Origin of the sequence: Streptomyces sp. NPDC058619, assembly GCF_042717785.1 — a bacterium.
Lineage (GTDB): Bacteria > Actinomycetota > Actinomycetes > Streptomycetales > Streptomycetaceae > Streptomyces.
Map to the genome: position 1 here is coordinate 1 of NZ_JBHXQN010000009.1, position 113719 is coordinate 113719.

Here is a 113719-nt window from a genome sequence, read left to right on the forward strand (position 1 = left end):
CTACGAGTCCAGAACCCCCACCATCACCCTCGCCGCATGACCACCCCAAACAACCTCATACCCGGCACCACGTCCTTGACGAAGGACATAGAGACCCCCCCCGCCACGGCGAACCACCCCACCCGCCCGCGCCACCGGCCGCTCCACCCGCCCGCCCCCCACCGGCCCGCGCCACCGGCCCCCGCCCCCGCCGCGCGCCCCTCCCCGCTCCCGCACCCCACCCCCCGCGCCCCCTGCGGAGGTCTTGTGGAGGTGTTCGGCGGCTGATCAACTGCCGACAGGCGTGGGGTAGCGTCGCCGCGCTGTGCGGAGAGGAGCGGGCCCTTGCGCGAGTTCACCGTCCCACCCGTCGTCACGGGCCCGCCCGTCGGCGGCCTGGCCGACGTCGTCTTCCAGTACGCACACCAGGACCCGGGCCGTGTCGTACTCGGCCGCAAGACGGCCGGCGAGTGGACGGACGTGACCTCCGGCGAGCTGGCGGCCGAGGTGCTCGCCCTGGCCAAGGGCCTGCTGGCCCAGGGCGTGCGGTTCGGGGACCGGGTCGCGCTGATGTCCCGTACCCGGTACGAGTGGACGCTCTTCGACTTCGCGCTGTGGGCCATCGGGGCGCAGCCGGTCCCCGTCTATCCCTCCTCCTCCACCGAGCAGGTGCACTGGATCCTGGAGGACTCCGGCTGCGTGGCCTGCGTCGTGGAGAACGAGGACCAGGCCATGACCGTGGGCTCGGCCATCGACCGGCTGCCCGGTCTGCGGCGGCTGTGGCAGCTCGACGCCGGGGCCCTGGACGCGCTCGTCGCCGACGGGCGGGGGGTCGCCGAGGACGTGGTGCACCGGCACCGGGGCGCGGTGACGCCCGACGCCGTCGCCACCGTGATCTACACCTCCGGGACCACCGGCCGGCCCAAGGGGTGCGTGCTCACCCACGCCAACTTCATGTACGAGGCCGACACGATGGTGAGCCGCTGGGAGTCGGTCTTCCAGGCCGGTCCGGGCGAGCGGCCGTCCACGCTGTTGTTCCTGCCGCTGGCCCACGTCTTCGGGCGGATGGTGGAGGTGGCGGCCGTACGGTCGCGGGTCAAGCTCGGGCACCAGCCGGTGCTGGCGGCCGCCGAACTGATGCCGGACCTGGCCGCGTTCCGGCCGACCTTCGTGCTGGGGGTGCCGCACGTCTTCGAGAAGGTGTTCGCGGCGGCCCGCCGCAAGGCGGAGGTGGAGGGGCGCCGGGGTCTCTTCGACCGGGCGGTGGACACGGCCGTACGGTACGCGGAGGCGCGCGAGGCGAGGGCGTTCGGGACCGGGCCGGGGCCGTCGGCGGGGCTGCGCGTGCAGCACCAGCTCTTCGAGAAGCTGGTGTACGGGAGGGTCCGCGAGGCGATGGGCGGCCGGGTGCGGCACGCCATGTCGGGCGGGTCCGCCATGTCGCGGCGGCTCGGGCTGTTCTTCGACGGCGCCGGGATCACGGTGTTCGAGGGGTACGGGCTGACCGAGTCGAGTGCGGCGGCCACCGCGAACCCGCCGGGGGCGACGAAGTACGGCACGGTGGGCCCGCCGATCCCGGGCAGTTCGGTGCACATCGCCGACGACGGGGAGGTGTGGCTGCACGGCGGCCACGTGTTCTCCGGGTACCTCAACGATCCGCCGGCGACGGAGGCGGTGCTGCGCGGCGGGTGGCTGGCGACCGGGGACCTGGGGCGGCTGGACGGGGACGGTTACCTCACCATCACCGGGCGCAAGAAGGAGATCCTGGTGACCTCCAACGGCAAGAGCGTCTCGCCCACCGCCCTGGAGGAGCGGGTGCGTTCGCATCCGCTGGTGTCGCAGTGCGTGCTGGTGGGCAACGACCGGCCGTACATCGCGGCCCTGCTCACCCTGGACGCGGAGGGCATCGCGCACTGGCTGTCGATGCGCGGCCTGGCGCAGCGGCCGGCGGGGGACCTGGTGCACGACCCGGAGCTGACCGCGGAGGTCCGCCGGGCGGTGGTGGCCGCCAACACCCTGGTCTCACAGGCGGAGGCGATCCGGACGTTCCGGGTGCTGCCGGGGCAGTTCACCGAGGAGCTCGGCCTGCTGACGCCCTCGCTGAAGCTGAAGCGGCGGGCGATCGAGAAGGCGTTTGCGACGGAGGTGGCGGCGCTGTACCGGGCCTGAACATCACAGCCCGGCGATTATCTGACGGTCCATCACTTTACCTCGTCAGCAATATTGACGATCCGTCAGGTCGCCCACAGAATGCGGGGATCCCGACCGGAGGGAACCCCTCGATGTTGCGACCGATCCGCACCCTGGCCGCCGCGGCGGCGGCCCTCGCGCTCGTCTGCGCCTGCAACTCCGCCGCCACCCCCGACAAGGCGGCCCCCGGTGCGTCCGGCGGGACCTCCCGCGGCGTCACAGCGGACTCGATCAAGGTCGGCGGCATCGTGTCGATGACCACCGCCAGCGGCTACAGCAAGAAGGACACCGACCTCGGGGCCAAGGCCCGCTACCTGAGGGCGAACGCAGAGGGAGGGGTCAACGGCCGGATGATCGACTACCTCGGGGCGGAGGACGACGGCCAGGACCCGGCGAAGAACATGGCGGCCGCCCGCAAGCTCGTCCAGCAGGACAAGGTCTTCGCGGTCTCTCCCATGAGTTCGGTGACCTTCTCCGGCGCCGACTTCCTGGAACAGGAGAAGGTCCCCACCTTCGGCTGGGGCACCCTGCCCTCCTTCTGCGGGCCCAAGTACATCTACGGCTTCAACGGCTGCCTGGTCCCCTCCCCCGGCGGCACCCTCAACCAGACGTGGCCCGAGGGCATCGGCCAGGTGCTCGGCGGGGCCGCCGGCAAGTCGGTGGCGGTCATCGCGAACGACAGCGACGCCGGGAAGTTCGGCATCCGCACCTTCCAGCAGGGGTTCGCCGGCGCCGGGTTCACCGTCGCGTACGCCAAGGCCTCCGTGCCCGCCACCGCCGTCCCGAGCGACTGGTCCGCGTACGTCAAGGAGATCATGGAGAGCAACGGCGGCAAGGCGCCCGACGCCGTCGTCTCCGTCATGCAGACGCCCAACAACATCGGGCTGTTCACGGCGCTCAAGCGGGCCGGCTACAAGGGCCTGATCTCCGACCCCACGGACTACGACCCCGGCCTGCTCGCGAAGGAGGCCACCAAGCAGGCCCTCGACGGGGTGCACGTACTGCTCCAATTCGAGCCCTTCGAGTCGGACAACCCGAAGATGGCGCAGTTCAAGGCCGACATCAAGGCCGCGGCGGGCGGCCAGGACCCGCCGCCCCTGAACATGCACATGCTGACCGGTTACATGTCGGCCGACCTCTTCCTGTCCATCGCGCAGAAGGCGGGCAAGGACCTGACCGTCGAGTCCTTCCAGGCCGCCGCGCAGGGCTTCTCCGACACCGGCACGCTCGTCGGCGACCGGGCCGAGCCCAAGGGGCAGAAGGAAAGCTTCGGCTGCGGGGCGCTCGTCCAGCTGAAGGACGGCACGTACAAGGTGTCCGTTCCCTTCAAGTGCCACGAACCCGTCCCCTTCACGTAGGGGCTGGGCAGCCGAATGGGAGATCTGCTCGTCTTCGTGCTGAGCGGTCTGGTCTCCGGCGCCCTGTACGCGCTGCTGGCCACCGGGCTCGTACTGTCGTACTCGGCGTCCGGGCTGTTCAACTTCGCCCACGGGGCCACCGCCTACCTGTGCGCGCTGACCTTCTACGAACTGCACTCCGGTCTGGGCTGGCCGGCCGTACCGGCGGCGCTGCTGGTGGTGTTCGTGCTGGCGCCCGGGCTCGGGTGGGGGCTGGACCGGCTGATGTTCCGCCGTCTCGCGCGGGTCGGCGAGGCCGCGCAGATCGTCGCGACCATCGGACTGCTGGTGGCGCTGCCGGCCGCCGGGCTGTGGGCGGTGGAGCTGCTCGCGGACGCGGGCGCGCCCGTCAAGCCGGCGGAGAACCAGTTCGGGCTGCCGGGGGTGGGCCCGAGCCCCGCGGTCTCCTGGCAGCTCGCCGAGGGCGTCGGCATCGACTCCGACCAGCTGATCACCTGGGTGGTGACGGCGCTGGTGGCGGTCGCCCTGTGGGTGCTGATGCGGCACACGCGGCTGGGGCTGCGGCTGCGGGCGGCCGTCGACAACCGCTCGCTGACCGAGCTGCGCGGCATCAGCGCCGACCGGCTCTCGTCGGTGGCGTGGATGATCGCGTCGGGGCTGGCCGGGCTGGCGGGCGTACTGGCGACGCCGCTGCTGGGGCTCTCTGCGCACGACTTCACGCTGTTCCTGTTCGTGTCGGCGACAGCCGCGGTCATCGGGCGGTTCGCGTCGGTGCCCCTCGCGTTCGCCGGCGGGCTCGGACTGGGCGTGCTGCAGAACCTCGTCGCCGGGTACGCCTCCTTCGCCGAGGACATCACCGGGCTGCGCACGGCGGTGCCCTTCCTCATCCTGTTCGGCGGGCTGCTGGTCCTGACCCGCAGGGCCCGGACCGCGGGGACCCCGGCCGTGGACGCGCCGCCGGTGGACCATCTGGCCGGGGCGTCGTGGGCACGGCGGTGGGGCGGGTGGGCGGCGGGCGCCGTGCTGCTGGGCACGGCGTTCTACACGGTGACGACACCGTTCTGGAGCGGGCTGCTGGCCCAGGGGCTGGCGATCGCCCTGGTGTTCATGTCCTTCACGGTGGTGACCGGGCTCGGCGCGATGGTGTCCCTGGCCCAGGGCACCTTCGTCACGGGGGCCGCGCTGGTGGCGGGGCTGCTCATGAGCCGCGGCTGGCCGTTCGTGGCCGCGCTGGCGGTGGGCACCTGCGTGGCCGCGGTGCTGGGGGCGCTGGTCGCGCTGCCCGCGCTGCGGCTGGGGGGCCGCTCCCTGGCCCTGGCCACGCTGGCGCTGGCGTTCCTGGCCGACCAGATGCTGTTCCAGCTGCGGTGGCTGCGCAACGGGGACGCGGGGTGGTCGATCCCCCGGCCGGTGTTCGGGCCGGTGGACCTGTCGGATGACCGGGCGCTCGGGGTGGCCTTGGTCGTCCTGGTCGGGGTGGTGGCGGCGGGGCTGAGCGCGCTGCGGAACTCGCCGTCCGGGAGGGCGATGCTGGCCGTACGGTCGGCTCCGGCGGCGGCGATGGCCTCGGGGGTGTCGGTCCTGCGGACGAAGCTGCTGATGTTCACCCTGTCGGCGGGGCTGGCCGGGTTCGGGGGCGTGCTGTACGCCTCGTACAACACCCGGATCACCGCGACCGACTTCACGGCGATGACGGGGCTGGTGTGGCTGGCCGTGGTGGTGGCGGCCGGGGTGCGCAGGCCGCAGTACGCGGTGGTGGCGGGGCTGGTGTTCGCCGTCGCGCCGCGGCTGCTCGCGGACTACGTGACGGAGTCGGCCCACCTGCCGGTGATCCTGTTCGGCCTGGCCGGCCTGGCCCTCGCCAACGATCCCGACGGCTACTGCGCCGCGGTTCCGGTGCGGTGGGCGCGCAGGCGGGCCGCGGGCGCCGGGACGGCGGGCACCTTCCCGGCCCCGGCCCCGGCCCCGAGCCCAGCTCCGGACCCCGCCGCAGCCGCGGACCGAGGGTCGGCACCGGACCGCGGGTCGGCACCGGCTCCCCCCGCGGGCGCCGTCCCCGGCCCCCGCCGGACGGCGCCCCCGCCCCCGGTCCCGGCCGCCGCGCGCCCCGCGCTGGAGTTGCGCGGGGTCACCGCCGGGTACGACGGCGGGCTCGTCCTGCACGGGGTGGACCTCGTGGTCCGGCGGGGGGAGATCCTCGCCGTCCTCGGCCCCAACGGGGCGGGGAAGAGCACCGCCTGCAAGGTGGCCGCCGGGCTGCTGCCCGCCGCGGGCGGGAGCGTGTGGGTGGCCGGGCGGGACGCGACGCGGGACGGGCCCGTGCGCCGGTCTCGGGCCGGGGTGCTGCTCGCCCCCGAGGGCCGGGGGATCTTCCCCGCGCTCACCATCGAGGAGAACCTCGCGCTGTACCTCCGGGACGCCGGCGCCCGGACCGCCGTCTACGACCGCTTCCCCCGCCTCGGGGAGCGGCGCGGGGTCGCCGCCGGGTCCCTGTCCGGCGGGGAGCAGCAGATGCTGGCGCTGGCACCGCTGCTGCAGCGGCCGCCCGAGGTGCTGATCGCCGACGAGCCCTCGCTCGGGCTGGCCCCGCGGGTCGTGGAGGAGGTGTACGCGCTGCTGGCCGAGCTCCGCGGGGCCGGGACGGCGCTGCTGCTGGTGGAGGAGAAGGCGGCCGGGATCCTCGGGATCGCGGACACGGTCGCGTACCTCGCGCAGGGCCGGGTCTCCTGGTGCGGCCCGCGGGCCGAGGTGGAGGCGGACCGGCTCACCGAGGCCTACCTGGGGATGGCGACATGAGCGGTGACGTGTTCCGGGCCGCGGACGTCAGCGTCCGGTTCGGCGGTGTCCGGGCCCTGACCGGGGTGGACCTCGGTGTCCGGGCCGGAGAGGTGTGCGGGCTGATCGGGCCGAACGGGGCCGGGAAGACCACGCTGTTCGACGTGCTGTCCGGCATCCGGCGGCCCGACCGGGGGCGGATCCTGCTCGACGGGGCCGACATCACCCGCCGCTCCCCCGTCTGGCGGGCCCGGCACGGGATGCGCCGGACCTTCCAGCGCCAGCAGCTGTTCGGCCAGCTCAGCGTGGCCGACAACGTGCTGGTGGCGCAGGAGTGGCGGGGCGGCGGGGGCGGCATCGGCGCCGACCTGCTGGCCTTCCCCGCCCGGCGGGCCCGGGAGCGGGAGCGGCGGGCCCGGGGCGAGCGGGTGCTGGCGGGCTGCGGGATCGGCGCGCTCGGCGCCTCGTACGCGGGCGGGCTGCCCGTCGGGCAGGCCCGGATGGTGGAGCTGGCCCGCGCGGTGGCCGACCCGCCGCGCGTGCTGCTGCTGGACGAGCCGGCGTCGGGCATGTCGGCGCCCGAGCGGGAGCGGCTCGCGGCGGTGATCCGGCGCCTCGCGCGGGAGGAGGGCTGCGCGGTGCTGCTGGTCGAGCACAACGTGGCGTTCGTGATGGACCTGTGCACGCGGGTCGTGGTCCTGGACCTCGGAACGGTGCTGGCCGAGGGGACCGCGGCGCAGGTGCGGGCCGACCCGTCGGTGAGGGAGGCGTACCTGGGGACCTCCTGACGGGGAGGCCCTCCGTAGGGGGACGGGTGCCCCCGCGTGGCGGGAATACGTCGTACGGGAGGCCGGTTGCCGCCCCCGTACGACGCAACCGAACCGACGCGAGGGAACGGCCAGACGTGAACCAGGTCCCCACCATCCAGCTCAACAACGGCACGCTCATGCCCCAGCTCGGCTACGGCGTCTGGCAGGTGCCGGACGAGGAGGCGGAGCAGGCCGTCGCCACGGCGCTGGAAGCGGGCTACCGCAGCGTCGACACGGCGGCCGTCTACGGCAACGAGGCCGGCACCGGCAGGGCCCTCGCGGGCTCCGGCGTACCGCGCGGGGAGCTGTTCGTCACCACCAAGCTGTGGAACGGCCCGTCGCGGACGTGGGGGCGCGACGAGGTGCTCCGCGCGTTCGACGACTCGCTGGCGAAGCTGGGCCTGGACCACGTCGACCTGTACCTGATCCACTGGCCGCGCCCGATGCGCGACGACTTCCTGGCCATCTGGAAGACCTTCGAGGAGCTCGCGGAGAGCGGCCGCGCCAAGGCGGTCGGCGTGTCGAACTTCCGCCCTGCGGACCTGGACCGGCTCGCCGCGGAGAGCGCGTTGGTGCCCGCCGTGAACCAGATCGAGCTGCACCCGCTCTTCCCGCAGACCGAGTTGCGCGCCCTGCACGCGGAGCGCGGGATCATCACCGAGGCCTGGTCCCCGCTGGGCCAGGGCAAGGAGCTGCTGACGCTGCCGGCGGTGGCCGCGATCGCCGCCCGGCACGGGCGCTCCGCCGCGCAGGTCGTACTGCGCTGGCACCTCCAGCACGGGAACGTCGTGATCCCCAAGTCGGTGACCCCGGCCCGGATCCGGGAGAACCTGGACGTGTTCGGCTTCGAGCTGGACGCCGACGACGTCGCGGCGCTGGACGCGCTGGGCGCGGGCGCGGCGGGCCGCCGGATCGGGCCGGACCCGTCCGTCTTCGACGTCTGAGGGCCGGGGGACTCGCGCGCGTGAACGTCCCGGACGGGACCTATCAGGTCCGCAACGTCGCCAGTGGGCTCCTCCTCCAGGTGGAGGCCGGCAACCGGGTGGTGGTCGCGCCCGCAGGCCCGGTGCCGGAGGCGGTGCGGTGGGAGGTCTCGCCCGTGCACGCGGGCGGGGGCCTGTTCCACCTGGTGAGCGTCCACAACGGCAGGCGGCTGGACGTGGCGAACGCCTCGACGGAGAGCGGCGCCCGCGTCCAGGTGTGGAAGGCGAACGCCTTCGGGGCGCAGGAGTGGCTGGTCGAGGAGCACCTCGACGCCCCAGGCGTCGTCTCGCTGGTCGCCGCCATCAGCGGTCTCCCGCTGGAGGCGGACGCGGAGGGCCGGGCCCGCCAGTGCGAGGACACCGACTCGCCGGGCCAGTGGTGGCGGCTGGAGCGGGTGTAGCGGCGGCGGCGGCCGGAGGGAGCCCGGCCGCCGCCTCCGGGGCCGCCAGCCGACGCGTACGGAGCTCCGTACGAGGTAATCCGGTTCCGCGCGCGGCGCGTCCGGACCGGGCAGGCGCTCCAGCAGGGCCGCCAGTTCCCGCGCGGTGGTGCCGCGCGGGCGGACGCGGGAGGCGTACTGCCCCGCGAGCAGCGCGGCGGCGGTCGCGCGCGGGCTGTCCGCCCCAAGGACGCGCAGGCCGGGACGGGCGGGCCGGGCGGTGACGATGCCGGTTCCGCAGCTTAAGCCCAGGTCCATGAGGGTGCGGGTGGACGCGGGGAGGCGGCCGAGGAGCGCCGCCGCGGCGGCCCCGGCCCTCGGGGCGCCGCCGCGGGTGGCGTCGTAGGCCTCGGCCTCGGCGTCGTAGTCGAGCAGGGACGGGGCTGTCGGCGCGTGGGACGGCATCAGCTCGCGCCGTGGGCCGGGGCGAGGGACTCGACCCGTTCCGCGAGCGCGAAGTCGGTCTCGGTGACGGCGCCGCCGGCGTCGTGGCTGTTGACCGACACGCGGACGGTGTCGTAGCCGAGGGTCAGGTCCGAGTGGTGGTTCAACTCGTCCTGGACGGCCGCGATGTGGGCGACCAGGGCGCTCGCGGCGAAGTGCGTGCCCAGCCGGTAGGTGCGGATGATGCGGTCGTCCTCGAAGGCCCAGCCGGGGAGTTCCCGCAGCCGGTCCTCGATCTCCTTCTGCGACAGCGGCTCACTCGGCATCGGGCGGCTCCTTCTCCTCATGACGGGATGTCAAGGTTCCCACAGCGTGCGCCGCGACGACCCTTTCGCGCCATAGTGCACCCGGGTGCTCCTGTGTCTTCCGCGCACCGGTGCGCCCCTCCTATGCTCCTGCGCCGGACATGACTGTTACCAGCGGTAACCAGCGGCAGGGGCATGGGAATGAAGGACACGGGCAGTTCCAGGCGTACGTTCATCGCGGGCGCGGGCGCGGGGGCGGCCGCCACCGCCGGGGCCCTGCCCGCGGTCGGGGCGCTCGGCGCGGTCGGGGCGCTCGCGACGCCGGCCGCCGCCGCTCCGGCCGCCGGCCCGCCGCGGACCGTGGCCGTCCTCGGCGGCGGCGTGGCCGGCCTGACCGCCGCGCACGAGCTGGCCGAGCGCGGGTACGCCGTCACGGTGTACGAGCGCCGGGCGCTCGGCGGCAAGGCCCGCAGCATGGACGTACCGGGCAGCGCCCGCGGCGGACGGCGGCCGCTCCCCGCCGAGCACGGCTTCCGCTTCATCCCCGGCATCTACCACAACCTGCCCGACACCCTGCGGCGCATCCCCTTCCCCGGCAACGCCAACGGCGTGTGGGACAACCTCGTCGCCCCGCGCGAGATGATGTTCGCCCGCGCCGGCGGCCGCGAGGACCTACGCGCCCCGATCCCGTGGCCCGCCCACTCCCCCGCGGAGCTGACGCCGGAGGAGCTGCGGCGCGCCCTGACCGGGATCCTGCAGTCGCTGGTCCGGCTGCCGCCGCACGAGACCGCGTACTTCGTGAACCGCGCGCTCGTCTTCCTGACCAGCTGTGACGAGCGGCGCGACGAGGTGTGGGAGCGGACCCCCTGGTGGGACTTCGTGCGCGCCGCGCGGATGTCGCAGGAGTACCAGCGCATCCTCGCGATCGGCGTGACCCGCAACATCGTGGCCACCAAGGCCGAGGAGGCCTCCACCCGTACCGTCGGGACCCTCGGCGAGGCCTTCGTCTTCAACCTGCTGGGCCGCGGCGCGGACGGCCCGCCGGACCGCATCCTCGACCTGCCGACCAACGAGGCGTGGATCGACCCGTGGGAGGCCCATCTGCGCTCGCTGGGCGTGGAGTTCCGGATCGGCTGGACCGTACGGGAGGTGCGGTACGGCGGCGGCCGGGTGAGCGGGGTGGCCGTGTCGGACCCGGACGGCGCCCCGCGGACCGTCACCGCCGACCACTACGTCTCCGCGCTGCCGGTGGAGCACGCCCGCCGGACCTGGAGCGCGGGGCTGCGGGCGGCCGATCCGATGCTGGGGCGCTGCGACCGGCTGAAGACGGACTGGATGACCGGCATCCAGTTCTACCTGACCGAGCGGGCGGAGCTGGTCCACGGCCATCTCAACTGCATCGATTCCCCTTGGTCGTTGACGGCGATCCAGCAGGCCGAGCACTGGCCCACCCGGAACTTCCCCGCCGACTACGGCGACGGCACGGTGGCCGACTGCCTGTCAGTGGACATCTCGGAGTGGGACAAGCCCGGGATCCTGTACGGGAAGACGGCCAAGCAGTGCACCCGCGAGGAGGTGGCGCGCGAGGTGTGGGCGCAGCTGAAGGCCTCCCTCAACGACACCGGGAGGACCCTGCTGTCGGACTCCCGGCTGCACTCGTGGTTCCTGGATCCGGGCGTGGACGGCCTCGGCACCCCGAACCCCACCAACGAGGACGAGCTGCTGATCCACCCCGTCGGCACCTTCCACAACCGGCCGACCGCGGGCACCCGGGTGCCGAACTTCTTCCTCAGCGGGGACTACGTGGCGGTGGACATCGACCTCGCGACGATGGAGGGCGCCAACGCCTCGGCCCGCGCCGCCGTCAACTCCCTGCTGGACCGCGACGGTTCGGCGGCTCGGCGGTGCACGGTGCGCCCGCTGTACCGGGCGCCGGAGGTGGAGTCGGCCAAGCGCCACGACCGGTGGCGCCACCGGCTCGGCCTGCCGAACGTCTTCGACCTCGGGTGAGGGCGGGGGTGGCGGCGGGAGCGGGAGCGACGGCGAGGGCTGCGGCGCTCGGCTAACGTCGGGGCATGACGACGACGACCGGCGTGGGCGCGCTGTTGCGGACGTGGCGGGAGCGGCGCGGCATCAGCCAGCTGGAGCTGGCGGGCCGCGCCGACTCCTCGTCCCGGCACATCAGCTTCGTGGAGAACGGCAGGTCGCGGCCGAGCGAGGAGATGGTGCTGCGGCTCGCGGACCACCTCGACGTGCCGGTGCGCGACCGCAACGCGCTGCTCGTGGCGGCCGGTTACGCGCCCCGGTACGCGCACACCCCGCTCGACGCCCCCGCGATGGCGGCCCTGCGCGAGGGGCTGGAGCGGCTGCTGACCGGCTACGAGCCGTACCCGGCCCTGATCGTGGACGGCACGTACACGGTGGTGGCGGCCAACCGGGGCATCGCGATGCTGCTGGAGGGCCTGCCGGATCACCTGCTGACGCCGCCGCTGAACGCGATGCGGATCACCCTGCACCCGGAGGGCCTCGCGCCGCGGATCCGCAACTTCAGGGACTGGCGCGGTCACCTGCTGGCCCAGATGGAACGGCAGATCGCACTGGCCCGCTCACAGGAGCTGCGGGAGCTGTACGAGGAGGTGTCGGCGTACCCGGTGACGGACAGGCCGGGCGACGCGGAGCCGGCGGAAGCCGTCGCGTACATCGCGCTGCCGCTCGTGATCGAGCACGACGGACGCCTGCTGTCCTTCGTGTCGTCCATCTCCACCTTCAACACCCCGATGGACGTCACCGTCGCCGAGCTGGCCATCGAGACGATGCTCCCGGCCGACCCGGCGACGGCGAAGTACCTGCGCTCACTGGAGAGTTGAGCCGGACCGCAGCGCCAGCTGCTGGAGTACGGCGAACGAGGCGACGGCGGCGGCCTGCGCCGGGATCCACACCAGGCCCGCCGTGGTGGGCGCGAACCAGACGGCCAGCGCCACCAGGCTCAGTGCGGCCCAGGCGTAGTTCACCTCGACGACCAGCCGCACCGCGAGGCGGGGCGGCTGCCGCCGCGAGGCCAGCCACCCGACGCCGGCGCCGTACAGGGCCAGCAGGACCCCCAGCCCGAGGAGCAGCCCCTCCCCGACCCCGAGCACCCGCCCGAGCGCAGCCGGGAAGGCCAGATAGGCGACCCCGTTGGCGGTGGTGACCACGGCGTCGAGCGCGAGGAATCGACGCAGCGCGACCTGCGGCTCGGGGGTGCGGGCGATGCTGCCGAGAAGGGTTGCGGACATGGGGGATCAGCCTCCGTCGAGAGGGGGACGCGCCGGTCGGGTACGGGCCCCGGAGTCGAGTGCGCGACCCCGGAACCCGTACCCCCACTCTGCGGCGCCCCGCCCGCGCGGTCGATTACCCGACAGGTAACGGCCGCGGCCTGCGCTCGGGCGCCCTGCTCCGGCCGCCACCCGGATCCGCGACGGCCGGTGTGCGGGTGGGGGTCAGGCGGGGCCCAGCGGGCCCAGTTCCCCGTCCAGGCGGGTGGGCCAGTCCGCGGTCGCCAGTTCGGCGGATACCAGCAGGTCCCGCCAGTCCGTCTTCGCCGTCGCCACCGCCGTCCGCAGCCGCCGGACGTCGCCGCGGGCGACGAACAGCACGGCGGCCGCCAGCCGCTCGGCGCTCGTCCCGTGCATCCCGCCGGCCCCCAGGTCCGCGACCAGCGCCCGCAGGGCTCCGGCGACACCCCGTGCGGCCTGCTCGTCCGGGAAGTCCGACCGGATGCGCCGGTGCAGGCGCTCCGTGACCACGTCATCGACCACACCCCCCGCCCCCTCTCTCTCGCTGTCCCCCGGAACCCCGGCAGAACCGGAGGGGCCAGCATGGCGCCGGCCGGCCGGGCGCGGTAGGGCGGCCCAGCCCGGACGGCCCCGACCCGGAGGGACCGCCCGGCTGCCCCGGCCGCCCGGACCGCCGAGGCGAGTCGTAATAAATGGGGCATCTCGGTGAAAACGTGCATTCAATTTGATTTGGTTTCATATGCCGCTTGATGCTGTGTCAGTCGCAAACGCGTGGGGCACAATCGGCCCCGGTCGCCTCCGGAAGCGGTGGAGCCCCCAGGGCACCGACCCGCCCCCTCAGCGGAATTCCGCACCGGACCGATCCTCAAGGCGTCATCGATGTACCTGGCCAGCCGCACCCGTCTCGCGGCCCTGCTCGCCGCGCTCGCCGTCGGCGCCACCGGGGTGACCACCTGGGCCTACGGGCGCGGCGGCGCGCCGGAGCCGACCGCGCTCGGGGCGGCGCTGCGGCCGAGTGTGACGAAGGGCACGGTCGTCCAGGTCGTCGCGCACCCCGACGACGACCTGTTCTTCATGAACCCCGACCTGAGCCGCTCCATATCCACCGGCGTCGAGGTCGCCACCGTCTACCTCACCTCCGGCGAGTCCGACGGCCGCAACGAGGCGCACGGCCCGCACCTGGAGGACCCCGCGCGCCCCGCCGACCGCGCCGCCTACGCGGAGGCCCGGCAGAACGGCATACGGGCCGCCTACGCGGAGATGGCCACCGGGGACCGCACCAGCGCCTGGCGGCGTACGGCCGTCCCCACCGCCGGCGGGGGCGGCGCGGAGGTGGACGTCCTCGTCGCGAGGCCCCACGTCAGCCTGGTGTGGATGCAGCTGCGCGAGGCCCGCAGCATCTCCGACGACAATCCGGACAGCCTGCGCGGCCTGTGGGACGGCAGGGTCCCCGCCCTGGGCTCCCAGCTGACCTCCGGGACCCCGGTCCGGGCGCCGTTCTCGTACACGAGGGAACAGGCCGTCGAGGCCATCGCGGGCGTCTTCGCGCGGTACCGGCCGACGACGATACGGACGCAGGACCCGACGCCGGGCCGGTCGCCGGGCGGCGCGTTCCTCGACCACCAGGACCACGTGTACGGCGCCCGGTTCGTACAGGCGGCGGCCGAGCGCTACGCACAGTCGAACGGGGCGGGGTCCGGGCGCGACGGCTTCGCCGGGCGGCCGCACTTCTCCGTCCAGAACTACGTGAGCTACCCCAACAGCTCCCTGCCCCCGACGCTCGGCCCGCAGGCGGCCGAGGAGAAGCTCGGCTACCTCAAGACCTACGCCTGGACGGACCACCGGGACTGGTGCGGCAGCCCCGCCGGCTGCGGGGACCGCAAGACCGCGACCCGGCCCACCGGCGCCGGATGGAACCGGGCCATCCGCTACAGCCGGGGTGACGGCACCTCCTGGCTGACCGAGGGCGTCGCCGGCCGGCTGTGGGCCGTCGCCGTCCTGGACGGCCGGATGGCGTACTGGACGCGCGGCGGTCCCGGGTCCGCCTGGCAGGGGCCCCGGTTCCTGCCCGGCGCCGGGCTCGACGCGGGCGCGACGGCGGCCCGGCTCCCCGACGGGAGGGTCGCCGTCTTCGGCACCCGCACCACCCTGGGCGCCACGCCCCAGGGGTACGGGCGTGCGCTCGTGTACGCCGTCCAGGCGGCGCCCGACGGCGCCTTCGGCCCGTGGCAGTCGCTGGGCACCCCGGACACGAAGGACATACCGGGCACTTCGGCGATCAGCGCACCGGCCGTCGCCGTGGAACCCACGGGCCGGCTGACGGTGTACGTACGCGACTCCGCGCGCACCCTGCGCGCCCGCTCGCAGGCGGCCCCGGACGGTCCCTTCGGCGCGTGGCAGGCGCTCGGAGGTGCCGGACTGCAGGGCGACCCGGTCACGGCCACCGACTCCGCGGGGCGGCGCCACGTCTACGCGGCCACGGCCCGGAGCGTGCTGGCCTGGGTGCGGCCGACCCCGGACGCCCCCCTGCTCGGCCCGTTCCCCACCGGGCTGCCGGCCACCACCGGCCCGCTCTCTGCGAACGCGCGGGGCGACGGCGTCGGGCTGTACTTCCGTCAGCCGGGCACCGGCGCCGTCGGTACGACCCTGGCCACGGCCGACGGGCCCGCACCGGCGTTCTCCCCGGTCACCGAGGCGGGCGGTGAGGGCGGCTACGGCGCCGTCGGCGTCGCGGGCCACCTGCTGACGGGCCGGGCGGGCGCGGGCACGGTCGGCCTGGCAGGCCCCGGCGGCGCACCGTCCTGGTCCGAGTCCCGGATGCTCTACACGGGCGCGCCGGCGGCCCTGGCACAGCCCGACGGCACGGCCGTCGCGGCGGCCCTCGGCCTGGACGCCGGCCTGCACGTCACGACGGCTCCCCCGGCCGGGTCCGAACCGGTCGGCAGCCTCACTCCGTACTCCCCGTGGCACGGCGCGGTACCGCCCTCGACGCTCGCGCAGGCCGCACGCCCCGGCTCCGGGTGGCAGCGCTGACCGGTGGCGGCGGGGGCCGGTGACGGGACGGGTCCCGTCCGGGCGACGCGGGCGCCGCCGTCACGGCAGCAGGGGCGGCGGGGGGAGCGGCGTGCCGTCGAGCGCCACGAGGGCCAGGACGGCGATCGAGCCCGTCCACGCGAGGGGCGCGACCGAGGACGGCCTGCCCTCCCTGTCCACCTTCTCCGGCAGCTCGCCGAGCACGTTCTGCTTGGAGAGGACCCAGTCCAGCACCGGTCCCGCCTTCCCGGGCTTCCCCGTCGCGGCCCACGCGAGGGCGAAGAAGGCCGTACTGGGCGTCCAGGCGCTCCCGCCCCACGGCGCCGCGGGGTCGTTCCCGGGGGTCAGCCCCCCGCTGGGCAGCAGCAGCGCCCGGTACGTGGTGTCCAGCGCGCGGGGCAGGCCCGCGGGGGCCGCGTTGAAGGGCGGCGCCATGAACGCCACCGCGCTGTCGTGGCCGTGCCGGCCGTCGGCGGTGCGCTGGTACCCCACGGGCGCGAAGCGGGCGGCGATCCCCGCGGAGAGCCGGCGCGCGGCGCGGGACCAGCGCGCCGCCTCGGCCGGCCGGTCCGCCTCCCGCGCGAGGTCCGCGGCGGCGTTGAGCCCGGCGAGCAGGGGCGCCGCCGTACCGATGTTCGCGGCGGGCGTCGTCAGCTCCCAGTAGTCGGGGGAGGCCGGGGGCAGTCCGTCCGCCCGCAGGGAACCCGCGGCGTGGTCGGCGGCCTTGCGGACCATCGGGTAGAGGGCGGCCAGCCGGACCGTACGGGTGGCCGGCGGGGCCGTGCGGTACCACTGCCAGGCGGCCCACGGCACCCAGCCGCCGGCGTCGAGCTGCCACCGCCGGCCGTCGGGCGGGCCGGTCCCGTCGAGCTTCGTCCGCGCCTCCCAGGTACCGTCCGCGCGCTGGGTCGCGGCGCTGTAGCGCAGGATCCGGTAGGCCTCGGCGTCGTGGCCGGTGTGCGCGAACGCGGCGGAGGCGAAGCTGGAGTCGCGCGGCCAGGAGTACTTCCAACCCGGGCTCCACCCGGCCGCCATGGCGCCGTTCGGCCGGAGCAGGGCGCGCATGGCCAGCAGCGCCCGCTCGGCGGCCCTGCGCTGGGCGGGCGTCCGGCCCGGGACCCGGCCGGAGGCCAGCCAGGCGCGGCTCCGGGCGACCTGCCACCACGCCGGCAGGTGGTCGGCGGCGACCACGGCCGACGCGGTCCGGCCGGCCGGAAGGTACATCAGCCGGCCGGAGGCCAGCCGCAGGACGTTGCTGCCCCGCACGTAGCGCGCGCCCTCGGCGACGGACGGCGGGACGCCTTCGGCGGCGGTCGTGTTGGACAGGACGCCGACGGCGGGGACGCTCTGCATCGACGCGGGCCCGTAGAGGCGGGCGCTCTCGTGCTCGGCCCCGCCTCGGTCGTGGTGGCCCACGGGCCGGACGAGCGCCGGCCGCGCCGCGCCGGCGACCCGCCCCGCGGACGGCGGGCCCGCGGTGCACACGGGGACGGCGGCGCACGCCAGGGCCGCCGTGACGGCCGACCACCGGACGAGCAGGACACCGGGCACCGCCACTCCCTCCGCCGGGTCCGCGCGGCAGCCGACCTGGAGTCCCCATCCTGGGAGACCGGTACGGAGGCCGCCACGGCTGGCCCGCCGCCCGGGTGAGCGGTGCGCTCCCGGGCCGGGAGGGTCCGGGGGTCCCGCGGCCCGGTGCCCGGCCTGGCCCACCACCGGATGCCGGGGGCGGCGGGCCGTGCACATCATGGGTGTTCGACGGGCCGTGCGATCACCGCCGTCGGCGGGGCGCACCGGCCGCCCCTCCGGCCGGGCCCCACGGCGAAAGGGTGGTGGATGACCACTACTGCGGTCGAGGACGAGGACGAGGGCGTCCGGGCGCGCTCCGCCGGGGCGGGCCGGCGAACCGGCCGCCGCCCCCTGCTGCGCGGGATCCTCCCGGTGGCCGGGGCGGTGCTCGTCGCGGCGGCCGGAGCCCTGACGGCCGTCGGCTGTTTCCTCGGCCTCTACCTGCGGCCCACGTCCGACGACTGGTGCGCCGCGTGGAAGGCCCGGGACATGGGGGTCCTCGGCATCACCGCCGACTTCTACTCGACCCAGAACGGCAGGATCGCCAACGCCTTCCTGAGCGGCGTCGTGTACGGCGACGGACTGGCCGGGACGAAAGTCCTCCCGACGGTCATCGCCGTCTCCTTCACCGTCGGACTGGTCCTGCTCGGGCGGCACTTCGCCCGCTTCCTCGGCGGCAGGCCCCCGGTCCTCGTGCTGATCGCCTGCGCCCTGGTCGTGCAGGCGCTGCTGTACTTCGCGGGCACCCGCAGCTATCAGGTGCTGCTGTGGGGCCCCGCCACGATCTCCCACACCCTGCCGAGCGTCATCGGCGTGTGGGCGCTGCTGCTGGCCGTCCGGACCGTCGGCCATCCCCGCGCGGGCGTCCGTACGGCCGGATGCGTCGCGGCGTTCCTCATCGCCTTCTCGCTCGGCACGCTGAGCGAGCCGTTCGCGCTCGTCAGCGGGCTCCTTGCCGCCGGGATCGGGCTGCTCTGCCTGCCCCGCCTCGGACTGGCGCGCAGCCGGCGCCCCCTCGTCTGGTGCCTGCTGTGGTGTTCCGGGCTCGTCTGCGGTCTGGTCGTGCTCTACACCTCCCCGGGCGCCCGCTGGCGGCGGGCCCAGCAGCCGGAGAGGGAGTCACTGCTCTCCGCGGGCGAACTCAGGGGCACCGTCCGGGACTGGCTGTACATGTGGGACTCCGTCAGCGGCCGGTGGGCCTACCTGGGAGCCGTCACCGTGGGCGTCCTCCTGGGCCTGGCGATCCGGCGCCGCGGACGCGGGCCCGGGAAGCGGCCCGGGCAGGGCGAGCGGGACGAGCCGGCCGAGTGGGCCACAGGCGACGGCCGGCGGCGGACCGTGCCGCGCACGACGCTGGCCGCCCTGCTGCTGCTCCCGGTGCCCGTGGTGGTGCTGGGGTCGTTGGCGGTGGTGGTGGGCCTGCGCAGCGGGTACGGCCCGAGCGGGTGGACGTACGCCCGTACCTGGACGAGCTACCTGGTGCCGATGGAACTGGCGCTGTGCGGCTACGGCGCCCTGCTGGGCGCGTGGGCCGCCCGGTGGCTGCCGGGCCGCCTCGGCCGGCGCACCGCCGACGCGGTCCTGGCGGGCGGCGCCGTCGCGGCGGGCTGCCTGACGCTGGCCTCCGTCGCCGTGCTGGTCCCGGACGTCCAGCGGCTGACGACCGCCACCGTCACCCGTTCCGTGGCCTGGGACGCCCAGAACGCCCGCATCCGCGCCGAAGTGGCGCGGGGCGCCCCGGAGGTGGGCTACCGGCCCCTGCACATCGGCAGCCTCGCCGAGCCCTTCTTCACCGGGACCTACGAGCGGGACTGGGTCGCCGCCTGCGTGGCGCGGTGGTACGGCGTCGACCGGATCCACCGCGACTGATCCGCCGCCCGGAACGGGGAGTCGGGGCGGGCGGTCCGGCAAGCGGGCGCGTCCCAACCTTTCTTGAGGTGGAGATCAGGAAACGTTGGGGTTTTCCTGGTTCGGCCCGGGGCGGGCGGCTAGGCTTCACGCAGCCAGACCGCTCGAACGCCCTGTCGACTTACGGAGCATCAGCCGGTGCCAGATCCCGCCCGCCCCGACCTCGCCGCCCTCTGGCGCCGCGTCGAGGAGCTGGCGCGGCGGCGCGGACCCGGCCCCTGCGACCCTCTGGGCGCGGAGCGGCTGAGCCACCTCAGCGGGGTCGAACCCGCCCGCATCGCGGGGGTGGTGGCCGGCACCGCGCCCGTGACGCCGCTGGAGCGGCGCGTGCACCAGCGGTTCCTGCGGCTGCGCGCCACCCGTCTCGACAAGCACGGCCGGGAGTGGCCGCTCGCCGCCATCGCCGAGGACTTCGACGCGCCCGGCGCCTCCCTCGGCCCGCTCAACGCGGGCACCGGGCTGCCCCGGCTGGGCCACGCCGCGGGCGTACAGCGGTTCTTCGGGGTGTACGCCGGCTTCCTGCTGGCCGATGCCAAGAGCGCGGTGGAACGGGCCCTGGCCCTGTCGGGTTCCGCCGCCCCCGAGGGCCCGGACGGGCTGGAGCACCTCTCGTACCTCACCGGGATCACCCCCGGGGACATCCGTCTCACCCTCGACGGCAGGCCGCCCCGGCTCCCGTTGAAGGAACAGGTGCACCAGCGGTTCGAGCACCTGCGGCGCACCCGCGTACGGGGGGACGGGCACCCCCACTCCCTCTCCGCCATCGCCCGTTCCTTCGACGCGTCCGGCCAGTCGCTGACCCGCCTCGCCCGGGGGGAGGGACTGCCGAACCTGGCCGCGGCCGCCGGGATCCAGCGGTTCTACGGGGTGGACGGCGGTTTCCTGCTGGCCGACGACACCGAGGCGCTGACCACCGCGCTCACCGCGATCGAGCACGAACTGCGGTCCGTGGAGCGGCCGGAGGAGAACCCGCTGCTCGCCGTACTGCGGGCGCACGACGTACGGAGCATCGTCACCCGGGCCGGCCGGCTCTCCCCGCTGGGCTGGAAGTCCCTCGCCGACCACCTGGACGACCTGCTGGCGCGCGAGGGGCAGCTCGGCCGTCCGGCCGGGGACGACATTGCGGCGGCCGGCGGCAGGACCGCCGGGGGGGAAGCACCATGAGGACCACACGGGCGATGCGCAAACTCGGCCGCGAACTGCTCGCGGGCGCGCGGCTGGCCCCGCCCACCGACGCCGGCGGGATCATCGGAGGGCTGTGCGCCGCCTACGGGCGGCGCCGCGGCAGCGGCCGGAAGGTTGACTTCCGGTTCGCCTCCTTCCCGCCCGACACGGCCAGCGGGCTGTGGCTGGACATGGACGAGCGCGACCTCCTCGTCATCGAGGAACGCACCCGGCCCGAGCACCAGCTGGTCATCGCCTGCCACGAGTTGTGGCACCTGGACGAAGGCACCTGCGACCGTCACGGGCCGGGCCCGGCGGTCGCCGCGCGACGGACCGGGCACCACGGCGACCTGGCGGAACTGCTGCGCGGGGACACGGGGTTGAGCACCGTCGTCCGGCACGTCGCCGCCCGGGCCGACCGGGGGGACCCGGCGGAGATCCGGGCCGAGATCTTCGGGCTGTACCTCGGCAAGATCCTCAAGCCGTACCTGCCGCCACCCCGGGAAGAGCAGTTCCCCGAGGCGATCGAGCGCATCAAGACCTCGCTCGGCTGGGGCCGCTGAGCGTCACCCCCGTGACCTCAGCCGCCTGCGCCGAACCCTTCGCGCCGATGCCTCCGCACGGCCCCGACAGAGAGCACCACACGATGACCCAGTCTTCTCCGCCCCACCGCGCCGTCGTCATCGGCGGCAGCATGGCCGGCCTCCTCGCGGCCGCCGTCCTCGCCGAGCACGCGACGGTCACGATCATCGACGCGGACACCTTCCCGGACAGCCCCGCGCCGCGCCGCGGGCTCCCCCAGGCCCGGCACGTGCACGTCATGTGGTCCGGCGGTGCGCGCGCGATCGAGGAGATACTGCCGGGCATCACCGGGGACTGGACGGCGGCCGGCGCGATCCGCCGCAGCCTGCCCACCGACCTGGTCACCAAGACCGCCCAGGGCTGGATCCCCCGGTACGGGGAGAAGCAGTTCAACGTCTCGTGCAGCCGCGACCTCCTGGACTCGGTGGTCCGCGCCCGGGTGAACGCCCTGGAGGGCGTCACCACCCTGGAGCGGAGCCGGGTCCGGAGCCTGGAGGGCACGGCCGCCCGCGTGACCGGCGTACGCGTCGACACGCCGGACGGGGAGGGCGCGCTGATCAGTGCCGACCTCGTGGTCGACGCGAGCGGGCGCGGCTCCCGGGCCCGCGCCTGGCTGCGGGAGCTCGGCGCGGGCGACGTCGGACAGGCCGAGGTCGACTCCGGCCTGGTCTACGCGACACGGATCTTCGAGGCGCCCGCCGGAGCCCACGCACAGGGTTTCCCCATCGTCAACGTGCAGTCCGACCCCCGCGTGCCCGTCCCGGGCCGGACGGCCACGATCGTGCCCATCGAGAACGGCCAGTGGCAGGCCACCCTTTCGGGTACCCGCGGCGGCCAGCCCACCGGCGACCCCGAGCAGTTCATCCCGTTCGCCAAGGGCATCCGGGACCCGATCGTCGGGGAGCTCCTGGAGGGGCGCAAGCCCCTCACGGACGTGGCCGTCACCCAGGGCACCGCCAACCGGCGGGTCTACTTCGAGAAGGCCGACCTGCCCGACGGGTTCTTCGCCGTCGGCGACTCGGTCGCCACCTTCAACCCGCTGTACGGGCAGGGCATGACGGTCGCCGCCAAGGGGCTGCTCGCCGTCCGCGCCCTGCTCCGCGCCAAGGGGCTCGCCCACCCCGGCTTCGGCCGCGACGCGCAGCGGGCGATCGCCCCGCAGGTGGGCACCGCGTGGGAGCTGGCGACCTCGCAGGACATCCTCTACCCGGGCGCCACGGGCATGAAGCCGCGCGCCGGCGCCGGGGTGCTCAACGCGTACGTCAGCCGGCTGATGACCGGCGCGACCACCCGGGAGACGCTGACCGCCGCCTTCCTCCAGGTCATCACGATGAGCAGCGCGCCGACGCACTGGCTGAGCCCGTCGGTGGTGTGGCAGGTCCTGCGGGCCTCGGAGCGGGGCGCGCTGAAGGCTCCGCCGCTGACCGCGGCCGAACGCACGGTCGCCGGGCTCGACCGCGAGGCCGCAGGGCCCCGGGGTACCGGGAACACGGCGGGACCGGCGGCCGGACCGGCGGCGGGCTCGACGGCGGCGGCCGCACCGGTGGCGGGCTCGACGGCCGGGGCCCTGCACACCGTCGGTGGCGCCGCCGCAGCCGTGCACACCGCCGCCACCGGGCCCGTTCCGGATCCCGAACCCGGGGCGGGTGAGGCGGCCGGTCAAGCGGGCCCCGCCGACCCCGTCGGCCGGGCCCGATGACGGACGGTGTCATCCTCTACGCGCCGGGCGCGGTGCTGAGCCTGGTCCTGCTCGTCAAGCTGCCGACGCTGCGCCGCGGCTGGGACCAGCCGCTGATGCGGGCCGTGTGCGCGCTGCTGCTGGTCGGCTGCCTGGTCATGGTCCTCGCGGCGCCGCCGACGATCGCCGCGGTCAACCGCCTCACCGGCGTGGTCAACTTCTCGGCCCCGCTGGTGTTCGGCACGCTGACCGCCTTCTCCGGGTCGTGCGTCGTCCTGGTGCTGCACTGGGCCGGCGGTCCGCCGGCCGCGGTGCGGCGGGCCACCCGGCTGACGGTGGCCGTGTTCGGCACCGTCACCCTGCTGATCGTCGTCCTGTTCGTGATCGGCGACGCGCCGGTGGAACGGCTCCGGGACCTGGACACGTACTACGCCAACACCCCGTGGATCCGGGAGATGATCGTCTGCTACCTGCTGGCGCACACCGTGGGCACCTCGGCGCTGACCGGGCTGTGCGGGATGTGGCTGCGGCACGCCGACCCCTCGCTGCGCCCGCTGCGCACCGGCCTGGCCCTGATCGTGCTGGGCGGGCTGCTGGACCTCGGCTACAACGCGGCGAAGTGGGCGGCGCTCTGCGCCCGCTGGACCGGCCGCGACTGGGACCGGCTGTCCACGGACCTGGCGCCGCCGCTGGCCTCGGCGGCGGCCCTGATGGTGGGCTCCGGCTTCATCGTGCCGCTGATCGGCGGGTCGGCGGCCTGGCGGGACTTCAGCCAGTACCGGCGGCTGCACCCGCTGTGGAAGGAGCTGCGCGGGTTCGCCGCGTCCCAGGTCCGGACGGTCCCCATGAACTGGTGGTCACCGGTCGGCATCCGCCTGATCCACCGGGAGTCCGTGATCGACGACGGGATCCTGGCCCTCGCACGCTGGTTCGATCCCGCCGTCCGGTGCGCCGCGTACCGGGCCGCGCGCGCCCAGGGCCTAGGCGAGGAGCGGGCCGCCGTCGTCGCGGACGCGGCGGTGCTCGCCGCCGCCTGCCGCGGCCGGGCCGCCGGGGAGGACCCGCCCCCGGAGCCGTACCGGCTGGACTGCCAGGCCCTGACCGACCTGGCGCGCGAGTTCCGCTGCTCCCCCGTCGTCGCGGCCGCCCGGGGGCGCGGCGGCGCCGCGCAGGGGCGCCCGGGGGGCGTCAGGCCGCCCCGGGCGCCCCCGTGAGCGCCCCGCCCGCGGGGGTTACCCCCGGATACGGAACGCCCCGGACCGAAGGGCCCGGGGCGTTCGCCGTGCGCGGTGCGCGCGGAGGGGGTCAGAGGTCCGCGAGGTCCAGCCCGGCCTGCTCGGCGGCCGCCCGTACGGTCTGCTCCAGCAGGACGGCGATGGTCATCGGGCCGACCCCGCCGGGCACCGGGGTGATCAGCGAGGCGCGGGCGGCGGCCGACTCGAAGTGGACGTCGCCGACGTTGCCCTCGTTGTACCCGGCGTCCAGGACCACGGCGCCCGGCTTGATGTCCTCGCCCCGGATGAACTCGGCCTTGCCGACGGCGGCGACCAGCACGTCCGCCTGGCGCACGATCGACGGGAGGTCGACGGTGCGGGAGTGGCAGTAGGTGACGGTGGCGTGGCGCTCCAGCAGCAGCATCCCGGCCGGCTTGCCGAGGATCGCGCTGCGGCCGACGACGACGGCGTGCTTGCCGGTGAGGTCGACGTCGTAGGCCTCCAGCAGGCGCATGATGCCGCCGGGGGTGCAGGAGTCGAAGCCCGGCAGGCCGAAACCCATGGCGGCGAAGGAGTGCATGGTGACCCCGTCGACGTCCTTGCCGGGGGCGATGGCCTCGAAGGCGGCGCGCTCGTCGATGTGGTGCGGGACGGGGTGTTGGAGCAGGATGCCGCTGACCTCCGGGTCCGCGGAGAGCGCGGTGAGGGCGGCCACCAGCTCCTCGGTGGTGGTCTCGGCCGGCAGCTCCACGTGGCGGGAGGTGATGCCGGCCTTGGCACAGCGTTTCTGCTTCATGCGGACGTACGTCACCGACGCGGGGTCCTCGCCGACCAGCACGGTCGCGAGGCAGGGCGCGGTGCCGGTGCGGCCGGTGATCGCGGCCGCGAGTTCGGCGGTCCGCTCCGAGATGCGGCGGGCGAGTGCGGTGCCGTCCATGAGCTGGGCACCGGCGGTCTGGGCAGTCGTCACGGGGTCTCCTGAACGTCGCTGCGGGATAGCGGTTCGCCCAGGCGCGCGGCAGTCGGCGTACACGCGTACGCCGGGCCGCTCCCCGGTGGTGATCCACCCGAACGCCAGTCACGGCCCGCCGCCCACTGTAGTCGACATATCCGGTGGTTACCCGGTCCGAGGCCTGGGACGATCGAGGCATGACGCGCACTTTCGACCATCTTGTCGCCGAGGCCGAATCCGTCTCTGTGGACGGCTGGGACTTCTCGTGGCTCGACGGCAGGGCCACGGAACAGCGCCCCTCCTGGGGCTACCAGCGGCTCCTGTGCGAGCGGCTGGCCGGCGTGGGGTCCGTCCTCGACATCCAGACCGGCGGCGGCGAGGTGCTCGCCGGGGCCGGTCCCCTGCCCCCGCTGACGGTCGCCACCGAGTCCTGGCCGCCCAACATCGAGAAGGCGACCCGGCTGCTGCACCCGCTGGGCGCGGCGGTGGTCGCGGACGCCGACGAGCCGCCGCTGCCCTTCGGCGACGAGGCCTTCGAGCTGGTGACCAGCCGGCATCCGGTGACCGTGTGGTGGGAAGAGATCGCGCGGGTCCTGCGGCCGGGCGGCGCGTACCTCTCCCAGCAGGTCGGTCCGGCGAGCGTCTTCGAGCTCGTCGAGTTCTTCCTCGGCCCGCAGCCGGAGCGGGTCCGGCGCGGCCGGCACCCCGACGACGCGGTCGCCGCGGCCGCCGGGGCGGGCCTGGAAGTCGTCGAGCTGCGCTCCGAGCGGCTGCGGACGGAGTTCCACGACATCGGAGCCGTGATCTACTTTCTGAGGAAGGTGATCTGGATGGTGCCCGGCTTCACGGTCGGGCAGTACCGGGACCGCTTGCGCGAGCTGCACGAACAGATCGAAAGCGACGGCCCGTTCGTCGCGCAGACCGCCCGATTCCTGATCGAAGCCCGCAAAACGGGCTGACGAAATGGGCGGACGGATCCACGCCGGATCGGTTGCGCGGCCACAGCGTGGCGCAGGTCACTCAATTCAGCGCGTAACGAATCGACTCGGGCATGCGATGAACCGACAGGTGTCCTCGCGCGGCCCCGGAATACAGACCCCCCTCGGGTCTGTTTCCCGAGTTCGCGCGATGATGTCCCGCCCACCCCTTATTTGTTCGCAACGAGAGGCTCCTTGTGTCGCTCAGCCCGTCCCGTACGTTCCCTCCGGAGATCGCCGAATCGGAGGCCCTCGTCGCGCTCGTCGAGCGCGGCCGCGAGCAGGGTCACATCAACGGTGACGACGTGCGCCAGGCCTTCGAGGCCGGTCGCATCCCGGTGGACCAGTGGAAGCGGGTCCTGCGCAGCCTGAACCAGGTTCTGGACGAGGAGGGTGTCGCCCTTCACGTCAGCGCGGCCCCCGCCACCAAGGCCGCGGCCAAGAAGCCCCGCAAGGCGGCCGCCGCCCCGGCACGCGCCGTGACCAAGAAGGCGGCGGCTCCGCCCCGCCCCATCGGCGCGCGCAAGACCTCGGCCAGCGCGGCCGCGGCCACCGCTGCGGCGATATCCGCTTCGCCGGCCGCCGCGACCGAGGACGAGGTGACGGCGGACGCCGCCGCCGAGCCGAAGAAGCGCACGGTCAAGAAGACCGCCGCCAAGAAGACGGCCGTGAAGAAGACGGCCGCGGCCGCCAAGAAGACCGGTGCCAAGGACGCCGACGAGGGCGAGACCCCCGCCGTCGGCGAGGACTGGGCGGCCGAGGACCCCGCCGACGAGGCCGAGGAGGAGACCCCCAAGCCCGGCGGCACCGCGGGCTTCGTCCTGTCCGACGACGACGAGGACGACGCCCCGGCGCAGACGGTCATGGTGGCCGGTGCCACCGCCGACCCCGTCAAGGACTACCTGAAGCTGATCGGCAAGGTGCCGCTCCTCAACGCCGAGCAGGAGGTCGAGCTCGCCAAGCGCATCGAGGCGGGCCTGTTCTCCGAGTACAAGCTCGAAGAGGAGGAGGACCACAAGCCCGCCTTCAAGCGCGAGCTGGAGATCCTCGTCGCGGACGGCCGCCGGGCGAAGAACCACCTGCTGGAGGCCAACCTCCGCCTCGTGGTCTCCCTCGCCAAGCGCTACACCGGCCGCGGCATGCTCTTCCTGGACCTGATCCAGGAAGGCAACGTCGGTCTGATCCGCGCCGTTGAGAAGTTCGACTACACCAAGGGCTTCAAGTTCTCCACGTACGCGACCTGGTGGATCCGGCAGGCGATCACGCGTGCCATGGCCGACCAGTCGCGCACGATCCGCATCCCCGTGCACATGGTCGAGATCATCAACAAGCTCGCCCGCGTGCAGCGCCAGATGCTCCAGGACCTGGGCCGCGAGCCCACTCCGGAGGAGCTGGGCAAGGAACTGGACATGACCCCCGAGAAGGTCATCGAGGTCCAGAAGTACGGCCGTGAGCCGATCTCCCTGCACACCCCCCTGGGTGAGGAGGGCGACAGCGAGTTCGGTGACCTCATCGAGGACTCCGAGGCGGTCGTGCCCGCGGACGCGGTGTCCTTCACGTTCCTCCAGGAGCAGCTCCAGTCGATCCTGGGCACGCTCTCGGAGCGCGAGGCGGGCGTGGTCTCCATGCGCTACGGCCTCAACGACGGCCAGCCGAAGACGCTGGACGAGATCGGCCGCGTGTACGGGGTCACCCGTGAGCGCATCCGCCAGATCGAGTCCAAGACCATGTCGAAGCTGCGCCACCCGTCGCGCTCGCAGGTGCTGCGCGACTACCTCGACTGAGTCGGCCCGGCCTCCCGGGCCAGCCGGAACACCGGCCCCCGGGGGGTGAACGGCAGGGAGGCGCCCTGCGGAACCAGGAAGGCGTGCTCGCGCCGGATCCGCAGGGTGTCGCACTGTCCGTCCGTGATCACCAGCACCGGGGCGCCGGGCGGGAAGTCCTCCGCCCGCTGCAGCAGGTCCATCGCCGGCTGCAGGGCGGTGCCGCCGCGTCCCCGGACCCGTACCCGGCCCGCGATGTCGGTCGGGGGCAGATAGCCCGCGTCGTACGGCGCCGCGTCGCAGAAGACGACGCGTGCCGCCGGTACGTCGCGGGCTTCCGCGTACGAGGCGATCGCGCCGAGCGCCTTGCCGAGCAGGCCGGCGTTCATCGACGCCGACGTGTCGAGCACCACCCCGAAGGTGCAGCGGGCGACCTCCTCGGGCGGGAAGTACCGGCCCGCGCGGGGAATGTCCGGGGTCGAGGCCTGGCGGCGTGCCGGGCGCGCGTAGGACCGTACGGCCACGGGGCGGGGTACGTACGCGTCGAACCAGCGGGCGAGCGCCGCGTCCCAGGGCACGGGCGGGTGGGCCAGGGCCCGGATCTCCTGGATCAGCCCGGCGGGCAGCAGGCCGCGCTCCCCCGCCTCGTGCAGGTCGAAGCCCTGGACCAGGCCTCGCCGGTAGAACTCGTCGAGGTCCGCGTACGGGCGCTGCGCGCCGTGCGCGAGCGGCTCGCCCAGGATGTCCCCGGTGCCCTTGCCGCGCAGCGTCGCGAGCCGCCGCACGCGGCGCAGGTCGGTGGCGATGCGGTCGTAGACCTCCTCGACCGAGAGCCCCTGGAGCGACGGGTCGTACAGCAGGCCCTCCGGCATGCTGCCGACCTGCATCTCGACCAGCCAGCCGTTGACGACGTAGTCGGCGGCGACGTTGTGCAGGTACGGGTCGCGGGCGCCGCGGCGCTCGCCGTGGCGCAGGGCGGCGTGCAGCATCTCGTGCGCCAGGACGAACCGCCACTCCTCGTCGTCGAAGGTGCGCAGCGGGTTGATGTAGATCTCCCCGGCGGTGGCGCTGACCGCGGCGACGGAGATGCCCTGAGCGCGGGCCAGCTCGGCGTCCGCGACGATCTCCAGGCCGCTCGCGAGGCCGCCGAGCAGCGGGTACGAGGAGACGAACCAGTTCAGGGCCCGGTCCCACGGGCGCTGGGCGACCCGCTCTCCGGTCACCCGGTCGCGGCGGCCGCCCGCCGTTTCCATGGCGGCGGAGACGCTGCGGGTCAGGGCGTGCGCGAAGGCGGTCGCCCAGTCGGGGACGGCGGCGTTGTCCCAGCTGCGCCAGGTGACGAGGCGCTGGTCGGGGTGGTCGCCGGCGGTGCCGCAGCGTTCGTGGGCGGCCGGGATGCCGTCGCGGCGCCAGCGGGCGGCGAGGAGCTCCTCGTCGCCGCCCGGGTACTCGGCGGGCAGGTGGTCGGGGGCGCGGCCGGCCGGGAAGGTCAGCAGGAAGCGGTTGACGACGACGCAGCGGGCGGCGAGGTCGAAGCGGTCCGGCTGGGGGCGGTCCGGGTCGCGCGCGGCCGGGACGTGGCCGAAGCCGAGGTGGAGCAGGGCGTGGCCGAGGGTCCAGGCCCACTCCCGGGGCTCGGCGCGCCGGGTGGGGTGGACGTGGACGGTGCCGTTGGAGTCCACGGCGGCCAGTCCCCCGGCGGGGGTGGCCCGGCACCCGGTCTCGCGGCAGATGGTGGCGGGGACGGCGGCGAGGGCCGGGTTCCGCTTGACCAGGGCGAGCCCCTCGGCGAAGGCCTGCGCGGCCGGGTCGGGCCGGGCGCCCTTGGCCGCGGAGCGGCGGCTCACCGGCGGGCCTCGACCAGGCGGGGCATGTCGCGGGCGGCTTCGACGAGGAACCAGGCGGGCAGCACGGGCAGGCCGTCGACGTCGTCGGCGATGACGGTCTGGGCGACCTCGACGGAGATCTCGGCGAGCTGGACCAGCAGCGACTTGGCCCGGAAGGCGGTCTGCCGGACGGCGGGCGAGACGTGCTCGCGCTGGGCGGGCAGCTCCTTGACCAGGCGGCCCCGGAAGGCGTCGGCCAGGTAGTAGAGCAGGTCGCGGTCGGCGGGGCGGGTCGGCCAGGAGGCGTCGCCCTTGATGATCGCCTCGATGCCGTAGGAATGCCGGACGATCTTGGCGTAGCCGCAGAAGGACACCGCGTGGGCGGGGGTCAGGGTGCCGTGCGCGACGATCTTCAGCGTGTGCTCGTCCAGGTCGGCCCCGAACGACTGCAGGGCGTCGGAGAGCATGTGCCACGAGCGCGGCGTGGAGAAGGGCTCCTCGGTCTTCGGCGGCTGCGACCAGAGGTGGTCGGGGCGGTCCGTGAGGTAGTCGGTGACCCAGGGGTGGATGCCGTGCTCGCCGGCCCAGACGAGCCAGTCCCCCGCGGAGGCCTGGAGGTGGACGTGGGTGAGGCGGTTGACCAGGGCCGAGGCGATGGGCCGCGCGAGGGCGTTGTCGGTGGCCCGGTTGCCCGCGCCGATGACGATGGAGCCCGCCGGGAGCTCGTAGGAGCCGATCCGGCGGTCGAGGATCAGCGAGTAGAAGGCCTTCTGGACGTCCGGGCCGGCGGCGTTCAGCTCGTCGAGGAAGAGGCAGTACGGCTCGTCGCGCGCGATGGCCTCCGGCGGGCAGAAGACGGACCGGCCGTCCCGGATCTGCGGTACGCCGATCAGGTCCTCGGGGGCCAGCTGCGTGCCGAGGAGGCTGACGCACTCCAGGCCCAGCGAGTCGGCGAACTTCCGCACGAGCGAGGACTTGCCGATGCCGGGCGCCCCCCAGAGGAACACGGGCCGCACGGTGGCGAGGCCGAGGAGCAGTTCGGGGATCTGGGCGGGGGTGACGGTGACGGCAGCCTGCACGGGCGCGGATGTCCTTCGGAGTCCGGGGATGGTGCGCCCAGTGTGGCCGCGGCGCACCGGGCGGGGCACCTGGTTTTCCCCGGGCGCCCCGCCCCCTCGGACGCCCGCTCCCCGGCGGCCCGCGTCGGGACCGCGGCGGACCGGCGGCTCCGCGTCAGACCGCGGTGGCCGCGCGCCGTTTGCGGGCCGACATCGCGGCGTACACGAGGACTCCGGCGAAGAGGAAGAGCACCCCCTGGTAGACCGCGGCGTACCCGGAGCCCGCCACCAGCCACAGCGAGAAGCCGAAGGCCAGGCCGGCGATGGCGGTGTCGCGGACCAGGCGGCCGCGGTGCACCCGCTCGGACTGGCCGGAGAGCAGGAAGTAGATCTGCGCGGCGGCGGACAGGAGGTAGGGGACGGTCGCCGTGAAGGTCGTGACCAGGACCAGGACCTCGAAGACGCCCTGCGGGCCGGCGGTGTAGTTGTAGACGGTCAGGGCCGAGGCGAGGGTGACCGTGACGAGGACTCCGGCCACCGGGACGCCGCGCCTGCGCGTCGCGAACACCTCGGGGAAGAGCCCGTCCTTGGCGGCGGCGTACGGGGTCTGCGCGCTGAGCAGCGTCCAGCCGTTCAGGGCGCCGACCATCGAGACCACGGCGGCGCAGGCGACCAGCGTGCCGCCCCAGGTGCCGCCGAACATGGCGTTGACCGCGTCCGTGAAGGGGGCCCGGGAGGCGACCAGGGTGTCGTGGGCGACCAGGCCGAAGACGGAGAGGGTGCCCAGGAGGTACACGGTGGCGGCGCCGACGGTGCCGAGGATCGTGGCCCGGCCGACGTTGCGGGCCGGGTCGCGGACCTCGCCGGCGCTCACGGCGGCGGACTCGACGCCCAGGTAGCTGAAGAGCAGGATCGCCGCCGAGGCCGAGACGGCGCCGGCCGCGCTCTGGTCGGTGGCCCGGAAGGGGCCGAGGTGGGCGGGGTCGAAGAAGAACAGCCCGCCCACGGCGACGAGCAGCAGCGGGGCGAACTTCAGTACGGTGGAGACCAGTTGGACGGCGCCGACGTAGCGCGTGCCCGCGAGGTTGGCGAGGGCCGGGAGCCACTGCACGGCGAGGGCGGCCAGGCACATGGACCACTTGTGCTCGCCGACGGCCGGGAACAGCACGGACAGGTAGCCGACGGCCGCGACCGCCAGCGCCGCGTTGGAGACCCAGGTGGTGATCCAGTAGCTCCAGGCGGCGAGGAAGCCCGCGAAGTCGCCGAACGCGGCCCGGGCGTAGACGTACGGGCCGCCGGTCCGCGGATGGCGCTGGGCGAGGCGGCCGAAGACGAGGGCGAGGGCGATCGCGCCGACGGTGAGCACGGCGAAGGCGACCAGGCTGATGGTGCCGAACGGGGCGACCGAGGCGGGGAGGAGGAAGATCCCGCCCCCGATGATGTTGCCCATGACCAGGCAGGTGGCGACGGGGAGGCCGAACCGCCGGGCGTGCCGGTCGCCCTGCGGGCGGGGCTCCGGGGCGGCGGGGTCTCCGGCGGCTCCCCGGGGCGCGGTGTCCTGCGGGGTGTCGCCCCGGGTGGTTGGGGCTGCGGTGCTGGTCATCGGGGGTGCGCCTCGAGATGTCTCACATGGTGGGCAGGTCGATCCATGGTTGACCACGGCGAGGGGCGCACCAAATCAGCGGGTTTCGTCCCGTACGGCACCCTCGACGGAAGGAAAGGTTCCGCCGGCGGCCCCCTCCGGCCGGTGATTCTCCACCACCGGCCGGACAGCCGGTCCGTCCGCCGGCCCCACCGCCGGGGCGCCCCCCGGTCCCACCTCCGGTCCGTCCGCCGGGCCGGAGCGTGCGCCCTGCGGGAGGGCCACCGGCACCTGCGGACCGTCAGCCTCGCGCATCCAGCGCCGCAGTACGCCGTGCACCGCCTCCGCACCCACCAGGCCCGCGTCCGGCTCGGACAGCACGGTCGGCCACATCAGGAACGGGTGGCCCTGTTCTCCGCCGAGCCCGCCGTGCGAGCCGATCTGCTCCTCGAAGGCGTGCACCTCCCCCGTCCCCGGGTCGTACGCCGAGTTGACCATCACGTCGGCCACGTGCGGGAAGGTGTCGGTGCGCCGGACCGCCTCCGCCGCGCCCGGACCGAAGGGAGCGAGCAGCCCCTCGGCCGCGCCGGGGACGTCGAGCCGGGCCTCGGCCCCGCCCGCGCCCAGCACCACCCCGTCGACCAGCAGGAAACCCACGCCCGGGTGGTTGGCCAGCGTCGTCAGCAGGGCCGGGTGCGCGCGCTCGATCCGCTCCCGCGTGGCACGGCCGGGGACGTCCGGGAAGGAGATCAGCCCGAGGTTGCCGGACGCGAGGACCACCGGATCGGAGCCCGGGCCCGGGCGGGCCTCCTCCCCCTCCTCCACGGGCCGGTGCAGGGCCGCGAGGACGGCGGCCCGGGCCTCTGCGCCGCTGCGGGTACGGCCCGCCCGGCGGGAGACCGGCAGCCCGCAGCCCGCCCGGACCAGGTCCTTGAGGGTGAGCCCGTACCGGCCGAGGAAGGTCTCCCCCGGGCTCTGGCCGTGGTCGGAGAGCAGTACGACCCGGTAGGCGCGCGGCGCGTGCTCGGCGACCCGGCCGATCAGCGCGAGGCTGCGGTCGAGCCGGGCCAGCACCTGGTCGGTGTCGCGGCCGCGCGGGCCCGAGTGGTGGGCGACCTCGTCGTAGGCGACCAGGTCCGCGTAGACCGCGGCGCGGCCGGCCAGCATGTCGCCGATCACCGCCGCCACCACCACGTCCCGTTCGATGACGGTGGCGAAGGCCCGGATCAGCGGGTACAGCCCGCCCCGGCCGACCCGCGGCTCCTCCTTGCGCAGCCGCGACCGGACGGACTGGCCGATCTCGCGGCCCACCTCGGCGACGAAGGACAGTGCGGTGCGGACCGCGTTGGCCGGGTCGGAGAAGTACGCGAAGTAGCCCGCGCGGGACCGGTTGGCAGGGCCGCGGCGGGCCGAGACGGAGAGCACGAGCGCCAGCTGGTCGGCGCCGCCGCTGAACAGGTTGCCCCGGCTGGCCCCGTCCAGGGTGAGCAGGCCGCCGTCGCCGGTGCGCTCGACGGCGCGGCGCTGGAGCTCGGCGGCGCTGGTGGGCCGGTTGCAGACCACCACCTCGCCGGTGTCCTTCTCGTACCAGCGGAAGGCGGGCACGTCGAAGGTGGAGCCGTGCAGGATGCCGAGCTGGCTGGCGCCGGTCTGGCTGGACCAGTCCGTACGCCAGGACGTGACGCGGTGGGTGCTGTCCAGCAGGCCGGCCAGCGTCGGCATCAGCCCGCTGCCCGCCGCCCGGCGCAGCACCTCGTACCCGACCCCGTCGAGCTGGAGGAAGACCAGTCCGGGCGGCGCCCCGCCGGCTCCGCGCGCACCGGACCGGCCCTGGCGCCGGCGGCGCCGGTCGGCGAGGCGGTAGAGGCGCCTGCGGTACGCCTCGTCGTCGCGCACCGCGAGCGCGGTGGAGGTCGCCGACGCCACCGCGGACATCACCGCGGCCACCACCACCGCGGTGTCGGGGGCCACCTCGCCGCCGGAGGGGACCAGGCTGAGCGCGATCAGCAGCAGCGAGCCGTTCAGGAAGAAGACGAGCAGCCCGAGCACCAGCGCGGGCACCAGCAGCAGGGCCCGGACGAGGACGGGCCAGACGAGCGCGCTCAGCAGGCCGAAGGCCCCGGCGCCCCAGGCGGCGGTCAGCCCGATCTTGGTGACGCTGTCGCCGTTGCCGGACCGGAGCCGGAAGTCCGGCAGAGCCCCGGCCAGGGCGAGCATCGTGAGCGTGGACACCGCCCACACGAGGACCACCCGTACCAGTGCGGCGCCCGTCGTCCGCCACCGTCCTCGCAACACGCCGTACCCGCCTCACCGTCCCGCCCCTTGGGCCCGGCCTCCAGGCTCGCACAACCGCGCTCACCCGGCCGGGCGACACCGGCCGCGCACGGATGTACGGAGCCGCCGGTCAGGTGCCGTACGTCACGCGGCGGCCGGGCGGCGCCGGTCAGGTGCCGTCGTACCCGGCGGTCGGCATGGACAGCCGGCGGTGCACCTCGGCCTTCATCGCGGAGGTGTAGCCGGGCTCTTCGTACCCCGCCGTCTCCAGCCGCACGCCGCGGCGCGCGCACTCGGCGGCGAACTCCTCGACGGAGCGCAGCGCCCGGGCCAGCACCCGGTGGTTGGCGGCGACGAACAGGTCGACCTGGCCCGCGTCGACGCCGGACCACAGCCCGCAGTGGTCCGGACGCATCCCGTAGACGAGCAGGTGACGCGTCACCACGTAACCGTGGTCCGCGGACCAGCGCGCGCACATGGCGTGCTGGCTGCGGGTGTCCACGGCGAAGGGGTCGGCGTCCAGGTCCTCGAGCGGGGTCAGGCTGGCGATAGCGGCCACGCGCAGCTCTTCCATGGCTCCCGACCCTACTCGGATCCGGCGCCGGGGAGGAGGGGTCCGCCGGGTCCGGTCCGGGCGGTGCCCCGGTTCGGGGCACTTCGACGGGGCAGCCTTTAGGCTCGGTGACGGACGAGCGAGGGAGGCAGGCCCGGATGCCGGTCGAGATCACCTGGTGGGGACACGCCACGTGCACGGTCGAGGACTCCGGGGTGCGGCTGCTGACGGACCCGCTGTTCGCGCGGCGCCTCGTGCACCTGCGGCGGCGGCGCGGCGCGCCGCCCCCGCCCGAGGCGGCGCTGGCGGACGTCGTGCTGGTCTCGCACCTGCACTCCGACCACCTCCACCTCCCCTCCCTCGCACGGCTCGCGCCCGGAACCCGGCTGCTCGTGCCGCGCGGCGCCCGCAAGGCGGTGCCCGGGCTGGCCCGGACCGCCGGGCAGCGGGACCTGGCGGTGACGGAGGTGGCGCCGGGCGACGAGGTCGCGGTACGGGCCGGGGTCGTCGTACGGGCGGTCACGGCCCGGCACGACGGCCGGCGGCTGCCGTTCGGTCCGCAGCTCGCCCCGGCCCTCGGGTACGTGGTCGAGGGCGCGGCGCGCACCTACTTCGCCGGGGACACCGGGCTGTTCGACACGATGGCCGAGGAGGTCGGTCCGGTGGACGTGGCCCTGCTGCCGGTGGGCGGCTGGGGTCCGTACCTCGGACCCGGGCACCTGGACGCCGGGCGGGCGGCGCTGGCGCTGGCCGAGCTGGCCCCGGCGGCGGCGGTCCCGGTGCACTACGGGACGTACTGGCCGATCGGAATGGACGCGGTGCGGCCGCACGAGTTCCACGCGCCGGGCGAGGAGTTCGTGCGCCACGCGCGGCGGCTCGCGCCCAAGGTCACCGTACGGGCCCCCGCGCACGGCGAGCGGGTGCGGCTGCCGTGAGCCCGCTCGACCTCGCGGTGGCGGCCGGCCAGGCGCCGCCGGAGACCACCCAGCAGGCGCTGGGCTACCCGGCGCTGTTCGTCCTGGTGGCGCTCGGCGCGCTGGTACCGGTGATCCCTACGGGGGCGCTGGTGAGTTCGGCGGCGGTGGTGGCGTTCCACCATCAGGCGCCGCCCTTCGGGGTGCTGCTGGTGTTCGGGGTGGCGGCGACGGCCGCGTTCACCGGGGACGTCGCGCTGTACTGGCTCGGGCAGCGCGGGGTGCGTTCGCGGGGCGGCTCGCGGTGGCTGGAGCGGCTGCGCGGCCGGGCCACGCCCGAGCGGCTGGAGCAGGCGCAGACGAAGCTGGACGAGCACGGGGTGCTGGTGCTGGTGGTCTCCCGGCTGCTGCCTGCGGGCCGCATCCCGGTCATGCTGGCCTGCCTGCTGGCGGAGTTGCCGCTGCGCCGCTTCGCCCACGGGGACGCGCCGGCCTGCCTCGCCTGGGCGGCCGCGTACGGCCTGATCGGCATCGTGGGCGGCTCGCTCTTCTCGGAGCCGTGGAAGGGTGTGGCCCTGGCGGTCGCCCTGACCCTGCTGATCAGCGCGGGCCCGGCGCTCCGGCGGCGGATCAGGGCGCCCCGGCCGACCGGATCGGCCTGACGGGGAGCCGGCACCGCCGGCGGTGCGGCGGTGGCCACGGCAGGGCGGCGGGCGCGACGGTATGGCGGCGGCCGTGGGGGCGGACCTACCGTGCGGGAGGCCGCTGTTCGCTGTCGAGGGGGCCATGTCCGGGCCTGCGGTCCGCCCACGGCCGCACGGCCTCCAGCTGCGCCGCCACCCGCACGAGGGTGGTTTCGTCGTGCTCCCTGCCCACCAGCTGGACGGCCAACGGCATCGCGTCCGCGCCGAATCCGGCGGGCACCGAGGCGGCGGGATTTCCCGTGACGTTCCACAGTGCGGTGTAGGCGATCATCGGGAACGAGCGGGCCATCGCCCGGAGCAGGCCCGCGCCGTCCAGGGCGCCGACGCGCCGCGGCCGTTCGGCGAGGGTGGGGGTCAGCAGCACGTCGACCTCCTCGAAGACCCGGTTCGCGCGTACGGCCATCCGCTCCCCGGCGCGGACCGCCCGTTCCACGACGGCCTCGGGCGCCAGCCGGGCGACGCGCAGCGTCTGCCGGGTGCGCCGCTCCAGGAGCTCCGGCCGCTCCGTCGCCGCCGCCTCGGACCGGACCCCGCCGCCGAACTGCGGGAGGAACGCGGCCGTGGTGTCGGGGTAGCGCGGGTCGACGGGCCGCACGTCGTGGCCCAGTTCGCGCAGCGCCCGTACGGTCTCGCGCAGGGCCCGTACGTGGTCGGGGTGCGGGCGCACGCCGGGCACCGCCGCCTTGGTCGCGTACCCGATCCTGAGCCTGCCGGGGTCGGTGGACGCCGCCTCGGTGAAGCTCGTACGGGTGGGGCGCGCGGTCCAGCGGTCGCCGGCGACCGGCCCGCTGAGGACGTCGTACAGGACGGCGCTGTCCAGCACGGTGCGGGTGAGCGGTCCGACGGTGCCCAGGGCGTACCAGAGGTGCGGGTGGGGGGCGGTGGAGACGCGCCCCCGCTGCGGCTTGAGGCCGAACAGGCCGCAGCAGGCCGCCGGGATGCGGATCGAGCCGCCCCCGTCGCCGCCCAGGGCGGCCGCGACCAGTCCGGCCGCGACGGCGGCGGCGCTGCCGCCGCTCGATCCGCCGGTGGTCCGGGAGGTGTCCCAGGGGTTGCGGGTGTAGCCGTGGGCCGCCGACTCCGTGAACGGCCACTGGCCGAACTCCGGCATGGCCGTCTTCCCGACGATCACCGCGCCGGCCGCCCGCAGCCTGCGCACCGCCTCGGAGTCGTGGACGGCCGGGGTGTGGTTGGCGGCGCCGCCGAAGGTCGTCACCTCGCCTTCGACGTCGAGCTCGTCCTTGACGGCGATCGGCACGCCCTCCAGCGGTCCGCCGTCCGCGCCGGCGGTGCGCGCGGCGTCCCGGGCGCCGGCCTCGGCCAGAGCCCGCTCGGCGCGGACCACGCGGAACGCGCCCAGGTGGCGGTCGATCCGCTCGGTGCGGCGCAGGGAGGCCTCCACCAGCCGCCGGGCGGTCACCTTGCCGGCGCGGACGAGTTCGGCCTGCCGCGCGACCCCCAGGTACAGCAGCTCGGTGTCGTCCATGTGCGCGCCTCCCGGGGACAAACCGGACCCCACGTGCGGTGCCGTGCGTACGCGTGGTCCGGCAGGGGTGATCTTGAGCAGCGAACGGAGCGTATCCGCCGTGCCGTACGCGCACAACGACGCGGAACGCTCCCGGGCCTCGGGGGCCGCTCGTGGACGCGGCGGCGTCCCTCCGGTCCCTCGTCGAGAAGTCTCCGTGAACCGTTCACCGCGGGCAGTCGGGGCGGGGGTCGCGGACCGGGGCGGCCGGGCAGCGGCGGCGAACCCGTACGCCCCGCGCGCCCGGGAGGGGTCAGGCGAGCCCCCGCAGGACGGACCCGAGCAGTTCCAGTGAGCGCCGTACGTGCGGGAGCGCCAGCGGGTCGCGGGCGGTGAGCGCGGCCAGCCGCTCCTCCGGGTCCGCGCCCAGCAGCGGCCCGGTCGACAGCCTGACCCGCAGCGCGACCGACTCGTCCGCGAACCGCTGACCGCCCGGGGTGGGTGCGCCGAGCCGGCCGCCGAGCCAGTCCTCCAGCTCCATGGCGTCGCCGACCCCCTGGCGGGCCAGTCCGGCGCGCAGCGGGGTCAGGTCCGCGTACAAGTGCCGGCCGGCCTGCGGGGGCCGGGCCAGCGCCCCGACGGCGAGCAGCTCCCGGTGTGCGGCGGCGGCGACCGCGCCGTGCAGGGCCGCGGCCGAGCGGGCCCGCTCGGCGACGGCGACCGGCTCGTCGAGGGCGTACGCGGCGGCGCCCGCGACCGGTCCGGCCGTGAGCGCGCCGGTGGCGGTGAGGACGTCGAGGGTGCGGGCGCGCAGCCAGGTTCCGCGGGGGGTGTCGGGGAAGCGGACCACGGCGGCCGGCCAGCCCGCGGGCAGCAGCGCCCCGGCCAGGTCGACGAGGACGGCGGCCCGGTCCGGGAGCATCTCGGCGGGGCTCAGGACCAGGGTCTCGTGCGGCCGGTGCAGGGTGTCGCGCCAGCTCTCGTCGCTGACGACGAACAGCCCCGCCGACTCGGCGGCCTCGCAGGCCTCGCGGAGCATCTCCGGCGGCGGCACGGTGGCGGTCGGGTCGTCGGCGACCGACAGCAGCAGGAGGCGCGGGTCGCCGCCCTCGGCGCGCACCCGTCGTACGGTCTCCAGCAGCGCGTACGGATCCGGCACGCCGCCGCACTCGGCCGGGGTCGGCACGTGGTGGGCCCGCCGTCCCAGCAGCCGGAGCTGCGGCGTCCACCAGGCGGGACACGGGCGGGGCAGCAGGACGTCGCCCCCGTACGCGCCGATCAGCGCGAGGAGCAGCGCGGGCGCGCCGGGGCCGGCCGCGACGCTCTCCGGGGCGGTCGCGAGCCCGCGGCGGCCCCAGTACCGGCAGGCGGCCTCGCGTACCGACCTCCCGCCGCCGGGGGGTTCGGGCGCCGCGCGTCCGGCGGCCGCGGCGAGCACGGAGACCAGCTCGGGCAGCACGGGCAGGCCCGGCTGGGGTGCGGGAGGGCCGTACCGGACCGGACCGCGGCCTTCCGCCGTCGTGTGCTGCGTCCCCGCCACCGCGTCCCGCCTTTCGGACTCGCCACTCGCCCCGCCCTCACGCGGGCCTATATACGATGGTGTGCCCAGCCATGCCCGTTGTCGCGCTGCGGGCGGCCGGGCATGCAGGACGGCCCGGGCGCAGGACGGACGGCCGCGATGCGGAGAGGCCCTGCGCCGCAGAGGCCCTGCCGCGCGGGGGCGGCGGGCCGTGGTGCCGTCCTCAGCCGCGCCTCCCCAGCAGCCCGAGCAGCCTGGTCTGAGCGTCCGCTCCGGCCGGGACCACGAGCGGTTCGTCGTACATGCCGCTCGCCGCCAGCCCGTCGGCGTAGGGCATGACCTCCTTGACGGAGAACTCGACGAGAGCGTCCGGCAGCCGGTCGTCGGCGCCGATGCCCCGCGCCAGGTCCCAGGCGTGCACCACGCAGTCGGCCGTCAGCTCCGAGCAGTACGCCCGCCCGGGCGCGGGACCGTACGAGAGCCGCACGGTCCGGTCCAGCACGCCGGGTGCGGCGAAGGCGGCCGCGGCGGCGGCCGCGGCGCGTTCCCAGGCGGCGACCGGGTCCGCGCCCAGCAGGTCGCCCGCGAGCTCGTCGCCGACGTCGTCGACACCGCGGCCGGCGACCAGCGGCACGACCCACAGCTGTTCCCCCGTGACGTGGTTGACCAGGTCCCGCACGGTCCATTCGGCGCACGGCGTCGGCGCGCCCCACTGGTCGTCCGCGACGGCGCGCACCCGCTCGCCGAAGAGCCGCAGCGCCTCGGCGTGCTGCGCGAGCAGCGTGTCCGGCATGGCCCTCACCGTCCTCTGCCTGCCAGGAGCCCCATCCCCCTGCGGCCCACTCTCCTCGCCCCCCGGACCGCCTGCCACCGCCCGGCCCGGTGCTCTTGGCAGGCAGGAGGGATGTCCACATCCCGAAACGCCCATCTCAGATGACGAACACATCCCCTACGGTGGGGAGGCATCCCTTCGACGACGAGGAGCCGGCCATGGACGCCGCCAAGGAGACCGCTGTCTACACCCACGGCCACCACGAGTCGGTGCTGCGCTCGCACCGGTGGCGCACCGCCGAGAACTCGGCCGCGTACCTGATCGGCGAACTGCGCCCCGGCATGTCCGTCCTGGACGTGGGCTGCGGGCCGGGCACGATCACGGCCGACCTCGCGGAACGGGTCGCGCCGGGCGGCCGGGTCACCGGCGTCGACGCCGCCGCCGGCATCGTGGACCAGGCCCGGCGGTACGCGGCGGAACGCGGCCTGACCGGCATCGCGTTCGCCACGGCCGACGTCCACGCCCTGGACTTCCCCGACGACTCCTTCGACGTGGTCCACGCCCACCAGGTGCTACAGCACGTCGGCGACCCGGTCCGGGCCCTGCGCGAGATGCGGCGGGTGTGCCGCCCGGGCGGGATCGTGGCCGCGCGGGACGCCGACTACGCGGCCATGACCTGGTACCCGGCCACCCCCGGACTGGACGCGTGGCTGAACCTGTACCGCCGGGTCGCCCGTGCCAACGGCGGCGAGCCGGACGCGGGCCGCCGGCTGCGCGCCTGGGCCCGGGAGGCGGGGTTCACCGAAGTCGCCTCCTCGGCGACGTCCTGGTGCTACGCCACGCCCGAGGAGGCCGCCTGGTGGTCGTCCCTGTGGGCGGACCGCACCACGGCCTCCGCGTATGCGGACACCGCCATCGGCGGCGGCCACGCGACGCCCGCGGAGCTGGCCTCCCTCGCCGGGGCCTGGCGCGCGTGGGGCGCCGACCCGGACGCCTGGTTCTCGGTCCTGAACGGCGAGGTCCTCTGCCGGGCCTGACGCGCCGCCCCCCCGGCCGCACCCGCCGCACGCCGCCCCCCGGGCCCCCCGGCCGCACCCGTCGTACGCCGCTCCCCCGGCCGCGCCGGGCTGCGGGCCCCCACCCCACCGGACCGGCCGGTGCGGCCTACTCCGGCGGCCGCATCCGGAAGTCGTAGCGGGCCGGCAGGGGCCGGTCGGTGAGGGAGGCCCAGACCTCGCCGAGGGTTTCCTCCCCCTCCCGCAGGTCCGGGATCTCGAAGCCGTCCTCGAAGACCCGCCGGGCCGCCGCCACGTGGCCCTCCGCCGCCAGCAGCCGCGCGGCCAGCAGCCGGAAGCGCCCCTGCTCCCGCTGGGCCGGCCGCAGCCGGTCCCACACCCGGCGGGCCTCGGGCAGCCGCCCCGCGGCCAGCAGGGCCTCCATCGCCTCCCGGCCCAGCGCCGACTCCGCCGCGGTCCACGCCTCGCCGCCGCGGCTCTCCTCGGTCAGGTCCTCGAAGGCCTCCGCGTAACGGTCGGCCGCCCGCCCGGGGGCGCCGGCCAGCGCGTCCGCCGCCGCCAGGCACCGCAGCAGCGGCCACCGCGACGGGGCCGGCGCCAGCCCGCGCTCCCAGCTCCGTACCGCCTGGGCCACGTCGCCGGCGTGCCACTGCGCCACGCCCAGGTGGTACTCGGTCAGCGGGTCCGCCGGGGCCGTCTCCAGCATGTCCCGCCAGTGCGCGGCGACCAGGCTCGGTCCCGGCGGCGCCACCCGGCCCGGGGCGGGGAAGACGCCCGTGCGCCACAGCTCCAGCCACGGGGCCTGCTCCTCGCCGAGCGCGGACTCCTCGAAGGGCGTGCCCGGCAGCTCGAAGCCCCCGCGCAGCACCTCCAGGGCGCCCCAGCCCGTCCCGGCCGCCAGCCGCTCCCCCGGTGCGGTGTCGGCGCACCCGCGCCACGCCTCGTACGCCGCGTCCACCCGGTTCCGGGGCAGTACGGCCTCCAGCGCGGCTCCGGCCGCGCCGCGGGCCGCCGCCCAGTCGGGCCCGTGCACCGCGCCGGGGTCCGCGGCGAGCGGGCCGTAGGCCTCCAGCCAGCTGAACTCCGCCCCGCCGTCCAGCCGTACGTGCTCCAGCTGGGTCCGGGCCAGCCCGGCCTGGATCTCCGCGTAGCCGCCCGTGCCCGGCTCGGTCAGCCACTCCTGCCAGCGGCGGCCGCCGCGGCCCGCGCCCCAGACGAACAGCTTGCGGCCGCGCAGCCGCCCGGTCGAGGTCTGTACGAGCCCCTGTCCGGCCGCGTCCAGCGAGGCGATCCAGGGGCGATCCCCGCTCCGGACCTCGTAGAAGAAGTCGGCGGGGTACTCGCCGGCCGACGGGTACGTGCGGTCCGCGCCCTCCCGTTCGGGCACCGGGACCCGGCGCAGCGCGCGCTCGTACCCGAAGTGCCAGGCCTCGTCGGCGGGGACCAGGACCCGCGTGCCCGGATCCTCCGGGACGGCGGTGTTGGACCACCAGTACACGGGGGCGGGCCGCTCGTGGGGGTTGCGCACGCGGACGCCGACGTACAGGAACTCCGAGTCCCCGGGCAGCCACAGGTCCACCTGGAACGGCAGGTCGCGCAGCCGCTCCCACTCCCACAGCCGGACCATCACGCCCCCGTCGGGGGCCGGTACGAGCGCGGCGTGCAGGGGGGCGCACGAGAGGGCGGAGTGGCCGGTGGCGCCGGTGTTCCACTCGATGCCGCCGGAGAACCAGGCGCCGTTCAGCGCGAAGGCGGCGGGCTGGAACACCGGGTTGCGGTAGAGCAGTTCGCGGCCGGTGGGCAGGTGGACGAGCGAGTGGACCCGGCCGCCGAGGCCGGGCAGGACGGTGGCCCGCAGGTGCGCGTTCTCGATGACGATGGTCTCGAACTCGCGCGCGGAGCGGTCGCGTCGGTAGCCGTCCCGCATCCGGACGGGCAGCAGGGAGCGCAGCGCCCCGTACCCGATCTGCCGGACCGAATCGCGCGGCAGCCCGCCGTACGCGCGCTCGTCCAGGGCGTGGACGCCTTCGGGCGCGCGCAGGGCGGGCAGGGGGTTCTCGGGACCCAACGGGGCGGCGGGCAGGGTCAGTACGGCGCGTCGGACGGTGGTGGCCATGGGAAAAGGGAACACGCCCCGGCGGCCGGTGCCCAGGGGTTCCGCGCAGGACCACCGGTCAGGATTGTGCAAAGGCCCCTACGCGAAGGCGCCCGCGACCAGGTCCGCGAGGAGCACGCCCGCGCGCCCGTCGGGGTCGAGGTCCGGGTCGTAGATGGTGACGTTGAGGCCGACGCAGCGCGGTGAGCGCACCAGCACCCCCAGCAGCTCGGCGAGTTCGTCGGGGACGAGGCCGCCGGGGTCGGGGCTGTCCACCGCCGGCATCACGCCGGGGTCCAGCACGTCCGCGTCCAGGTGCACCCAGAAGCCGGCGGTGTCCGGCGGGTGCAGCCCGTCCAGGGCGGCCCGCGCCACCGGTCCGGCGCCGCGCTCGCGGATCTCGCCCACGGTGACCGTCCGGATCCCGGCGGCCCGCAGCTCGGGGAGGTCCGCGTCCCCGTCCCGCAGCCCGAAGAGCCGTACGTCCTCGTCGCGCAGGTACGGTCCCAGCCCCTCCAGGTCCGCGAGGTCCGCCTGCCCGCGCCCGGTGCCCAGGGCGAGTTCCTCGCCGCCGGCGGCGCCGACCGGGCCGTTCACCGCCTCGTTCCCCGGGTGGCGGAAGTCGGCGGAGCCGTCGATCGCCGCCAGCCCGTACCGGCCGAGGCGGCGCATGGCCAGGGAGGCGCCGAGCTGGATGGAGCAGTCCCCGCCGAGCACGACGGGGAACTCCCCGACCCGCAGGTGCCGTTCGACGCGGTCGGCGAGGGCCACCGTGTACGCGGCGAGGGCGGCGGCGTGGAACACGCCGTCGCCCTCCTTCCAGTCGCCGCGGTCGTAGCGCGGCGGGACCACCACCCCGCCCTCGCGCGCGCCGAGACGGGCCAGCAGGCCCTGTTCCCGCAGGGCGCCGGCGAGTTTGTACACCCCGGGCACGGTGCCGGGAGCGGGCGGTTTCAGGCCGAGGTTGGACGGGGCGTCGAGGAGCACCAGGGATCGCATGGGCCCATACTCCGCCAGACCGTGCTCAGCGGCGCGGCATGGTGGCCGTGATCGCCCACCGCTCGTGGTCGCGCCAGGCCCCGTCGACGTGGAGCAAGTCCGGGGACAGCCCCTCCAGCCGGAAGCCCGCGCCGCGGACGAGGGCGATCGAGGCGGCGTTGCCGGGCTGGACGTTGGCCTCCAGCCGGTGCAGCCCGAGCCCCTCGTCCTGCGGCGCGAAGGAGTGGGCCAGGACCAGCGCGAGGGCCTCGCGGAAGAGGCCCCGGCCGGCGGTGTGCGCGAAGGCGCCGTAGCCGAGGGCTCCGCACTGGAAGGCCCCGCGCACGATGTTGTTGACGTTGACGAAGCCCGCGATGGCGCCGGTGCCGAGCTCGCAGACCAGGAACCCGGCGCTGCCGTCGCCCCCGGTGAGGCGGGCCGCGTACGGCTCGAACTCCTCCGGGGTGACGGGCGGGAACAGCCAGGGGTGGTGGAGCTCGCGGCTCTCGTGGGCGCGGGCCGTGAATTCGGGCCCGTCGGCGGCGCGGACGGGGCGCAGGCCCACCCGGGCGCCCTCGCGGAGATACGGGGAAAAGGACATCCGTCCAGGTTAGGAGGTGTGACAGGATCTCCGGCGTGATCACCACCCCCGATCTTCACGGGCTGCGGCTCGCCGCGGCGCTCAACAACGCCGCGTGGTGCGACGCCGTCTGCCGCTCCCACGGGCTCCCCGGCACCTTCGCCGCGGACGCCTGGACCAACCCGCGGAGGACCCCGCCCCTGTACCCCGACGCGGTGACGCTCACCCCGGACGGCGTGTCGGCGGCCGCGCTGGTCGCCGCGGTCGACACCGGCTCCCCGGGCTGCTCGGTCAAGGACAGCTTCGCCGCGCTCGACCTGGGCCCGGAGGGCTTCCGCGTGCTGTTCGAGGCCCAGTGGATCCACCGTCCCGCGGGGGCGCCGGTCACGGCCGCCGGACCGCTCCAGGAGTGGTCCGAAGTGGCCGGCGCCGGGGAGTTGCGGCAGTGGGAGGCCGCCTGGGCCGGCGGGGAGCCCTCCGGCCTGTTCCGTCCGGACCTGCTCGCCGGCGGTACCGTCTTCCTGACGGGCCGCGCCGGCAGCGACGGGACCGCTGGGGCCGCCGGCGCGAGCACCGGCGGCCGGATCGTCGCCGGGGCGGTCGCGCACCGCACCGGCGACGTCGTGGGCGTCTCCAACCTGTTCGCCCGCGACGGCGCGTCCGCCGGCGCCGCCTGGGCGGGCACCCTCACCGCGGTCGCGTCCCGCTGGCCGGGGCTGCCGGTGGTCGGTTACGAGTCGGGGGACGACCTCGACGCCGCGCTCCGGGCGGGCTTCACCGCCCTCGGCCCGCTCCGTGTCTGGATCGCGGCGGCCTGAGCGGCGGAACCCGGCCGCACGGCGCTCACCGCGGCCACCGCTGCCACCGCGGCCCGCGCGTTCACGGCTCCAGCCGCAGCAGCGGCACGTCGGCGCGCTCGATCCCGAAGACCTGGGCGTACAGCGACAGTTCCGCCTCCAGCGCGCGGATCATGGTGTCCGCCCGCCGGAAGCCGTGGCCCTCGCCCGCGAAGGTCACGTACGCGTGCGGCACCGGCCGGCCCCGCAGCGCGGCCAGAAACCGCTCGGCCTGGGCCGGCGGGCAGACTGCGTCGTCCAGCCCCTGGAGCAGGACGAACGGGGCGGTGATCCGGTCGGCGCGGGCCACCGGCGAGCGCTCGCGGGAGCGGACGGCGAGGGTCTGCGGCGGCCCCGCCAGGCCGTCGATGTAGCGGGACTCCAGGTCGTGGGTCTCCTCCGCGAAGCCGAGCAGGTCCAGTACGGGGTAGATGATCGCGGCGCAGGCGTACAGCGGGGTGGCGGCCAGCGAGGCCGCCGCCGTCCAGCCGCCGGCGCTGCCGCCGCGGATGGCGAGGCGGTCCGGGTCGGCGGTGCCCTCGGCGGCCAGCGCCCGGGCCACGGCCGCGCAGTCCTCGACGTCGACCACGCCCCACTGCTCGCGCAGCCGCTCGCGGTAGGCCCGGCCGTAGCCCGTGGACCCGCCGTAGTTCACCTCGACGACGCCGATGCCACGGGAGGTGAAGTAGGCGATGTGCAGGTCGAGTACGGGCGGCACGTGGTCGGTGGGGCCGCCGTGCGCCCACACCACGTACGGGGGCAGCTCGTCGGCCGCGGCCCGCCGGGCGGGGTGGTGGGGCGGGTAGACGTGGGCGTGGATCTCCCGGTTGTCGGGACCGGGGAAGGTGCGGGTCTGCGGCTCCGGGTAGTAGGCGGGGTCCACCGGGTCGACGCCCTCCGCGCCCACCACGCGGGCGTGCCCGGTGGCGGTGTCCAGCTCGACCACCTCGTAGGCGCTGCGCGGACTGGCGGCGACCCCGTAGACCCGGGTGCCGCTCACCGCGAGCGTCGGCTGCCAGGCCGTCCACGGCCCGGCGGCGTCCACCAGGTCCCCGCTGTCGGGGTCCAGGACGCCGAGCACCGAGGAGCCCTGTCCGTGCAGCACGGCGACGAGCCCGTCGGGGAGCGCGGCGATCCAGCGCAGCCCCGGCTTCCACAGCGGGCCGCCGAACTCCTCTTCCCGGGGGCACAGGTTGACGGCGTCGCCGCCCTCCGGGTCCACCCGGTACGGGTTCCACCAGCCGACGCGGTCGCTCACCGCGAGGAGGCTCCCGCCGGGCGTCCACTCCACCTGGGCGACGGACTCCTCCGGGCCGCCGAGCACGGTGCGGGCCCCGGTCAGCTCCCCGTCGGCGGTGACCTCGGCGAGCCGCAGCTCGGTGCCGTCCCAGGGCATCCGGGGGTGGTCCCACACGAGCCAGGCGGCCCGGAGCCCGTCCGGGGAGAGCCGGGGCCCGGTGGAGAACCGGTGCCGCGCGTCGGTGAGTTCACGCACCCGGGAGCGGTCCGCGGCGGCCGATCCGTCGAGCGGGACCGCCGCCAGCACCCGGCGCACGTCGGTGGGCGCGGGCCCGGTGAACTCCTCCAGCACGCACCACACTTCGCCGCCGCGCAGGACCGGGTCGACCCAGCGCAACCCGCCGCCGACGGAGGACGGCGGGGTGAGGGGGCGGGGGCCCGGGCCGCCGGGGGCGTCGGGCTCGAACGCGTACAGCCGCTGGTCGGCGAAGTGCACGAAGACCACCAGGGGCCCGCCCGCGGGCCGTTCGCCGCCGGCCCAGGGCCGGCCGCCGTACTCGGTGAACCGGCTCCGCACGTTCCACGGCGCGGGCAGCGCCGTGACCTCGGGTCCGGCGTCGGCGGGACGGCGGCGCACCAGGGTCCGGCGGCCGCCCTCCTCGGGCCGGGGCTCGGTCCACCACACCTCGGAGCCGACCGTGCCGACGTATTCGGGGCGCCCGTCGAGCGAGGCGGCGAGGGCCGCGTCGATCGGCGAGGGCCAGCTTCCGTAGGGCCGGGTCACCGCCGCCATCACAGGGTCTCCCTCACAGGGTCCGCAGCGCGTGGTCGAGGACGCGGACGCCGAAGTGCAGGGCCTCGACGGGCACCCGCTCGTCCACGCCGTGGAAGAGGGACCAGTAGTCGAATCCGGGCGGCAGCTTCAGCGGGGAGAAGCCGTAGCCGGTGACGCCGAGCCGGGAGAACTGCTTGGCGTCGGTGCCGCCGGCCATGCAGAAGGGGACCACGTGCCCGTCGGGGTCGAACCGTTCGACGGATTCGCGCAGGATCCCGTACGTCCGCCCGTCCACCGGGGCTTCGAGGGCGACCTCCCGGTGGTGGAACTCCCAGCGCACGTCCGGTCCGGTGAGCGCGTCCAGGGTGGCGATGAACTCGGCCTCGCCGCCGGGCAGCATCCGCCCGTCGACGTAGCCGGTGGCCTGGCCGGGGATCACGTTGAGCTTGTAACCGGCGCTGAGCATCGTCGGGTTGGCGCTGTTGCGCAGGGTGGCCTCGACCAGGGCGGCGGCGGGGCCGAGTTCGGCGAGGACCGCGGCGAGGTCGAAGCCGGGGGCCCGGGGGTCCACCGACAGGCCCTGGAGGGAGGCGAGTTCGGTGATGCAGGCGGTGACGGTGTCGGTGAGCCGGACCGGCCAGGCGTAGTCGCCGATCCGGGCGACGGCGGCGGCGAGCCGGCTGACGGCGTTGGCGCGGTTGGGCTTGGAGCCGTGCCCGGCGGTGCCGTGGGCGGTCAACTTCAGCCAGGCGGTGCCGCGTTCACCGGCGGCGATCGGGTAGAGGGCCCGTCCGGGTCCGGCGTGCACGGTGAAGGCGCCGGACTCGCTGATGCCCTCGGTACACCCCTCGAAGAGGTGCGGGTGGTGGTCGGCGAGGAAGCCGGCGCCGTCGACGGCGCTGTCCTCCTCGTCGGCGGTGTAGGCGAGGACCACGTCCCGGCGCGGCCTGACGCCGGCACGGGCCCAGGCCCGCACGACAGCCAGGACCATCGCGTCCATGTTCTTCATGTCGACGGCGCCGCGGCCCCAGACCACGCCGTCGCGGACCTCGCCGGAGAAGGGGTCCACGCTCCAGTCGGCGGCCTCGGCCGGCACCACGTCGAGGTGACCGTGGACCAGGAGGGCCTCGGCCGACGGGTCGGTGCCCTCGATCCGGGCCACCACGTTGGTGCGGCCCGGGGTCCGCTCCAGCAGGACCGGCTCCAGCCCGGCGGCGGCGAGCCGCTCGGCGACGTACTCGGCGGCGGGGCGCTCGCGGCAGTCGCCGCCGCCCCGGTTGGTGGTGTCGATCCTGATGAGGCCGGAGGTGAACTCGACGGCCTCGTCGAGCGCGACCCCGTCCACGGCGGCGGCCAGGGCCACTGCGGCGGCCGGAGCCTCGGCGGTGACTGCGGGCATGTCAGCCATACTGCTCCTCCACGGCCGCCGAGACGACCGTCGTGACCGCCTTGAAGGCGCGGATCCCCTCGTACATCGTCTCGCTGGCGTACGCGACCCTGCGTTCCCCGCACCGCTCGACGCCCGGCACCACCGTGGCCGCCATGGCCAGGTGCTCGGCGTCGAACTCCAGCTCCACGGCGAAGGGGCCGCCGCGCACGGGCTCGTGGCACACCGCGAGGGCCGCGGCCTCCTGGGCGGCGGCGCGGATGTCGGCGGCGGTGCGGGCCGGGGTCCGGCAGACGGCGGCGTAGCGCGAGACGTGGTCCTTGACCGCGACGGTCACCGCACCGGGGGCGTAGCCGGCGGCGTCGGCGCAGGTCAGGTCGTCGCCGGTGACCAGGACGACCGGTACGCCGTACTCGGCGACGACGTGCGCGTTCAGCAGGCCCTCGCTGGCGCGGACCCCGTTGAGCCAGACCCCTGTGATGGAGTTGGCGAGGTAGGTGTGGGCGAGGACGCCTTCGGCGCCGGCGCCGGTGTGGTAGCCGACGAAGGCGATGCCGTCGACGTCGCCGTGCTGCACGCCCTCGACCATGGAGAGGGTCTTGTGGCGGCCGGTGAGCATCTCGGCACGGGCGTCGAGCTTCTCCAGCAGGAGGTTGCGCATCGTCCAGTGCGCCTCGTTGATGACGACCTGGTCCGCGCCGCCGTCGTAGAAGCCGAGGACGGCGGCGTTCACGTCGGAGGTGAACAGCGACCGGCAGCGCTCCCACTGGGGCGTGCCGGGCAGCACGTCGGCGGGCCAGGTGACGCCGGTGGCGCCTTCCATGTCGGCGGAGATGAGGATCTTCATCGGGCCCCCGGGCGGTCGGTCGCGCGCGTGCGACGGCACGCGCGCCGGGCCCCACCCTAGCCGCCGGGCCCACCGGCGCCCCCGGGGGCCACGCCAGGCTTCCGGGGGTGGCGGGCCGGTCCGCCACCGGGCCGGGAAGTCCACCCGAACCGGTGAGCCGTCGCGTCGCCGCGCGCACGCGCGGGTGCCTTGGCCCCCGGCTTCGGCGGCCGGGGCGGACGCGCGGGTCCTCAGCCCTCGACTTCGGCGGCCAGGTTGACCAGCAGGGTGTCGTAGATCCGGCCGAGGCCCTTGGGGGCGAAGGTCCGCTCGAAGAAGCCGCCGATGCCGCCCGCGCCGTTCCACACGGTGGAGACGACGACCTTGGACTTGCCCTCGCCGGCCGGGGTCACCAGCCAGGTGGTGACCATGGAGGAGTTGCGGTCGGTCTCGACCAGCTGTCCGTCGGTGGGCTCGGTGACCTCCAGCAGACAGTCGCGCACGCGCTTGCTGGTGGCCTGGAGCTTCCAGTGCACGAGGGTGCCCTCGCCGTCGCCGCCCTCGCGCACCTCGTACTCGCTGAAGTGCTCGGGCAGCAGCTTGCCCCGGGTGCCGGCGTAGTCCGCCAGCGCGTCGAACACGGTCTCCGCGTCGGCCGCGATGATCCGCTCCGTGGTGGCCTCGACCTGCGCCATGGCTGTTCCTCCAGCAGTTGTGATCGCTCGTCACGGCGAAGCCAACCACCTCCGGCCCGGGCGCCCAAATCCGGGCCCGCACCGGCACCGGTCCGGGTGCCCGGAACCCTGCCCGCACGATCATCGAGGCGCTGCGCGACCGGGCCAACCCGTTCTCCGTCCTCACCAAGGGCACGCTGATCCTGCGCGACCTCCCGCTCCTGCGGCAGGCCGCCGAGGTCACCGAGGTCGGGGTGTCCGTCTCCGTCGGCTTCACCGACACCGCCCTGTGGCGGACCGTCGAGCCCGGCACCCCCTCCCCCGCCGCCCGGCTGAACGCCGTACGGACCCTCAGCGACGCCGGGATCGAGTGCGGGGTGCTGATGGCCCCCGTGACCCCCTTCCTCGGGGACGCCCCGGAGCAGCTGCGGGCCGCCGTCCGGGCCGTCGCCGCGTCCGGCGCGACCTCCGTGACACCCCTGGTACTCCATCTGCGGCCGGGCGCGCGCGAGTGGTTCACGGCCTGGCTGACCGCGCACCACCCGCACCTGGTCGAGCGCTACGCGCGGATGTACGCGGGCGGCTCGTACGCCCCCACCTGGTACCAGCGGCAGATCACCCGCCAAGTCCACGAACTGGCGGCCGAATTCGGCATCGGCCCGAACGGCCCCGGGGCGGCCCGCCGCGTCGTCGTCCCGGACCGTCCCGCCGACGGTCCGGGTGCGCCGGGGCCCGGGGGGCCGACGCAGCTCGCGCTGCTGTGAGCCCGCAGGCCCGCCGAGGGGTCATCACATCGGGCCAATGAACCGCCCAATCCCGCTTTCCGGCTGCGGTTTCCGGGACGATTCCGCCCAGAACCCTCGGCTGGGAGGCCCCATGCTGCACCCATTGAAGAAGCGCGCCGCTGTCCTGCTGTCGATCTCCACCGTGGCCGCCGCCCTCGCAAGTCCCGTCACCGCCGCGCCGGCGCCGGCCGGGGCCCCCGCCGCGGCCGGGGCCGCCCTGAAGTGGACCGGCTGCGCGACCCCCCGCTACCCCACGCTGCAGTGCGCCTCCCTCAAGGTCCCCCTCGACCACGACCGCCCCGGCGGCCGGCAGATCTCCCTCGCCCTGACCCGGGTCCCGCACACCGCCGCCTCCTCGCAGGGGCCGCTGCTGGTCAATCCCGGCGGTCCCGGCGGCAGCGGCCGCGCCCTGGCCGGGTTCGTCGCCTCCGCCCTCCCCGAGGACGTCGCCGCCCAGTACGACGTGATCGGCTTCGACCCCCGGGGCGTCGGCAAGAGCGAGCCCGTCCTCGACTGCGCGGCCGGGCACTTCAAGCCCGTACGGCCGGACTCCGTACCGCGCGACGCGGCCACCGAACGGGCCAACCTGGAGCGGGTCCGCTCCTTCGCCGAGTCCTGCGGGACCCGGCACGCGGACGTGCTGCCGCACGTGGGGACCGTCTCGGCCGCCCGCGACATCGAGGCGGTGCGCACCGCGCTGGGCGCGGAGCGGATCAGCTACTTCGGCTACTCGTACGGGACGTACCTGGGCGCGGTGTACGCCAAGCTCCACCCGGGCCGCGTGCACCGCCTCGTCCTGGACTCCGTGGTGGACCCGGCGGGCGTCTGGTACGAGGACAACCTCGCCCAGGACCGGGCCTTCGACGCCCGCCACAAGGCGTTCCTGGCGTGGGTGGCGAAGTACGACGCCACGTACCGGCTGGGCACCGACCCGGAGGAGGTCGGGGAACGCTGGTACGCAATGCGGGAGTCGCTGCGCGCGACGCCGGCTGGCGGCAAGGTGGGGCCGGCCGAGCTGGAGGACACCTTCATGCCGGGCGGCTACTACAACGGCTACTGGCCGAACCTCGCCGAGGCCTTCGCCGCGTACGCCCGGGACGAGGACCCGAAGCCGCTGGTGGCGGCGTACGAGCGGTTCGGCGCCGTGGAGCCCTCGGCGGGCAACGGCTACAGCGTCTACACGGCGGTGCAGTGCCGGGACTCGGCCTGGCCGAAGAACTGGAACCGGTGGCGCGCGGACATGTGGCGCACGCACGCCGAGGCGCCGTTCATGACGTGGAACAACGCCTGGTACAACGCCCCGTGCGCGTTCTGGCCGACGGAGTCGCTGCGGGCCCCGGACGTCACCAACGCCGACCTGCCGCCGGCCCTGCTCCTCCAGGCGACGCAGGACGCGGCGACCCCGTTCGGGGGGGCGCTCAGCATGCGCGACCGGCTGAAGGGCTCGGCGCTGGTGGTCGAGGAGGGCGGCGGCAACCACGGGATCGCGCTCAGCGGCAACAAGTGCCTGGACGAGAAGGTGGCGGCGTACCTGAGGACGGGGACGGCCGCGGACGCGACCTGCCCCGCCCAGCCGGCCCCGAAGCCGGCGACGGCGACCCGCGCGGTCCCGTCCTCGGCGGGCGGCGCGGCCCTGCACGGCCTGCTGGGCTTCCGCGGCTGAGCCGCGGCGTCAGCCGAGCTCCCGCAGCGCCGTGGTCGCGGCCACGGCAAGGCGGGGGTGGGACTGGGCCCGGACCAGCAGGTCGCGGGCGCGCGGGTCGCCGAGGCTGCCGAGGCCCTCGACGCAGGCCAGGGCCACCCGCCAGTACGGGTCGTGCGGGGACAGCAGCCGGGAGAGCGTGGTCATCAGGGCCGGTACGGACTCCGGTGCGCGCAGCACGGTGAGCAGCCGGACCGGGTGCAGGGCGTAGGCGGTGCGCAGGGGGTTCGTGGCGAGGGCGGCCGCCGCGCGGGCGGTGCGCGGGTCGGCGAGCACGGCCAGGGCGGTGGCGGCGGCCGCGCAGCGTGGCGGGTCCCGGTGGTTGAGCAGCAGCACGAGGGGCTCGAAGGCGCGCCGGTCACCCGCCAGCCCCAGCCGGTACGCGGCCAGTTCGCGGGCCCACAGGGGCAGCCCGGCCGAGGTCAGGGAGGCTGCCAGGGCCTCCGGCTGCGCCGTGCGCAGCACCTCGTACTCCGGTGACTGCCCGGCCTCCGCCCGCAGGCGCTCCAGCACGTCGTTCACCCGGCCACCCTAGGGGTCCGCGGGGGCCCGCACGCGGGGTTCCGGAGAGGGTGTTGATCGATGATCGATGATCGGTACATTTGGGCGGTACAGGTCACATCTCCGCGCTCTGGCGGACCAGTTACCGACGGGTTACTGTCCTTACAACACGTACGAGGGCGGCCTGGTGACGCAGCCGCCCCGTGCCAGTCGGTTCTGCACGACCTCACGGCGCGGGCCCCGGGACAGGGTTCCGCCGCTACTCCCCTCCGGGCGTCTTCACCTCCGGGCCCATCGGCCCCGGGTGCGCCCCGCGGGTCCTCTCCCCGCACGGCCTTCTCTCCGTACGGCCTCCGCGTGCACTGTGCGCCACGCGCGTCCCCTCAGTCGTCACCCTCTTCCACTGGAGTCCCTCGATGGACCGTCAGTCCAGTCACTCCTCCCTCCAGACCATCGCCGTCGTCGGCCTCGGCACGATGGGCTCCGGCATCGCCGAGGTCCTCGCCCGGTCCGGTCACGAGGTCATCGGCATCGACATCAGCGAGGCGGCCGCCCGCCGGGCCGCGGCCTCGCTGGAGGCGGCCACCGCCCGCTCCGTCACCCGCGAGCTCCTCACCGAGCAGGAGCGAGCGGACGTCCTCGCCCGTTTCCGCACCTTCGGCGACCTGGGCGCCGCCGCCGAGGCCGACCTCGTCATCGAGGTCGTGCCCGAGTCGTACGAGGTCAAGCAGCAGGTGTTCCGCGAGCTTGACGCGGTCGTCCGGCCGGACACGATCCTGGCCACCGGCACCAACGCGCTGTCGGTGACCCGGCTCGCCGCCGAGTCGCAGCACCCCGAGCGCGTCCTGGGCCTGCACTTCTTCAATCCGGCGCCGGCGATGAAGCTGGTCGAGGTGGTCTCCTCGGTCCTCACCGCGCCGCCGGCCGTCGAGGCGGTCACGGCCCTGGCCCGCGAGCTCGGCAAGGAGCCCGTCCCGGTCGGCGACCGGCCCGGTTTCATCGCCGACGGCCTGCTGTTCGGCTACCTCAACCAGGCCGCCGCCATGTACGAGTCGAAGTACGCCTCCCGCGAGGACATCGACGCGGCGATGCGGCTCGGCTGCGGCCTGCCCATGGGCCCGCTCGCGCTGCTCGACCTGATCGGCGTGGACACCGCCCGCACCGTCCTGGAGGCCATGTACGCCTCTTCCGGCGACCGGCTGCACGCCCCGGCGCCGATCCTCGGGCACCTCGCCGAGGCCGGCCTGACCGGGCAGAAGTCCGGCCGCGGCTTCTACACGTACGAGGCCCCGGGCAGCTCGGCGGTCGTCCGCGACCCGCAGACCCCGGCGGACGGCGCGGGAGCGGTCGGGGGACGTCCCGTGACCTCGGTCGGCGTGGCCGGCTCGGGCACGATGGCGAGCGGCATCGCGCAGGTCTTCGCGCAGTCCGGGTTCACCGTGGTGCTGGCCGCCCGCAGCCAGGAGAAGGCCGAGGCCGCGAAGGCCGCGATCGGGAAGTCCCTGAGCCGTGCGGTGTCCAAGGGCCGCCTGACCGAGGAGGCCGCCGCGCAGACCCTGGACCGGATCACCCCGGCCGGCTCGCTGGACGCCTTCGCCGAGGTCGACCTGGCCGTGGAGGCCGTCGCGGAGGACCTGGCCGTGAAGCAGGAGCTGTTCGCGGCCCTGGACAAGGTGTGCAGGCCGGGCGCGGTGCTGGCCACGACCACCTCCTCGCTGCCGGTGATCGCGGTGGCCCGCGCGACCTCGCGGCCGCAGGACGTGATCGGCATGCACTTCTTCAACCCGGCGCCGGCGATGAAGCTGGTCGAGGTGGTCCGCACGGTGCTGACCGCCGACGACGTGCACGCCACGGTCCGCGAGATCTGCGTGAAGGTGCGCAAGCACCCGGTGGACTGCGGGGACCGGGCCGGCTTCATCGTGAACGCGCTGCTGTTCCCCTACCTCAACAACGCGATCAAGATGGTCGAGCAGCACTACGCGAGCCTCGACCAGATCGACGCGGCGATGAAGCTGGGCGGCGGCTACCCGATGGGGCCCTTCGAGCTGCTCGACGTGGTCGGCCTGGACGTCTCCCTGGCCATCGAGAAGGTCCTCCACAAGGAGTTCCGCGACCCCGGCCTGGCCCCGTCCCCGCTGCTGGAGCACCTGGTGGCGGCGGGCTGCCTGGGCCGGAAGACCGGCCGCGGATTCCGTGAGTACGCCCGCCGGTAAGCCGACGGGCCACGAGCCGGATGCGTGGGGAGGGCTGCTCGGGTCCGCCGGACCCTCACGGCGGACACACCCTCCCGAGCCCAGTGCGGGCTCTCCCCCGCATCCACCCCCGTCCCGCCCCCCGCAGGCGCGCTCCCCTGCGCGGATGAAGTACTTTCGCTCTATGTCCCAGCCCGCCAAGACCTCGCCCCGCGCCTCCTCGGCCTCCGACGCCCCGGAGAGCCCGGCCGGCACCAAGGCGGCCGCCCAGCGGCTCAAGATGCGCCGCGAGCTCGCGGCGGCGGCCATGGAGCTGTTCGCGACCAAGGGGTACGAGGCGACGACGGTCGACGAGATCGCGGCGACCGCCGGGGTGGCGCGCCGGACCTTCTTCCGGCACTTCCGGTCCAAGGAAGAGGCGATCTTCCCGGACCACGACGACACCCTGACCCGCGCCGAGGCCGTCCTGGACGTGGCCCCGGCGCACGAGCACCCGCTCGACACGGTGTGCCGCGGGATCAAGGAAGTCATGAAGATGTACGCCGCCTCGCCCGCGGTGTCGGTGGAGCGCTACCGGCTGACCCGCGAGGTGCCGGCGCTGCGGGAGCGGGAGATCGCCTCGGTGGCCCGGTACGAGCGGCTGTTCACCCGCTACCTGCTGGCCCATTTCGACGAGCACGAGCAGCACGACGGCAATGACGACCCGCTGCTCGCCGAGGTGGCCGCCTCGGCGGTGGTGACCGCCCACAACCACGTGCTGCGGCGCTGGCTGCGGGCGGGCGGCCAGGGCGACGTGGAGGCGCAGCTGGACCACGCCTTCTCGATCGTGCGCAAGACCTTCGGTTCGGGGATCGGCGCGGGCCGGACCCTGACGACGGCGCCGGCCGCCCCGGCGGCGGTCCGCACGCAGGGTGAGGTGCTGGTGGCGGTGGCCCGTACGGACGCCCCGCTGGACGAGGTCATGCGGACGATCGAAGAGGCGCTGCGCGGCACGTAGCCGGCACACGAGGAGACGCACAGGGCGACACGCGTCACAGAGGGCCGCTCCCGTTCCGGGGGCGGCCCTCCGCGTATGTCCGGCTTGCCCCTACTCGCGGGTAACTCTGATCGATCATCGCTCATCTGCGCAGGTCAATCGGCAAATGAGAGAAAGTTTTGGCACGCGGTGCCTTGCTGAGTGACACCGGGTGCCATACGTTAAATCTTGTCCGGATGTCCCCGCGACCCACGCCCACTCGGCACGGAACGCGCCCCGGATGCCTGCGTCACCAGGCACGGCACGCCTCACCACGGCGCGCCCGGCACCACCGCACCAGCCGGAACCGACGGCACGCAGCACCTCGCAGTACCACCCAACCGAACCCACGCTCGCAACGCGTATCCCCCAGCGCACCCTCATCAGCGCTTATGCCGGAGGCTCTACCGTGAAGGACATCCTGGACGCGATCCAGTCGCAGACCGCTACGGCCGCGGACTTCGCAGCCCTGCCGCTCCCCGACTCGTACCGCGCGATCACCGTGCACAAGGACGAGGCGGAGATGTTCTCGGGGCTCACCACCCGCGAGAAGGACCCCCGCAAGTCCCTGCACCTCGACCAGGTCCCGGTTCCCGAACTGGGTCCCGGCGAGGCCCTGGTGGCCGTCATGGCCTCCTCGGTCAACTACAACTCCGTCTGGACCTCGATCTTCGAGCCGGTGTCCACCTTCAGTTTCCTGGAGCGCTACGGCCGCCTGTCGGAGCTCACCAAGCGCCACGACCTGCCGTACCACGTCATCGGCTCCGACCTCGCGGGCGTCGTCCTGCGCACCGGTCCCGGCGTGAACGCCTGGAAGCCGGGCGACGAGGTCGTCGCGCACTGCCTCTCGGTCGAGCTGGAGTCCTCCGACGGCCACAACGACACGATGCTCGACCCGGAGCAGCGCATCTGGGGCTTCGAGACCAACTTCGGCGGCCTGGCGGAGATCGCCCTGGTCAAGTCGAACCAGCTGATGCCCAAGCCGGACCACCTCAGCTGGGAGGAGGCCGCCTCCCCCGGCCTGGTGAACTCCACCGCCTACCGCCAGCTGGTCTCCCGCAACGGCGCCGGCATGAAGCAGGGCGACAACGTCCTGATCTGGGGCGCCAGCGGCGGCCTCGGCTCCTACGCCACCCAGTTCGCGCTGGCCGGCGGCGCCAACCCGATCTGCGTCGTCTCCAGCGCCCAGAAGGCGGACATCTGCCGGGCGATGGGCGCGACCGCGATCATCGACCGCAGCGCCGAGGGCTACAAGTTCTGGAAGGACGAGCACACCCAGGACCCCAAGGAGTGGAAGCGCTTCGGCAAGCGCATCCGCGAGCTGACCGGCGGCGAGGACATCGACATCGTCTTCGAGCACCCGGGCCGCGAGACCTTCGGCGCCTCCGTGTACGTCACCCGCAAGGGCGGCACCATCACCACCTGCGCCTCGACCTCGGGCTACATGCACGAGTACGACAACCGCTACCTCTGGATGTCCCTCAAGCGGATCATCGGCTCGCACTTCGCGAACTACCGCGAGGCGTGGGAGGCCAACCGCCTCATCTCGAAGGGCAAGATCCACCCCACCCTCTCGAAGGTCTACTCCCTGGAGGAGACCGGCCAGGCGGCCTACGACGTCCACCGCAACCTCCACCAGGGCAAGGTCGGCGTCCTCGCGCTGGCCCCCGAGGAGGGCCTGGGCGTGCGCGACCACGAGATGCGCGCGACACACCTCGACGCCATCAACCGCTTCCGCAACGTCTGAGACGTCCGAGGCCAAGGGACAGCCTGAGATGACAGAGCGCCAGAAGGACCGTCCGTGGCTCATGCGGACGTACGCCGGCCACTCCACGGCCGAGGCGTCCAACGAGCTGTACCGCCGCAACCTCGCCAAGGGTCAGACCGGCCTGTCGGTCGCGTTCGACCTGCCGACGCAGACCGGCTACGACCCGGACCACATCCTCGCCCGCGGCGAGGTGGGCCGGGTCGGGGTCCCGGTCTCCCATCTGGGCGACATGCGGCGGCTGTTCCAGGACATCCCCCTGGAACAGATGAACACCTCGATGACGATCAACGCCACCGCCATGTGGCTGCTGGCGCTCTACCAGGTGGCCGCCGAGGAGCAGGGGGCGGACATCTCCCAGCTCCAGGGCACCACCCAGAACGACATCGTCAAGGAGTACCTCTCGCGCGGGACGCACGTCTTCCCGCCGGGACCGTCCCTCCGCCTGACGACGGACATGATCGCGTATACGGTCAACCACATCCCGAAGTGGAACCCGATCAACATCTGCAGCTACCACCTGCAGGAGGCCGGGGCCACCCCGGTCCAGGAGATCTCGTACGCGATGTCCACGGCCATCGCCGTGCTGGACTCGGTCCGCGACTCGGGGCAGGTGCCCGAGGAGCGGTTCGGCGAGGTGGTCGCCCGGATCTCGTTCTTCGTGAACGCGGGCGTCCGCTTCATCGAGGAGATGTGCAAGATGCGCGCCTTCGGCCGCATCTGGGACAAGGTCACCCGCGAGCGCTACGGCATCGAGAACGACAAGCAGCGCCGCTTCCGGTACGGGGTCCAGGTCAACTCCCTCGGTCTGACCGAGGCCCAGCCGGAGAACAACGTCCAGCGCATCGTGCTGGAGATGCTGGCCGTCACCCTCTCCAAGGACGCCCGCGCCCGCGCCGTGCAGCTGCCTGCCTGGAACGAGGCGCTGGGCCTGCCCCGGCCGTGGGACCAGCAGTGGTCGCTGCGCATCCAGCAGGTCCTGGCGCACGAGAGCGACCTGCTGGAGTACGAGGACATCTTCGAGGGATCGCACGTCATAGAGGCCAAGGTCGAGTCCCTGGTCGCCGAGTGCCTGGCGGAGATCGACCGGATCCAGGAGATGGGCGGCGCGATGGCGGCCGTCGAGTCCGGCTACCTGAAGTCCCAGCTGGTCTCCTCGCACGCCGAGCGGCGGGCCCGGATCGAGGCCGGCGAGGACAAGATCGTCGGGGTCAACTGCTTCCAGCAGACCGAGGAGAACCCGCTCACCTCCGACCTGGACGGCGCCATCATGACGGTCGACGGGGCCGTGGAGGCCCAGATCGTCGAGCGGATCGGCCGCTGGCGGGCCGAGCGCCAGGAGTCCTCGGACCGGCAGGGCGACGGCGACCCGTTCGTCTTCCCGACGGTCCGCCAGGCCCTGGACCGGCTGAAGGAGGCCGCGGCGGGCACCGAGAACCTGATGGAGGCCACCCTGGAGTGCGCCCGCGCCGGTGTCACCACCGGCGAGTGGTCGATCGCCCTGCGCGAGGTGTTCGGGGAGTTCCGCGCACCGACCGGGGTCTCCTCGGCCCCGGTGGCGGTCACCGCCGAGGCGGGCACGCCGATGGCCCTCGTCCGCGAGAAGGTCTCCCGTACGGCCGACGACCTCGGCGCGGGCCGGCTGCGCCTGCTGGTCGGCAAGCCGGGCCTGGACGGCCACTCCAACGGCGCCGAGCAGATCGCCGTCCGGGCCCGCGACGCGGGCTTCGAGGTGGTCTACCAGGGCATCCGGCTGACGCCCGAGGAGATCTCCTCGGCGGCGCTGGCGGAGGACGTGCACTGCGTGGGACTGTCCATCCTGTCCGGCTCGCACTGCGCGCTCGTCCCGGATGTCCTCGAACGGCTCCGCGCGGCGGGGGCGGGTGACATCCCCGTCATCGTCGGAGGCATCATTCCGAACGCCGACGCCGTGACGCTGAAGGCGGCCGGGGTCGCCGCCGTCTTCACGCCGAAGGACTTCGGCATCACGGAGATCATCGGCCGTATCGTCGACGAGATCCGCAAGGCCAACAAGCTCGAGCCCCTCATCAGCACCGACATCGTTGCAAGCACGGAGGTCCCCGCATGACCACGCCCCACCCGGTGAACCGTCTCCGCCCGCGCCGCTCCTGCCTCGCGGTCCCGGGGTCGAACCCGCGCTTCCTGGAGAAGGCCCAGGGCCTGCCGGCCGACCAGGTCTTCCTGGACCTGGAGGACGCCTGCGCGCCGCTCGCCAAGGAGGGCGCCCGCCACACGATCGTGGACGCGCTGAACAACGGCGACTGGACGGGCAAGACCCGGGTCGTGCGCGTCAACGACTGGACCACGCACTGGACGTACCGCGACGTCATCACGGTCGTCGAGGGCGCGGGCCAGAACCTCGACTGCATCATGCTGCCGAAGGTCCAGGACGCCCAGCAGATCGTGGCCCTCGACCTCCTCCTGACGCAGATCGAGAAGACGATGGGCTTCGAGGTCGGCAAGATCGGCATCGAGGCGCAGATCGAGAACGCCAAGGGCCTGGTGAACGTCGACGAGATCGCCGCCGCCTCCCCCCGGCTGGAGACGATCATCTTCGGCCCGGCCGACTTCATGGCCTCGATCAACATGAAGACGCTGGTCGTCGGCATGCAGCCGCCCGGGTACGGCGCGGACGCCTACCACTACATCCTGATGCGGATCCTGATGGCGGCCCGCACGCACAACCTCCAGGCGATCGACGGCCCCTTCCTCCAGATCCGCGACGTGGACGCCTACCGCGAGGTGGCCGGCCGGGCGGCGGCCCTGGGCTTCGACGGCAAGTGGGTGCTGCACCCGGGCCAGGTCGACGCGGCGAACGAGGTCTTCTCCCCCTCGCAGGAGGACTACGACCACTCCGAGCTGATCCTGGACGCGTACGACTGGTGCACCTCCGAGGCCGGCGGCAAGAAGGGCTCGGCGATGCTCGGCGACGAGATGATCGACGAGGCCAGCCGCAAGATGGCCCTGGTCATCGCGGGCAAGGGGCGCGCGGCGGGGATGCAGCGCACCAGCAAGTTCGAACACCCCTCGACCGAGAAGACGGCGGAGGCCTAGGACCATGCAGTTCGGACGCACGTACGAAGAGTTCGAGGTCGGGGCGGTCTACAAGCACTGGCCCGGAAAGACCGTCACCGAGTACGACGACCACCTCTTCTGTCTGCTGACCATGAACCACCACCCGCTCCACATGGACAGCAACTACGCGGAGAACACCACCGACTTCGGCAAGAACGTGGTCGTGGGCAACTACATCTACTCGCTGCTGCTGGGCATGTCCGTCCCGGACGTCTCCGGCAAGGCCATCGCCAACCTGGAGATCGAGTCGCTGCGCCACGTGGCGCCGACCTTCCACGGCGACACGCTCTACGGCGAGACCACGGTCCTCGACAAGACCCCGTCGAAGTCGAAGAACGACCGGGGCATCGTGTACGTGGAGACCAAGGGCTACAAGCAGGACGGCACCCTCGTCTGCGTCTTCCGGCGCAAGGTGATGGTCCCGACCGAGACGTACATCAAGGAGCGCGGCGGCGAGCAGCCCGGCCGCCCCACGCTGAAGGAACAGGTGAAGTAGCCATGGCCCGACTCGCCCAGACCGCCGGGCTCACGGACGTCCAGCGGGAGATCCTGAAGACCGTCCGGGAGTTCGTCGACAAGGAGATCATCCCGGTCGCCACCCAGCTGGAGCACCGCGACGAGTACCCGCAGGACATCGTCGACGGGCTCAAGGAGCTCGGTCTGTTCGGCCTGATGATCCCGGAGGAGTACGGCGGCCTGGGTGAGTCGCTCCTCACGTACGCGCTGTGCGTCGAGGAGATCGCGCGGGGCTGGATGTCCGTCTCGGGCATCATCAACACGCACTTCATCGTGGCGTACATGCTCAAGCAGCACGGCACGCAGGAGCAGAAGGACCACTTCCTCCCGCGGATGGCGCTCGGCGAGGTGCGCGGCGCGTTCTCGATGTCCGAGCCGGCGCTGGGCTCCGACGTGTCGGCCATCACGTCGAAGGCGGTGAAGGACGGCGACGAGTACGTCCTGAACGGTCAGAAGATGTGGCTGACGAACGGCGGCACGTCCACCCTGGTGGCCGTTCTCGTCCGCAGTGACGAAGGACACGCCGAGGGCACGCCCCCGCACAAGTCGATGACGACGTTCCTCGTCGAGAAGGAGCCGGGATTCGGTGAGGTCCGTCCGGGCCTGACGATCCCGGGCAAGATCGACAAGATGGGCTACAAGGGCGTCGACACGACCGAGCTCATCATGGACGGACTGCGCATTCCGGCCAATCGGGTCCTCGGAGGCCAGACCGGCCGAGGGTTTTACCAAATGATGGACGGGGTCGAGGTCGGCCGCGTGAACGTGGCGGCGCGTGGCTGCGGCGTCGCTCAGCGTGCTTTCGAGCTGGGTGTCTCGTATGCCCAGCAGCGTCACACTTTCGGCAAGGCGATCGCCGAGCACCAGGCCATCCAGTTCAAGCTGGCCGAGATGGCCACCAAGGTCGAAGCCGCCCATGCGATGATGGTCAATGCAGCACGCAAAAAGGACTCCGGGGAACGAAACGACCTCGAAGCAGGGATGGCGAAGTACCTCGCCTCCGAGTACTGCAAGGAGGTGGTGGAGGACGCCTTCCGTATCCACGGTGGCTACGGCTTCTCGAAGGAGTACGAGATCGAGCGCCTCTACCGGGAGGCTCCGATGCTGCTGATCGGTGAAGGTACCGCCGAGATCCAGAAAATGATCATCGGGCGACGCCTGCTTGAGGAGTACCGACTCCAGGGCTGAAAGTCACCTTTTGCGGCGAATCGTCCACAGGTTCGACGCGAAGGAGTCACTGCCAGTCACTGGCCGACGGCCATCGACTCGGCTTCTGGCTTGCCCAGTTGTTGCGTGCAACCGATAGCATTCCAGTAAAGCCGCCGTCCCGTCCCCCTGTTTGCGGCGCGGCAATCACCCGCTACGAAGGTCATCCATGCCCCACAGCCAAACCTCTGCACCTCGCGACAGCCTCCTTGGCGTACGCCTCGCGCGCGGAGCATCGCCGTGGCTTCTGCCGACCGTCGCCACCGCGGCGCTCAGCCTCACCCGGGCTCGCAAGTCCGGGCGCTGGGCCGCGGCGGCCGTGCCCGCCACCGCGCTCGCGGCGGGCATGCTGTGGTTCTTCCGCGACCCCGAGCGTGAGATCGCCCAGGGCCGCGTCATCTCGCCCGCCGACGGTGTGGTGCAGAGCATCATGCCGTGGAAGGACGGGCGCACCCGCGTCGCGATCTTCATGAGCCCGCTGAACGTCCACGTCAACCGGGCGCCCCTCTCGGGCACGGTGACGTCCGTGGAGCACGTCCCCGGCGGATTCGTTCCGGCGTTCAACAAGGAGAGCGAGAACAACGAGCGGGTCGTCTGGCACTTCGACACCGAGCTCGGCGACATCGAGATGGTGCAGATCGCCGGCGCCGTCGCCCGTCGCATCGTGCCCTACCTCCCGGCCGGTACCAAGGTGGAGCAGGGCGAACGCATCGGTCTGATCCGCTTCGGGTCCCGAGTCGACATCTACCTCCCCGAGGGCGTCGAGGTCGCGGTCGAGGTCGGTCAGGCCACCACCGCGGGGGTGACCCGAATTGACCGTGACTGACCCGGAGACTCCCTCCGCCGGCTGGGTGCCGGAGTCCGCCGAGGAGGAGTCCGCCGAAGTCGACATGCCGCTCTCGCTGCGGTTGTCGATAGCGGACACCCTCACCCTCGGCAACGCGACGTGCGGATTCATGGCGGTGTACTTCACCACCACCGGAATCCTCATCCCGCACCTGACCGGCAGCAACGAGTCGGGCATGGCCCGTCACAGCGCCGCGACGGCAGTGATACTGATGCTGCTCGCCGCGGTCTTCGACCTCTTCGACGGCATCGTGGCCCGCAAGCTGCGCAGCTCGCCGATGGGCGCCGAGCTGGACAACCTGTCCGACCTGATCAGCTTCGGCCTGGCCCCCGCGTACTTCGTGCTCGTCTACGGCATGGTCGCCGACGACGCGCACCAGAAGATGTCGGCGCTGGCCGCGATCGTGGTGCTGCTGGCCGTGGTGCTCAGGCTCGCGAGATTCAGCTGCGTGACGCTGAAGGACGGCATGTTCCAGGGCATGCCGAGCCCCTTCGGCGCGCTCACGGTCGTCTCGATCGTGCTGCTGGAGCTGCCGTTCGTCCCGACCCTGCTGGCGATCATCGGGGTGGCCTGGCTGATGGTGAGCCGGGTCGAGTACCCCAAGCCGCGGGGCGTCCTCGCGGTGGCGATGCTGAGCTGGATCGTCGGGGCGATGGGCCTGCTGGCGGCCTGGGCGTTCGACGCGCCGGGCGGCCAGCTGCTGCTGCAGACGGGCTGCGCCCTGCAGATCGCGCTGGCGGCGACCATCCCGCTGTTCGCGACGACCCGGAGGGCCAACACCTTCCGGCACAACCGGCGCGAGGCGCGGGCCACCCAGCCGTGACGCCGCGCCCGGCTTGACGTAGGAGAGGGCCCCGGATGCCGTACGGCATCCGGGGCCCTCTCGTCGTACGGGGTGCCCACGCGGCGTACGCGGCGTGGGCACCCCGGCCCGCGTGCGGGGCCCGGGGCCGGAGGCCGCCCGCAGGCGCCCCGGCCCCCTCCCGGTGCCCGAAGGGCCACGGCGGGCCGGGGAGGGCGCGCAGGGGGCCGCCGGAGGCCGGGAAGGGGCCTGACGGGGTCCGCGGCCGCGGCTTCGGACGGCCGGGGACGCCGCGCGCTCGCGGCAGGCTGCCCTTGGGGGGTGCCTGCCGCGAGCGGGGTACGGGGTACGGGGGTCAGCCCGCCGGGGTGAACTTCTCCGCCGCGGGGGCGACCCCGGCGGGCTTGACCACCTTCAGGCCGCCCGGCGTCTTCGCGTCCGGCTTCATGATCACGCTCTGCCGGGTCGAGGCGGCCTTCGGGTCGGAGAAGTCGTGCGTGATCCCGAAGCCGCCGTCGTAGGACTTCAGGGTCAGCAGCGCCTTGCCGACCCCTTCGCGGGTGAGGTCCTTGTCGGCACAGGCCTTCTTCAGCGCCTCCCCGTAGACCCCGGCCGCCGAATACCCCGCCACCACGCCGTTGTCCAGGGCCGCACCCGGGTACTCCGCCGTGTAGGCCGCGGCGAGGGCCGCCGGGCCCGGCTCGGTGGAGCCGATCGGGAGCGTGGAGGCGGCGACGTAGTAGTCCTTCTGCAGGGCGGCGCCCGCCGGGGTGGCGAGCAGCTGGGGCGAGAACGCGGAGTTGTTGCCGACCACCGGGACGTTCCAGCCGCCGGCCGCGGCGACCCCGACGAGCGAGGCCGCCTGCCGGGGCCCCGCGCTGACCACGACGGCCTTGACCCCGGCCTGCTTGAGGGCCGCGACCTGGGCGGACATGTCGTTGTCGGTGGGCTTGATCTTCTGCTCCACGACGGTCAGCCCGGCCTCCGCGGCCGCGTGCTTGGCCCCCGCCAGGGCGTTCTCGCCGTAGTCCCCCTCGAAGTAGACCTGCCCGATCTTGTCGCCGGAGGCGATCCGCTTCTGTTCGAGGAGGTAGCCGACGAGGTTGACCGTCTCGATGTCGTACGTGGCGCCGACCGTGCGGACGTACGGGCTGCCCAGCAGCGACGCGGACCAGGCCTGGGGGATGACCAGGCCCTTGTCCTGGCCGTCCACGCGGTCCTCGACGGCGGCGACGAACGGGGACCCGATGAACTGGGCGAAGCCGAGCACCTCGGGCTCCAGCTCCGTGTAGCCGGCGAGGGCCTTCTGCGGGTCGTAGCCGTGGTCGCGGACCGTCAGCTCCAGCTGCCGGCCGCAGATGCCGCCGGAGGCGTTGGCCTGCTTGATCCACAGTTGCTGGGCCTGGGTGACGCTCTTGCCGAGGGAGGCGTAGACGCCGGTCATGTCGGTGAGGGCGCCGAGCCGGATCGCGGTCGCGGAGACGCCCTTGCCGGTCTTCAGGCCGTCCTCTCCCTGCTTGTCGCCGGCGCCGCCGCCCGCCTTTCCGCTGCATCCGGCGGCGCCGGTGAGGACGAGGGCGGCCGCGAGGGCCGCCGTACCGAGTCGCGCGCGCTGGCGGGGACGGACCGTACGGACTCTGTTCACGCTGGCTCCTTCGGGGGGCGTGCGGGCTGGGAGGGACGGATGCGGGCCAGGCCGCCGGGGAGGAACAGGACCACCGCGACGACGGCCGCGCCGTACAGGTAGCGGGACGCCTCGCCCGGGGAGACGCCGCCGCTGCCGGGGGCGGAGACCAGGGGGAGGGCGTCGCTGTACCGGGTGAGCAGCTGGGGCAGCAGGGAGACGAAGACCGCGCCGACGACGGCGCCGGCGACCGTGCCGAGCCCGCCGATCACGATCATGGCGAGGTATTCGAGGGACAGGACCATGCCGAAGTAGTCGGGCACCGTCCGCTGGAAGACGAGGGCGAGCAGGACCCCGGCGAGGCCGGCGTACATGGAGGACAGGACGAACACGGCGGCGCGGTAGCGGGCCACGGGCACGCCCATCACCCCGGCGGCGATGTTGTGGTCGCGGATGGCGTTCAGGGCCCGCCCGGGGCGCCCGCGCAGGACGCCGCGGGCGAACAGGGCGCAGGCGAGGAGGGCGGCCAGGGCCACGTACCAGAGTTTCTCGGCGGACTGGAACGGGACGGCCGCGATCACGGTCTCGGTGTCGTCGAAGGTGATCCCGAGGAGGGACAGGGGCTCGACGGGGCGGCCGTTGAAGCCGCCGGTGAGGGCGGTGGCGTTGAACAGCACGTGCTGGCCGATGAAGATCAGCGCGAGGGTGGCGATGCCGAGGTAGGCGCCGCGCAGGCGGCCGGCGATGGGGCTGAAGAGGCCCCCGGCGGCGCCCGCGAGGGCGACGGCGAGGACGGCGGCGAGCCAGCTCGGCAGGCCCAGCCCGACCAGCTGGTGGCCGCCGGAGCGGCCGCCCTCCCCGGCCAGGACGCAGTAGCCGTACGCGCCGACGGCCAGGAAGAAGGCGTGGCCCATCGACAGCTGCCCGGTGGATCCGGTGAGCAGGTTGAGGCCGATGGCGCCGATGCCGGCGGCGATGGCGAACAGGCCGGCCTGGAGCCAGAAGCGGTCCAGGTAGAACGGCAGGGCCAGCAGCACGGCTCCCCCCGCGGCCCACAGGGCGTACCGGAGGCGGTACCGCGCTGCCGGGGGCCGGAGCCCGCGGACGGCCGTGCGGCTCCCCCCGCCGTCGGGCTGCGCGGGGACCCGGCCGGAGGTTGTGGTGTGCCCGGCGGGCGCCCCGGGGCCCGGCGCGGTGGCGGGCGTCGTGGGGGCCGTGGGGCCGGCCGGGCCGGTGGGGGCGTCCTGCGGGCCGGGTACCGCGGTCTCGTGCTCAGACACGGGCGGGCTCCTTCGTTCCGAAGAGGCCCGCCGGGCGCAGGAGCAGGACCGCGACCATGACCAGGTACGGGGCGAGGTCCCCGATCCCGCGGCCGAGGAAGGCGAGCTCGCTCTGGTAGCCGGTCGCCATGGCCTCGGTGACGCCGACGATCAGGCCTCCCGCGAGGGCCCCGGTGGTGGAGTCCAGGCCGCCGAGGATGGCGGCGGGGAAGGCCTTGAGGGCGGCCAGCGAGGTGGCCCGTTCCAGGCCGGGGGTGGGGAAGACGGTGAGGAAGAGCGCGGCGACTGCGGCCAGGGACCCGGCGACCGCCCACGCGGCCAGCGAGACCCGGCCCAGCCGCACGCCCATGAGGGCGGCGGTCTCCGGCTTCTCGGCGGCGGCCCGCATGGCGACTCCCCAGGCGGTGTACCGGAAGACCAGCAGGAACGCGCCGATCAGCAGGGTGGCGGAGACGAAGGCGGCGATCCGGGTCTGCGGGAGGGTGACCGGGCCGAGGTGGACGACGGCGTCGCCCCACGGGTCGCCGAGCGCGAGGACGTCCGTACCGATGCGGCGGGTCAGGTCGGTGGTGATCAGGATGTCCACGCCGATGGTGACGATGGCGAGGACGCTCTGGTCCTGACCCCGGTAGCGGCGCATCACGAGGAACTCCACCGCGGCGCCGACCGCGGCGGCCGAGGCGATGCCGACGGCGAGGGCGGGCCAGAAGCCGATGTCGTCGTGGAGGACGGCGGTCACGTACCCGCCGGCGAGGAGGAGGGAGGCGTGGGCGAAGTTAACGACCTCGGTGGCCTTGAAGATGACGACGAAGCCGAGGGCGATCAGTGCGTACACGGAGCCCATGGACAGGCCGCCGAGCAGCAGTTCCAGGAAGGTGGTCACGCGGCCGGTTCCTCCTCGCCCAGGTAGGCGCGCACGACCGCGGGGTCGCTCTGCACCTGGGCGGGGGTCCCGCCGCCGATCCGTTTTCCGAAGTCGAGTACGGTCACCGCGTCCGCGAGCCGCATCACCACCCCCATGTCGTGTTCGACCAGCACGATCGATATGCCGAGGCCGTCCCGGACGCCCGCGACGACGGCGGCGGTGCGCTGCCGCTCGTCGGCGGTCATCCCGGCGACCGGTTCGTCCAGGAGCAGCAGCCGGGGCTCCATGCACAGGGCCCGGGCCAGCTCCACGAGTTTCTGTTTGCCGTACGGGAGGGAGCCCGCGGGGGCGGCCAGGTCGGCTTCCAGGCCGACGAAGGCGGCGATCTCGCGGACCCGTTCGCGGTGGCGCCGGTCCTCGCGGACAGCGGACGGCAGCCGCAGGCCGGCGGCGAGGAAGCCGGACCGCATCAGCCGGTGGCGGCCGAGGAGCAGGCTGTCGGCGACCGTGGTGTGCGGGGGCAGGGCCAGGTTCTGGAAGGTGCGGGCGACGCCGAGGGCGGCGACCGCGTGCGGGGCGAGGCCGGTGAGTTCGGCGTCCCCGAAGCGGACGCTGCCGGAGGCGGCCCGGTAGACCCCGGAGAGCACGTTGAAGCAGGTGGACTTGCCGGCGCCGTTGGGGCCGATGACGGCGTGGACGCTGCCCGGCTGGACGGTGAACGAGACCGCGTCGAGGGCGGTCAGGCCGGCGAAGCGGACGGTGACGTCGCTGACGGTGAGCGGCGGGGGCCCGGCCGCGTGCGGCGCCGCGGACGCGTTCACGCGGACCACCTCGCCAGCGGGCGGGTCGCCCGCGGCGGCGGGGCGGCCTCGTCCGTGATGCCGAGGTAGCGGCGGCGGACCTCGTCGGAGGCGGCGAGTTCGGCCGCCGGGCCGGACAGGGTGACCTCGCCGACCTCCAGGACGTACGCGTGGGAGGCGAGCCGCAGCGCGAGGGCCGCGTTCTGCTCCACCAGGAGCACCGAGGTGCCCGAGGCGTTGATCTCGGTGATCGTCTCGGCGATGGTGGCCGCCATCTTCGGCGCGAGCCCCAGCGAGGGCTCGTCGAGGAGCAGCAGCCGGGGCCGGGCCATCAGCGCCCGGCCCAGCGCGAGCATCTGCTGCTCGCCGCCGGAGAGCAGACCGGCGCGCTGCCGGGACCGGCCGGCGAGGACCGGGAACAGCTCGTGGACGCGGGCCAGCGAGCGGGCGGTGTCGGCGCGGGAGCCGGCCCGGGAGCCGAGGGCTCCGGCCCGGAGGTTGTCCGCGACGGTCATCCGGGCGAACACCTGCCGCCCCTCGGGGACCTGCACCACCCCGGCGGCCACCGCGCGGGCCGGGGAGATCCCGTCCAGCGGCCTGCCGTCGAAGCTGATGCTCCCGCCGGTCGCGGCGCCCCGGTGGAAGGCGAGCGTCCGGGACACCGCCCGGAGCAGGGTCGTCTTTCCCGCGCCGTTCCCGCCGAGTACGACGACCACGGCGCCCTCGGGTACGTCGAGCGACACGTCGCGCAGCGCCCGTACCGGCCCGTAGCCGACGGACAGTGCGCGCACCTGGAGCGAAGCCACATGCCCTCCGTTTCTTTGACGTTGTGCTGGCGCACAGACCAGCACCGGGCGGGGCGGGCGTCCACGGCCGGAAGCGCAATCGCTGCGGATGACCAGCCGGGGGCGGGGTGCCGTTGTGCAGTGGCACAGACCTGCCGACGCGGCCCCTTACGGCGGCGGTCGGAGGGTGGCATCCTCGGCGGCCATGGGCGGACGCAGGGCGCGCACGGAAGCGGAATGGTCAGTGCTGCTGACGGCGGCCGAGGTGCTGCTGGAGCGCGTTCCCGCGCTGACGGAGCGGCTGATCGGCGATCTGGCGAAGCACTCGCCGCTGTTCGACCTGGTGGTGCCGCGGGACGAGCACTGGCAGCAGGTGTCCGACGCGATGCGGTACGGCATCGAGGCGTTCGCCGCGCGCCGCTGCGACGCGCGCAAGGACCTGGCGTACGCGCAGGAGCTGGGGCGCAGGCGCGCAGAACAGGGCCTGCCGCTCGACCTGTTGCTGTACGCGTACCGGCGGGCGGGCCGCCTGACCTGGGAGGCCCTGCTGGACATCGTCACGGAGGACGAGCCCGACGCCCTGCCGGTGCTGGCGCGGACGGCGGGCGCGATGTGGGCCGGGATCGAGCAGCAGGCCGCGGCCACGGCGGAGGCCTACCGGGCGGGCGAGCTGGAGCTGCGGCGGCGCTGCGACGAGCGGGTGCAGGCGCTGCTGGACGCACTGCTGGAGGGGAACGCGGCGCCGGGTCTCGCGGCGCGGGCGGCGGCGGGCCTGGACCTCCCCGAGCAGGGGCGGTACGCGGTCGTCGTGCTCCCGGTGGACCGGCGGGACTCGGTGCACCGGGTGGTGTCGGCGGGCGGGATGCGGATGTTCTGGCGGATGCGGGCGGAGCAGGAGCTGGCGGTGGTGTCCCTGGGGGACTCCTCGCTCGACGAGCTGGCCGACGAGCTCGCCGGCCGGTGTCCGGGCCCGGGCGGGATCAGCCCGGTGGTGGACGGCCTGGCCGAACTGGGCCGGGCGCGGCGGCTGGCGGAGACGGCGCTGGGCACGTGCGCGCCGGACGACCGGACGCTGGTGTGCCTCGCGGACCGGCTGCCGGCCGCCCTGGTGGTGCGCCAGCCCGAGCTCGCGGGGGAACTGGTCCGGGCGGTGCTGGGCCCGCTCCTGGAGCTGGACCCGGCGGACCGGGCGGTGCTGCTGGAGACGCTGGACGCCTGGCTCGCGGCCGAGGGCTCGGCGGGGCGGGCGGCGACCCGGCTGTACTGCCACCGCAACACGGTCTTCAACCGGCTGCGCCGGCTGGAGCACCTCACCTCCCGCTCCCTGTCGCGGCCGCACGACCTGATCGCCCTGACGCTGGCCCGGGACGCCCACCGCCTGGCGGCGGCCCCGGCCCCGGCCCCGGCGGGCGGCTGACCGGCCCCGGACGGGCCCCGGGTCGGCCGGGGGGCCTGGTCGGCGTCGGAGGATGCGGGCCGGCCGGGGCCGGGTCTTGGTCGGCCGGAGCGGGTCTTGGTCGGCCGGGGCCGGCTCCGGACGGTTCACGGACGGGCTCGGCGCCGCTCCGGGCGGCGTAGTCTTGATGTCGGAAAACCGCCAGCCGACCTCTCCCCGCGCGGGGATCCTGGACCCATGCACACCGACATCGAGCGCTGCGTCAGAGCCGTGCAGTCGAAGGACGCCCGCTTCGACGGCTGGTTCTTCACCGCCGTCCTGACCACCCGGATCTACTGCCGTCCGAGCTGCCCGGCCGTGCCGCCCAAGGTCGGGAACATGACCTTCCTGCCCAGCGCCGCCGCCTGCCAGCAGGCCGGGTTCCGGGCCTGCAAGCGCTGCCGCCCCGACTCCAGCCCCGGCTCGCCCGAGTGGAACGCCCGCGCCGACGCCGTGGCCCGGGCGATGCGGCTGATCCAGGACGGGGTCGTCGACCGCGAGGGCGTGCCCGGTCTCGCCACCCGCCTCGGCTACTCGACCCGCCAGGTGGAGCGGCAGCTGAACGCCGAGCTCGGCGCGGGCCCGCTGGCCCTGGCCCGGGCACAGCGCGCGCAGACCGCCCGCCTGCTCATCGAGACCTCCGAACTCCCCATGGCCGACGTGGCCTTCGCCTCCGGGTTCTCCTCGATCCGCACCTTCAACGACACCGTGCGCGAGGTCTTCGCCCTCTCCCCCAGCGACCTGCGGGACCGTGCGGCGAAGGCGAGCCGCCGGCCCGACACGCAGCCCCGCGTCCCCGGGACGATCAGCCTGCGGCTGCCGTTCCGGGCGCCGCTGAACCCCGGCAACCTGTTCGGGCACCTCGCCGCGACCGCCGTCCCCGGGGTCGAGGAGTGGCGCGACGGGGCGTACCGGCGCACGCTGCGCCTGCCGTACGGCACCGGCGTGGTGGCCTTGTCCCCGCGGCCCGACCACATCGCCTGCCGGCTGGCCCTGACCGACCTGCGCGACCTCACCATCGCGATCAGCCGCTGCCGCTGGATGCTCGACCTGGACGCCGACCCGGAGGCGGTGGACGAGCAGTTGCGGTCCGATCCGCTGCTGGCCCCGCTGGTGGACAAGGCGCCCGGGCGCCGGGTGCCCCGTACGGTCGACGCGGCGGAGTTCGCCGTACGGGCCGTGCTGGGGCAACAGGTGTCCACGGCGGCGGCCCGCACGCACGCGGCCCGGCTCGTCACCGCGCACGGCGAGCGCGTCGAGGACCCGCACGGCGGGCTGACCCGGCTCTTCCCGTCCCCGGAGGCGCTGGCCGGACTGGACCCGGAGGCGCTGGCCCTGCCGCGCAGCCGGCGCGCCACGCTCACCACCCTGGTCTCGGCGCTGGCCGACGGCTCGCTGCCGCTCGGCATCGACAGCGACTGGGACGCGGCCCGCGCCCGGCTCTCGGCGCTGCCGGGCTTCGGGCCGTGGACCACCGAGGTGATCGCGATGCGGGCGCTCGGCGACCCGGACGCGTTCCTTCCGTCCGACCTCGGCGTCCGGCGGGCCGCGCAGGACCTCGGGCTGCCGTCCACCCCGGCGGCGCTGACCGCCCGGGCGGCGGGCTGGCGGCCCTGGCGCGCGTACGCCGTGCAGTACCTGTGGGCCACCGGCGACCACCCCGTCAACCACCTCCCCGCCTGAAAGGCACGTACGACATGAACCCCAGCAGCAAGCAGCACAGCGTCGTCGAGAGCCCGTACGGACCGCTCACCCTGGTCGCGACGGACGGGGTCCTCAGCGGCCTGTACATGACCGGGCAGCGGCACCGGCCGGCGGAGGAGTCCTTCGGCGAGCGGGTCGCCGCCACCGAGGAGCCCTTCCCCGAGGTGGTGCGGCAGTTGGCCGCGTACTTCGCCGGCGAGCGCACCGCGTTCGACCTGCCGCTCCGGCTGGAGGGCACCGACTTCCAGCGCAGCGTGTGGGACCAGCTCGTCCGCATCCCGTACGGCGAGACCTGGTCGTACGGGCGGCTGGCGGACGAGCTCGGCAAGCCGAACGCCTCCCGCGCGGTCGGGCTGGCCAACGGCAAGAACCCGATCGGGATCATCGTCCCGTGCCACCGGGTGATCGGGGCCTCGGGCGGCATGACGGGGTACGGCGGCGGGCTGGAGCGCAAGGTCCGGCTGCTGGACTTCGAGTCGGGGGCGGGCCGGCTGGTCTAGGCGGGCCTCCCGGGGACGCGTCAGGCGGGTCGGATCCGGGTGCGCAGGAGGCAGAACGCGTTGCCCTCCGGGTCGGCCAGGACGTGCCAGCTCTCGGCGCCGCTCTGGCCGACGTCGGCGGGCCGGGCGCCGAGGGCGAGCAGCCGTTCCAGCTCGGCGTCCTGGTCGCGGTCGGTGGCGCTGACGTCGATGTGCAGCGGGAGCTTCCCGGTCCGGGGGGCGCTGCTGGGGCTGAGGACGAGGGTGGGCTGCGGGCCGCCGCCGGGCGGGCCGATCTCGATGCTCCCGTCGTCCTCGCGGCCGAGTTCCACGTAGCCGAGGACTTCGCTCCAGAACGTGGCGAGCCGCTCGGGGTCGGCGGCGTCGAGGACCAGCTCACTGATGCGGCATGCCATGCCCGTCAGTCTACGGAGGGGCCGGCTCTGCGGCAGGGGCCGGCCGGCGCCGCTCAGACGACGGCGAGCGGGACCAGCAGGGCGAAGGCGGCGCCCGCCTCGACGGCGTACGCGTAGAGCGAGGGGTGCTGGACGGGGGCGGCGAGCAGGACCACGCTCTGCTGGGCGGCGGCCGCCTCGACCCAGTCGGGCTCGGCGCCGAGTCCGCCCTCGTACCAGCCCTCGCAGGAGCCCGGTCCGGTGACGGCGAGGAAGTCGTCCTCGCGGCGGTAGAAGGCCTGCCAGCCGGCGGCGGGGACGGACCAGCCCTCGAAGTCGGTGAACTGGGCCCAGCCGCCGTCGCGTATCGCGGAGTCGAACAGCCAGACGGGTGTCCCCTCGGGCGTGACCTCGCCGCCGGCCTGCTCGTCGGTCGTGAAGTGGACCATGGGGAGGGCGCCCGGGCCGTCGGCGGTGCTGGGCCAGGCGTACATCGTGATCATGTGCTGAATCGTGTCCTGGTCGAAGGGGGCGCGGTGTCACCGGGCGGGCTCCGGATGACGATGACGGATGACGATGACGGCTGACGGGCTCCGGGGTGGCGGGCTCCGGGCGGCGGGGCCCCGGGGTGGCGGGCTCCGGGGTGGCGCGGGCGTCCTAGCCGGCGGCCGGCGGGCGGCCGTTCTCCAGTTCCGCGGCGCCCTCGCCGCACTGCAGGACCCGGTAGGCCTCCACGGTGCGCAGGCCGAGCGATCCGGGCAGGTACGCGGTCAGTTCGGCGGGCTCGACGAGCCGCCAGGAGAGCAGTTCCTCCTCCTGGAGCGTGACGGAGGCGAGCTGCTGCGCGTCCAGCACCCCGCCGTCGTAGAGGTACGCGACGATCGGCGGGCGGGCCGCGCCGAGGGTCCAGTCCACCGCGAGCAGCCGGCCCAGCGGCACGTCGATGCCGATCTCCTCGGCGCTCTCGCGGCGGGCGGCCGTCCGCGGCGACTCGCCCAGGTCGGACTCGATGGTGCCACCCGGAAGGGCCCAGCCCGCGCGGTAGTTGGGCTCGACGAGCAGCACCCGGCCCTCCGCGTCGCGGTAGAGGGCGGCGGCTGCGGCCAGCACCCGGGGCAGGCTCGCGATGTAGGTGGCGTAGTCATCCGTGGTGGTCACGACGCCACCCTACCCAGGCACCCCGGGCGGGCGGAGGCCCCCTCCCGAAGGCCGCCATTGCGGATCAATCGGTCGCCGTCCGGAGGCGGGGCGGCACCGCGCCGACAGCCCGACCAGCGGGCCGGCCCGCTGGTCGGGCACGTCCGTACTCCCGCACGTTCACGCGGCCGGGGACCCGGCGCCCCCGCCGTCCTCGCGGTCGCGGCCCCTGGACTCCGCGCCCCGCGCCCGTGCGGGGCGCGGTGTCGGGCCGGTCCCGCGCCGGGGTCCGGCGCGGAGTTCCCTGCCCGGGCCGTCCGGACGGGACTGTTCCGGCGATTCCGCACTCATGCGGCCCCACTATGAGGTGGTACATACCCCTTTGGGGCGATGGGGCGCCGGGTGTGGCCCAGGACACCCATGGGCATAGGAGGATCCTCCGGTTAGGCTCATGGCGGCGCGACTGCACTGTTCGACAGCAAGGGAATGGCAAGTGACGGACGGAGCAGTAACTGAGACCGCGCGCGTGCTCATCGCCGCGGACAAATTCAAGGGCTCGCTCACGGCCGTGCAGGTCGCGGAGCGGGTGACGGCCGGTCTTCGCTCGGCCGTACCGGGCGTGGAGATCGAGACCCTCCCCGTCGCGGACGGCGGCGACGGAACGGTCGCGGCCGCTGTGGCGGCCGGTTTCGAACGCCGGGAGGTACGGGTCACCGGGCCCCTCGGTGACCAGGTCACGGCCGCTTTCGCGCTGCGCGACGGCACCGCGGTGGTCGAGATGGCGGAGGCCTCCGGGCTGCAGCTGCTGCCGGCGGGCACCTTCGCGGCGCTGACCGCGACCACGTACGGCTCGGGCGAGCTGCTGAAGGCCGCCCTGGACGCGGGCGCCCGCTCGATCGTCTTCGGCGTGGGCGGCAGCGCCACCACCGACGGCGGCGCCGGCATGCTGGCCGCACTGGGCGCGGTGTTCCTGGATGCGAACGGCGAACCGGTCGGACCGGGCGGCGGCGCACTGGCCTCGCTGGCCTCCGCGGACCTGTCCGGGATCGACCCGCGCTTCGCCGACGTGGACTTCGTCCTCGCCAGCGACGTGGACAACCCCCTGACGGGCCCCAAGGGCGCGCCCGCGGTCTACGGCCCGCAGAAGGGCGCCTCGCCGCAGGACGTGGCGACCCTCGACGCGGCGCTGGCCCACTTCGCGGTGGTGCTGGAGAAGTCGATCGGGGCGAAGGCCGCCGAGTGCGCGGTGCTCCCGGGCGCGGGCGGCGCCGGCGGCATCGGATACGGGGCGCTGCTGCTCGGCGCGACGTTCCGCCCCGGCATCGAGCTGATGCTGGAGGTACTGGGCTTCGCGCCGGCGCTGGAGCGCGCCACGGTGGTCATCACCGGCGAGGGTTCGCTGGACGAGCAGACCCTGCACGGCAAGGCCCCGGCGGGCGTGGCGGCCGCCGCGCGCGCGGCGGGCAAGCCCGTGGTGGCGGTCTGCGGCCGGCTGCTGCTGAGCCAGGAGGCCCTGGAGGCTGCCGGGATCCGCCGGGCGTACCCGCTGACGGACCTGGAGCCCGACCCGGCCAAGTCCATCCCGAACGCGGGCCCCCTGCTGGAGCGGGTCGCGGCCGGCATCGCCGCCGACATCCTCTGACCGGACCCGGTTTCCGAGGACCGGCATCCCGGTCCCGGTCGCGGTGGCCGGGGCCCGGGCCCCTTCGGGGGTCCGGGTCCCGGCCGTTCCCGGGCCGGGGTGCGCGGGCCCGTACGGCGGCGGCTCCGGCACCGCCCCGGGACCCGGGCGCGGTCCCGGCGGCACCGGGCGGCCGCCGACGCCCGCGGAGCCGCCGCCAAACCACCGCGACAGTGTTAGAAATGGCTCATGACCGGACGTAAGGGTCGCCAGCCGACCGGGTGGGGTGCGCGGCTGCTCGCGCGCCTGTCCCTGGGGGTGCGCAGTGTCGCCGGTCAGGTCTTCGCCCTCCAGGCGGCCATCGTGCTGCTGCTGATCACCGCCGCCTCGGTGGCCCTGGTGGTCCAGGCCCGGTTCGACAGCCAGCGCGACGCCCGCCACCGCTCCCTCGCGGCCGCCGAGGCCTTCGCGCACGCCCCCGGCCTCCCCGAGGCCCTGCGGGCGCCGAACCCGACCGTCGAGCTCCAGCCGCTGGCCGAGGCAGCCCGCCGGGCGTCGGGGATCGACTTCCTCGCCGTCATGGACCCTTCCGGGATCCGCTACACCGACTCGCGGCCCGAGCTCATCGGCCGGCGCGCCACCGGCGACCTCGCCCGCGCCGCCGCCGGGCAGTCGTTCACCGAGTCCTTCGAGGGCGCGCCGAGCGACGCGGTCCGGGCCGTGGTGCCCGTACGGGACGCGCGCGGCGCCGTCGTCGGCCTGGTCAGCACCGGCATCGAGGTCGAGAACGTCTCCGACGTGGTCGAGGACCAGCTCCCGCTGCTGCTCGGGGCCGCCGTCTGCGCCCTGCTGCTCGGCACCGGCAGCGCCGCGCTCGTCAGCCGCCGGCTGCGGCGCCAGACGCACGGCCTGGGCGCCGCCGAGATGTCCCGGATGAGCGAGCACCACGAGGCGGTCCTGCACGCCGTGCGCGAGGGCGTGCTCATCATCGGCGCCGACGGCCGGCTGGTCCTGGCCAACGACGAGGCCCGCCGCCTCCTGGGCCTGCCCGCCGACGCCGAGCGCCGTCACGTCGCCGAACTCGGCCTCGACCCGCGCACCACCGAGCTGCTCGTCTCCGGCCGGGTCGCCACGGACGAGGTCCACCTGGCGGGCGACCGGCTGCTGGCCGTCAACGTACGGCCCACCGAGCCGTACGCGGGCCGGCCCACCGGCAGCGTCATGACCCTGCGCGACACCACCGAGCTCGCCTCGCTCTCCGGCCGGGCCGAGGTGGCCCGGGGGCGGCTCCAGCTGCTGTACGACGCCGGGGTGCGGATCGGCACGACCCTGGACGTGGTGCGGACCGCCGAGGAGCTGTCCGAGGTGGCCGTGCCGCGCTTCGCGGACTTCGTCACCGTGGAACTGCTGGAGCCGGTGCTGCGCGGGGACGAGCCCGTCCGGGCCGGCGGCGTGTACACCGAGATGCGCCGGGCGGCGATGTCCGGCGTCCGCACCGACCAGCCGCTCCAGCCCGTCGGCGACCTCATCCGCTTCGTCGTGTCGACGGCCCCGATGTCGGCGGCGCTGAACGCCGGGCACGCGGTGCTCGCGGCCGATCTGAACTCCGCCATGGGGTGGCGGGCCCAGGACGCGGCCGGGACCCGGCTGGCCCTCGACTACGGGCTGCACTCGCTGATCTCCGTACCGCTCCAGGCGCGCGGGGTGGTCCTGGGCATGGCCAACTTCTGGCGGGCCGCCGACACCCCGGAGGCGTTCGACGAGGAGGACCTGTCCTTCGCCGAGGAGCTCGGGGCGCGCGCGGCCGTCTCCATCGACAACGCCCGCCGCTACACGCGGGAGCACGCGACGGCCGTGGCGCTCCAGCGGAGCCTGCTGCCCCGGGTGCTGCCCGACCAGACGGCCGTGGACGTCGCGTTCCGGTACCTCCCGGCGAAGGCGGGGGTGGGCGGCGACTGGTTCGACGTGATCCCGCTGCCCGGGGCCCGGGTGGCACTGGTCGTCGGGGACGTCGTCGGGCACGGGGTGCACGCGGCGGCCACGATGGGCCGGCTGCGGACCGCCGTGCACAACTTCTCCACCCTGGACCTGCCGCCCGACGAGCTGCTCGGGCACCTGGACGAGCTGATCCACCGGATCGACCAGAACGAGTCCGGGCCCGGCCCGGCCGACGACGGCTCCGGCGCCGACGGCTCCGGCGGGCCCGCCGACGCCTCCGGCCCCGGTGGTCCGGAGCTCCTCGACGAGCCCGCCGCCGTCACCGGCGCCACCTGCCTGTACGCCGTCTACGACCCCGTCTCCGGTCGGTGCCTGATGGCGAGCGCCGGGCATCCGGGGCCCGCCCTGGTCCACTCCGACGGGCGCGTGGAGTACCCCGAGCTGCCGGCCGGCCTCCCCCTCGGCGTCGGCGGCATGCCCTTCGAGGCCACCGAGCTGCGGCTGCCCGAGGGGAGCCGGCTCGTGCTGTTCACCGACGGCCTGGTCGAGGACCGCGACCGGGACTTCGACACCGGGCTGATCCTGCTCGCCGAGACCCTGGCCCGGCCGGGCCGGAGCCCCGACCAGGCCTGCGCGGACGTGCTCGCCGCCCTGCTGTTCCCGACGCCGAGCGACGACATCGCCCTGCTGATCGCCGACACCCGGCGCCTGGAACCCGACCGGATCGCCGAGTGGGAGGTGCCCGGGGAGCCGTCGGCCGTGTCGCGGGTGCGCAACGCGGGCTCGGCGCAGCTCACCGCCTGGGGCCTGGAGGAGATCGCCTTCCCCGCCGAGCTGATCCTCAGCGAACTGGTCACCAACGCCATCCGGTACGGCAGCGCGCCCGTACGGGTACGCCTGCTGCGCGACCGGAGCCTGATCTGCGAGGTCTCCGACGGCAGCAGCACCTCCCCGCACCTGCGGTACGCGGCCACCACCGACGAGGGCGGGCGCGGGCTGTTCCTCGTGGCGCAGTACGCCGAGCGGTGGGGCACCCGGTACACCGAGCGCGGCAAGGTGATCTGGGCCGAGCTGCCGCTGACCGGGGGCGCGGAACCGCCCGCGGCGGCCCCGCTCGACCTGGAAGCGCTGGAGGACCTGGCCTGGTGACGCGGCCGGTGCCGGCCGGGCCGCCGGGTCCGCCTCCCGGTCCGGCCCGTGACGGGCGGCCCGTACGGGCCGCCCGTCACGGGCCACCGGTCACACGGGCAGGGTGCGGGCCAGCAGGACCGCCACGTCGTCCTGCGGGGCGCCCGGCAGCAGCCCCGCGAGGATCCCGTCGCACAGCTCCTCCAGGGGCTGCCGTACGTCCCCCAGCGCCAGCGCCAGCTGCTCCATGCCCTGGTCCAGGTCGCGGTCCCGGGCCTCGATGAGCCCGTCGGTGTACAGCGCGAGCAGCGTCCCAGCGGGCAGCGGCACCGCCTCGGTGCGGAAGTCCTGCCCCCCGGTGCCCAGCGGGGTCCCCGGCGAACCGTCGAGGAACGAGATCGTCCCGTCGGCGGTGACCACGGCCGGCGGCGGGTGGCCGGCGCGGGCGATCTCGCACACCCCCGTCACCGGGTCGTGGACGGCGTACACGCAGGTGGCCATCTCGTCCTCCCCCAGGTCGGCCACCACGGCGTCCAGCGAGCGGAGCAGCTGCGCCGGGGGCACCTCGTGGCGCGCGAGGGTCCGGACGGCCGTGCGCAGCTGCCCCATGACGGCCGCCGCGTGGATGCCGTGGCCCATGACGTCGCCGATGACCATCCCGGTCCGCCCGCCGGACAGCCGGATGACGTCGAACCAGTCCCCGCCCACGTCGTGGTCGCTGGCGGGCAGGTAGCGCCCGGTGAGCTCCAGGCCGGCGACCCGGGGCAGCTCGCTGTTGGTGAGGCTGCGCTGGAGGGTCAGGGCGGCCTGCCGCTGGCGGGTGTACATCCGGGCGTTGTCGATGTTGAGGGCCGCGCGGGCGACCAGCTCGTCGACGAGCACGCAGTCCTCCTCGTCGAACGGCTCCCGCTCGCGGACCCGGGTGACGGCGACCGCGCCCAGCACGGTCCCCCGGGCGACCAGGGGGATCAGGCGCGCGGAGCCGAGGGTGGCGAGGTAGGCGCGCAGGGCCTCGGCACGCGGGTCGGTGATCAGCGCGGGGATGTCGGAGAGGTAGAGGTTCATGGCCCGCCCGCCCTCGATGACCCGCTCGTAGACGGTGCCCCGGGGGATCTGGAAGGTCTGGCCCGCGGCGAGTTTCGCGGTGGGGGCCGTCGGGTCGGGGAACCGGGCGGCCAGCCGGCGCAGGACGCCGCGCGTGGAGGCCCCGGCGTCGTCCGGTTCGAGTACGGCCTCCAGCAGCTGGACGTCGGCCGAGTCGGCGAGCTGCGGCACCAGGACCTCGACGATCTCCTGGGCGGTCTGCTTCAGGTCCAGGGTGGTACCGATCCGGGTGCCGGCCTCGGCGAGCAGGGCGAACCGGCCCCGGGCCCGGCCCGCCTCGGCCTGGGCCCACTGGCCCTCGGTGATGTCGATGAGGGAGGCGATCACGCCGAGCGGCCGCCCGTTGCCGTCCAGCAGCGGGGCGTACGAGCAGGACCAGGTGCGGTCGTGCTCCGGGTCGGCGGGGGTCCGTCCCGTGCGGCGGACGTCGACGACGGCCGTGCCGCGGTCGAGGACCTGCCGCATCGTCGCCTCCAGCGCGATGGCGTTGACGCCGGGCACCACCTCGGTGAGCCGTTTGCCCAGGTGCCCGGCGGCGGAGACGCCGTTCATCCGGGCCAGCGCGTCGTTGACCCGCAGGAACCGCAGGTCGGTGCCGAGGGTGGCGAGGCCGATCGGCGACTGGGTGAACAGGGTCTGCAGGGCGGCGAGGGAGTCCCGCATGTGGAGGACCTCTGAGGTCTCCACGGCGATCAGCATCGCCCCGGTGCGCCCCTGGGGGTCGGCGGCGGGGACGATCCACATCTCCATGGTCACGCGGTGGCCGTCACGGTGGCGCACGGGCAGCGTCCCGACGACGGTCTCCCCGGCCTGGACGCGGCGGGTCAGGTCGTCGGCGAGCCCGCGGTTGACCTCGGGGACGAGCACGGAGCGGCCGGGGCGGCCGAGGATGTCGGCGGGGCGGTGTCCGAGCAGGTCCTGGGCGGCGAGGGACCACTCCACGATCAGCCCGTCGGCGTCTTCCCGCCACAGGGCGAGGGGGAGCAGCTCGCGGAGCACACCCGCGTACCCGACAGCCGCCGCCGGCTGGTCCGGCACCTCGCTCGTCGACTGGTAAGCGTCCAACGCACCGACCTCACCCCGGGGGGCCTGATTTCCTTCGGATTCACCCTATCCGAGGCACCGCCGGGAGGCCCTGTGTCGCGGGCGGACGGGCGGACGGCCGGCCTGCCGCGCGGACGGCCGGCCGGGCGGGGGCGCGGGTCCCTGTGCCCGGGCCCTGTGCCCGGGCCCTGTGCCCGGGCCCCGCGGCTCAGGAGCCCTGGCGCAGGTGGCGCCAGACCGCCTTGGCCGCGTTGTGGCCCGACATGCCGTGCACGCCCGGGCCCGGCGGGGTCGCCGAGGAGCAGAGGAAGACGGCCGGGTGCGCCGTCGTGTACGGGGAGAGGGTCAGCTTCGGGCGCAGCAGGAGCTGGAGCCCGGAGGCGGCGCCGCAGGCGATGTCCCCGCCGACGTAGTTGGCGTTCTTGGCGGCCAGCTGCGGCGGCCCGGCCGTGGCGCGGGCCAGCACCAGGTCGCGGAAGCCGGGTGCGAAGCGCTCCAGCTGACGCTCGACGGCGTCGGTGAGGTCGCCGTCCCAGCGCGCGGGGACGTGCCCGTACGCCCAGAACACGTGCTTGCCCTCGGGCGCCCGGCCGGGGTCGACGAGGCTGGGCTGCGCGGTGATGAGGAAGGGCGTACGGGGGGCCCGGCCGCCCGAGGCCAGCTGGAGGGCGGCGTCGATGTCCCGGCTGCGCGGCCCGATCTGGACGGTTCCGGCCCGGCGCGGTTCCTCGGCGGTCCAGGGGACGGGGCCGTCCAGCGCGTAGTCGATCTTGAAGACGGACGCGCCGTACCGGTAGCCGTCGTAGGCGTTGCCCAGGCGGGCGATGCGGGCGAGCGCGGTCGGCGAGGTGTCGAAGACGTAGGCGCGGGCCGGCGGCAGCTCGTCGAGCCGTTTCACCTCGAAGCCGGTGTGGACGGTCCCGCCGAGGTCGCGCAGGTACGCGGCGAGGGCGTCGGAGATGGACTGCGAGCCGCCGCGCGGCAGCGGCCAGCCGTTCGCGTGCGCGGCCAGGGCGAAGACCAGACCGACGGCGCCGGTGCCGATCCCGCCGAGGGGGGCGATGACGTGCGCCACGAGTCCCGCGAAGAGGGCGCGTGCGGGCTCGTCGCGGAACCGGCGCAGCAGCCAGGTGGAGGGCGGCAGCCCGGCCAGCCCGAACCGGGCGAGCGTGACGGGGTCCCGGGGCAGCGCGGTGTTCGGCAGCGACATGAAGTCCCGGGCCAGGGTGTCCCACTTGCCGAGGAACGGCGCGACCAGGCGGCGGTAGGCGCCCGCGTCGCGCGGCCCGAAGGATCCCGCCGTCTCGGCGACGGAGCGGGACAGGACGGCGGCGGTGCCGTCGTCGAAGGGGTGCGCCATGGGCAGCGGGGCGTGCAGCCACTCCAGCCCGTACCGCTTCAGGGGCATCGTGGCGAAGACCGGCGAGCCGATGCCCAGGGGGTGCACGGCCGAGCAGGGGTCGTGGCGGAAGCCGGGGAGGGTGAGCTCCTCGGTCCGCGCTCCCCCGCCGATCGAGTCGGCGGCCTCGAAGACGGCCACCGAGAGGCCGCGGCGGGCCAGTTCGACGGCGGCCGTCAGCCCGTTGGGCCCCGCCCCCACCACGACCGCATCGAGAATCGACGACACTTGCGACTCCTTCGTCCGGCGGCGCCTGCACCACCAGGATATGGCGCCCTTCGGGGCGGCCGGTCCGCTACGCGCCCCGGAGCAGTTCCCGGATGCGTATCGCGGTGGCCTCGTCCCGGCCGACCGCGAAGGGCAGCGCGTTGTCGCGGTCCACCCGGAAGGGGACCCCGTCGACCGTGCTCTGGGCCCCGCCCGCCTCGGCGACCAGCAGCAGACCGGCCGCGTGGTCCCAGGCGGAGGGCCAGGTGAAGGCCAGGCCGTCCATCTCGCCGCGGGCCACCCGCAGGTACTCCAGTCCCGCGGAACCGCAGGGGCGGGCCGCGACACCGGGCACGTCCAGCCGGGACAGGGCCCGCTTGTCCGCCTCGGAGGTGTACAGCGGGTGGGCCGTGGCGACCCGCAGGTCGGCGCCCGGGTCGGGCGAACCGCTGTGGATGCGGACACCGTTGACATACGCCCCCTGTCCGCGGACGGCCGTTGACATCTCCTCCAGCGCCGGGGCGAAGGTCCATGAGGCCAGGATCTCGCCCCGGTGGGCGAGCGCGACCAGGGTGCAGAAGGCGGGGTCCCCGTTGACGAACTGGCGGGTGCCGTCGACCGGGTCGACGATCCACACGGGGGCGTCCTCGCGCAGCGCGCCGTACACCGCCGGATCGGCGTGCACGGCCTCCTCGCCGACCACGGCCGAGCCGGGCAGCAGCCGGGTCAGGGAGGCGGTGAGGTGCTCCTCGGCCTGCCGGTCCGCGATGGTCACCAGGTCGTGCGGACCGCTCTTCTGGTCGACCTCGTGCTCGGCGAGCTGCCGGAACCTCGGCATGATCTCTACCGCCGCCGCCTTGCGGACGGCCTCTTCGACATCGGACAGGCCACGGGCCAGGAACTCATCGATCATGCCCCCAGCAAAGCACGCCCGACCGACAAACCCCACCGGCGGGCGGAACGGGCGGGCGGACACCGGGTGGCCGTCCGGTGGACCGGGACCCGCCTCCCGGGCCTCAGACGTGATTTCCCGGGCCTCAGGCGTGGCCGCCCGGTACCACCAGGCCGCTCTCGTAGGCCGCGACCCCGCCTGCGCGCGGCTCTCCAGGCCCAGCTTGCTCATGGTGCGGTTGAGGTGGCTCTTGACCGTCGCCTCGCCGATGAACAGCCGCCAGGCGATTTCCCGGGCTGCTGACCCCGGTTCCGTCGCACCGCCGCCCCCGTGGGAGCCGCACCGATGGCGCGGCCCCGCCGGGGCGGTCTTTCAGCACGTCTCGAGCGGGCGGAACCGGTCGGCGTGCGGACGGATGGGGGGCCGCCCGGGCGGACACCGGGTTCCGGCGTCACGGCGGCAGGCGCGCGGACCCGGCTCAGCGGCCGAAGGTGTCGATGCCCTCCACGAGCCAGCGCCCGTCGCGTACGACGAGGTCGAGGGCGAACATCGCGCCCGCGTAGACGCCCTGGTCCTGGGGGGCCTGCTTCTCGGTCCCCGCCGTGCCCACGCTGCTCTGGTCCGCGTAGATCAGGACGCGCGCCCGGTCTCCGTCGATGCGCTCGACCGCGCTGTCGGTGACCGTCGTGGTGACCACCGTCTTCTGCTTCCCGGCCTGGGCGAGGACGTCCCCGAAGAGGGCCCGGTGCTGGGTGACGGCCTTGCCGGTGAGCAAGGTCTTCGACGCGCTCTCGAAGGCGTCCGGCTTCGCGTGGTCGTACGAGAAGAGGGAGGCCACGGCCTTGGCGGTCTGGCCCTTGATCTCACTGGTGCGGGCGAGGTCGGTGAGCGCGGTGTTGCCGCGCACCGGATCGTCCCGCAGCGCCGCGGCCCGGCTCTGGGCGAAGCCGGCGAAGGCTCCGAGGAGGACGGTGAGGACGCAGAGGATCAGGAGGGGGGCGAGGTGCCTCCCACCGCCCCTGCCCGTGCCGGCCGCCCGGGACCCTTCGCCGCGCTCCGGCGGCTCCTGCCGCTTCGAGCCGGCGGTCTTCCGCGCCCCGTCCGCCTTCTCCGCCGGTGTCCGCGGCGGCGCGGGCGCGCGCAGGCCGCCCACGGGCGGGCGGGACGCGCCGCCGGGGGGCTCCTCCGGTCCCGTGTCCCCGGTGGCGCGCGCTGCGGGGACCGTCTGGCCGCCGACGGCCCGGCGGCGGCGCTGGCGGTTGATGAGGTGGCGGGTCGTCGACATCGTGCGTGTCCTCTCGGATGCGGGTGGCTCTCGCGGTGCGGTGGCCGGTCAGCCGGACGCCGTGCCACCCACGGGCGCCTGGCCCAGCGCGCTGAGCTTCCAGTGGGTCCCGGTGCGGGTCAGTTCACCGAGCATGCGGCTGTCCTTCTCGCTGCTCTTGTCGTCGGCCGCCTTCACCGTGATCCGCAGGGCGACCAGCACCCGGGCCCGGCCCGCGCGGTCGTCCAGTTCGGTGACGGCGCCGGACAGCACCCGGGCTGTCGTCACCGTCTTCGCAGCCTTGACCTGATTCGCGAACTCGGTTCGTCCCTGAACGAGTTGGGCGTGCAGTTCACCGGCTGTGGACGACTCCCACAGGTCGAGGCCCTGGTCAACCTTGGTGTGGTCGAGGGTGTTGAGGTTCTGCACGGCCTGTTCCGCCGCCGCGAGCGCCCGGTCGCGCTGGACGGCGTACGCGGCGGACTCGTCGTGGCTCGCCCCGTACCATCCCAGGCCGGCCCAGGCGGCGAAACCGCCCGCGATCAGGGTGAGTACGAGGGCGGCGGCCAGGATCGGCCGGGCGCCCCCGAGGGTGCGGAACGCGAGTGTCATGGGGTGGTCCCGTCTCCCGCTCATCTCTCAGCGGGCCTTGATGTCGACGATCTGCCAACGGTTCTCCTGGAACCGGGCGGTGACGGTCAGCTGGGCCGCGGCCGAGGTGGTGGCGCCCTCGTCCCGCCGCGAGGTCTGGTCGAGGAGCACCAGCAGCCGTGCGGTGTCCCCGTCCAGTTCGATCACCCCGGTGCGGACGGCCTGCGTGTTCAGGGTGATCTTCTGTGTTTCCAGGTTCGTGCGGAGCTGGGCGAACAGGTCGTCGTACTGCCGGGCGGCCCGCCCCCCGAGCACCGCCCGGGCCGATCGCGCGGTGGCGTCGGCGCCGGTGGGGGTGTACGAGAAGATCCTGGCCAGGCCGTCGCCGATCTCGGCGCTCACCCGCTCGGTGGCCACGGGGTCGGCGAGGGCGCGGTTCTGTGCGGACGGGGTGGAGCGCAGCTGGTGTGCGCCGTAGAAGGAGGCGCTCCCGCCCAGGAGCAGGACGGCGAGGGCTGCCGCGAAGGCCGTCGTGTGCCACCGGCCGCCGAAACGGGAGCCGGAGCCCCGGCCAGCCGGGGCGGCGTGGCCGTCGGAACCACCGCCGGCCCCGGCCGCCGCGGCGCTTGCACGCGCGGCCGTGTCCTGCGCGACCGGCTCCTGCGGAGCCTCCGGCGCCCCGCTCTCCGCATGCCCGTCCGTCGTCTTCCCCGGCAGCCGCGTCACTTCGCCTCGCTCCCCCCGGTGGAGGTCACGGCGCCGGCGGCGCCCGCGCCCGCCACCGGGACGGCGCTGAGCGCCCTGACCTTCCACGTGTGGTCGTCCGTGCGCTCCAGTACGGCCTCGAGCCGCTTGCGGTCGCTCGTCGTCTTCGAGCTGCCCTGGGGCGTGACGTCGACGCGCACCGTCGCGATGAGCTTCGCCGTACCAGCGCGCACGTCCAGCGCGGTGACGGCCGCCTCGGTGACGGTGGCGCGCGCCGAGGCGCCCGTCGCCGCCCGGGTGGCGCTCAGTTCGGTGTGCAGCGGCCCGGTGGAGGCGTCGCGCCACGCCTTGATCCCGGCCTCCGCGTGCTCGCGCGTGGACGCGTCCAGGGTGGTGAGCACCGCGATGTGGTCGCGGCCCTGGGCGAGGGCCTCGTCCCGCTCCCGGCTGAAGGCGAGAGCGTCGTCGGTGCGGGCCTGCGCGTACGTCCAGGCGCCGGTCCCGCAGAAGGCGAGCGCCACCGCCAGTGCCGCGCCCGCGAGGACGCGCGCCCGCGTCATCGGCCGCTCCCGGCTCCGAGGCCAAGCAGCCCGGCCATGTCGGTGGGCCCGCCGTCCTGGGACGGCAGGCCGAGCGCCCCGGGCAGGGCGGGCGCGGCCGGCGCGGCGGCGGAGCCGGAGCTGCCCGAGGGCAGGGAGCCGGGCCGGGCCGGGGTGGGGACGGCCCCGCCCTTCGGGGCGTTCGCGGAGCCGCGCACGTTCGTCCCGGACGAGGCGGCACTGGTGCAGGAGGCTCCGGTGTTCAGGGCGGGTGCGGTACCGAGGTCGAGGCCGTTGCGGTAGCGCGTACCGCCGTAACCGGAGGTACAGGGCAGGGGCTTGAAGAACGTGACGGCCATGCCGAGGTTCATCCGTCCTCCGTCGACGGTGGTGGCGCCCGCGGAGACGGCCGCGGGGAACTTCACGAGGAGTTCCTCCATGCCGCGCTGCCGGGTGACGGCGATTTCCGAGGTGGTGAGCAGGTTGGCGAGGACCACGCCGAGGCTCGGGTCGAGGTCGCGCAGGAGGCCGCTGACCTGCGTGGCCGCGTCCGGGGTGACGGCGAGGAGGCGGCGCACGTCGCTGTCGGAGCCCTTGAGGGTGAGGGCGAGGTCGCGCGCGCCGGTGGCGAAGTCGCGGATGGCCTGCCCCTCTTCGGCCTGGGTGCGCAGGACGACCTCGCCGTCGTTGATGAGGCGGGTGGTCGCGGGCAGGGAGCGGTCGGCTGCCCGGACGAACGCGCTGCCGCTGTCGATCAGGGCCTGGAGGTCGTCGCCGTGCCCCTCGAACGCCGTGCCCAGTTCGTCGACGACCGTGCGCAGCGAGTCGAGCGGAACGGACCGGGTGAGGTCGTTCATGCTGGTCAGGAGGTCGGTGACGGGAGCGGGGACCTCGGTGTCGGCTTGGTCGATACGGGCCCCCTCCGCGAGGTAGGGCCCCTGGTCGCTGCCGGGCCGCAGGTCGATGTACTGCTCGCCGACGGCGGACAGTCCGGCGACGACGGCCTTCGCGTCGGCGGGGACGCGGGCGGCCGACTTCTTGATGCGCAGCCGGGCCACGACCCCGTCGGCGGTGAGGTCGATGGCGCCGACGCGGCCCACGGAGACGCCCCGGTAGGTGACGTCCGAGTGGGGGAACAGGCCACCGGTGCGGGAGAGGTGGACGTCGACGGTGTAGTAGTCGGCGGCGCCGACGTAGCGGCCCAGGTCGGCGTAGCGGATGCCGAGGAAGCCGAGGACGAGGACGGCGATGACGAGGAACGCGAGGTTCTTCAGCCGTACGGCGAGGGTGATCACGGGGTCTTCCCTCCGGCTTGGGCTCCGGTCTCGGTGCCCGGCGCGCCCGGAGTGGCGGACGGCCCGGCCGGTGTGGCGCTCTGGACGGGCGGCAGCGGGAGCGCTGACGTCGGCTTCGCGGCCCCGGTCCCGGTCCCGGACGGGCTCTGGCGGACGGTGGTGCCCGGGTCGGCCGGAGGGGTGCCCGGGTCGGCCGGAGGGGTGGGTGTGGCCTGTGGGACGAGCGGCGGGATGACCCGCGTGCCGGGTTCGGCGGCGATGTACAGGTAGGTGTTGAGGTAGTCGCCCTTGACGCCCCGCATCACCTCGTCGGTGAAGGGGTACGTCAGCAGCGCCTGGAGGGAGTCGGGCAGGTCGGTGCCGGCGTCGGCGAGCGCCTTCAGGGTCGGCGCCAGTGCCTTGAGGTCGGCGACCATGTCGTCCTTGCTCGCGTTCACGGTGGAGACGGTGACACCGGACAGCGTGTCGAGGGCGCGCAGCATGGTGAGGAGCGAACCCCGCTGCTCCTCAAGGGACTTGAGGCCGGGCGAGAGGTCGGTGAGGATCTTGCCCACGTCCTCCTTGCGTCCGGCCAGGGTGGCGGAGAGCCGGTTGACGCCGTCGAGCGCGCGCGTGATGTCGTCCCGGTGGGCGTCGAGGTCGGTGACGAGGGTGTTGACCCGCTCCAGCATGGAGCGGACCTCGGGTTCGCGTCCGCCGAGCGCCGCGTTCAGCTCCTTGGAGATGGTCTTCAGCTGGTTGACCCCGCCGCCGTTGAGCAGCAGGGACAGGGCGCCGAAGACCTCCTCGACCTCGGTGTTGCGGCTGGTGCGGGAGAGCGGGATCGTGCTGCCGTCGGCGAGGCGCGCACCGCCCGTGTCCTTGGCGGGGGCGGTGAGTTCGATGAACTTCTCGCCGAGCAGGCTGGACTGCTGCAGGCGGGCGCCCGCGTCGGCGGGCAGGCGGATGTCGCCGTTGATCTTCATGGTGACGCGCGCCGTCCAGTCGCCGGTCCCGAGGTGGATCTCGGTGACGCGGCCGACGGCGACGTCGTTGACCTTGACCGCGGACTGCGGGACGAGGCTGAGGACGTCGGTCAGTTCGGCGGTGACCGTGTACGGGTGGGAGCCGAGGTCCGCGCCGCCGGGCAGCGGCAGGTCCTCGATGCCGTCGAAGCGGGGCAGTCCGGGGAGCACGGTCACGGTGAGCACGACGACCGCGCCCAGGGCGACGATGCCGCCGGCCTTGGCCCCGGCGCCCTTGCCGGCGAAGGGGCCGCGGCGCTTCACCGGTCCCCCTTCCCGCCGGTGGCCGAGGAACCGCCGGTCACGGGCAGCGGGAGCAGCGGTCCGCCCATGCTGATCTCGTTGAGGTTGGCCCGGCCGTCGAGGGTGCGGGTGTTCTCGTTGTACGCGCCCACCACGTTGGCCGCCGCGAGCGGGGCCACGTCCAGGGCCTCGGCGAGGGAGGCCCGCTGGTCGACGAGGGCCTGGGTGAGGGGGACGAGCCGGTCGACGTTCTGCTTCAGCTCGGCGCGGTTGTTCTGGATGAAGGTCTTCACCTGGGCCAGGGCCTTGCCGAGTTCGGCGAGGGCGCCCGCGAGGTCGTCCTTGTTGGCGGCGAAGAAGGTCACCACGTCGTCGAGGCGCTCCTGGGCGGTGCGGACGTCGCCGTCGTTGTCCTTCAGCATGGTGGTGAACGTCTGGAGCTGGCCGAGGGTGGCGAACAGGTCGTCGCTGCTGCCGTCGAGGGTCTTGGCCGCCTTGCCGAACTCACGGATGGACGTGCCGATCGCGTCACCGTTGCCCTTGAGGTTCTCGGCGCCGGTGTCGAGCAGGCCGGACAGGGCGCCGGTCGCATTGGCGCCGTCGGGGCCGAGGGCCTTGCCGAGGTCGGTGATCGAGGCGTACAGCTGGTCGATCTCGACGGGGGTGCGGTTGCGGGACGCGGCGAGCTGGGCTCCGTCGGCGAGGGCCGGGCCCGTACTGTACGCCGGGGTGAGCTGGACGTACCGGTCCGCGACGATGCTCGGGGCCACGATGACGGCCCGCGCGTCGGCCGCGACGCGGACGCCGTCGTCGAGGCGGAGGCGGACGCGTACCCGGGTGCCCTCGGGCTCCACGGACTCGACCTCGCCGACCCGCACCCCGAGGATCCTCAGGTCCGATCCGGCGTAGACGCCGACGGCGCGGTCGAAGTAGGCGGTGACACCGGTGCCGTCGGAGCCGAGGAGGCGTACGCCGACGAGGCCGCAGGCCGCGAGCACCACGATGGCGAGCCCGATGGCGAGGGGCCTTCTGGGTGTGGTCATCATTCACCGCTCCCCTTCGCCGCCGCCGGCGTCTGCTGCGGCGGCCGGCATCCGGTCTTGGGCTGCGACGCCTCGGGCAGGTAGTTCCGGGGCACGACTCCGCACAGGTAGCTGTCGAACCAGTGACCGCTGCCCAGGGTGTTGCCGACGAGCCGGTAGTACGGGCCGACGAGGGCGAGGGTCTTGTCGAGCTGGCTGCTGTTCTCCTCCAGGACCTTGGTGACGCGGCTCAGCGCCTTGAGGGTGGGTCCGAGCTGCCGGTCGTTGTCGTCGACGATGCCGCTGAGCTGCGTGCCCAGGTCCCGGCTGCCCTTGAGCAGGGCGCGGATGGCGTCACGCCGGTCCTTGAGCTCGCCGAGCAGCGAACCGCCGTCCTCCAGCAGGGTCTCGAAGCTGGACTTCTTGCCCTCCAGGGTCTTGGTGAACGTCCGGCTCCCCTGGAGGAGCCGGGTGAGCTGGGCGTCACGGCTGGAGACGGACTTGGACAGTTCGGACAGGCCGGTGGCGGCGCTGCGCACGTTGGGCGGTGAGTTCTTGAAGGTGGCGGAGATCGTCTCGAAGCTCTCGGCGAGCTTCTTGGTGTCGATGGCGTCGACGGTGCCGCTGAGGTCCTGGAACGCCTGCGTCACGTCGTACGGGGATGTGGTGCGCGCGAGCGGGATACGGCTGCGGGGGTCCTGGCGTCCGGCGCCCAGCGGGTCGAGGGCCAGGTACTTGTCGCCGAGCAGGGTCTTGATCGCGATGGCGGCGGTGGAGCGGTCGCCGATCCAGGCGTCGCCGGCCTCGAACGTCACCTTCACCTTGGGCCCGTCGAGGGCGACGCCGGTGACCGAGCCGACCTTGACCCCGGCGATGCGCACCTCGTCGCCGGTGCCGAGTCCGGCGGCCTCGGTGAAGTCGGCGCTGTAGGAGGTGCCGGTGCCGACGAACGGCAGGCGGTCCGCGTTGTAGGCGAGGACGGCGATCAGGGCGAGGACGACGAGACCGACGGCGGCCACCGCGACGGGGTTGCGGGCCTTGACGGGAGTGAACCGGGGCGGGCGGCTCATCCTCGGCACCTCGATTCGGTGACGACGATGCCGGTCGGCGGCTTGGAGCCGTCGGAGGTGCTCACACCGCTCACGCGGGCCTCGCAGAGGTAGAGGTTGAACCACGATCCGTACGAGGACAGACGGGCCAGGGCGGCCATCTTGGCCGGTGTCCTGTCGAGGAAGTCCTCGATCTGCGGCGTGTGGTCGCCGAGGGTGTTCGAGAGGCGGCCCAGTTCGCCGATGCTCTGCTTCAGGGGGGCGCGCCCGTCCTGGAGGAGTCCTGCGGTCGCGGTGGTGAGGTCGCCCATCGCCTGGACGGCCGCGCCGAGGGGTTTGCGGTCGCCGTTGAAGCCCGTGACGAGCTTCTGGAGGGTGACGACGAGATCGTCGAAGGCGGCCTCGCGGCTGTTGAGCGTGTCCAGCACGGTGTTGAGGTTGGTGACGACCTGGCCGATCACCTTGTCCTTGGCGGCGACCGTGTGCGTGAGCGAGCCGATGTGCCGGATGAGGCTGTCGACCGTGCCGCCCTCGCCCTGGAGGACCTGGATGAGCGAGCCGGCGAGATCGTTGACGTCACCCGGCGACAGGCCCTCGAAGAGCGGCTTGAACCCGTTGAAGAGCAGCGTCATGTCGAGCGCGGGTGTGGTGCGGTCCAGCGGGATGGTGGCACCGGGCCGCAGGGTGCCGCCGACATCGCCGCTGCCCCGGTCGAGGGCGATGTAGCGCTGCCCGACCATGTTGAGGTATTTCACGGCGGCGGTCACCGAGCCGGGGAGCGTGCGGTCTTCGCGGATGCGGAAGGTGACCTGGGCGGTGCGCCGGTCGACGACGCGGACGCTGGTCACCTCCCCGACCTTCACGCCGGAGATCCGGACGCTGTCGCCGTCGATGAGGCCGGTGGCGTCGGTGAACAGCGCCTTGTACGAGCGGGTGTCCGAGCTCACGCCGGTGTTGGCGATGCTGAGCGCGAGCACGGTCGTGGCGAGGGCGGTGACCAGGACGAAGATGAGGGACTTGACCAGCGGGCCGGTCAGGGGCCGCCGTCGGGTGTGGGCGAGGTCGTCCGTCACTTGAGGATCACCTCCGTGCCTCGGTAGGCGGGTCCGGCCAGCAGGCTGCTCCAGTCGGGCAGGTCGCCGGCCTGCTTCTCGGCGGCGGGCGCGAGGAGCTCGTTCAGGAAGTCGTTCTCCTGCGGGGAGTTGGCGGGTCCGAGGCTCTGCTCGGCTGCCGCCGTGGGCCGTACGGCGGGTGCGGCCGGGATGCCGAGGTAGGGCACGGGGTAGCAGCGCGGACCGCCGCCCGCGGTGTAGGAGGGGGTGTCGCGGCCGGGTGCGTACGCGCCGCGCGAGGGCACGGTGACCACGTTGACGTGCAGCCCGGGCTGGTCGGTGCCCTTGCCGAGCGCCTTGTCCATGGCCGGCACGAACTCGGCGAGGGTGCGCAGGGTGCAGGGGAAGGACGAGGAGTACTCGGCGAGCAGCTCCAGGGTGGGCCGGCCGGCGGCGCTGAGCCGGATGATGTTGTCCTTGTTCTGCCGCAGGAAGGAGGTGACGTCCTGGGCGGTGCGGGTGGTGGCCCCGAGGGTGCCGGCCAGCTCGCTCTCCTTCTCGGCGAGGGTGCCGCTGGTGGTGGTGAAGTCGGTGAGCGCCGTGACGATGTCCGGGGCCGCGTCCGCGTACAGGTTGCTGACCTTCACGAGTTCCTGGAGGTCGCGGTTGAGCGCGGGCAGCTCCGGGTTGAACTTCGCCAGGTGGGCGTCCAGTTGGGCGAGCGTGGCACCGAGCTTGTCGCCGCGCCCTTCCAGGGCCCGGGACACGGCGGACAGGGTGGCGGACAGCTTCTGCGGCTGGACGGCGGTGAGCATGGGCAGGACGTTGTCCAGGACCTGCTGGAGTTCCACGGCGTTGCTGGAGCGGTCCTCGGGGATGACGGCTCCGGCGCCGATCGGCTCCGGCGAGGGCGCCGGCGGCGGGACGAGCGCCACGAACCGTTCGCCGAACAGGGTCGTCGGCAGCATCTGGGCGCGTACGTCGGAGGGGACCCGGCCGAGGGTGCCGGGATCCATCGCGAGGGTGAGGCGGGCTCCCGTGCCGGTGGCCTCGATGGAGCGGACCTCGCCGATGACGACGCCGCGCATCTTGACCTCGGCGCCCGGGTGCATCTCGTTGCCGACGCTGCCCGTCTCGACGGTGATCGGGGCGCTGTCGGTGAACTGCTTGTCGTAGACCGCGATCGCCAGCCAGATGAGGAGGGCGGGGACCAGCAGGAAGACGACTCCGGCGAGCCGGCGGCTCAGGGTCTCACCCCGTGGGCTGCTCATCTCACCCCGCCACCTTCACGGTCGTGGTCGCGCCCCACAGGGCCAGCGACAGGAAGAAGTCGGTGATGCTGATGATCACGATGGCGTTGCGCACGGAGCGGCCCACGGCGACGCCCACCCCGGCGGGGCCGCCGGAGGCGCGGAAGCCGTAGTAGCAGTGGGCGAGGATCACCATGACGCTGAAGATGAACACCTTGAGGACCGACAGCACGACGTCCGTCGGAGAGAGGAACAGGTTGAAGTAGTGGTCGTACGTTCCCTGGGACTGGCCGTTGAACAGGACGGTCACGTAGCGCGAGGCGAGGTACGACGAGAGCAGGCCGATCGCGTAGAGCGGGATGATCGCGACGACGCCCGCGATGATGCGGGTGGTGACCAGGTACGGGATGGAGCGGATGCCCATGCCTTCGAGGGCGTCGACCTCCTCGTTGATCCGCATCGCGCCGAGCTGGGCGGTGAAGCCGGCGCCGACGGTCGCGGAGAGGGCGAGCCCGGCGACCAGGGGGGCGATCTCGCGCGTGTTGAAGTACGCGGAGATGAACCCGGTGAACGCGGCGGTGCCGATCTGGTCGAGAGCCGCGTAGCCCTGAAGGCCGACGACCGTGCCGGTGAACAGGGTCATCGCGATCATCACACCGATGGTGCCGCCGATCACCCCGAGCCCGCCGGAGCCGAAGGCCACTTCGGCGAGGAGCCGTTGGACCTCCTTGAGGTAGCGGCGCAGCGTGCGCGGGATCCAGGCCAGTGCCTTGACGTAGAACAGGAACTGGTCGCCGGACCGGTCGAGCCAGACGAACGGGGAGGCCATCGGCCTCAGCCTCCCTTCGGCGGGACGATGTGCAGGTAGATGGCCGTCAGCACCATGTTCACGAAGAACAGCAGCATGAACGTGATGACGACGGACTGGTTGACGGCGTCGCCGACCCCCTTGGGGCCGCCGCGGGGGTTGAGGCCGCGGTAGGCGGCGACGATGCCCGCGATGAAACCGAAGACGAGGGCCTTGAACTCGCTGATGTACAGGTCGGGGAGCTGGGCGAGCGCGGAGAAGCTGGACAGGTAGGCGCCCGGGGTGCCGCCCTGGAGGATGACGTTGAAGAAGTACCCGCCGAGGGTGCCGACGACGGACACCAGACCGTTGAGGAGCACGGCAACGCCCATCGTCGCCAGCACCCTTGGTACGACCAGGCGTTGGACGGGCGAGACGCCCATGACCTCCATCGCGTCGAGCTCCTCGCGGATCGTGCGGGAGCCGAGGTCGGCGCAGATGGCGGAGCCGCCGGCGCCGGCGATGAGCAGGGCGACGATGAGCGGGCTCGCCTGCTGGATGATGGCGAGGACGCTGGCGCCTCCGGTGAACGACTGCGCGCCCAGCTGCTGGGTGAGCGAGCCGACCTGGAGGGCGATCACCGCGCCGAACGGGATGGAGACGAGCGCGGCCGGCAGGATCGTGATGCTGGCGATGAACCAGAACTGCTCGACGAACTCCCGGAACTGGAAGGGCCGTCTGAAGATGGACCGGCCCACCTCGGCCGCGAGGGCGAAGAGGCGGCCGGTGTGACGCAATCCGCTCGTGATCACGAACCGCTCCCGGTGGCCGGCAGCCGCAGGGTGGGCGCCTGCGCCCCGCGCGCGTACGTGTCCTCGATGGCGGCGCGGGCGGCGGGCGGCAGCGTGTCGAGCATGCCGAGGACGCGCTCGCGGCGCCGCAGGGCCGCCTGGCGCTGCGGCAGTCCGGGCGAGGGCTCCAGTTGCGGAACGATGACCCGGGGCGCGGCGGGTTCGGCGGAGGGGACGGCGGCCTCGGCGGCGAGCGTGGCCGCGTCCTTCTCCTCGGACATCCCGATGGGGCCTTCGCGCCGTCCCGCGAGGAACTGCGCCACGACCGGCTCGTCACTGGTGAGCAGCACTTCGCGCGGGCCGAAGGTGACGAGGTTGCGCCGGAAGAGCATCCCCATGTTGTCGGGGACGGTGGCGGCGATGTCGAGGTTGTGGGTGACGATGAGCATCGTCGCGTCGATCTGTGCGTTGAGGTCGATCAGCAGCTGGGAGAGGTTGGCGGTGCGGACGGGGTCGAGGCCGGAGTCCGGCTCGTCGCACAGCACGATCTGCGGGTCGAGCACGAGCGCGCGGGCCAGTCCCGCCCGCTTGCGCATGCCGCCGCTGATCTCGCCGGGGAGCTTGCCCTCGGAGCCGACGAGCCCGACGACGTCGATGCGCTCCATGACGATCCGGCGGATCTCCGACTCCTTCTTGCGCGTGTGCTCGCGCAGCGGGAAGGCGATGTTGTCGAAGAGGGACATGGATCCGAAGAGTGCTCCGTCCTGGAACATGAGGCCGAAGAGTTTGCGGGCCTCGTATATGTCGCGTTCGGGGCTGTTCACCATGTCGACTCCCGCCACGAGGACGCGTCCCCGTTCTGGCTTCAGCAGACCGATGAGCGACTTGAGGAACACCGTCTTCCCCGTACCGGAAGGACCGAGCATGACGCTGACTTCACCTGCGGGCAAGGTCAAGGTCACGTCCTGCCAGATGTTCTGTTTGCCGAAGGACATGGTCAGACCCTCAACAGCCACCTCGATTCCCATATCACCTCCAGCAGGCGTGTCGCGTGCGCTTCGCAGGCCGCACGTTAGGTCGTTCACGATCATCGGGACAATAGGCGTGACACCAATTCGGCCCGGCGCCCCGGAATTTGTCACCACGCGGACAAATCCGGGTGCGCCACTTGTCTCCGGTGAGACAGGGTGGGGCCCCTCGGGGCCGTGAGCCGGATCGGCGGGGCCCCGTCGAAAGGCGCCGGCCCCGGCGGGAGGCCGGGCCGAGACCATCGGGCAGGACTAGTGCCGTCAGGGGCCGCCAACCAGGGGTCGAGCGTCGCACCCGGAACGCTACGGCTGGGTAACATCCGACGGCAATACGCAGGTACGAGTTTTTCGCGACGCCGCCCGCGCCTCCGCGTTCCTTGTCACGCGGAGCACACATACGCACCGCCGCTTGTCATGACGGAGAGCACTTCCTCTTCATATCGAGATTCACGCGCCCCGTCCGGCGGAAAAAGTGGCAGCGCGGTGCGTGATCGATCGAAATTGTCGACATTGCGCACCCGGAGACTAAGGCGGCACCGAGGACCGCTCACCCGGCGAACAGGTAATTCAGGCTCTTCAAAGAATCTTGAACTGCGCCATTGTTCAGCCAAGTTTCCCGCAAGTAACGTCAGCGTCGCGGCCGAGGAACACCCAGCCGCGGGTCCTCTGTGTCTCCCCCATCGCACAGCTGCGGCCCACCTCTGCCGGTCAATCCCCAAGGAGAGTCCCAGAGCCATGAAGAAGACCATCAGAAACCTCGCCGTCGTCACCGGTGCCGCTGCCGCCGCGTTCACCTTGACCGTGGGCCCGGCATCGGCCGTGCCTTCCACCACGTGGACCGTCAACCCGTCCCCCTCGACCTACACGGCGACGAACAGCGGGAACATCGTCCTCAGCGTCAACGGCATCGCCATGACGTGTACGACGTCGGGCGCCTCCGGCTCGATGGCCAGCGCCACCGGCAACCCGGCCACCGTCGGCTCGATCAGCGCCATCAACTTCGGTGCCAGCGGCTCGCCCTGCACGAGTGTCCTGGGCAACGTGACCACCGTTCCGACCACCCCGTGGACCGTGGTGGCCCAGGACTACACCGCCGCGACCGGCGTCACCAAGGGCTACATCGGCAACGTCGACGCCAAGGTCACCGTCGGTGCCTGCGTCTTCCGTGTGACGGGCAAGGCGGCCAGCACGTATACCAACTCGACGGGCAAGCTCGCGGTCGCCAGCACCTCCGGTCAGCTCACCGTCGTCTCGTCGACCAACTGCGGCAGCGCCGTCCCGGTCGGCGCCAAGCCGATCTTCACCGGCGCCTACCTGGTCAAGAAGACCGGCACCACGGTCATCCCGACCATCGTCGGCTCCAACCCGTAAGGCGTGCGGGAGTGCCACTGGCACTCCCCCGGGTCCGTGCGCCCGACCGGTGAACCCGGCCGGGCGTTCGCCGACCCTCGCGCCGACCCTCGCGCCGGCTCTCGACGCCGTCCCTCGACACGGGCCCTCGACGTCGACCCTCGACACCGAACAGACACGCCGAACAGATACGCCGACCGGCCGCGCCGGCCGTCGGCGCCCCGGACGATGCCCGAGCGGAGCAAGCGATGAGAGGCCACCCTCCCGCCCTGGGGACACACCGCGTCCGCGCGCGCGGTGCGGCGATCGCCGCCCTCGCGGCGCTCGCCCCCCTGATCCCGTCGGCGGCCGCCGCGGTGGGCTCGCAGGAGATCACCGCGAAGCTGTCCTACGACTGCGCGCTGCCCTCGGGGCACCAGCGGGCCGCGGTTCGGGTGACGGCCACCTTCCCCGACCGGGCCACGGCCGGCGAGAGGATCCTTCCCACCGGGGTGACCACGACGGTCGAGCTCCCGGCCGCGGCGGTCGCCGACCTCACGGCCCTCAAGGCCACCACGGTGGCGCCCGAGACCAGGCTGGCGCTCGACGTCGCCCAGCGCGGGGCCGCGACGCAGGCCCTCTGGCGTGGCACCGCCGGGGCCCCGCCCGCCGCCGTTCCCGCCGAAGGCCCGCTGACCCTCACCACCACCGGCGACGCCCCGACCGTAACGGCGGTCGCCGACGGCGACCTCACCTTCACGGCCGCGGACCTCGGCATCGACCTCGCCCTCGGTACTGCCGACGGAGGACCCGCCACTCCCCCGTCCCTCACCCTCGCCTGCACCCTGGCGAAGGATGCGGACGGCCACGGCCTTCTCGCCACCGTGCCGGTCGGTCCGGCCCCCTCCACCCCGGCCCCGAGCGGTTTGCCCTCCCCGTCGGCCCCCACCGCCCCGGCGTCCGGGCGGCCGACCGACCCGGCGTCCCCGACGGCCCCCGGCACCCCGAAGGGGTCGACGGCGCCCGGGACTCCCCCCGATCGGGCGAGCGGGGGCAAGGACAAGGCTCCGAAGGTCGGCGACTCCCGCGCCGGCGCGTCGGCCGTCAGACCGCCGGCGCCGCCGTGCGTCAAGCAGAACCCGACCGACAAGTCGCTCAACGCGTACATCACGGGCTACTCCAACGTCCGCAAACTGGGCGGCGCCTCCCTGATCCCGGTGTCGTGCGTGCAGATCGAACAGGGCGACCCGGAGATCGCCTTCCCTCCGGACGGGAGCATCCACCTGCTCCAGAAGTCGGAGGGCCATCTCGACTACCAGGGCCGCAAACAGACCCCGCCGTTCCAGTCCACCTTCCTGACCTTCGGTTTCACCCCGACGACGGCGACCATGATCCTTGAGCAGGCGGGGCCCATGACCGTCGCGTCGGACGTCCTGCTCGTCTTCCCGGACAACATCGCCGAGACGTACGTGCGCGCCCCGCTGGTCCTTCGCGTACTGGACGTCAAGGTCAACGGCACGCCTCTGGACGTCGGCCCGTCGTGCCGTACGGAGACCCCGCTCAGCTCCCCCGAGCCCGATCCGGCCACGTACCCGGGCCCGCACCTCGTGATGCTCGGGAAGGGGCAGCTCATCAACGGCACGGACGCCACCGGTTACGTCCTGACCTCGGGCGGGCCGCTGACGGGCGAGGTGACCATCCCCCCCTTCACCGGCTGCGGCGCGGGCGGTGAGGACCTGGACCGGCTGCTGACCGCGTCCATCTCGGGCCCCGGCAACTACGTCAAGCAGATCCAGGGGCAGACGTGTGCGGTGGGCGTCGAGGTACCCACCGAGGGCCAGTGCACCGAGGACCGCCAGCCGTACGTGGTCCCCGCACCGGAGCGCTGATCCGTACCACTGCCCAGACACCCGGCGCACCCCGGCACAGCCGGACCGCGCACCGGCACCCCCACCCCCGCACTCCCGCACCACAGACCCGAACGTCCCCCCGTCATCGAAAGGCACCCTCCATGCCACTCGCCTCCGCACGTACCCGGCTCGCCACCGTCTCGGCGCTGACCGCGTTCGGCGCGTTCGCCTCCCTCGGTACGGCGACCGCCGCCACGCCGGCCCTCAACGGGGCGTGGGGTCCGTTCACCCGCTGTCCCGTCGACTCGCCGACGATGCTCGGGGCGGACGGTCTGGACAAGGCACCGCAGTGCGTCGTCTCCTACGCCGCCAGCGGGTCCATCAAGCTGGGCAACACGACGGTCATCACCGGCAACAGCAACCTCCAGATGGGCGTCGTCCAGAACTCCGACGGCACCAGCACCGTCGTCGCGCCCCCCTCCGGCGCGATCATCGCCGCCTCGGCGACGGTGCCCGGCGGTCTCCTCGGGCTGATGTGCCCGAGCAACATCCCGGGCATCACCGCCATCTGCAAGCAGCTCTCGGACGCCAAGCTCAACAAGATCACCGCGACCCTGGAGTCGGTGGGCACCCCGTATGACTTCGACCAGATAGCGGGCGTCGTCACCGACCAGACGATCGTGAACATCCCGGTCCGCATCCGCCTGGAGAACCCGTTCCTGGGCAGCAACTGCTACATCGGCACGAAGAACAACCCGATCGTCCTGAAGCCGAAGAACCTGAACTACCCGTCGTTCGCCGTGGAGCGGTTCGACGGTGACGGCAGCGCGAACGAGGAGGGCGAGATGAGCCGCCTCAACCTCCTCGGCTCCACCCAGAGCGACACGTCCTTCGCCGTCCCCGGCGCCAGCGGCTGCGGGCTGGGGCTGTTCGGAGTGATCGACGCGGCGGTCAACCTCAAGACCGGCCTGCCGTCCGCGGCGGGCAGGAACAGCCTGACCCTGAACAACACCCAGACCTACCTGGGCGGGCTCTTCGCCCCGGGCACGATCGCCCCCGATGCGGGCAAGCAGCTCGCCCGGAACTGGCACTCGGCAGTCAAGTAACGGTCAGCGAACGACGATTACCGGCCGACTCGCCGGACTACACCCGCACTCCTGCGCATCTCCTGCCCAAACGGTGTACAGCACAGCAGACTTGACCTAGCGTCAGCACCTCACACAGGTATGTACCTGACGGTCGCGCAGCGCCCTCCAGCCAGCAGGGCGCTGTCACGCCGCTCCCCCACCGGGCGCGCAGGAGAGCAAGGGATCAGTCATGCCCTCGATGCCAGAACCAGCGGACCTCGGCGAACCGCTCGACCCGCTCCCCAAGGAGTTCGCAGCCTTGATGAGGCCCGAGGTCCCGGGGCTCATCAAGGAGATACGGGTCGAGGTCCAGCGCGCCTATCCGGTGTACGCCCGCCTCCTCAACGGCCCCAACGCGGACGCCATCCGACAGGGTGTGGAGCAGGCACTGGCCACGTTCGTGGACCGCGTCGCCGACCCCGGCACGAGCTCGGTCCTGCGTGACGAACTGCTGCGCAAGTTCGGCCGGGTGGAGGCCTACGAGGGCCGTGACCTGGACACCCTCCAGGGTGCCTACCGGCTCGGCGCACGCATCGCACTGCGCCGGGCCAAGCACATGGGCCGCCAGTACAACCTGTCCCCCTCGCTGATCCTCGCCTTCGCGGACGCGCTCTTCGCCTACGTCGACGAGCTGGAGGCAGTCGCGCGCGAGGGGTACGCGGAGGTACAGGAACGTGCGCCCTCCGAGTTATCGGCGTTACGCCGGAAACTGCTCCATCTCATCCTCGTCGGATCGCCCCTGCCGCAGGCGACCATCGCCGAGCTGTGCGAGCAGGCGTCCTGGGAACTCCCGGCGCAGTGCACGCTGGTGGCCTTGCGCGCCCCGGCCCCCGATCACGTACGGGCATGCCTCGACCGGGATGTCCTCGCCGACCTCGGCATCCCGCAGCCGCACCTGCTGATCCCCGGGCCGCTCACCCCCGAGCGCCTGGCGATGCTCGAGTCCGTCCTCGCGGGCGCCCCGGCCGTCATCGGCCTGACCGTGCCACCGCCGCAGGCCGCCGACTCCATCCGGTGGGCCAGGAAGGTGCTGCAGCTCATCGACGACGGGATCGTGCCGGACGGCCCGGTCGTGCACTGCGAAGACCATCTGACCACCTTGTGGCTCCTGTCCGACCCCGCGCTGGTCGCGCACATCGCGGCCCGCGAACTGGCCCCGCTCAGCGGGCTGGGCGGCTCCCGGCGCGGCCGCCTCGTCGAGACGCTGCGCGTCCACATCGCCACACGGGCCCCCGCCGAACAGGTCGGCGAGGTGCTCGGCGTCCACGCGCAGACGGTCCGCTACCGCCTGCGCAACCTGGACGCCCGCCTGGGCGACCGCATCACGGACCCGGACCACCGCTTCGCGCTGGAGGCGGCCCTGCGCTCGCTCCACCTCCAGGGCAACGACTACGCGGAATGACCCGGCCCGCGCCGCGGGGCCGGCCTCCTGTCGGCTCCGCGCCGCTCGCAGGAGTCAGCCGCGGAGTCCCCGCGGCCGATCCCGCACACGGTGCGGTTGCCGTACATGTCGTTCAGCGTGGCGAAGATGGAGGCGGTCACCTCCCAGGTGCGCGTACCGGGGTTGGTGACCATCGGCCCGACGTGCACGCGCTGGGTGTTGGCGCGAATCTGGCTGTAGATGACGAACGGTTCCTGCCACAGCAGTGCCGGAAGGTCCAGCCGTAGCGGAAGCCGTTGCGCTCGCCGCGCTTCATGAGGCTGACGACCTGGGAGGCCGGCGGGTCGGTTTGCAGGACGAGGCCGAAGCCCATCCATGGCTCCTTGCTGCTGCGTGCGGGTTTACGGCTTAGTGGAGGAGGTCCATGCGGTTCTCCACTCCCGGCAGCGTTCGGGATCTTCGAGAAGTCCCCGCGTCCCCAAGACGGCCACCGCCGGCGCAGAAGACGTGACGCGGCGAAGGGCTCTCCACATCCTCGACCGCACTGAACACCCTCCAACCCGATCCCCTCTGGCGAGCCTGCGGCGGGCGGGGCCGGGCGACCACGCGGCTAGTATATGGATATGGTTTCCATTACCAATACGAAGGCCAGAGAAAGGCAGGTACCACCCATGTCCGCCCACTGCCAACTGACCGGCGCCAAGCCAGGGTTCGGCAACAGCATCTCCCACTCCCACCGGCGCACGTCACGACGCTTCGACCCGAACATCCAGAGCAAGCGCTACTGGTTGCCCAGCGGGGGTCGCAACGTCCGCCTGACCCTGAGTGCCAAGGCGATCAAGACGGTGGACTCGATCGGCATCGAAGCGGCTGCGGCCCGGATCCGGGCGCGCGGAGGGAAGGTCTAATGGCGAAGAAGAGCAAGATCGCGCAGAACGAGCAGCGGAAGGCTACCGTCGAGCGGTATGCCGCCCGGCGAGCCGAACTGAAGGCGATCGTCAACAGCCCTTCGTCCGCCGATGCCGATCGACAGGCCGCCGTTGCAGAGCTGCGGCGGCAGCCCCGCAACGCCAGTGCCACCCGCGTACGCAACCGCGACAGCGTGGATGGCCGCCCCCGCGGCTACCTTCGCAAGTTCGGGCTCTCCCGGGTCCGCACCCGCCGACAGGCACACGCCGGATTCCTGCCGGGAGTGACCAAGTCCTCCTGGTGATGCGAGCCGAATGACGTCGCAGCCGCGACTCGCACCCCACCGCACGGGGTCGGTGGGGTGCTTCGGCAGGAGCGGGAGCGCTGTCCGGCGCGACCTGGACGTACGGAAACGGTCCCGCCGCGCGGGAAGCAGGATCCACTGCGCCATCGCCCCGACGACTGCGCCGTCCAACCTCGAGACCTCCTTCGTCTGTGGCGGGCCAGAGTCGGCGCCGATTGCCTCGACGACCACTACGACGCCGCCCCGGTCCTCGTCGGTGTCGATCCGGCGGCTCTCCTCGCGGACATCACCTGCGTGCACCGGACGATGCGGCTGTGGGACGGGGACGATCGCGGAGAACCGCTCACCCCGGCCGAGGGCGCCGCACGCCAGGTGGAAGCCGCCGACGCCTAGATCCCGGGAGACGGCCCACCCGGCACCACCAGGTCCGATCTGGCGGCCTCCACCTTGCTTCGGATCCTCAACGCCCGCGCAGGCGTGATCACACTCGACGGGCTCGCCACTCAGCAGCCGTCCCGAGACCGGGCGCTGACCCGCAGGAGGGTGCCGGGGCAGGCAAGGGAGGCATGGGCGGCGTGGCTGGAACCGGTGAAGATCCACGCACCTCGACCAGCCCTTAATTGAAAATGGTCGTCGTTTTCATATACGCTCGCGCCGAGCACCTTCGACACCTCACAGGAGATCCCGATGGCCGTCCCGAAGCGGAAGATGTCCCGCAGCAACACCCGCCACCGCCGGGCACAGTGGAAGGCCACGACGCCGCAGCTCGTCCCGATCACGGTCGACGGCTCCGTGTACCAGGTCCCGCAGCGCCTGGTGAAGGCATACGAACGCGGCCTCCTGCACCCCGAGGGCTGAGTCGATGGCACGCCCGACCAACACACCACTCCCGGTCACCGTCCTGTCCGGATTCCTCGGCGCCGGCAAGACCACCCTGCTCAACCACGTACTGGGCAACCGCGAGGGCCTGCGCGTAGCAGTCATCGTCAACGACATGAGCGAGGTCAACATCGACGCCGCGCTCGTCCGCGGCGGCGAGGCCGCACTGTCGCGCACCGAGGAGCGGCTGGTCGAAATGACCAACGGGTGCATCTGCTGCACCCTGCGCGACGATCTGCTGGAGGAGGTCGACCGACTGGCCCGCGAGGGGCGCTTCGACTACCTCCTCATCGAGTCCAGCGGGATTTCCGAGCCGATGCCCGTGGCGGCCACGTTCTCGTTCCCGCGCGATGACGGCGCCACCCTCGGCGACCTCGCCCGCCTCGACACCATGGTCACCGTCGTGGACGCCGCGAACTTCCTGCCGGAGCTCGCCGGGGGCGACGAACTCACCGCACGCGGCCTCGACCAGTACGAGGACGACGAGCGCACCGTCAGCGACCTCCTCATGGACCAGATCGAGTTCGCGGACGTCATCGTCCTCAACAAACTCGACCTGGTCGGGCCGACCGAGGTCGCCAGGCTGCGGGCGGTACTCTCGCGACTGAACCCCGAGGCGAGGATCGTTCCCGCCGTCCGCGGGCAGGTGACCCTCGAACAGGTGCTGGGCACCGGCCTGTTCGACGTCGAGCGTGCTCAGCAGGCCCCGGGCTGGGTCAAGGAGCTCAATGGCGACCACGTCCCGGAAACCGAGGAGTACGGCATCTCCTCGCTCGTCTTCCGCGCCGACCTCCCCTTCCACCCCGGCCGGCTGTGGACCTTCGTCACCAAGGGCCTCGACAGCGGCGCCTTCGGACAGATCCTGCGCTCCAAGGGCTTCTTCCGGCTCGCCAGCCGCCCCCGCGTGACCGGCCTCTGGTCCCAGGCCGGCGCGGTGGCCCGCTTCGAGCCCTCGGGCGCCCGCGGACCGGACACCACGCAGGGCCAGGAGCTCGTCTTCATCGGCACAGGCCTGCGCGCCGACGCACTTCGGGCGGCCCTCGAAGCCTGCCTCCTGGGCCCGGGCGAAGCCGTACCCGCCGTGGACGACTTCCCGGACTGGGGGACGTACGGAATCGACGACGCCTGCGAGCACGAAAACGGGCAAGCCGTGGGCGCTACCGCCTGAAGACTCCGGGCCGGACGGTGGTCGCAGCCACGGCACCGTCCGGCCCGGCTTTTCTCATCTATTGAACATGATTTCCATTTCCGTATACTGAGGTCATGGCACGCAACGAAGTACGCCCGATCATCAAGCTCCGCTCCACCGCCGGCACCGGCTACACCTACGTCACTCGCAAGAACCGGCGCAACGACCCCGACCGGCTGGTGCTGCGCAAGTTCGACCCGGTGGTGCGCCGGCACGTCGACTTCCGCGAAGAGCGCTGACCCCTCCTCCCCAGAGAGAGCCACCCCATGAAGCCTGGAATCCACCCCGCCTACGGCCCCGTCGTCTTCCGTGACAAGGCCGCCGACTTCGCTTTCCTGACACGCTCGACCGCCACCAGCGCCAAGACGGTCGATTGGGAAGACGGAAACACCTACCCGGTCATCGACGTAGAGATCTCCTCGCGGAGCCACCCCTTCTACACCGGCACCGCACGTGTCCTGGACACCGCGGGACGCGTCGAACGCTTCGAACGCCGCTACGGAGGGGGTAAGTGACCCTCCCCGTCGTGATCGTCGGCGGAATGCACACCGACGCGCGCAAGGAGACCGTCGAGCACCTGCTGCGCGCCGTGCCGGGAAGTATCGCCCTGCACCACGATCTGTCCTCGGCGGCCGGCGGCAACGTACTGCGCACGCTGCGCGATTCGGGGGGCACGGTGACCACCGACGAGACTCCGCTGGTCAACGACTGTGCCTGCTGCGCGTTGCGTGAGGACCTCGTCCCCGAGCTGGAGCGGCTGGCCGCCGGCGGCCTGACCCGCCTGGCCGTGGTGGAACTCTGGGACTCGGTCGAGCCCAGGGCGATGGCCGAGGTCGTGGCCGCCCACGCCGGTGAGGTACTGGAACTCACGAACGTGATCACCGCCGTTGACCCCGCGCTCGTCCTGCCCTGCCTCGGCAACGGGGACGACCTCAGCGAGGCCGGCCTCGCCGCCGCGGCCACCGACCAGCGGACCGTCGGAGACACCTGGGCCCGTCAGCTCGAATACGCGCCGGTCCTGGCGATCGCCGACAGCGAGGAGGCCGACGACGAGGACCGCGCCCTGCTCGCCCAGCTGCACCCGACTGCCGTCCAGGTGCCCACCGGCTCCAGCGAACTCACCCGCTTGGCGTTCGCCGGCTTCGACGTGGAGACGGCCGCCGCCGCCCAGCACCCGGCCTGCGCGCTCCTCCCCCAGGAGGCCGACGAGGCCGGAGTCGCCACGCTTGTGTGGCAGCGCCGTCGGCCGTTCCACCCCGAGCGGCTCTACGAAGCCCTGGAGGATCTGACCTGCGCTGCGGCCCGTAGCCGCGGCCGGTTCTGGCTCGCCGACCGTCCCGACACCCTCCTGGCCTGGGACGCGGCCGGTGGCGCGCTGTGTGTGGAGAGCGCCGGCCCCTGGCTGGCCTCGCTCCCCGACGCCGCCTGGGAGCTGGTTCCCGCCATGCGTCAGGCCGCGGCCGCCCTCAATTGGGATCCCGAGCACGGCGACTGCTGCCAGCACCTGGTCTTCACCTCGCCGGGTCTCGACCGCGACGGGATCGAACAGCTCCTGGATTCCTGCCTCTTGACCGAAGCCGAGTACACGGCCGGGCGGGAAGCGTGGAAGCAGCTCCCCGCCGCCTTCGGTCCGTTGCTCGACTCCGTTTCCTGACCTCTCCGTCCCATTCACCGACACCCCGTAGCCCCCGTACTCCGAGGAACACCTATGGCCGGCCGCCCCTCCCCCAGCAAGCCGCTGAAGTCCCGCCCCAACCCGCTGGACACGGCAGGGATCACGTACATCGACTACAAGGACACCGACCTGCTCCGTAAGTTCATCTCCGACCGGGGCAAGATCCGCAGCCGCCGGGTCACCCGTGTCACGGCGCAACAGCAGCGCCAGCTCGCACTGGCCGTCAAGAACGCCCGCGAGATGGCCCTGCTCCCGTACGCCAGCCGGTAGCGGACGGCCCGTACGCCACCCCGCCGCCCCCGGTCGTCTGGCAGCCTGATCAGCATGAGGCTCGGGTGGATGGAGGTGGGTCGGTGGCCGGGTGCGCTGCGCGTGGCACCGGGCGACGACCGTGTCGACATCCTCATGAGCATCCGGCTGTGAACCGTCCTGTTCCGGCCGATGCGGGAGCGGATCCGGCCCGCCCCCTGGAGCGTTGGCACAAGGGGGCCCATGATGGAGCCCAGCCGTACGAACAATCGCTGAGAGCAAGCCTGCATTCCTCGTCGGGGAGGCACAGCCGGCATGAGCGACGCGCCTCTGTACCTGGAACCTCGGCACGGTGTGGCGATGGCGTCGCTCCTGCGGTCGGGCTCCTTCCTGCAGCCGCTGGTGGACGCGCTCGGATCGCCTCTGAATGTGGTGCTCCCTGATCAGATCGCTCTGAATCTGGGAGCGTTCCGCTCCGTCCTGCGCGGGCATCAGCTCTCCGGTCGGGTCTTCTTCGCGCACAAGGCGAACCGGTCGAGCGCTCTGGTCCGCCGCCTGACGACGACCGAAGCCGGCCTGGACGCTGCCTCCCTGGGCGAATTGCAGTATGCGCTCGGCTCCGGCTTTACCGCCGAGAAAGTGATGGCGACCGGCCCGAAGGACCCGGAGTTCCAGTGGCTGGCCGCGCCGCGCGGTCCGGTGCGATCGTCAATGCCGACGGGGCGGGCGAGCTGGTCGAGGCCGCCGGATTCGTCCGGAGCCATGGCCTGCCGCGGCTGAGGGTCCTGCTGCGCCTGTCCGAGTTCGAGACCTCCGGTGCGAGGACCCTCTCCCGCGCGAGCCGGTTCGGCACCTCCTTCAAGGCCCTCGGCCGCCTCCTCGACACCCTGGATTTCGGTGCCAGGCCCTCGCCCAGGAGGACTGGCAGTCCTGGTGGTCCAGCGCAACGGCCGACCCTGCGCTCTCCACCTCGCCCGAACGGACGGGAGGGCGCCGCCACCCGCCCTGCGAGGGCAACGACCTCTCCGTCTCCGGCCACATCGAGCTTCTGCGCGAGGCGGGGATCGGGCATGCCGGTACCGTCTGGCAGTTCGGCAACAGCCACGTTCTGGTGGCCGTGCGCTGAGGACGGCCACGACCCGGTCGAGGCCCAGGCCTTACGGCTCGGACGTGCCGTCGGCGCGTGCTGCGGGATCGTGGTGGGCTACGCGGTGCTCCTCCGGCAGGGCCCGCCTCAGGACGTCGTCACCCACGCGGGGCAGGTGCGGAGTGTGGTTGACCAGGCGTGCCGAGTTGCCGACCACCCCGATGGAAGACGGTCGCCATGACCGCTCCGACCTCGATGCCGGCTGCCCAGGCGGATACCTGGGCGACGGCTTCAGTGCTCCAGCCGCCGCTGACGAAGCACATATGGGCGAGCGTACGGCAGGCGGCCGGGCCCACTCAGCGGACCCCGTCGAAGGCGTGATGGGCGACGTTGCGCGATTGGATGCTGCTGCCGAGCCCCCGCATGACACTGAGCCGTCCCGGCTGGCAGCTGATCGTCAGCAAGGAACGATCCGGCAGCAGGCCTCGGTTGAGGCGCGGGATGCGGACGGCGTGCGTCTGCCCTGTCGCGCCAGCGACACCACCGTCCGGACGGGCCACGCTCCGGGAACCGCGTCGGCCGCGCTTCCGCTGGGTTCCGAATCCATTGCGCCCGCCCTTGTCGTAGTTGTCTGCCTGCCGACATCGGCGACAGCGGCGCGGCCGGGGTGGTCGGCAGCTGATGAGCCCCCTACTGGAGTCCGAGTGGCATCGCTTCCCTGGCAGTCGATCGCGTGGCTGTGGCGGCCAGGTAGGTGATGCGGAGGGTGCCGGTGGTGTGTTCGCGGTCGACGAGCACGTTGACGCCGTAGACCGATTTGATCAGGTCCGGGGTCAACACGGTCTCTGGGGCGCCGGCGGCGGCCACCTGTCCGTGGTCGAGGACGACGATGTGGTCGCAGTACCGGGCCGCGAGGTTGAGGTCGTGCAGGGCGATGACGCAGGTCACGTCCAGTGATGTCAGAAGGTCGAGGAGTTCGAGCTGGTGGCGGATGTCGAGGTGGTTGGTGGGTTCGTCGAGCAGGATCTCCCGGGGCTCCTGGGCGAGGGCGCGGGCGAGTTGGGTGCGCTGTCTCTCCCCCCCGGAGAGGGTGTGCCAGGTCCGGTGCTGTTTGTCGGTGATGTCGGTCCGTTCCAGCGCTGCGTCGACGATCCGCCGATCGTGCTCGGTCAGCGCGTCGAAGCGGCCGCGGAAGGGTGTGCGGCCGAGTTCCACGACTTGGCGGACGTTGACGTGGTTGTGGGCGGACACGTCCTGTTCGACGACGGCGAGCCGTCGGGCCAGCACCCTGGCGCTGAGGTCGTTCAGGGCGGTGTCGTCGTAGCGGATGGTTCCGGTGTCGGGGCGCCGCAGTCCGGCGAGCAGGCGCAGCAGTGTCGACTTGCCCGAGCCGTTGGGGCCAAGGAGGCCGACGGTCTTTCCGTCGTGTGCCGCCATCTCGATGTTGTCCAGCAGCCGGTGGCCCTTGACCGACCAGGAGAGTTGGGTGGTGGTGATGCGGCCCATCAGGACTCCAGACGCTTCAGGACCAGCGCGAAGGCGGGCGCGCCGAGAAGCGCGGTGATGACGCCGGCGGGCAGCTCGTGGGGCGAGAACGCTGTCCGCGCGAACACGTCCACCCAGATGAGGAAGATGGCGCCGACGATCGCGGACATAGGAAGCAGGGTGCGGTGCATCGGGCCCGCCAGGATGCGGACGGCATGCGGGATCAGCAGCCCGATGAAGCCGATCGCCCCGGAGGCCGCGACGGCGGCCGCCGTGATGACCGAGGTCAGCACCATCAGCCAGATGCGGGCCGCGGTGACGTTGATCCCCAGCGCGGCGGCGGAGTCCCACCCGAAGGTGAAGGCGTCGAGGGCGGGCGCGAAGAACTGCACGGCGGCCACCCCGATCAGGATGATCACGACGGTGACAATTACCCCCTCCCATCGGGCGCCCCCGAGGGTGCCGAGCAGCCAGTAGGTGAAGCCGCGTGTGGAGTTCGCGTCCCCGCTGACCATGAGGATGACCGAGGTGACCGCGGCGAAGAACTGGGATACGAGCACACCGGTGAGCACTACGCGGGAAGGGCTGGCGACGCGCCCGCCGCCGAGCAGGAGCAGCAGCAGGCCGAAGGAGACCAGGCCGCCGATGAAGGCTCCGGTGGAGAGGGAGATGCTTCCGCCGATGCCCAGCAGGAGAACGGCGACCGCGCCGGTGGAGGCGCCGGAGGAGACCCCCAGCAGGTAGGGGTCGGCCAGGGGATTCCTGGTGACCGCTTGCAGGACCGTGCCCGAGACCGCCAGGGCCATGCCGACGGCGGCGGCCAGCAACACTCGCGGGAAGCGCGACTCCCAGATCAGGGCGTCCAGCAGCCCCGGCAGTGGTGGGGTGGGGGCGATACTGCGCAGACCGACGTGCCGCAGAATCGTGGAGACGACATCGAGGGGACGGATGTTCGCGCTCCCGAACAGCGATGCAACGACGACCGACACCAGCAGCCCGGCCACGGCCAAGAAGAAGAGCGCCACCGTTGAGGCGCGCTGCGGGCCCACCGGAACCTTTTCACTGCTGGTGATCGGATTCCCGGCGGGCGCGGCAGTCCTGTCTGAACTCGTCGTCATGGCGGAACGGTTCACCCTAGCTTGTTGAGGCCGTCGACCAGCGCGGGAACCACGGACGCGCTGCCGTAGCCGGGATCCATGTGGGTGCCGGGGATGGAGATGAACCGGTCGCCCTTCACTGCGGCGAGCTTGCTGGTGAGTGGGTCCTTCTTGAGGAGGTCGATCTTCTCCTTGGCGGTGTCGTTGGGTTCGCCTCGGGTCAGGTCGGCCAGGATGATGACGTCGGGGTTGCGGGCGGCGACCTCGTCCCAGCTGACCTCCGCCCACTTGGTCTTCGCGTCGGCGAAGATGTTCTCGACCCCGACGAGTTCCGAGATGTGCTGCGGCAGACCACCGGGGCCCGCGGCCCACGGAGTGCCCTCGTAGGTGGAGTAGAACCACATCACCTTCAGCGGCGTGTCCCGCTTCTTGACGGCGCCCAGCGCCTTGTCCACCACGGCCCGCTGCTCGGTGGCCAGTTTCTCTCCGGCGGCGGGCACGTCCATGATCTTGCCGAGCCGGCGGTACTCCTCGTACATCATCTCGAAGTTCGCGCCTGCGACGCTCTCGTGGAACGAGCAGTCGAACTCGGTCAGGTAAGTCGGCACGCCCAGGCCGTGCAGCTGCTTGCGGTCGCCGGACTGCTCCGCGGTGAACATGCTCGCGAAGGAGCCGTAGACGAAGTCCGGCTGCGCTTCCAGCAGCTTCTCGTGCTTGATCTCCTGCCCGCGCGCGGACAGAAGCGGAATCTTCTTGTACTGCTCGACGATCGCGTCCGGCGTCTTTTCGATCTCGTAGCCCGATCCGGCGATTCGGTCGGCGACCCCCAGGTGGATGAGGATCTCGGCGGCGGTCTGGTTCAGCGTGACGACCTTCTTCGGGGCGGCCTTGTGGGTCACATCGATGCCGCAGTTCTTGAGGGTGAACGGGTACGTCGTCGCGCTCGCCCCCGTCGCCTTTGCCCGCGCGCCGGCATCGGTAGCCGGGTCTGGCGTGCACCCCGCAACCGAGAGCACGACCAGGGCCGCCACCATTATGGTTATCGTTTTCGTTTTCATTAGCAGGAAGGTACCAGTTCGTAGGCGAGGGCAGAAGGGTCCTGGCAGCTCAGGCGGACCGCCTGGCGGAGCCAGTCGAGGAACACGTCACATGAGAGACGGCCCGTCGCGGCGGACGTGAAGCGCCGCTTACCGCACGTCGGTGGAACCGACCGGATTCGCCCGGTGTTCTGGCCGTTCGGTCGGGACGGGGGTTACCGCAGCATCGCGGCCAGCCGGTGGACGACCTGCTCGTCGTACAGGCCGTTGGCAGCCATCCAGTCGTCGTTGAACACGGTGTCGAGGTACTTGTCGCCGCCGTCGCAGACCAGCACGACGATGGTGGTCTCAGGCCCCGCGCTCTGGGCCCGCTCCAATGCCTTGTAGACCACGCCGCCCGCCGAACCGCCGATGAGGATGCCGAAGTTCCTGGCCAGGTAGCGGCAGGTCTCGAAGGCTTCCGAGTCGCTTGCCTTGACCCCCTGGTCGAAGAGTTCGTAGTCGACGACGCCGCCGATCTCCGAGCCTTCAGGCGTCCCGGTGCCGGACTGGTGGTAGGGCGCGCCCTTGCCGCCGAAGACGACGGATCCCACCGGCTCGACGCCGATGATCTTCAGTTCCGGAATGCGTTCCCGCAGGACTCGGCCGGTTCCGCAGAGCGAGCCACCGGTGCCGACGGCCCCGTACAGGTAGTGGATGTCTTCGCCCAGGTCGTCGTGGAGTTCGCGGGCGAGCGGCCGATAGCCGTTGGGGTTGCCCTGGTTGCGGTGTTGCGCGGTCCAGTACGCACCGTGTTCGGCCGCGAGCCGCTCGGCCACGGTGTCGC

Annotated in this window: 97 protein-coding genes, 5 pseudogenes and 1 riboswitch (1 of these 103 cut by a window edge); of the genes and pseudogenes, 51 read left to right on the top strand and 51 right to left on the bottom strand. The window is 73.5% G+C overall.

Annotated features, from left to right (window positions below):
* The first annotated feature begins 36 nt into the window (after nucleotides 1–36).
* The 7 genes from ACFWTC_RS11575 (at nucleotide 37) to ACFWTC_RS11605 (ending at nucleotide 8495) form a co-directional block, all read left to right on the top strand.
* On the top strand, nucleotides 37–267 hold the full coding sequence (locus ACFWTC_RS11575; RefSeq protein WP_384074158.1) for a hypothetical protein: 231 nt from the start codon (nucleotides 37–39) through the stop codon (nucleotides 265–267).
* 57 nt (nucleotides 268–324) lie between these two features.
* Complete coding sequence (locus ACFWTC_RS11580; RefSeq protein ID WP_383926281.1) at nucleotides 325–2148, top strand: AMP-dependent synthetase/ligase; 1824 nt, start codon at nucleotides 325–327, stop codon at nucleotides 2146–2148.
* Nucleotides 2149–2261: 113 nt separating this feature from the next.
* Complete coding sequence (locus ACFWTC_RS11585; protein ID WP_384030489.1) at nucleotides 2262–3527, top strand: ABC transporter substrate-binding protein; 1266 nt, start codon at nucleotides 2262–2264, stop codon at nucleotides 3525–3527.
* Nucleotides 3528–3542: 15 nt separating this feature from the next.
* Complete coding sequence (locus ACFWTC_RS11590; protein ID WP_383926275.1) at nucleotides 3543–6323, top strand: ATP-binding cassette domain-containing protein; 2781 nt, start codon at nucleotides 3543–3545, stop codon at nucleotides 6321–6323.
* Nucleotides 6320–7090, top strand: a complete 771-nt coding sequence (locus tag ACFWTC_RS11595) for an ABC transporter ATP-binding protein (protein ID WP_383926272.1) — start codon at nucleotides 6320–6322, stop codon at nucleotides 7088–7090. Before ACFWTC_RS11590 ends, ACFWTC_RS11595 begins: the two co-directional genes overlap by 4 nt.
* Nucleotides 7091–7206: 116 nt before the next feature.
* On the top strand, nucleotides 7207–8055 hold the full coding sequence (locus ACFWTC_RS11600) for an aldo/keto reductase (RefSeq protein WP_383926269.1): 849 nt from the start codon (nucleotides 7207–7209) through the stop codon (nucleotides 8053–8055).
* Nucleotides 8056–8075: 20 nt separating this feature from the next.
* On the top strand, nucleotides 8076–8495 hold the full coding sequence (locus ACFWTC_RS11605; RefSeq protein WP_383926266.1) for an RICIN domain-containing protein: 420 nt from the start codon (nucleotides 8076–8078) through the stop codon (nucleotides 8493–8495).
* Between the two features lie 443 nt (nucleotides 8496–8938).
* Here ACFWTC_RS11605 and ACFWTC_RS11610 read toward each other — a convergent pair whose 3' ends face one another.
* Nucleotides 8939–9244 (bottom strand): 4a-hydroxytetrahydrobiopterin dehydratase, encoded by a 306-nt coding sequence (locus ACFWTC_RS11610; protein ID WP_383926263.1) that lies wholly within the window; start codon nucleotides 9242–9244, stop codon nucleotides 8939–8941.
* A gap of 180 nt (nucleotides 9245–9424) precedes the next feature.
* Here ACFWTC_RS11610 and ACFWTC_RS11615 point away from each other — a divergent pair, with 180 nt between their 5' ends.
* Nucleotides 9425–11233, top strand: coding sequence for an FAD-dependent oxidoreductase (locus tag ACFWTC_RS11615; RefSeq protein WP_384029105.1), 1809 nt, complete (start codon nucleotides 9425–9427; stop codon nucleotides 11231–11233).
* A gap of 65 nt (nucleotides 11234–11298) precedes the next feature.
* Complete coding sequence (locus ACFWTC_RS11620) at nucleotides 11299–12090, top strand: helix-turn-helix domain-containing protein (RefSeq protein WP_383926260.1); 792 nt, start codon at nucleotides 11299–11301, stop codon at nucleotides 12088–12090.
* Here the strand turns inward: ACFWTC_RS11620 and ACFWTC_RS11625 are convergent.
* Complete coding sequence (locus ACFWTC_RS11625; protein ID WP_383926257.1) at nucleotides 12076–12498, bottom strand: hypothetical protein; 423 nt, start codon at nucleotides 12496–12498, stop codon at nucleotides 12076–12078. The two genes, ACFWTC_RS11620 and ACFWTC_RS11625, sit on opposite strands and share 15 nt — an antisense overlap.
* A 204-nt stretch (nucleotides 12499–12702) precedes the next feature.
* Entirely contained in the window at nucleotides 12703–13020 is a 318-nt protein-coding gene (locus tag ACFWTC_RS11630; RefSeq protein WP_383926254.1) for a hypothetical protein, read from the bottom strand.
* Nucleotides 13021–13377: 357 nt separating this feature from the next.
* Here ACFWTC_RS11630 and ACFWTC_RS11635 point away from each other — a divergent pair, with 357 nt between their 5' ends.
* Nucleotides 13378–15531, top strand: coding sequence for a PIG-L family deacetylase (locus ACFWTC_RS11635; RefSeq protein ID WP_384029107.1), 2154 nt, complete (start codon nucleotides 13378–13380; stop codon nucleotides 15529–15531).
* 60 nt (nucleotides 15532–15591) lie between these two features.
* Here the strand turns inward: ACFWTC_RS11635 and ACFWTC_RS11640 are convergent, their stop codons facing one another.
* Nucleotides 15592–17082, bottom strand: a complete 1491-nt coding sequence (locus ACFWTC_RS11640) for a hypothetical protein (RefSeq protein WP_384029109.1) — start codon at nucleotides 17080–17082, stop codon at nucleotides 15592–15594.
* Nucleotides 17083–17367: 285 nt separating this feature from the next.
* Between ACFWTC_RS11640 and ACFWTC_RS11645 the strand changes: the two genes are divergently transcribed.
* From ACFWTC_RS11645 to ACFWTC_RS11665, 5 genes are all read left to right on the top strand, one after another.
* The gene (locus tag ACFWTC_RS11645; RefSeq protein WP_384029111.1) at nucleotides 17368–18969 is read left to right on the top strand and encodes a hypothetical protein; all 1602 of its coding nucleotides are present in this window, start codon (nucleotides 17368–17370) and stop codon (nucleotides 18967–18969) included.
* Between the two features lie 177 nt (nucleotides 18970–19146).
* Nucleotides 19147–20172, top strand: a complete 1026-nt coding sequence (locus ACFWTC_RS11650) for a hypothetical protein (protein WP_384029113.1) — start codon at nucleotides 19147–19149, stop codon at nucleotides 20170–20172.
* A complete protein-coding gene (locus ACFWTC_RS11655) occupies nucleotides 20169–20735 on the top strand; it encodes a toxin-antitoxin system, toxin component (RefSeq protein WP_383926239.1) in 567 nt (188 codons plus the stop codon). The genes ACFWTC_RS11650 and ACFWTC_RS11655 overlap by 4 nt, the downstream gene beginning before the upstream one ends.
* A gap of 83 nt (nucleotides 20736–20818) precedes the next feature.
* Nucleotides 20819–22453: an NAD(P)/FAD-dependent oxidoreductase gene (locus ACFWTC_RS11660; protein ID WP_384029115.1), complete on the top strand. Its 1635-nt coding sequence runs from the start codon at nucleotides 20819–20821 to the stop codon at nucleotides 22451–22453.
* Nucleotides 22450–23646, top strand: a complete 1197-nt coding sequence (locus ACFWTC_RS11665; protein ID WP_384029117.1) for an MAB_1171c family putative transporter — start codon at nucleotides 22450–22452, stop codon at nucleotides 23644–23646. Before ACFWTC_RS11660 ends, ACFWTC_RS11665 begins: the two co-directional genes overlap by 4 nt.
* Before the next feature lie 91 nt (nucleotides 23647–23737).
* Here the strand turns inward: ACFWTC_RS11665 and ACFWTC_RS11670 are convergent, their stop codons facing one another.
* Nucleotides 23738–24583: a bifunctional 5,10-methylenetetrahydrofolate dehydrogenase/5,10-methenyltetrahydrofolate cyclohydrolase gene (locus ACFWTC_RS11670; protein WP_384029133.1), complete on the bottom strand. Its 846-nt coding sequence runs from the start codon at nucleotides 24581–24583 to the stop codon at nucleotides 23738–23740.
* 61 nt (nucleotides 24584–24644) lie between these two features.
* Nucleotides 24645–24738: riboswitch (ZMP/ZTP riboswitch) on the bottom strand.
* Nucleotides 24739–24795: 57 nt separating this feature from the next.
* Here ACFWTC_RS11670 and ACFWTC_RS11675 point away from each other — a divergent pair.
* A complete protein-coding gene (locus ACFWTC_RS11675) occupies nucleotides 24796–25557 on the top strand; it encodes a class I SAM-dependent methyltransferase (protein ID WP_384029119.1) in 762 nt (253 codons plus the stop codon).
* Nucleotides 25558–25772: 215 nt separating this feature from the next.
* Complete coding sequence (locus ACFWTC_RS11680) at nucleotides 25773–27359, top strand: RNA polymerase sigma factor (protein ID WP_383926227.1); 1587 nt, start codon at nucleotides 25773–25775, stop codon at nucleotides 27357–27359.
* Here ACFWTC_RS11680 and ACFWTC_RS11685 read toward each other — a convergent pair.
* From ACFWTC_RS11685 to ACFWTC_RS11705, 5 genes are all read right to left on the bottom strand, one after another.
* The gene (locus ACFWTC_RS11685; RefSeq protein WP_384029121.1) at nucleotides 27347–29185 is read right to left on the bottom strand and encodes a hypothetical protein; all 1839 of its coding nucleotides are present in this window, start codon (nucleotides 29183–29185) and stop codon (nucleotides 27347–27349) included. The two genes, ACFWTC_RS11680 and ACFWTC_RS11685, sit on opposite strands and share 13 nt — an antisense overlap.
* Nucleotides 29182–30243, bottom strand: coding sequence for an ATP-binding protein (locus tag ACFWTC_RS11690; RefSeq protein WP_383926221.1), 1062 nt, complete (start codon nucleotides 30241–30243; stop codon nucleotides 29182–29184). Before ACFWTC_RS11690 ends, ACFWTC_RS11685 begins: the two co-directional genes overlap by 4 nt.
* A gap of 154 nt (nucleotides 30244–30397) precedes the next feature.
* Nucleotides 30398–31825 carry an amino acid permease gene (locus tag ACFWTC_RS11695; protein ID WP_383926219.1) on the bottom strand — a complete coding sequence of 476 codons (1428 nt, stop codon included), beginning with the start codon at nucleotides 31823–31825 and terminating at the stop codon, nucleotides 30398–30400.
* Nucleotides 31826–31900: 75 nt separating this feature from the next.
* Nucleotides 31901–34099 carry a phage holin family protein gene (locus ACFWTC_RS11700; protein WP_383926216.1) on the bottom strand — a complete coding sequence of 733 codons (2199 nt, stop codon included), beginning with the start codon at nucleotides 34097–34099 and terminating at the stop codon, nucleotides 31901–31903.
* Nucleotides 34100–34247: 148 nt separating this feature from the next.
* Nucleotides 34248–34652 carry a hypothetical protein gene (locus tag ACFWTC_RS11705; RefSeq protein ID WP_383926214.1) on the bottom strand — a complete coding sequence of 135 codons (405 nt, stop codon included), beginning with the start codon at nucleotides 34650–34652 and terminating at the stop codon, nucleotides 34248–34250.
* A 137-nt stretch (nucleotides 34653–34789) separates the two neighbouring features.
* Here ACFWTC_RS11705 and ACFWTC_RS11710 point away from each other — a divergent pair, with 137 nt between their 5' ends.
* Both ACFWTC_RS11710 and ACFWTC_RS11715 read left to right on the top strand, forming a co-directional pair.
* Nucleotides 34790–35566 carry an MBL fold metallo-hydrolase gene (locus tag ACFWTC_RS11710; protein ID WP_383926211.1) on the top strand — a complete coding sequence of 259 codons (777 nt, stop codon included), beginning with the start codon at nucleotides 34790–34792 and terminating at the stop codon, nucleotides 35564–35566.
* Complete coding sequence (locus tag ACFWTC_RS11715; RefSeq protein ID WP_383926208.1) at nucleotides 35563–36207, top strand: DedA family protein; 645 nt, start codon at nucleotides 35563–35565, stop codon at nucleotides 36205–36207. Before ACFWTC_RS11710 ends, ACFWTC_RS11715 begins: the two co-directional genes overlap by 4 nt.
* 85 nt (nucleotides 36208–36292) lie before the next feature.
* On the opposite strand, the gene ACFWTC_RS11720 is transcribed toward ACFWTC_RS11715, so the two are convergent.
* The 3 genes from ACFWTC_RS11720 to ACFWTC_RS11730 form a co-directional block, all read right to left on the bottom strand.
* A complete protein-coding gene (locus tag ACFWTC_RS11720; RefSeq protein ID WP_383926205.1) occupies nucleotides 36293–37735 on the bottom strand; it encodes an amidase in 1443 nt (480 codons plus the stop codon).
* Nucleotides 37736–38027: 292 nt separating this feature from the next.
* Nucleotides 38028–39254, bottom strand: coding sequence for an aminotransferase class I/II-fold pyridoxal phosphate-dependent enzyme (locus ACFWTC_RS11725; RefSeq protein WP_383926203.1), 1227 nt, complete (start codon nucleotides 39252–39254; stop codon nucleotides 38028–38030).
* 202 nt (nucleotides 39255–39456) lie between these two features.
* Nucleotides 39457–40026, bottom strand: a complete 570-nt coding sequence (locus tag ACFWTC_RS11730) for a TIGR03086 family metal-binding protein (protein ID WP_383926200.1) — start codon at nucleotides 40024–40026, stop codon at nucleotides 39457–39459.
* A gap of 197 nt (nucleotides 40027–40223) precedes the next feature.
* On the opposite strand from ACFWTC_RS11730, the gene ACFWTC_RS11735 reads away from it, so the two are divergent.
* Nucleotides 40224–41042, top strand: a complete 819-nt coding sequence (locus tag ACFWTC_RS11735; RefSeq protein WP_383926289.1) for a methyltransferase domain-containing protein — start codon at nucleotides 40224–40226, stop codon at nucleotides 41040–41042.
* Nucleotides 41043–41169: 127 nt separating this feature from the next.
* Here the strand turns inward: ACFWTC_RS11735 and ACFWTC_RS11740 are convergent, their stop codons facing one another.
* The 3 genes from ACFWTC_RS11740 to ACFWTC_RS11750 form a co-directional block, all read right to left on the bottom strand.
* Complete coding sequence (locus ACFWTC_RS11740; RefSeq protein WP_384029123.1) at nucleotides 41170–43137, bottom strand: DUF5107 domain-containing protein; 1968 nt, start codon at nucleotides 43135–43137, stop codon at nucleotides 41170–41172.
* Between the two features lie 78 nt (nucleotides 43138–43215).
* A complete protein-coding gene (locus tag ACFWTC_RS11745; RefSeq protein WP_384029125.1) occupies nucleotides 43216–44115 on the bottom strand; it encodes an arginase family protein in 900 nt (299 codons plus the stop codon).
* Between the two features lie 25 nt (nucleotides 44116–44140).
* Entirely contained in the window at nucleotides 44141–44695 is a 555-nt protein-coding gene (locus ACFWTC_RS11750; protein ID WP_384029127.1) for a GNAT family N-acetyltransferase, read from the bottom strand.
* 38 nt (nucleotides 44696–44733) lie between these two features.
* On the opposite strand from ACFWTC_RS11750, the gene ACFWTC_RS11755 reads away from it, so the two are divergent.
* Nucleotides 44734–45492 carry a hypothetical protein gene (locus ACFWTC_RS11755; protein ID WP_383926286.1) on the top strand — a complete coding sequence of 253 codons (759 nt, stop codon included), beginning with the start codon at nucleotides 44734–44736 and terminating at the stop codon, nucleotides 45490–45492.
* 61 nt (nucleotides 45493–45553) lie between these two features.
* Here the strand turns inward: ACFWTC_RS11755 and ACFWTC_RS11760 are convergent, their stop codons facing one another.
* From ACFWTC_RS11760 to ACFWTC_RS11775, 4 genes are all read right to left on the bottom strand, one after another.
* Nucleotides 45554–47542 carry a prolyl oligopeptidase family serine peptidase gene (locus ACFWTC_RS11760; RefSeq protein ID WP_383926188.1) on the bottom strand — a complete coding sequence of 663 codons (1989 nt, stop codon included), beginning with the start codon at nucleotides 47540–47542 and terminating at the stop codon, nucleotides 45554–45556.
* Nucleotides 47543–47555: 13 nt separating this feature from the next.
* Nucleotides 47556–48923, bottom strand: coding sequence for a M20/M25/M40 family metallo-hydrolase (locus tag ACFWTC_RS11765; protein ID WP_384029129.1), 1368 nt, complete (start codon nucleotides 48921–48923; stop codon nucleotides 47556–47558).
* A 1-nt stretch (nucleotide 48924) separates the two neighbouring features.
* Nucleotides 48925–49758, bottom strand: a complete 834-nt coding sequence (locus ACFWTC_RS11770) for a M55 family metallopeptidase (protein ID WP_383926186.1) — start codon at nucleotides 49756–49758, stop codon at nucleotides 48925–48927.
* A 230-nt stretch (nucleotides 49759–49988) separates the two neighbouring features.
* Nucleotides 49989–50432 (bottom strand): SRPBCC family protein, encoded by a 444-nt coding sequence (locus ACFWTC_RS11775; RefSeq protein ID WP_383932180.1) that lies wholly within the window; start codon nucleotides 50430–50432, stop codon nucleotides 49989–49991.
* A 119-nt stretch (nucleotides 50433–50551) separates the two neighbouring features.
* Between ACFWTC_RS11775 and ACFWTC_RS11780 the strand changes: the two are divergent.
* A pseudogene (locus ACFWTC_RS11780) lies at nucleotides 50552–51175 on the top strand (radical SAM protein); the annotation flags it as partial.
* Between the two features lie 112 nt (nucleotides 51176–51287).
* On the top strand, nucleotides 51288–52859 hold the full coding sequence (locus tag ACFWTC_RS11785) for an alpha/beta hydrolase (RefSeq protein ID WP_383932182.1): 1572 nt from the start codon (nucleotides 51288–51290) through the stop codon (nucleotides 52857–52859).
* Nucleotides 52860–52868: 9 nt separating this feature from the next.
* Here the strand turns inward: ACFWTC_RS11785 and ACFWTC_RS11790 are convergent, their stop codons facing one another.
* Nucleotides 52869–53420, bottom strand: a complete 552-nt coding sequence (locus tag ACFWTC_RS11790; RefSeq protein WP_383932184.1) for a HEAT repeat domain-containing protein — start codon at nucleotides 53418–53420, stop codon at nucleotides 52869–52871.
* A gap of 395 nt (nucleotides 53421–53815) precedes the next feature.
* Between ACFWTC_RS11790 and ACFWTC_RS11795 the strand changes: the two genes are divergently transcribed.
* The 9 genes from ACFWTC_RS11795 to pssA all read left to right on the top strand — a co-directional run bounded on the left by ACFWTC_RS11795 (nucleotide 53816) and on the right by pssA (nucleotide 64859).
* Nucleotides 53816–55612: a 3-hydroxyacyl-CoA dehydrogenase family protein gene (locus ACFWTC_RS11795; RefSeq protein ID WP_384029131.1), complete on the top strand. Its 1797-nt coding sequence runs from the start codon at nucleotides 53816–53818 to the stop codon at nucleotides 55610–55612.
* Between the two features lie 163 nt (nucleotides 55613–55775).
* On the top strand, nucleotides 55776–56588 hold the full coding sequence (locus ACFWTC_RS11800; RefSeq protein ID WP_267720677.1) for a TetR family transcriptional regulator: 813 nt from the start codon (nucleotides 55776–55778) through the stop codon (nucleotides 56586–56588).
* A 427-nt stretch (nucleotides 56589–57015) separates the two neighbouring features.
* A complete protein-coding gene (gene ccrA, locus ACFWTC_RS11805) occupies nucleotides 57016–58353 on the top strand; it encodes a crotonyl-CoA carboxylase/reductase (protein ID WP_267720678.1) in 1338 nt (445 codons plus the stop codon).
* 28 nt (nucleotides 58354–58381) lie between these two features.
* The gene (locus tag ACFWTC_RS11810) at nucleotides 58382–60460 is read left to right on the top strand and encodes a protein meaA (protein WP_383932188.1); all 2079 of its coding nucleotides are present in this window, start codon (nucleotides 58382–58384) and stop codon (nucleotides 60458–60460) included.
* A complete protein-coding gene (locus ACFWTC_RS11815; RefSeq protein WP_383932190.1) occupies nucleotides 60457–61446 on the top strand; it encodes an HpcH/HpaI aldolase/citrate lyase family protein in 990 nt (329 codons plus the stop codon). The genes ACFWTC_RS11810 and ACFWTC_RS11815 overlap by 4 nt, the downstream gene beginning before the upstream one ends.
* 4 nt (nucleotides 61447–61450) lie before the next feature.
* The gene (locus tag ACFWTC_RS11820) at nucleotides 61451–61963 is read left to right on the top strand and encodes a MaoC family dehydratase (RefSeq protein ID WP_267720681.1); all 513 of its coding nucleotides are present in this window, start codon (nucleotides 61451–61453) and stop codon (nucleotides 61961–61963) included.
* A 2-nt stretch (nucleotides 61964–61965) separates the two neighbouring features.
* Nucleotides 61966–63171, top strand: coding sequence for an acyl-CoA dehydrogenase family protein (locus ACFWTC_RS11825; protein WP_383932192.1), 1206 nt, complete (start codon nucleotides 61966–61968; stop codon nucleotides 63169–63171).
* A gap of 187 nt (nucleotides 63172–63358) precedes the next feature.
* Nucleotides 63359–64015 carry a phosphatidylserine decarboxylase gene (locus ACFWTC_RS11830; RefSeq protein ID WP_383932193.1) on the top strand — a complete coding sequence of 219 codons (657 nt, stop codon included), beginning with the start codon at nucleotides 63359–63361 and terminating at the stop codon, nucleotides 64013–64015.
* Nucleotides 64002–64859: a CDP-diacylglycerol--serine O-phosphatidyltransferase gene (gene pssA, locus ACFWTC_RS11835; protein WP_383932195.1), complete on the top strand. Its 858-nt coding sequence runs from the start codon at nucleotides 64002–64004 to the stop codon at nucleotides 64857–64859. The genes ACFWTC_RS11830 and pssA overlap by 14 nt, the downstream gene beginning before the upstream one ends.
* Nucleotides 64860–65193: 334 nt before the next feature.
* Here the strand turns inward: pssA and ACFWTC_RS11840 are convergent, their stop codons facing one another.
* The 5 genes from ACFWTC_RS11840 to ACFWTC_RS11860 form a co-directional block, all read right to left on the bottom strand.
* Nucleotides 65194–66483, bottom strand: coding sequence for an ABC transporter substrate-binding protein (locus ACFWTC_RS11840; protein ID WP_383932129.1), 1290 nt, complete (start codon nucleotides 66481–66483; stop codon nucleotides 65194–65196).
* Nucleotides 66480–67520, bottom strand: coding sequence for a branched-chain amino acid ABC transporter permease (locus ACFWTC_RS11845; protein ID WP_383932131.1), 1041 nt, complete (start codon nucleotides 67518–67520; stop codon nucleotides 66480–66482). The genes ACFWTC_RS11840 and ACFWTC_RS11845 overlap by 4 nt, the downstream gene beginning before the upstream one ends.
* A gap of 214 nt (nucleotides 67521–67734) precedes the next feature.
* Nucleotides 67735–68625, bottom strand: coding sequence for a branched-chain amino acid ABC transporter permease (locus ACFWTC_RS11850; protein ID WP_383932127.1), 891 nt, complete (start codon nucleotides 68623–68625; stop codon nucleotides 67735–67737).
* Nucleotides 68622–69437 (bottom strand): ABC transporter ATP-binding protein, encoded by an 816-nt coding sequence (locus tag ACFWTC_RS11855; RefSeq protein WP_384027948.1) that lies wholly within the window; start codon nucleotides 69435–69437, stop codon nucleotides 68622–68624. Before ACFWTC_RS11855 ends, ACFWTC_RS11850 begins: the two co-directional genes overlap by 4 nt.
* Entirely contained in the window at nucleotides 69425–70213 is a 789-nt protein-coding gene (locus ACFWTC_RS11860; protein ID WP_383932124.1) for an ABC transporter ATP-binding protein, read from the bottom strand. Before ACFWTC_RS11860 ends, ACFWTC_RS11855 begins: the two co-directional genes overlap by 13 nt.
* Nucleotides 70214–70397: 184 nt before the next feature.
* Here ACFWTC_RS11860 and ACFWTC_RS11865 point away from each other — a divergent pair, with 184 nt between their 5' ends.
* The 3 genes from ACFWTC_RS11865 to ACFWTC_RS11875 all read left to right on the top strand — a co-directional run bounded on the left by ACFWTC_RS11865 (nucleotide 70398) and on the right by ACFWTC_RS11875 (nucleotide 73831).
* Nucleotides 70398–71609: a PucR family transcriptional regulator gene (locus ACFWTC_RS11865; RefSeq protein ID WP_384027947.1), complete on the top strand. Its 1212-nt coding sequence runs from the start codon at nucleotides 70398–70400 to the stop codon at nucleotides 71607–71609.
* 216 nt (nucleotides 71610–71825) lie between these two features.
* The gene (locus ACFWTC_RS11870) at nucleotides 71826–73310 is read left to right on the top strand and encodes an AlkA N-terminal domain-containing protein (RefSeq protein WP_383932120.1); all 1485 of its coding nucleotides are present in this window, start codon (nucleotides 71826–71828) and stop codon (nucleotides 73308–73310) included.
* Nucleotides 73311–73324: 14 nt separating this feature from the next.
* On the top strand, nucleotides 73325–73831 hold the full coding sequence (locus ACFWTC_RS11875; RefSeq protein ID WP_383932118.1) for a methylated-DNA--[protein]-cysteine S-methyltransferase: 507 nt from the start codon (nucleotides 73325–73327) through the stop codon (nucleotides 73829–73831).
* Between the two features lie 20 nt (nucleotides 73832–73851).
* Here ACFWTC_RS11875 and ACFWTC_RS11880 read toward each other — a convergent pair whose 3' ends face one another.
* From ACFWTC_RS11880 to ACFWTC_RS11890, 3 genes are all read right to left on the bottom strand, one after another.
* Nucleotides 73852–74226, bottom strand: coding sequence for a VOC family protein (locus ACFWTC_RS11880; RefSeq protein WP_383932116.1), 375 nt, complete (start codon nucleotides 74224–74226; stop codon nucleotides 73852–73854).
* A 53-nt stretch (nucleotides 74227–74279) separates the two neighbouring features.
* Complete coding sequence (locus ACFWTC_RS11885) at nucleotides 74280–74708, bottom strand: hypothetical protein (protein WP_383932114.1); 429 nt, start codon at nucleotides 74706–74708, stop codon at nucleotides 74280–74282.
* A gap of 154 nt (nucleotides 74709–74862) precedes the next feature.
* Nucleotides 74863–75363: an NUDIX domain-containing protein gene (locus ACFWTC_RS11890; protein ID WP_383932112.1), complete on the bottom strand. Its 501-nt coding sequence runs from the start codon at nucleotides 75361–75363 to the stop codon at nucleotides 74863–74865.
* Nucleotides 75364–75835: 472 nt separating this feature from the next.
* Here ACFWTC_RS11890 and ACFWTC_RS11895 point away from each other — a divergent pair, with 472 nt between their 5' ends.
* Together ACFWTC_RS11895 and ACFWTC_RS11900 are read left to right on the top strand one after the other, a co-directional pair.
* On the top strand, nucleotides 75836–76984 hold the full coding sequence (locus tag ACFWTC_RS11895; protein ID WP_384027946.1) for a glycerate kinase: 1149 nt from the start codon (nucleotides 75836–75838) through the stop codon (nucleotides 76982–76984).
* A 228-nt stretch (nucleotides 76985–77212) separates the two neighbouring features.
* Nucleotides 77213–80050, top strand: a complete 2838-nt coding sequence (locus ACFWTC_RS11900; protein ID WP_384027945.1) for a SpoIIE family protein phosphatase — start codon at nucleotides 77213–77215, stop codon at nucleotides 80048–80050.
* A gap of 90 nt (nucleotides 80051–80140) precedes the next feature.
* Here the strand turns inward: ACFWTC_RS11900 and ACFWTC_RS11905 are convergent, their stop codons facing one another.
* The 17 genes and pseudogenes from ACFWTC_RS11905 to ACFWTC_RS11985 all read right to left on the bottom strand — a co-directional run bounded on the left by ACFWTC_RS11905 (nucleotide 80141) and on the right by ACFWTC_RS11985 (nucleotide 97295).
* Entirely contained in the window at nucleotides 80141–82198 is a 2058-nt protein-coding gene (locus ACFWTC_RS11905; RefSeq protein WP_384027944.1) for a SpoIIE family protein phosphatase, read from the bottom strand.
* A 187-nt stretch (nucleotides 82199–82385) separates the two neighbouring features.
* Nucleotides 82386–83804, bottom strand: a complete 1419-nt coding sequence (locus ACFWTC_RS11910; RefSeq protein ID WP_383915643.1) for a phytoene desaturase family protein — start codon at nucleotides 83802–83804, stop codon at nucleotides 82386–82388.
* A 67-nt stretch (nucleotides 83805–83871) separates the two neighbouring features.
* Nucleotides 83872–84696 (bottom strand): inositol monophosphatase family protein, encoded by an 825-nt coding sequence (locus tag ACFWTC_RS11915; protein ID WP_383915645.1) that lies wholly within the window; start codon nucleotides 84694–84696, stop codon nucleotides 83872–83874.
* A gap of 186 nt (nucleotides 84697–84882) precedes the next feature.
* Nucleotides 84883–84969, bottom strand: a pseudogene (locus ACFWTC_RS11920) (LuxR C-terminal-related transcriptional regulator); the annotation flags it as partial.
* 184 nt (nucleotides 84970–85153) lie between these two features.
* A complete protein-coding gene (locus ACFWTC_RS11925; protein ID WP_383915647.1) occupies nucleotides 85154–85960 on the bottom strand; it encodes a hypothetical protein in 807 nt (268 codons plus the stop codon).
* A 48-nt stretch (nucleotides 85961–86008) separates the two neighbouring features.
* Entirely contained in the window at nucleotides 86009–86551 is a 543-nt protein-coding gene (locus tag ACFWTC_RS11930) for a hypothetical protein (protein ID WP_383915649.1), read from the bottom strand.
* A 27-nt stretch (nucleotides 86552–86578) separates the two neighbouring features.
* Complete coding sequence (locus ACFWTC_RS11935) at nucleotides 86579–87256, bottom strand: hypothetical protein (protein ID WP_383915651.1); 678 nt, start codon at nucleotides 87254–87256, stop codon at nucleotides 86579–86581.
* On the bottom strand, nucleotides 87253–87795 hold the full coding sequence (locus ACFWTC_RS11940; protein ID WP_384027943.1) for a hypothetical protein: 543 nt from the start codon (nucleotides 87793–87795) through the stop codon (nucleotides 87253–87255). The genes ACFWTC_RS11935 and ACFWTC_RS11940 overlap by 4 nt, the downstream gene beginning before the upstream one ends.
* Nucleotides 87792–89069, bottom strand: a complete 1278-nt coding sequence (locus ACFWTC_RS11945; protein ID WP_383915655.1) for an MCE family protein — start codon at nucleotides 89067–89069, stop codon at nucleotides 87792–87794. Before ACFWTC_RS11945 ends, ACFWTC_RS11940 begins: the two co-directional genes overlap by 4 nt.
* Nucleotides 89066–90337, bottom strand: a complete 1272-nt coding sequence (locus ACFWTC_RS11950) for an MCE family protein (protein WP_383915657.1) — start codon at nucleotides 90335–90337, stop codon at nucleotides 89066–89068. The genes ACFWTC_RS11945 and ACFWTC_RS11950 overlap by 4 nt, the downstream gene beginning before the upstream one ends.
* A complete protein-coding gene (locus tag ACFWTC_RS11955; protein WP_383915659.1) occupies nucleotides 90334–91362 on the bottom strand; it encodes an MCE family protein in 1029 nt (342 codons plus the stop codon). Before ACFWTC_RS11955 ends, ACFWTC_RS11950 begins: the two co-directional genes overlap by 4 nt.
* Nucleotides 91359–92408, bottom strand: a complete 1050-nt coding sequence (locus ACFWTC_RS11960; RefSeq protein WP_383915661.1) for an MCE family protein — start codon at nucleotides 92406–92408, stop codon at nucleotides 91359–91361. Before ACFWTC_RS11960 ends, ACFWTC_RS11955 begins: the two co-directional genes overlap by 4 nt.
* A complete protein-coding gene (locus tag ACFWTC_RS11965) occupies nucleotides 92405–93460 on the bottom strand; it encodes an MCE family protein (protein ID WP_384027942.1) in 1056 nt (351 codons plus the stop codon). The genes ACFWTC_RS11960 and ACFWTC_RS11965 overlap by 4 nt, the downstream gene beginning before the upstream one ends.
* Nucleotides 93457–94710 carry an MCE family protein gene (locus ACFWTC_RS11970; protein WP_384027941.1) on the bottom strand — a complete coding sequence of 418 codons (1254 nt, stop codon included), beginning with the start codon at nucleotides 94708–94710 and terminating at the stop codon, nucleotides 93457–93459. The genes ACFWTC_RS11965 and ACFWTC_RS11970 overlap by 4 nt, the downstream gene beginning before the upstream one ends.
* 1 nt (nucleotide 94711) lies before the next feature.
* Nucleotides 94712–95518 (bottom strand): MlaE family ABC transporter permease, encoded by an 807-nt coding sequence (locus ACFWTC_RS11975; protein ID WP_383915667.1) that lies wholly within the window; start codon nucleotides 95516–95518, stop codon nucleotides 94712–94714.
* Between the two features lie 5 nt (nucleotides 95519–95523).
* Nucleotides 95524–96288 (bottom strand): MlaE family ABC transporter permease, encoded by a 765-nt coding sequence (locus ACFWTC_RS11980; RefSeq protein ID WP_383915669.1) that lies wholly within the window; start codon nucleotides 96286–96288, stop codon nucleotides 95524–95526.
* Nucleotides 96285–97295, bottom strand: coding sequence for an ABC transporter ATP-binding protein (locus tag ACFWTC_RS11985; protein WP_383915671.1), 1011 nt, complete (start codon nucleotides 97293–97295; stop codon nucleotides 96285–96287). Before ACFWTC_RS11985 ends, ACFWTC_RS11980 begins: the two co-directional genes overlap by 4 nt.
* Nucleotides 97296–98030: 735 nt before the next feature.
* Between ACFWTC_RS11985 and ACFWTC_RS11990 the strand changes: the two genes are divergently transcribed.
* From ACFWTC_RS11990 to ACFWTC_RS12005, 4 genes are all read left to right on the top strand, one after another.
* Entirely contained in the window at nucleotides 98031–98666 is a 636-nt protein-coding gene (locus ACFWTC_RS11990) for a hypothetical protein (RefSeq protein ID WP_383915673.1), read from the top strand.
* A gap of 227 nt (nucleotides 98667–98893) precedes the next feature.
* A complete protein-coding gene (locus ACFWTC_RS11995) occupies nucleotides 98894–100513 on the top strand; it encodes a DUF6801 domain-containing protein (RefSeq protein ID WP_384027940.1) in 1620 nt (539 codons plus the stop codon).
* Between the two features lie 122 nt (nucleotides 100514–100635).
* Nucleotides 100636–101580: a hypothetical protein gene (locus ACFWTC_RS12000; RefSeq protein WP_384027939.1), complete on the top strand. Its 945-nt coding sequence runs from the start codon at nucleotides 100636–100638 to the stop codon at nucleotides 101578–101580.
* Nucleotides 101581–101791: 211 nt separating this feature from the next.
* Nucleotides 101792–103003 (top strand): helix-turn-helix domain-containing protein, encoded by a 1212-nt coding sequence (locus tag ACFWTC_RS12005; RefSeq protein WP_384027938.1) that lies wholly within the window; start codon nucleotides 101792–101794, stop codon nucleotides 103001–103003.
* A gap of 20 nt (nucleotides 103004–103023) precedes the next feature.
* Here ACFWTC_RS12005 and ACFWTC_RS12010 read toward each other — a convergent pair.
* Nucleotides 103024–103355 (bottom strand): annotated as a pseudogene (locus ACFWTC_RS12010) (LLM class flavin-dependent oxidoreductase); the annotation flags it as partial.
* A 298-nt stretch (nucleotides 103356–103653) separates the two neighbouring features.
* Between ACFWTC_RS12010 and rpmB the strand changes: the two are divergent.
* The 10 genes and pseudogenes from rpmB to ACFWTC_RS12060 form a co-directional block, all read left to right on the top strand.
* Complete coding sequence (gene rpmB, locus ACFWTC_RS12015; protein ID WP_384027937.1) at nucleotides 103654–103890, top strand: 50S ribosomal protein L28; 237 nt, start codon at nucleotides 103654–103656, stop codon at nucleotides 103888–103890.
* Nucleotides 103890–104195: a 30S ribosomal protein S14 gene (gene rpsN / locus ACFWTC_RS12020; RefSeq protein WP_383915683.1), complete on the top strand. Its 306-nt coding sequence runs from the start codon at nucleotides 103890–103892 to the stop codon at nucleotides 104193–104195. The genes rpmB and rpsN overlap by 1 nt, the downstream gene beginning before the upstream one ends.
* A gap of 687 nt (nucleotides 104196–104882) precedes the next feature.
* Nucleotides 104883–105053 (top strand): 50S ribosomal protein L32, encoded by a 171-nt coding sequence (rpmF, locus tag ACFWTC_RS12025; protein ID WP_183068845.1) that lies wholly within the window; start codon nucleotides 104883–104885, stop codon nucleotides 105051–105053.
* Between the two features lie 4 nt (nucleotides 105054–105057).
* A complete protein-coding gene (locus ACFWTC_RS12030) occupies nucleotides 105058–106242 on the top strand; it encodes a GTP-binding protein (RefSeq protein WP_384027936.1) in 1185 nt (394 codons plus the stop codon).
* A gap of 95 nt (nucleotides 106243–106337) precedes the next feature.
* Entirely contained in the window at nucleotides 106338–106502 is a 165-nt protein-coding gene (rpmG, locus tag ACFWTC_RS12035; protein ID WP_018553596.1) for a 50S ribosomal protein L33, read from the top strand.
* 27 nt (nucleotides 106503–106529) lie between these two features.
* Nucleotides 106530–106778, top strand: a complete 249-nt coding sequence (locus ACFWTC_RS12040; RefSeq protein ID WP_383915690.1) for a type B 50S ribosomal protein L31 — start codon at nucleotides 106530–106532, stop codon at nucleotides 106776–106778.
* A 26-nt stretch (nucleotides 106779–106804) separates the two neighbouring features.
* A complete protein-coding gene (locus tag ACFWTC_RS12045) occupies nucleotides 106805–107917 on the top strand; it encodes a CobW family GTP-binding protein (protein WP_383915867.1) in 1113 nt (370 codons plus the stop codon).
* A 54-nt stretch (nucleotides 107918–107971) separates the two neighbouring features.
* Complete coding sequence (gene rpsR / locus ACFWTC_RS12050; protein ID WP_383915692.1) at nucleotides 107972–108208, top strand: 30S ribosomal protein S18; 237 nt, start codon at nucleotides 107972–107974, stop codon at nucleotides 108206–108208.
* Between the two features lie 57 nt (nucleotides 108209–108265).
* Nucleotides 108266–108361: pseudogene (locus ACFWTC_RS12055) on the top strand (GNAT family N-acetyltransferase); the annotation flags it as partial.
* Between the two features lie 141 nt (nucleotides 108362–108502).
* Nucleotides 108503–109080, top strand: a pseudogene (locus tag ACFWTC_RS12060) (Y4yA family PLP-dependent enzyme); the annotation flags it as partial.
* Nucleotides 109081–109964: 884 nt separating this feature from the next.
* Here ACFWTC_RS12060 and ACFWTC_RS12065 read toward each other — a convergent pair.
* From ACFWTC_RS12065 to ACFWTC_RS12080, 4 genes are all read right to left on the bottom strand, one after another.
* A complete protein-coding gene (locus ACFWTC_RS12065; protein ID WP_384027935.1) occupies nucleotides 109965–110780 on the bottom strand; it encodes an ABC transporter ATP-binding protein in 816 nt (271 codons plus the stop codon).
* On the bottom strand, nucleotides 110780–111808 hold the full coding sequence (locus ACFWTC_RS12070; RefSeq protein ID WP_383915869.1) for a FecCD family ABC transporter permease: 1029 nt from the start codon (nucleotides 111806–111808) through the stop codon (nucleotides 110780–110782). The genes ACFWTC_RS12065 and ACFWTC_RS12070 overlap by 1 nt, the downstream gene beginning before the upstream one ends.
* Nucleotides 111809–111888: 80 nt before the next feature.
* On the bottom strand, nucleotides 111889–112890 hold the full coding sequence (locus tag ACFWTC_RS12075) for an ABC transporter substrate-binding protein (RefSeq protein WP_384027934.1): 1002 nt from the start codon (nucleotides 112888–112890) through the stop codon (nucleotides 111889–111891).
* Between the two features lie 218 nt (nucleotides 112891–113108).
* A protein-coding gene (locus ACFWTC_RS12080; RefSeq protein ID WP_383915698.1) for a PLP-dependent cysteine synthase family protein crosses the window boundary here: on the bottom strand, nucleotides 113109–113719 show its 3' portion. The gene runs 358 nt beyond the window's last position; the window shows 611 of its 969 coding nt (coding positions 359–969); its start codon lies off the right edge, out of view; its stop codon occupies nucleotides 113109–113111.

Coding starts and splice junctions, on each gene's coding strand:
- ACFWTC_RS11575 (WP_384074158.1), top strand. CDS start 37: ATGACCACCCCAAACAACCTCATACCCGGCACCACGTCCTTGACGAAG.
- ACFWTC_RS11585 (WP_384030489.1), top strand. CDS start 2,262: ATGTTGCGACCGATCCGCACCCTGGCCGCCGCGGCGGCGGCCCTCGCG.
- ACFWTC_RS11590 (WP_383926275.1), top strand. CDS start 3,543: ATGGGAGATCTGCTCGTCTTCGTGCTGAGCGGTCTGGTCTCCGGCGCC.
- ACFWTC_RS11595 (WP_383926272.1), top strand. CDS start 6,320: ATGAGCGGTGACGTGTTCCGGGCCGCGGACGTCAGCGTCCGGTTCGGC.
- ACFWTC_RS11610 (WP_383926263.1), bottom strand. CDS start 9,244: ATGCCGAGTGAGCCGCTGTCGCAGAAGGAGATCGAGGACCGGCTGCGG.
- ACFWTC_RS11615 (WP_384029105.1), top strand. CDS start 9,425: ATGAAGGACACGGGCAGTTCCAGGCGTACGTTCATCGCGGGCGCGGGC.
- ACFWTC_RS11620 (WP_383926260.1), top strand. CDS start 11,299: ATGACGACGACGACCGGCGTGGGCGCGCTGTTGCGGACGTGGCGGGAG.
- ACFWTC_RS11625 (WP_383926257.1), bottom strand. CDS start 12,498: ATGTCCGCAACCCTTCTCGGCAGCATCGCCCGCACCCCCGAGCCGCAG.
- ACFWTC_RS11635 (WP_384029107.1), top strand. CDS start 13,378: ATGTACCTGGCCAGCCGCACCCGTCTCGCGGCCCTGCTCGCCGCGCTC.
- ACFWTC_RS11645 (WP_384029111.1), top strand. CDS start 17,368: ATGACCACTACTGCGGTCGAGGACGAGGACGAGGGCGTCCGGGCGCGC.
- ACFWTC_RS11655 (WP_383926239.1), top strand. CDS start 20,169: ATGAGGACCACACGGGCGATGCGCAAACTCGGCCGCGAACTGCTCGCG.
- ACFWTC_RS11660 (WP_384029115.1), top strand. CDS start 20,819: ATGACCCAGTCTTCTCCGCCCCACCGCGCCGTCGTCATCGGCGGCAGC.
- ACFWTC_RS11665 (WP_384029117.1), top strand. CDS start 22,450: ATGACGGACGGTGTCATCCTCTACGCGCCGGGCGCGGTGCTGAGCCTG.
- ACFWTC_RS11670 (WP_384029133.1), bottom strand. CDS start 24,583: ATGGACGGCACCGCACTCGCCCGCCGCATCTCGGAGCGGACCGCCGAA.
- ACFWTC_RS11675 (WP_384029119.1), top strand. CDS start 24,796: ATGACGCGCACTTTCGACCATCTTGTCGCCGAGGCCGAATCCGTCTCT.
- ACFWTC_RS11695 (WP_383926219.1), bottom strand. CDS start 31,825: ATGACCAGCACCGCAGCCCCAACCACCCGGGGCGACACCCCGCAGGAC.
- ACFWTC_RS11705 (WP_383926214.1), bottom strand. CDS start 34,652: ATGGAAGAGCTGCGCGTGGCCGCTATCGCCAGCCTGACCCCGCTCGAG.
- ACFWTC_RS11710 (WP_383926211.1), top strand. CDS start 34,790: ATGCCGGTCGAGATCACCTGGTGGGGACACGCCACGTGCACGGTCGAG.
- ACFWTC_RS11720 (WP_383926205.1), bottom strand. CDS start 37,735: ATGGACGACACCGAGCTGCTGTACCTGGGGGTCGCGCGGCAGGCCGAA.
- ACFWTC_RS11730 (WP_383926200.1), bottom strand. CDS start 40,026: ATGCCGGACACGCTGCTCGCGCAGCACGCCGAGGCGCTGCGGCTCTTC.
- ACFWTC_RS11735 (WP_383926289.1), top strand. CDS start 40,224: ATGGACGCCGCCAAGGAGACCGCTGTCTACACCCACGGCCACCACGAG.
- ACFWTC_RS11740 (WP_384029123.1), bottom strand. CDS start 43,137: ATGGCCACCACCGTCCGACGCGCCGTACTGACCCTGCCCGCCGCCCCG.
- ACFWTC_RS11745 (WP_384029125.1), bottom strand. CDS start 44,115: ATGCGATCCCTGGTGCTCCTCGACGCCCCGTCCAACCTCGGCCTGAAA.
- ACFWTC_RS11750 (WP_384029127.1), bottom strand. CDS start 44,695: ATGTCCTTTTCCCCGTATCTCCGCGAGGGCGCCCGGGTGGGCCTGCGC.
- ACFWTC_RS11760 (WP_383926188.1), bottom strand. CDS start 47,542: ATGGCGGCGGTGACCCGGCCCTACGGAAGCTGGCCCTCGCCGATCGAC.
- ACFWTC_RS11765 (WP_384029129.1), bottom strand. CDS start 48,923: ATGCCCGCAGTCACCGCCGAGGCTCCGGCCGCCGCAGTGGCCCTGGCC.
- ACFWTC_RS11770 (WP_383926186.1), bottom strand. CDS start 49,758: ATGAAGATCCTCATCTCCGCCGACATGGAAGGCGCCACCGGCGTCACC.
- ACFWTC_RS11775 (WP_383932180.1), bottom strand. CDS start 50,432: ATGGCGCAGGTCGAGGCCACCACGGAGCGGATCATCGCGGCCGACGCG.
- ACFWTC_RS11785 (WP_383932182.1), top strand. CDS start 51,288: ATGCTGCACCCATTGAAGAAGCGCGCCGCTGTCCTGCTGTCGATCTCC.
- ACFWTC_RS11795 (WP_384029131.1), top strand. CDS start 53,816: ATGGACCGTCAGTCCAGTCACTCCTCCCTCCAGACCATCGCCGTCGTC.
- ACFWTC_RS11800 (WP_267720677.1), top strand. CDS start 55,776: ATGTCCCAGCCCGCCAAGACCTCGCCCCGCGCCTCCTCGGCCTCCGAC.
- ACFWTC_RS11810 (WP_383932188.1), top strand. CDS start 58,382: ATGACAGAGCGCCAGAAGGACCGTCCGTGGCTCATGCGGACGTACGCC.
- ACFWTC_RS11815 (WP_383932190.1), top strand. CDS start 60,457: ATGACCACGCCCCACCCGGTGAACCGTCTCCGCCCGCGCCGCTCCTGC.
- ACFWTC_RS11820 (WP_267720681.1), top strand. CDS start 61,451: ATGCAGTTCGGACGCACGTACGAAGAGTTCGAGGTCGGGGCGGTCTAC.
- ACFWTC_RS11825 (WP_383932192.1), top strand. CDS start 61,966: ATGGCCCGACTCGCCCAGACCGCCGGGCTCACGGACGTCCAGCGGGAG.
- ACFWTC_RS11830 (WP_383932193.1), top strand. CDS start 63,359: ATGCCCCACAGCCAAACCTCTGCACCTCGCGACAGCCTCCTTGGCGTA.
- ACFWTC_RS11865 (WP_384027947.1), top strand. CDS start 70,398: ATGGGCGGACGCAGGGCGCGCACGGAAGCGGAATGGTCAGTGCTGCTG.
- ACFWTC_RS11870 (WP_383932120.1), top strand. CDS start 71,826: ATGCACACCGACATCGAGCGCTGCGTCAGAGCCGTGCAGTCGAAGGAC.
- ACFWTC_RS11875 (WP_383932118.1), top strand. CDS start 73,325: ATGAACCCCAGCAGCAAGCAGCACAGCGTCGTCGAGAGCCCGTACGGA.
- ACFWTC_RS11880 (WP_383932116.1), bottom strand. CDS start 74,226: ATGGCATGCCGCATCAGTGAGCTGGTCCTCGACGCCGCCGACCCCGAG.
- ACFWTC_RS11885 (WP_383932114.1), bottom strand. CDS start 74,708: ATGATCACGATGTACGCCTGGCCCAGCACCGCCGACGGCCCGGGCGCC.
- ACFWTC_RS11900 (WP_384027945.1), top strand. CDS start 77,213: ATGACCGGACGTAAGGGTCGCCAGCCGACCGGGTGGGGTGCGCGGCTG.
- ACFWTC_RS11915 (WP_383915645.1), bottom strand. CDS start 84,696: ATGATCGATGAGTTCCTGGCCCGTGGCCTGTCCGATGTCGAAGAGGCC.
- ACFWTC_RS11925 (WP_383915647.1), bottom strand. CDS start 85,960: ATGTCGACGACCCGCCACCTCATCAACCGCCAGCGCCGCCGCCGGGCC.
- ACFWTC_RS11930 (WP_383915649.1), bottom strand. CDS start 86,551: ATGACACTCGCGTTCCGCACCCTCGGGGGCGCCCGGCCGATCCTGGCC.
- ACFWTC_RS11940 (WP_384027943.1), bottom strand. CDS start 87,795: ATGACGCGGGCGCGCGTCCTCGCGGGCGCGGCACTGGCGGTGGCGCTC.
- ACFWTC_RS11955 (WP_383915659.1), bottom strand. CDS start 91,362: ATGATGACCACACCCAGAAGGCCCCTCGCCATCGGGCTCGCCATCGTG.
- ACFWTC_RS11960 (WP_383915661.1), bottom strand. CDS start 92,408: ATGAGCCGCCCGCCCCGGTTCACTCCCGTCAAGGCCCGCAACCCCGTC.
- ACFWTC_RS11970 (WP_384027941.1), bottom strand. CDS start 94,710: ATGAGCAGCCCACGGGGTGAGACCCTGAGCCGCCGGCTCGCCGGAGTC.
- ACFWTC_RS11975 (WP_383915667.1), bottom strand. CDS start 95,518: ATGGCCTCCCCGTTCGTCTGGCTCGACCGGTCCGGCGACCAGTTCCTG.
- ACFWTC_RS11985 (WP_383915671.1), bottom strand. CDS start 97,295: ATGGGAATCGAGGTGGCTGTTGAGGGTCTGACCATGTCCTTCGGCAAA.
- ACFWTC_RS11990 (WP_383915673.1), top strand. CDS start 98,031: ATGAAGAAGACCATCAGAAACCTCGCCGTCGTCACCGGTGCCGCTGCC.
- ACFWTC_RS11995 (WP_384027940.1), top strand. CDS start 98,894: ATGAGAGGCCACCCTCCCGCCCTGGGGACACACCGCGTCCGCGCGCGC.
- ACFWTC_RS12000 (WP_384027939.1), top strand. CDS start 100,636: ATGCCACTCGCCTCCGCACGTACCCGGCTCGCCACCGTCTCGGCGCTG.
- ACFWTC_RS12005 (WP_384027938.1), top strand. CDS start 101,792: ATGCCCTCGATGCCAGAACCAGCGGACCTCGGCGAACCGCTCGACCCG.
- rpmB (WP_384027937.1), top strand. CDS start 103,654: ATGTCCGCCCACTGCCAACTGACCGGCGCCAAGCCAGGGTTCGGCAAC.
- rpsN (WP_383915683.1), top strand. CDS start 103,890: ATGGCGAAGAAGAGCAAGATCGCGCAGAACGAGCAGCGGAAGGCTACC.
- rpmF (WP_183068845.1), top strand. CDS start 104,883: ATGGCCGTCCCGAAGCGGAAGATGTCCCGCAGCAACACCCGCCACCGC.
- ACFWTC_RS12030 (WP_384027936.1), top strand. CDS start 105,058: ATGGCACGCCCGACCAACACACCACTCCCGGTCACCGTCCTGTCCGGA.
- rpmG (WP_018553596.1), top strand. CDS start 106,338: ATGGCACGCAACGAAGTACGCCCGATCATCAAGCTCCGCTCCACCGCC.
- ACFWTC_RS12040 (WP_383915690.1), top strand. CDS start 106,530: ATGAAGCCTGGAATCCACCCCGCCTACGGCCCCGTCGTCTTCCGTGAC.
- ACFWTC_RS12045 (WP_383915867.1), top strand. CDS start 106,805: ATGCACACCGACGCGCGCAAGGAGACCGTCGAGCACCTGCTGCGCGCC.
- rpsR (WP_383915692.1), top strand. CDS start 107,972: ATGGCCGGCCGCCCCTCCCCCAGCAAGCCGCTGAAGTCCCGCCCCAAC.
- ACFWTC_RS12065 (WP_384027935.1), bottom strand. CDS start 110,780: ATGGGCCGCATCACCACCACCCAACTCTCCTGGTCGGTCAAGGGCCAC.
- ACFWTC_RS12075 (WP_384027934.1), bottom strand. CDS start 112,890: ATGGTGGCGGCCCTGGTCGTGCTCTCGGTTGCGGGGTGCACGCCAGAC.